Annotated in this window: 114 protein-coding genes (1 of these 114 running past the window's edge); 66 read left to right on the top strand and 48 right to left on the bottom strand. The window is 63.9% G+C overall.

Features of this window, described 5'->3' with window-relative positions; translation table 11 throughout:
* On the top strand, positions 1–293 hold a 293-nt coding region (locus HJO_RS14315; protein ID WP_035618147.1), incomplete at its 5' end, for an S-adenosylmethionine:tRNA ribosyltransferase-isomerase.
* A 54-nt stretch (positions 294–347) separates the two neighbouring features.
* Here HJO_RS14315 and HJO_RS14320 read toward each other — a convergent pair.
* From HJO_RS14320 to HJO_RS14340, 5 genes are all read right to left on the bottom strand, one after another.
* The gene (locus HJO_RS14320) at positions 348–740 is read right to left on the bottom strand and encodes a hypothetical protein (protein ID WP_035618148.1); all 393 of its coding nucleotides are present in this window, start codon (positions 738–740) and stop codon (positions 348–350) included.
* A 65-nt stretch (positions 741–805) separates the two neighbouring features.
* A complete protein-coding gene (locus HJO_RS14325) occupies positions 806–1,303 on the bottom strand; it encodes a PaaI family thioesterase (RefSeq protein ID WP_051618646.1) in 498 nt (165 codons plus the stop codon).
* On the bottom strand, positions 1,300–1,671 hold the full coding sequence (locus HJO_RS14330; protein WP_035618417.1) for a tRNA-binding protein: 372 nt from the start codon (positions 1,669–1,671) through the stop codon (positions 1,300–1,302). The genes HJO_RS14325 and HJO_RS14330 overlap by 4 nt, the downstream gene beginning before the upstream one ends.
* A gap of 7 nt (positions 1,672–1,678) precedes the next feature.
* Positions 1,679–2,443, bottom strand: coding sequence for an SDR family NAD(P)-dependent oxidoreductase (locus tag HJO_RS14335; RefSeq protein ID WP_035618150.1), 765 nt, complete (start codon positions 2,441–2,443; stop codon positions 1,679–1,681).
* 130 nt (positions 2,444–2,573) lie between these two features.
* Positions 2,574–4,232 carry a DUF262 domain-containing protein gene (locus HJO_RS14340; RefSeq protein WP_035618153.1) on the bottom strand — a complete coding sequence of 553 codons (1,659 nt, stop codon included), beginning with the start codon at positions 4,230–4,232 and terminating at the stop codon, positions 2,574–2,576.
* Between the two features lie 110 nt (positions 4,233–4,342).
* Between HJO_RS14340 and HJO_RS14345 the strand changes: the two genes are divergently transcribed.
* The 14 genes from HJO_RS14345 to HJO_RS14410 all read left to right on the top strand — a co-directional run bounded on the left by HJO_RS14345 (position 4,343) and on the right by HJO_RS14410 (position 19,148).
* Positions 4,343–5,176 carry a fumarylacetoacetate hydrolase family protein gene (locus tag HJO_RS14345; RefSeq protein WP_035618155.1) on the top strand — a complete coding sequence of 278 codons (834 nt, stop codon included), beginning with the start codon at positions 4,343–4,345 and terminating at the stop codon, positions 5,174–5,176.
* A 17-nt stretch (positions 5,177–5,193) separates the two neighbouring features.
* Positions 5,194–5,934, top strand: coding sequence for a hypothetical protein (locus tag HJO_RS14350; protein WP_162173837.1), 741 nt, complete (start codon positions 5,194–5,196; stop codon positions 5,932–5,934).
* 296 nt (positions 5,935–6,230) lie between these two features.
* Positions 6,231–7,460, top strand: a complete 1,230-nt coding sequence (locus HJO_RS14355; RefSeq protein ID WP_035618160.1) for an EAL domain-containing protein — start codon at positions 6,231–6,233, stop codon at positions 7,458–7,460.
* Positions 7,461–7,530: 70 nt separating this feature from the next.
* Complete coding sequence (locus HJO_RS14360; protein ID WP_035618162.1) at positions 7,531–8,040, top strand: hypothetical protein; 510 nt, start codon at positions 7,531–7,533, stop codon at positions 8,038–8,040.
* 47 nt (positions 8,041–8,087) lie between these two features.
* Positions 8,088–8,939: a TIGR01459 family HAD-type hydrolase gene (locus HJO_RS14365; protein ID WP_035618165.1), complete on the top strand. Its 852-nt coding sequence runs from the start codon at positions 8,088–8,090 to the stop codon at positions 8,937–8,939.
* Between the two features lie 58 nt (positions 8,940–8,997).
* Complete coding sequence (locus HJO_RS14370) at positions 8,998–9,429, top strand: MaoC family dehydratase (RefSeq protein ID WP_035618168.1); 432 nt, start codon at positions 8,998–9,000, stop codon at positions 9,427–9,429.
* Positions 9,429–10,367: a riboflavin biosynthesis protein RibF gene (gene ribF, locus HJO_RS14375; RefSeq protein WP_035618171.1), complete on the top strand. Its 939-nt coding sequence runs from the start codon at positions 9,429–9,431 to the stop codon at positions 10,365–10,367. The genes HJO_RS14370 and ribF overlap by 1 nt, the downstream gene beginning before the upstream one ends.
* 69 nt (positions 10,368–10,436) lie before the next feature.
* Positions 10,437–10,988 carry a type III secretion system chaperone family protein gene (locus HJO_RS14380; protein ID WP_156945688.1) on the top strand — a complete coding sequence of 184 codons (552 nt, stop codon included), beginning with the start codon at positions 10,437–10,439 and terminating at the stop codon, positions 10,986–10,988.
* A gap of 205 nt (positions 10,989–11,193) precedes the next feature.
* Entirely contained in the window at positions 11,194–14,235 is a 3,042-nt protein-coding gene (ileS, locus tag HJO_RS14385; RefSeq protein WP_035618176.1) for an isoleucine--tRNA ligase, read from the top strand.
* A 108-nt stretch (positions 14,236–14,343) separates the two neighbouring features.
* On the top strand, positions 14,344–15,204 hold the full coding sequence (locus tag HJO_RS14390; RefSeq protein WP_051618648.1) for a class I SAM-dependent methyltransferase: 861 nt from the start codon (positions 14,344–14,346) through the stop codon (positions 15,202–15,204).
* An 89-nt stretch (positions 15,205–15,293) separates the two neighbouring features.
* Positions 15,294–15,809, top strand: coding sequence for a signal peptidase II (gene lspA / locus HJO_RS14395; protein ID WP_051618666.1), 516 nt, complete (start codon positions 15,294–15,296; stop codon positions 15,807–15,809).
* A 49-nt stretch (positions 15,810–15,858) separates the two neighbouring features.
* On the top strand, positions 15,859–16,353 hold the full coding sequence (locus HJO_RS14400) for a DUF3035 domain-containing protein (RefSeq protein ID WP_035618178.1): 495 nt from the start codon (positions 15,859–15,861) through the stop codon (positions 16,351–16,353).
* 46 nt (positions 16,354–16,399) lie between these two features.
* The gene (locus tag HJO_RS14405; protein ID WP_035618180.1) at positions 16,400–17,755 is read left to right on the top strand and encodes a M16 family metallopeptidase; all 1,356 of its coding nucleotides are present in this window, start codon (positions 16,400–16,402) and stop codon (positions 17,753–17,755) included.
* Between the two features lies 1 nt (position 17,756).
* Positions 17,757–19,148: a M16 family metallopeptidase gene (locus HJO_RS14410; RefSeq protein ID WP_051618649.1), complete on the top strand. Its 1,392-nt coding sequence runs from the start codon at positions 17,757–17,759 to the stop codon at positions 19,146–19,148.
* Here the strand turns inward: HJO_RS14410 and HJO_RS14415 are convergent, their stop codons facing one another.
* Together HJO_RS14415 and HJO_RS14420 are read right to left on the bottom strand one after the other, a co-directional pair.
* On the bottom strand, positions 19,149–20,093 hold the full coding sequence (locus HJO_RS14415; RefSeq protein ID WP_035618183.1) for an NUDIX hydrolase: 945 nt from the start codon (positions 20,091–20,093) through the stop codon (positions 19,149–19,151).
* Positions 20,090–20,716: a YfbR-like 5'-deoxynucleotidase gene (locus HJO_RS14420; RefSeq protein WP_035618186.1), complete on the bottom strand. Its 627-nt coding sequence runs from the start codon at positions 20,714–20,716 to the stop codon at positions 20,090–20,092. The genes HJO_RS14415 and HJO_RS14420 overlap by 4 nt, the downstream gene beginning before the upstream one ends.
* 174 nt (positions 20,717–20,890) lie before the next feature.
* Here HJO_RS14420 and HJO_RS18455 point away from each other — a divergent pair, with 174 nt between their 5' ends.
* The gene (locus HJO_RS18455) at positions 20,891–21,040 is read left to right on the top strand and encodes a hypothetical protein (protein WP_162173838.1); all 150 of its coding nucleotides are present in this window, start codon (positions 20,891–20,893) and stop codon (positions 21,038–21,040) included.
* Between the two features lie 8 nt (positions 21,041–21,048).
* Here HJO_RS18455 and HJO_RS14425 read toward each other — a convergent pair whose 3' ends face one another.
* The 5 genes from HJO_RS14425 to HJO_RS14445 all read right to left on the bottom strand — a co-directional run bounded on the left by HJO_RS14425 (position 21,049) and on the right by HJO_RS14445 (position 24,856).
* Positions 21,049–22,170: a beta-ketoacyl-ACP synthase III gene (locus tag HJO_RS14425; RefSeq protein WP_035618188.1), complete on the bottom strand. Its 1,122-nt coding sequence runs from the start codon at positions 22,168–22,170 to the stop codon at positions 21,049–21,051.
* Positions 22,171–22,287: 117 nt separating this feature from the next.
* Positions 22,288–22,596 (bottom strand): hypothetical protein, encoded by a 309-nt coding sequence (locus tag HJO_RS14430; protein ID WP_162173839.1) that lies wholly within the window; start codon positions 22,594–22,596, stop codon positions 22,288–22,290.
* 312 nt (positions 22,597–22,908) lie between these two features.
* On the bottom strand, positions 22,909–23,487 hold the full coding sequence (locus HJO_RS14435; RefSeq protein WP_035618194.1) for a DNA-3-methyladenine glycosylase I: 579 nt from the start codon (positions 23,485–23,487) through the stop codon (positions 22,909–22,911).
* Entirely contained in the window at positions 23,480–24,286 is an 807-nt protein-coding gene (gene ygfZ / locus HJO_RS14440; protein ID WP_035618196.1) for a CAF17-like 4Fe-4S cluster assembly/insertion protein YgfZ, read from the bottom strand. Before ygfZ ends, HJO_RS14435 begins: the two co-directional genes overlap by 8 nt.
* Before the next feature lie 9 nt (positions 24,287–24,295).
* A complete protein-coding gene (locus HJO_RS14445; RefSeq protein WP_084142049.1) occupies positions 24,296–24,856 on the bottom strand; it encodes a biotin transporter BioY in 561 nt (186 codons plus the stop codon).
* 110 nt (positions 24,857–24,966) lie between these two features.
* Here HJO_RS14445 and HJO_RS14450 point away from each other — a divergent pair, with 110 nt between their 5' ends.
* From HJO_RS14450 to HJO_RS14480, 7 genes are all read left to right on the top strand, one after another.
* Positions 24,967–26,310, top strand: a complete 1,344-nt coding sequence (locus HJO_RS14450; protein WP_035618199.1) for a dihydroorotase — start codon at positions 24,967–24,969, stop codon at positions 26,308–26,310.
* Between the two features lie 108 nt (positions 26,311–26,418).
* Complete coding sequence (locus tag HJO_RS14455; RefSeq protein WP_035618202.1) at positions 26,419–27,174, top strand: hypothetical protein; 756 nt, start codon at positions 26,419–26,421, stop codon at positions 27,172–27,174.
* A 252-nt stretch (positions 27,175–27,426) separates the two neighbouring features.
* A complete protein-coding gene (locus HJO_RS14460) occupies positions 27,427–28,209 on the top strand; it encodes a potassium channel family protein (protein ID WP_035618203.1) in 783 nt (260 codons plus the stop codon).
* Positions 28,206–30,077 (top strand): feruloyl-CoA synthase, encoded by a 1,872-nt coding sequence (locus HJO_RS14465; RefSeq protein WP_035618206.1) that lies wholly within the window; start codon positions 28,206–28,208, stop codon positions 30,075–30,077. Before HJO_RS14460 ends, HJO_RS14465 begins: the two co-directional genes overlap by 4 nt.
* A gap of 99 nt (positions 30,078–30,176) precedes the next feature.
* Positions 30,177–31,724 carry an acetolactate synthase large subunit gene (locus tag HJO_RS14470; RefSeq protein ID WP_035618431.1) on the top strand — a complete coding sequence of 516 codons (1,548 nt, stop codon included), beginning with the start codon at positions 30,177–30,179 and terminating at the stop codon, positions 31,722–31,724.
* A 3-nt stretch (positions 31,725–31,727) separates the two neighbouring features.
* On the top strand, positions 31,728–32,123 hold the full coding sequence (locus tag HJO_RS14475; protein ID WP_035618208.1) for a hypothetical protein: 396 nt from the start codon (positions 31,728–31,730) through the stop codon (positions 32,121–32,123).
* Between the two features lie 62 nt (positions 32,124–32,185).
* A complete protein-coding gene (locus tag HJO_RS14480; protein WP_035618210.1) occupies positions 32,186–32,893 on the top strand; it encodes a hypothetical protein in 708 nt (235 codons plus the stop codon).
* Between the two features lie 227 nt (positions 32,894–33,120).
* Here the strand turns inward: HJO_RS14480 and HJO_RS14485 are convergent, their stop codons facing one another.
* Entirely contained in the window at positions 33,121–33,693 is a 573-nt protein-coding gene (locus HJO_RS14485; RefSeq protein ID WP_035618213.1) for a LabA-like NYN domain-containing protein, read from the bottom strand.
* A gap of 156 nt (positions 33,694–33,849) precedes the next feature.
* Between HJO_RS14485 and rpoZ the strand changes: the two genes are divergently transcribed.
* The 8 genes from rpoZ to recO all read left to right on the top strand — a co-directional run bounded on the left by rpoZ (position 33,850) and on the right by recO (position 40,742).
* Positions 33,850–34,200, top strand: coding sequence for a DNA-directed RNA polymerase subunit omega (gene rpoZ, locus HJO_RS14490; protein WP_035618217.1), 351 nt, complete (start codon positions 33,850–33,852; stop codon positions 34,198–34,200).
* Positions 34,201–34,208: 8 nt separating this feature from the next.
* Entirely contained in the window at positions 34,209–36,473 is a 2,265-nt protein-coding gene (locus HJO_RS14495) for a RelA/SpoT family protein (protein WP_035618220.1), read from the top strand.
* The gene (pyrE, locus tag HJO_RS14500; protein WP_035618222.1) at positions 36,463–37,044 is read left to right on the top strand and encodes an orotate phosphoribosyltransferase; all 582 of its coding nucleotides are present in this window, start codon (positions 36,463–36,465) and stop codon (positions 37,042–37,044) included. Before HJO_RS14495 ends, pyrE begins: the two co-directional genes overlap by 11 nt.
* Entirely contained in the window at positions 37,044–37,787 is a 744-nt protein-coding gene (locus HJO_RS14505) for a pyridoxine 5'-phosphate synthase (protein WP_035618225.1), read from the top strand. Before pyrE ends, HJO_RS14505 begins: the two co-directional genes overlap by 1 nt.
* Positions 37,784–38,194, top strand: a complete 411-nt coding sequence (gene acpS, locus HJO_RS14510; protein WP_035618228.1) for a holo-ACP synthase — start codon at positions 37,784–37,786, stop codon at positions 38,192–38,194. The genes HJO_RS14505 and acpS overlap by 4 nt, the downstream gene beginning before the upstream one ends.
* Positions 38,191–38,946, top strand: coding sequence for a ribonuclease III (rnc, locus tag HJO_RS14515; protein WP_084142051.1), 756 nt, complete (start codon positions 38,191–38,193; stop codon positions 38,944–38,946). Before acpS ends, rnc begins: the two co-directional genes overlap by 4 nt.
* A complete protein-coding gene (gene era / locus HJO_RS14520) occupies positions 38,943–39,890 on the top strand; it encodes a GTPase Era (protein ID WP_035618231.1) in 948 nt (315 codons plus the stop codon). The genes rnc and era overlap by 4 nt, the downstream gene beginning before the upstream one ends.
* Before the next feature lie 120 nt (positions 39,891–40,010).
* On the top strand, positions 40,011–40,742 hold the full coding sequence (recO, locus tag HJO_RS14525; protein WP_035618233.1) for a DNA repair protein RecO: 732 nt from the start codon (positions 40,011–40,013) through the stop codon (positions 40,740–40,742).
* On the opposite strand, the gene HJO_RS14530 is transcribed toward recO, so the two are convergent.
* The gene (locus HJO_RS14530; RefSeq protein WP_035618236.1) at positions 40,739–41,350 is read right to left on the bottom strand and encodes a glutathione S-transferase family protein; all 612 of its coding nucleotides are present in this window, start codon (positions 41,348–41,350) and stop codon (positions 40,739–40,741) included. The two genes, recO and HJO_RS14530, sit on opposite strands and share 4 nt — an antisense overlap.
* Positions 41,351–41,498: 148 nt before the next feature.
* On the opposite strand from HJO_RS14530, the gene HJO_RS14535 reads away from it, so the two are divergent.
* Complete coding sequence (locus HJO_RS14535; RefSeq protein ID WP_035618237.1) at positions 41,499–41,687, top strand: hypothetical protein; 189 nt, start codon at positions 41,499–41,501, stop codon at positions 41,685–41,687.
* On the opposite strand, the gene HJO_RS14540 is transcribed toward HJO_RS14535, so the two are convergent.
* Positions 41,688–42,371 carry an extensin-like domain-containing protein gene (locus HJO_RS14540; protein WP_051618650.1) on the bottom strand — a complete coding sequence of 228 codons (684 nt, stop codon included), beginning with the start codon at positions 42,369–42,371 and terminating at the stop codon, positions 41,688–41,690.
* A gap of 121 nt (positions 42,372–42,492) precedes the next feature.
* On the opposite strand from HJO_RS14540, the gene parC reads away from it, so the two are divergent.
* From parC to HJO_RS14555, 3 genes are all read left to right on the top strand, one after another.
* Positions 42,493–44,727, top strand: a complete 2,235-nt coding sequence (gene parC, locus HJO_RS14545; protein WP_035618240.1) for a DNA topoisomerase IV subunit A — start codon at positions 42,493–42,495, stop codon at positions 44,725–44,727.
* Positions 44,720–45,121: a VOC family protein gene (locus tag HJO_RS14550; RefSeq protein WP_035618243.1), complete on the top strand. Its 402-nt coding sequence runs from the start codon at positions 44,720–44,722 to the stop codon at positions 45,119–45,121. Before parC ends, HJO_RS14550 begins: the two co-directional genes overlap by 8 nt.
* A gap of 157 nt (positions 45,122–45,278) precedes the next feature.
* On the top strand, positions 45,279–45,782 hold the full coding sequence (locus tag HJO_RS14555; RefSeq protein WP_035618246.1) for an Hsp20/alpha crystallin family protein: 504 nt from the start codon (positions 45,279–45,281) through the stop codon (positions 45,780–45,782).
* Between the two features lie 63 nt (positions 45,783–45,845).
* On the opposite strand, the gene HJO_RS14560 is transcribed toward HJO_RS14555, so the two are convergent.
* A complete protein-coding gene (locus HJO_RS14560) occupies positions 45,846–46,595 on the bottom strand; it encodes an SIR2 family NAD-dependent protein deacylase (protein WP_035618248.1) in 750 nt (249 codons plus the stop codon).
* A gap of 56 nt (positions 46,596–46,651) precedes the next feature.
* On the bottom strand, positions 46,652–47,104 hold the full coding sequence (locus HJO_RS14565) for an SRPBCC family protein (protein ID WP_035618251.1): 453 nt from the start codon (positions 47,102–47,104) through the stop codon (positions 46,652–46,654).
* A gap of 46 nt (positions 47,105–47,150) precedes the next feature.
* Between HJO_RS14565 and HJO_RS14570 the strand changes: the two genes are divergently transcribed.
* From HJO_RS14570 to HJO_RS14585, 4 genes are all read left to right on the top strand, one after another.
* Entirely contained in the window at positions 47,151–47,492 is a 342-nt protein-coding gene (locus HJO_RS14570; RefSeq protein ID WP_035618254.1) for an ArsR/SmtB family transcription factor, read from the top strand.
* Positions 47,493–47,678: 186 nt separating this feature from the next.
* A complete protein-coding gene (locus HJO_RS14575) occupies positions 47,679–48,653 on the top strand; it encodes a YeiH family protein (protein ID WP_035618439.1) in 975 nt (324 codons plus the stop codon).
* 142 nt (positions 48,654–48,795) lie between these two features.
* Positions 48,796–49,359, top strand: a complete 564-nt coding sequence (locus HJO_RS14580) for a LemA family protein (RefSeq protein ID WP_035618257.1) — start codon at positions 48,796–48,798, stop codon at positions 49,357–49,359.
* A gap of 53 nt (positions 49,360–49,412) precedes the next feature.
* The gene (locus HJO_RS14585; protein ID WP_035618260.1) at positions 49,413–49,742 is read left to right on the top strand and encodes a hypothetical protein; all 330 of its coding nucleotides are present in this window, start codon (positions 49,413–49,415) and stop codon (positions 49,740–49,742) included.
* On the opposite strand, the gene HJO_RS14590 is transcribed toward HJO_RS14585, so the two are convergent.
* From HJO_RS14590 to HJO_RS14620, 7 genes are read right to left on the bottom strand one after another with little or no spacing between them, the layout of a single operon-like run.
* On the bottom strand, positions 49,739–50,869 hold the full coding sequence (locus tag HJO_RS14590) for a pyridoxal phosphate-dependent aminotransferase (protein ID WP_156945716.1): 1,131 nt from the start codon (positions 50,867–50,869) through the stop codon (positions 49,739–49,741). The genes HJO_RS14585 and HJO_RS14590 overlap by 4 nt on opposite strands.
* Positions 50,866–52,449, bottom strand: a complete 1,584-nt coding sequence (locus HJO_RS14595) for a TRAP transporter large permease (protein ID WP_035618266.1) — start codon at positions 52,447–52,449, stop codon at positions 50,866–50,868. Before HJO_RS14595 ends, HJO_RS14590 begins: the two co-directional genes overlap by 4 nt.
* Positions 52,439–53,110 (bottom strand): TRAP transporter small permease subunit, encoded by a 672-nt coding sequence (locus HJO_RS14600; protein ID WP_035618269.1) that lies wholly within the window; start codon positions 53,108–53,110, stop codon positions 52,439–52,441. The genes HJO_RS14595 and HJO_RS14600 overlap by 11 nt, the downstream gene beginning before the upstream one ends.
* A 15-nt stretch (positions 53,111–53,125) precedes the next feature.
* Entirely contained in the window at positions 53,126–54,235 is a 1,110-nt protein-coding gene (locus HJO_RS14605; protein ID WP_035618273.1) for a TRAP transporter substrate-binding protein, read from the bottom strand.
* 42 nt (positions 54,236–54,277) lie between these two features.
* Complete coding sequence (locus HJO_RS14610) at positions 54,278–55,036, bottom strand: arginyltransferase (protein ID WP_051618651.1); 759 nt, start codon at positions 55,034–55,036, stop codon at positions 54,278–54,280.
* Between the two features lie 17 nt (positions 55,037–55,053).
* A complete protein-coding gene (locus HJO_RS14615) occupies positions 55,054–56,898 on the bottom strand; it encodes an SLC13 family permease (RefSeq protein ID WP_035618276.1) in 1,845 nt (614 codons plus the stop codon).
* A gap of 41 nt (positions 56,899–56,939) precedes the next feature.
* Positions 56,940–57,581 carry a flagellar motor protein MotB gene (locus HJO_RS14620; RefSeq protein ID WP_035618279.1) on the bottom strand — a complete coding sequence of 214 codons (642 nt, stop codon included), beginning with the start codon at positions 57,579–57,581 and terminating at the stop codon, positions 56,940–56,942.
* Positions 57,582–57,752: 171 nt separating this feature from the next.
* Between HJO_RS14620 and HJO_RS14625 the strand changes: the two genes are divergently transcribed.
* The 4 genes from HJO_RS14625 (at position 57,753) to HJO_RS14640 (ending at position 60,587) form a co-directional block, all read left to right on the top strand.
* On the top strand, positions 57,753–58,616 hold the full coding sequence (locus HJO_RS14625) for an NAD(P)-dependent oxidoreductase (RefSeq protein ID WP_035618282.1): 864 nt from the start codon (positions 57,753–57,755) through the stop codon (positions 58,614–58,616).
* A gap of 3 nt (positions 58,617–58,619) precedes the next feature.
* Entirely contained in the window at positions 58,620–59,621 is a 1,002-nt protein-coding gene (locus tag HJO_RS14630; RefSeq protein WP_051618652.1) for a TIGR00341 family protein, read from the top strand.
* Between the two features lie 81 nt (positions 59,622–59,702).
* Positions 59,703–60,137, top strand: coding sequence for a DUF1801 domain-containing protein (locus HJO_RS14635; protein ID WP_051618653.1), 435 nt, complete (start codon positions 59,703–59,705; stop codon positions 60,135–60,137).
* 15 nt (positions 60,138–60,152) lie between these two features.
* A complete protein-coding gene (locus HJO_RS14640; protein ID WP_035618284.1) occupies positions 60,153–60,587 on the top strand; it encodes a DUF1801 domain-containing protein in 435 nt (144 codons plus the stop codon).
* 72 nt (positions 60,588–60,659) lie between these two features.
* On the opposite strand, the gene HJO_RS14645 is transcribed toward HJO_RS14640, so the two are convergent.
* From HJO_RS14645 to HJO_RS14670, 6 genes are all read right to left on the bottom strand, one after another.
* Complete coding sequence (locus HJO_RS14645; RefSeq protein ID WP_035618287.1) at positions 60,660–62,435, bottom strand: M48 family metalloprotease; 1,776 nt, start codon at positions 62,433–62,435, stop codon at positions 60,660–60,662.
* A gap of 37 nt (positions 62,436–62,472) precedes the next feature.
* On the bottom strand, positions 62,473–62,841 hold the full coding sequence (locus HJO_RS14650) for a hypothetical protein (protein ID WP_156945697.1): 369 nt from the start codon (positions 62,839–62,841) through the stop codon (positions 62,473–62,475).
* Entirely contained in the window at positions 62,838–64,967 is a 2,130-nt protein-coding gene (locus tag HJO_RS14655; protein ID WP_035618293.1) for a hypothetical protein, read from the bottom strand. The genes HJO_RS14650 and HJO_RS14655 overlap by 4 nt, the downstream gene beginning before the upstream one ends.
* 262 nt (positions 64,968–65,229) lie before the next feature.
* Complete coding sequence (locus tag HJO_RS14660; protein ID WP_035618296.1) at positions 65,230–65,904, bottom strand: cytochrome b/b6 domain-containing protein; 675 nt, start codon at positions 65,902–65,904, stop codon at positions 65,230–65,232.
* Positions 65,905–65,910: 6 nt separating this feature from the next.
* Positions 65,911–66,423: a c-type cytochrome gene (locus tag HJO_RS14665; RefSeq protein ID WP_162173840.1), complete on the bottom strand. Its 513-nt coding sequence runs from the start codon at positions 66,421–66,423 to the stop codon at positions 65,911–65,913.
* Between the two features lie 147 nt (positions 66,424–66,570).
* Positions 66,571–66,921: a hypothetical protein gene (locus HJO_RS14670; RefSeq protein WP_035618299.1), complete on the bottom strand. Its 351-nt coding sequence runs from the start codon at positions 66,919–66,921 to the stop codon at positions 66,571–66,573.
* A 185-nt stretch (positions 66,922–67,106) separates the two neighbouring features.
* Here HJO_RS14670 and HJO_RS14675 point away from each other — a divergent pair, with 185 nt between their 5' ends.
* The gene (locus HJO_RS14675) at positions 67,107–67,601 is read left to right on the top strand and encodes a DUF2165 family protein (RefSeq protein WP_035618302.1); all 495 of its coding nucleotides are present in this window, start codon (positions 67,107–67,109) and stop codon (positions 67,599–67,601) included.
* Positions 67,602–67,682: 81 nt separating this feature from the next.
* Here the strand turns inward: HJO_RS14675 and HJO_RS14680 are convergent, their stop codons facing one another.
* From HJO_RS14680 to HJO_RS14700, 5 genes are all read right to left on the bottom strand, one after another.
* The gene (locus HJO_RS14680) at positions 67,683–68,972 is read right to left on the bottom strand and encodes a hypothetical protein (protein ID WP_035618305.1); all 1,290 of its coding nucleotides are present in this window, start codon (positions 68,970–68,972) and stop codon (positions 67,683–67,685) included.
* Positions 68,973–69,101: 129 nt separating this feature from the next.
* Complete coding sequence (locus tag HJO_RS14685) at positions 69,102–69,458, bottom strand: hypothetical protein (protein ID WP_035618308.1); 357 nt, start codon at positions 69,456–69,458, stop codon at positions 69,102–69,104.
* A 201-nt stretch (positions 69,459–69,659) separates the two neighbouring features.
* Positions 69,660–70,025, bottom strand: a complete 366-nt coding sequence (locus HJO_RS14690; protein WP_084142056.1) for a GIY-YIG nuclease family protein — start codon at positions 70,023–70,025, stop codon at positions 69,660–69,662.
* Positions 70,026–70,141: 116 nt separating this feature from the next.
* Positions 70,142–71,137: a porphobilinogen synthase gene (hemB, locus tag HJO_RS14695; protein WP_035618310.1), complete on the bottom strand. Its 996-nt coding sequence runs from the start codon at positions 71,135–71,137 to the stop codon at positions 70,142–70,144.
* 30 nt (positions 71,138–71,167) lie between these two features.
* Positions 71,168–71,704, bottom strand: coding sequence for a GNAT family N-acetyltransferase (locus tag HJO_RS14700; RefSeq protein ID WP_035618313.1), 537 nt, complete (start codon positions 71,702–71,704; stop codon positions 71,168–71,170).
* 62 nt (positions 71,705–71,766) lie between these two features.
* On the opposite strand from HJO_RS14700, the gene HJO_RS14705 reads away from it, so the two are divergent.
* The 3 genes from HJO_RS14705 (at position 71,767) to HJO_RS14715 (ending at position 76,400) form a co-directional block, all read left to right on the top strand.
* Complete coding sequence (locus HJO_RS14705; protein WP_035618316.1) at positions 71,767–72,906, top strand: acyl-CoA dehydrogenase family protein; 1,140 nt, start codon at positions 71,767–71,769, stop codon at positions 72,904–72,906.
* 74 nt (positions 72,907–72,980) lie between these two features.
* Positions 72,981–75,512 carry a zinc-dependent metalloprotease gene (locus HJO_RS14710; protein WP_035618320.1) on the top strand — a complete coding sequence of 844 codons (2,532 nt, stop codon included), beginning with the start codon at positions 72,981–72,983 and terminating at the stop codon, positions 75,510–75,512.
* A 48-nt stretch (positions 75,513–75,560) separates the two neighbouring features.
* The gene (locus HJO_RS14715) at positions 75,561–76,400 is read left to right on the top strand and encodes a TauD/TfdA dioxygenase family protein (protein ID WP_035618323.1); all 840 of its coding nucleotides are present in this window, start codon (positions 75,561–75,563) and stop codon (positions 76,398–76,400) included.
* On the opposite strand, the gene HJO_RS14720 is transcribed toward HJO_RS14715, so the two are convergent.
* On the bottom strand, positions 76,397–76,648 hold the full coding sequence (locus HJO_RS14720) for a PilZ domain-containing protein (RefSeq protein WP_035618326.1): 252 nt from the start codon (positions 76,646–76,648) through the stop codon (positions 76,397–76,399). The genes HJO_RS14715 and HJO_RS14720 overlap by 4 nt on opposite strands.
* A gap of 134 nt (positions 76,649–76,782) precedes the next feature.
* Between HJO_RS14720 and HJO_RS14725 the strand changes: the two genes are divergently transcribed.
* From HJO_RS14725 to HJO_RS14735, 3 genes are all read left to right on the top strand, one after another.
* On the top strand, positions 76,783–77,844 hold the full coding sequence (locus HJO_RS14725; RefSeq protein ID WP_035618329.1) for an enoyl-CoA hydratase/isomerase family protein: 1,062 nt from the start codon (positions 76,783–76,785) through the stop codon (positions 77,842–77,844).
* 354 nt (positions 77,845–78,198) lie between these two features.
* Complete coding sequence (locus tag HJO_RS14730) at positions 78,199–78,693, top strand: MarR family winged helix-turn-helix transcriptional regulator (RefSeq protein ID WP_051618655.1); 495 nt, start codon at positions 78,199–78,201, stop codon at positions 78,691–78,693.
* 90 nt (positions 78,694–78,783) lie between these two features.
* Positions 78,784–79,473, top strand: a complete 690-nt coding sequence (locus HJO_RS14735; RefSeq protein WP_035618332.1) for a hypothetical protein — start codon at positions 78,784–78,786, stop codon at positions 79,471–79,473.
* 7 nt (positions 79,474–79,480) lie between these two features.
* Here HJO_RS14735 and HJO_RS14740 read toward each other — a convergent pair whose 3' ends face one another.
* On the bottom strand, positions 79,481–80,071 hold the full coding sequence (locus tag HJO_RS14740; RefSeq protein WP_035618336.1) for a c-type cytochrome: 591 nt from the start codon (positions 80,069–80,071) through the stop codon (positions 79,481–79,483).
* Between the two features lie 168 nt (positions 80,072–80,239).
* Here HJO_RS14740 and mutL point away from each other — a divergent pair, with 168 nt between their 5' ends.
* Positions 80,240–82,102 carry a DNA mismatch repair endonuclease MutL gene (mutL, locus tag HJO_RS14745; protein WP_035618338.1) on the top strand — a complete coding sequence of 621 codons (1,863 nt, stop codon included), beginning with the start codon at positions 80,240–80,242 and terminating at the stop codon, positions 82,100–82,102.
* A 7-nt stretch (positions 82,103–82,109) separates the two neighbouring features.
* Here the strand turns inward: mutL and HJO_RS14750 are convergent, their stop codons facing one another.
* The gene (locus HJO_RS14750) at positions 82,110–83,138 is read right to left on the bottom strand and encodes a proline iminopeptidase-family hydrolase (protein WP_035618341.1); all 1,029 of its coding nucleotides are present in this window, start codon (positions 83,136–83,138) and stop codon (positions 82,110–82,112) included.
* 97 nt (positions 83,139–83,235) lie between these two features.
* Between HJO_RS14750 and HJO_RS14755 the strand changes: the two genes are divergently transcribed.
* Positions 83,236–84,387: an alpha-hydroxy acid oxidase gene (locus HJO_RS14755; RefSeq protein WP_035618344.1), complete on the top strand. Its 1,152-nt coding sequence runs from the start codon at positions 83,236–83,238 to the stop codon at positions 84,385–84,387.
* A gap of 3 nt (positions 84,388–84,390) precedes the next feature.
* On the opposite strand, the gene HJO_RS14760 is transcribed toward HJO_RS14755, so the two are convergent.
* From HJO_RS14760 to HJO_RS14800, 9 genes are all read right to left on the bottom strand, one after another.
* The gene (locus HJO_RS14760) at positions 84,391–85,818 is read right to left on the bottom strand and encodes a DUF1501 domain-containing protein (protein WP_035618347.1); all 1,428 of its coding nucleotides are present in this window, start codon (positions 85,816–85,818) and stop codon (positions 84,391–84,393) included.
* Between the two features lie 17 nt (positions 85,819–85,835).
* Positions 85,836–87,689 (bottom strand): DUF1800 domain-containing protein, encoded by a 1,854-nt coding sequence (locus tag HJO_RS14765; RefSeq protein ID WP_084142058.1) that lies wholly within the window; start codon positions 87,687–87,689, stop codon positions 85,836–85,838.
* Positions 87,690–88,015: 326 nt separating this feature from the next.
* Positions 88,016–89,404, bottom strand: a complete 1,389-nt coding sequence (locus tag HJO_RS14770) for an endonuclease/exonuclease/phosphatase family protein (RefSeq protein WP_051618657.1) — start codon at positions 89,402–89,404, stop codon at positions 88,016–88,018.
* Positions 89,405–89,476: 72 nt separating this feature from the next.
* Positions 89,477–90,100 (bottom strand): CPBP family intramembrane glutamic endopeptidase, encoded by a 624-nt coding sequence (locus HJO_RS17900; RefSeq protein WP_051618658.1) that lies wholly within the window; start codon positions 90,098–90,100, stop codon positions 89,477–89,479.
* Positions 90,101–90,265: 165 nt separating this feature from the next.
* The gene (locus tag HJO_RS14780; protein WP_035618349.1) at positions 90,266–91,675 is read right to left on the bottom strand and encodes an FAD-binding oxidoreductase; all 1,410 of its coding nucleotides are present in this window, start codon (positions 91,673–91,675) and stop codon (positions 90,266–90,268) included.
* Positions 91,672–92,289: an FMN-binding negative transcriptional regulator gene (locus HJO_RS14785; RefSeq protein ID WP_051618659.1), complete on the bottom strand. Its 618-nt coding sequence runs from the start codon at positions 92,287–92,289 to the stop codon at positions 91,672–91,674. Before HJO_RS14785 ends, HJO_RS14780 begins: the two co-directional genes overlap by 4 nt.
* A 50-nt stretch (positions 92,290–92,339) precedes the next feature.
* Complete coding sequence (locus HJO_RS14790; protein ID WP_035618352.1) at positions 92,340–93,281, bottom strand: L-threonylcarbamoyladenylate synthase; 942 nt, start codon at positions 93,279–93,281, stop codon at positions 92,340–92,342.
* 28 nt (positions 93,282–93,309) lie between these two features.
* A complete protein-coding gene (locus HJO_RS14795) occupies positions 93,310–94,542 on the bottom strand; it encodes a cytochrome b/b6 domain-containing protein (protein ID WP_035618355.1) in 1,233 nt (410 codons plus the stop codon).
* 17 nt (positions 94,543–94,559) lie between these two features.
* Positions 94,560–95,285: a YceI family protein gene (locus HJO_RS14800; RefSeq protein WP_035618469.1), complete on the bottom strand. Its 726-nt coding sequence runs from the start codon at positions 95,283–95,285 to the stop codon at positions 94,560–94,562.
* Positions 95,286–95,410: 125 nt separating this feature from the next.
* Here HJO_RS14800 and HJO_RS14805 point away from each other — a divergent pair, with 125 nt between their 5' ends.
* On the top strand, positions 95,411–97,183 hold the full coding sequence (locus HJO_RS14805) for an acyl-CoA dehydrogenase family protein (RefSeq protein ID WP_035618358.1): 1,773 nt from the start codon (positions 95,411–95,413) through the stop codon (positions 97,181–97,183).
* Between the two features lie 6 nt (positions 97,184–97,189).
* On the opposite strand, the gene HJO_RS14810 is transcribed toward HJO_RS14805, so the two are convergent.
* Positions 97,190–98,470, bottom strand: a complete 1,281-nt coding sequence (locus HJO_RS14810; protein ID WP_206741862.1) for an MFS transporter — start codon at positions 98,468–98,470, stop codon at positions 97,190–97,192.
* A 9-nt stretch (positions 98,471–98,479) separates the two neighbouring features.
* On the opposite strand from HJO_RS14810, the gene HJO_RS14815 reads away from it, so the two are divergent.
* The 13 genes from HJO_RS14815 to HJO_RS14875 all read left to right on the top strand — a co-directional run.
* Entirely contained in the window at positions 98,480–99,451 is a 972-nt protein-coding gene (locus HJO_RS14815) for a pseudouridine synthase (protein WP_035618361.1), read from the top strand.
* A 93-nt stretch (positions 99,452–99,544) separates the two neighbouring features.
* Positions 99,545–100,609 carry an MBL fold metallo-hydrolase gene (locus HJO_RS14820; protein WP_035618364.1) on the top strand — a complete coding sequence of 355 codons (1,065 nt, stop codon included), beginning with the start codon at positions 99,545–99,547 and terminating at the stop codon, positions 100,607–100,609.
* 102 nt (positions 100,610–100,711) lie between these two features.
* Positions 100,712–101,593 (top strand): signal peptidase I, encoded by an 882-nt coding sequence (gene lepB, locus HJO_RS14825; RefSeq protein WP_241764763.1) that lies wholly within the window; start codon positions 100,712–100,714, stop codon positions 101,591–101,593.
* Between the two features lie 175 nt (positions 101,594–101,768).
* Complete coding sequence (locus tag HJO_RS14830; protein WP_241764764.1) at positions 101,769–102,329, top strand: histidine phosphatase family protein; 561 nt, start codon at positions 101,769–101,771, stop codon at positions 102,327–102,329.
* Positions 102,330–102,399: 70 nt separating this feature from the next.
* Positions 102,400–102,645, top strand: coding sequence for an exodeoxyribonuclease VII small subunit (locus HJO_RS14835; protein ID WP_035618369.1), 246 nt, complete (start codon positions 102,400–102,402; stop codon positions 102,643–102,645).
* Positions 102,646–102,658: 13 nt separating this feature from the next.
* On the top strand, positions 102,659–103,555 hold the full coding sequence (locus HJO_RS14840) for a polyprenyl synthetase family protein (RefSeq protein WP_035618372.1): 897 nt from the start codon (positions 102,659–102,661) through the stop codon (positions 103,553–103,555).
* Between the two features lie 74 nt (positions 103,556–103,629).
* On the top strand, positions 103,630–105,552 hold the full coding sequence (gene dxs, locus HJO_RS14845) for a 1-deoxy-D-xylulose-5-phosphate synthase (protein ID WP_035618375.1): 1,923 nt from the start codon (positions 103,630–103,632) through the stop codon (positions 105,550–105,552).
* A 48-nt stretch (positions 105,553–105,600) separates the two neighbouring features.
* Positions 105,601–106,206 carry a hypothetical protein gene (locus HJO_RS14850; protein ID WP_035618377.1) on the top strand — a complete coding sequence of 202 codons (606 nt, stop codon included), beginning with the start codon at positions 105,601–105,603 and terminating at the stop codon, positions 106,204–106,206.
* Between the two features lie 106 nt (positions 106,207–106,312).
* Positions 106,313–106,972, top strand: coding sequence for a hypothetical protein (locus HJO_RS14855; RefSeq protein WP_156945703.1), 660 nt, complete (start codon positions 106,313–106,315; stop codon positions 106,970–106,972).
* Positions 106,973–107,141: 169 nt separating this feature from the next.
* Positions 107,142–108,893: a class I adenylate-forming enzyme family protein gene (locus tag HJO_RS14860; RefSeq protein ID WP_035618381.1), complete on the top strand. Its 1,752-nt coding sequence runs from the start codon at positions 107,142–107,144 to the stop codon at positions 108,891–108,893.
* Entirely contained in the window at positions 108,890–109,552 is a 663-nt protein-coding gene (locus tag HJO_RS14865; RefSeq protein ID WP_035618383.1) for a DUF938 domain-containing protein, read from the top strand. Before HJO_RS14860 ends, HJO_RS14865 begins: the two co-directional genes overlap by 4 nt.
* 57 nt (positions 109,553–109,609) lie before the next feature.
* Positions 109,610–110,539, top strand: a complete 930-nt coding sequence (locus HJO_RS14870; RefSeq protein WP_051618661.1) for a 5'-nucleotidase, lipoprotein e(P4) family — start codon at positions 109,610–109,612, stop codon at positions 110,537–110,539.
* A 71-nt stretch (positions 110,540–110,610) separates the two neighbouring features.
* Positions 110,611–110,840, top strand: the beginning of a protein-coding gene (locus tag HJO_RS14875) for a hypothetical protein (protein WP_035618385.1). It continues 511 nt past the right edge of the window; only the first 230 of its 741 coding nucleotides appear in the window; it begins with the start codon at positions 110,611–110,613; its stop codon lies beyond the right edge, outside the window.

Raw genomic sequence — 110,840 nt, forward strand, 5'->3', positions numbered from 1 at the left:
GCCACCGCTGCGTGCCCGTCGGCACCACCGCGATGCGGACACTCGAAAGCTGCTCCCGGCCGGACGGCACCCTCGCCCCGGCGACCGGCCCGACCGATATATTCCTCAAGCCGGGTGACGCCGTGCGTGCCACCGACGCCCTCGTCACCAATTTCCACTTGCCCGGGTCCAGCCTGTTCATGCTGGTCTGCGCGCTGATCGGAACGGACGTGATGCAGGCGGCCTATTCCCACGCCATCGCCAGTGATTACCGGTTCTATTCCTATGGTGATGCCTGCCTGCTTCTGCCCTGAATCAAAAATCCCCACGCCATCGGCGCAGGGATTTCAGTGATGGGTCAGGCAGGGTCAGTCGATCCGCACGACAACCCGTGCCTCGCGATGCTCGAACCGGCGATCGCGATCATCATAACAGAACGTCGTGTCATACCGCACGCGCTCACCATCCTCCCAGTCGTACCGGAAGGCCTGATAGCAATCATAGCCATTATAGCGCGCGTCCCAGCGGTGCGAACGATGCATCTCGTGGCGGGAATGCCAATGGCCGGACTCGTAGCCGTCATGGACATACGCGCGCCGTGGCTCCGGCGTGGACTGTTTCACGCCCACGCCGACATCAACATTCGTGTCGACGCCGACACCGACGCCAAGGCCGAGTTGCGCGTTGGCGGGTGCGATTGCAAGTGCCGCACCTGCTGTCATGGCACCAATAATGGCCGTATGTTTCAAGGACTTGATCATGGTTCGGCTCCTCTGTGACGAACCCGAACAACGGGCCGGCGCACACAAGGTTCCGTGCTGGCTGGTCAGGCCTGTTCCGCGGCCGGCAAGGCGCTGGCCGGCCCGCTCAGTTCTTCCATCGTGCGGATGGCCTTGGCGGCGGTGATCCGCGCCAGGTGCCGGCCTTTCTCGTCGCGCCAGTCGGCCTCGACCAGTGCAGTCGTCCGGCCGCGGCTGACAAGGCGGCCCTCAATCCTGATCAGGCCATGCGGCACCGGGCGCAGGATGCGCGTCTGCAGTTCCATCGTCGTGAACCACTCGCCATCTTCCAGCGCGCTGGCCATCGTCATCGACACGATATGGTCCGACAGGCCCGCGACCCAACCGCCGAACGCGCGGCCCTCATTGATGTCGCGTGAGCCGTCATTCGGCCACTCGTACACCGTGTGCCCATAGGACACTTCCTTCAGCCACAGGTCAGGCCGGATGCCGAGATTCCTGATCCCGGCCGGGAAATCCCAGGTGCCATTCTTCAGGCGGTCGAAAAAGGCGGCCTGCTGCGCAGACAGTTCGGTACGGCTCATGCGAGGCGGGCTCCGTTGGGGACAGGAAAGTCGGGTGAGAACATCACGATGGCATCGTCAGCATCGGGAAATCCGAGAGTCAGGACTTCCGACATGAACTTGCCGATCTGGCGTGGTGGGAAATTGACAACGGCGGCAACCTGTTTGCCGACGAGCGTCTCGGGTGTGTAATGCACCGTGACTTGCGCCGAACTCTTCTTCACGCCAACCCCTGCACCGAAATCAATGATCAACCGCAAGGCAGGTTTGCGAGCGCCGTCCAGCGGCGCAGCCTCAAGGATCGTTCCGATACGGATGTCGATGTCGCGGAAGGTGGCGAAATCTGTTTGTGGGGCAGCCGGCGAGCCCGGTTCGTCTGTCAGGTGCATGGCGGGGTCAGCAAGTGGCGCCGCCATCGACGACCATCATCTGGCCGGTCATGTAGGCACCCGCTGCCGATGCGAGGTACACGGCTGCACCGGCAATCTCGACCGGCTCGCCAATCCGCGCCATCGGCGTGCCGGCAAGCGCCGGCTTGAGGTTTTTCGGGTCTTCCCACAGGGCGCGCGCGAAATCGGTGCGGATCAGGCCCGGCGCGATGCAGTTCACGCGGATATTGTCCTTGCCGTATTCAGTGGCCAGGTTGCGGGCCAGCTGGAAGTCGGCCGCCTTGGAGATATTGTAGGCGCCGATGATCGGCGAGCCACGCAGGCCGCCAATCGACGACACGAGGATGATCGCGCCATCCTTGCGCTCGCGCATCTGCGGCATGCACATCTGGATCAGCCAGTGATTGGAGATGATGTTGTTCTGCAGCACCTTCTCGAACTGGTCGTCGGTGATGCCTTCCATCGGACCGTAATAGGGGTTGGCGGCCGCGTTGCAGACGACAATGTCGACCTTGCCAAACGCCTTGTTCGTGGCGTCGACCATGGCCTGCAGCTCGTCCTTGGACGAGATGTTGGCCGGCACGGCGATCGCGGTGCCGTCGCCATGCTTTTCATTGATGCCGGCGGCAACGTCCTGGCAGGGGCCGGGCTTGCGCGACGAGATTGTCACTTTCGCGCCCTGGTCGGCCATGGCCTCGGCGATCGCCCGGCCGATGCCGCGCGACGAGCCCGTGATGATGGCTGACTTACCGGTTAGATCAAACAGGCTCATGGCGCCGCTCCCTCGTGTGTTGTTTTGCTGGCTGACCGTAAGGTCCGGCCGCCCGTCCCGCTAGGGGTAACCTAGGGAAAGGGGCCGAATTCGGGGCCGGGGGGCGGGGACCAGCCGGTCTTGCGGTGCCTCAGGTCAGGTTCCATTCCGCCGCGAGGATATCGGCCAGCCGCTCGGTCCGCTTCCGCACGACCTCCGGCGTCCAGGCGTCCTGGTCCATCAGGTCCCGGGTCAGCGCAAAATCGGCCCCGCCGCCGCCATTGAAGTAGACTTCCTTCTTGGCGCGATAGTCGAGGCGATCGGCCCGCTGGTTCACCTTGTTGGTCAGCAGCACGAAATTGCCCAGCGTGTCGCACTGTTCGCGCCGCTTGGCCGGGTCTGGCCAGGTGATCATCCAGTGGCTGTCTTCATGCACATTGCGCGGCAGGACATGCTCGACCGTCGCATCCGATTCCGGCGGGATGGTGAAGCCGCCATCGAGCGCCGCGTTCAGGCGGAGTGCCATGGCGCGCCGCTGCCCGAAAGTCGCAAAGCGTCCGGGCAGGCGTTCGCGCACCTTCCGCGCCTCGTCGCGCGACACGGCAAACGGCCCGTTCTTGGCCATCAGGGTGCGCTCGTTGGAGACCGCGTCGCTGACCTTGTTGAAGCGCTTGTTCCGCTGGTCCTTGTCGTGAACGATCAGCTGGATGACATAGCCCAGCCGCTCGAGCCGCGAGAAGAATTCAGGTGCGAGCGGCGAATCGAGGCCGCGCTCGACGAGGAATTTGAGGGCAGGGGCCCGCCAGCTCTGCTGCTCCAGCGCGCGCAGCTGGTTCAACTTGTCGGCGACGAGGCTGGCATTCGGACTGTCGGCGACTTTCGCCGTCGTGATCTGGCGATAGGCCGAGACATAGTTCGGCAGAACGTCGTCCAGGAACACGCGCGGGTCGATCTTTGACAGCACGGCTTTCTGGAAGCCGGCGACCAGGTCACCCTTCGGCGAGCGGTCGTGGATGGCGCGGATCTGGCGCAGAAGGTCGTCAAATGCGCCGCCGCCAAGGACGGCTTCGTGTTCGGCCCAGCGCTCGGCATAGGCATTGGCTTCCTTGACCGAGAAGCGCGCCTTCTGGAACAGTTCGGTCTTGATGATGTCGTGGGCATCGGGTTCCTTGCCGCGCGTGTTGAGCACCCGGAACACCTTGAACCCCTGGTCCTTGTCGTTGACGACCACCCGCACGAGCGCGCAACCATTGACGACCGTGTCGACCAGCTTGCGTCTCTGCTCCTCGGAAAAGGACTTGATCTTCTTCCGCATGACAGCGGCATTGTCGACCATGCGCTGCTGGCTGTCGATTTCGTTGCGTTCGGTATCCAGGCCGCGCGTGGCACCGGGGCGCTGGATCGTGTCGCGGAAAAACGCGCCATCCATATAGTTCAGCGTCAGGCGCCAATTGGCCACTTCGCCCAGGATCGGGCGGTCCTGGTCGGCAATCAGGGCGTGAATTGCAGCGGCCTGGTCGGGGTCGGGTTCAAGGTCGCGCAGGACAGCAAGCAGGATCGTCAAGGTTGTCAGCCGCTGCTGGCCGTCGACGATTTCGACCATGCCCTTCTCCGCCCCGTCAACGAGCACGATCGCTCCGATGAAGTGCGGGCTGTCATTGTCTGTCGCTTCGGTGAGGTCGCCGAGCAGGTCCAGCGCCTCATTCTCCCCCCACGAGTAACTCCGTTGGTAAGGTGGCATGCACAGGCGTTCTCCCTGTCCGAATATGCCACTCAGCGAACTCTCCTGAGCTCGAACGCCAAGGTCCATCTTTATTCCCCTATACAAGTCTTTTCCCTAGCCCTTGCCAACGCCCATCACAACGCGGGATGAACGGATTGCAATGTCTTTGGAAAAAAGTGTGACGGGAGAGTGACGGTATGCGTCTGGCAAGATTCGAGCGCGGCAAAGTAACAGGTTTCGGCGTGCTTCAGGGTGAAGCTGTTGTGCCGCTTGCAGCAAGCACTTTTGAAGCCGCCCTTCGGGCATCCCCTTCCGGCGATCCGTTGCCCCTGGCCACTGTCCGCCTGCTCGCACCGGTGGAGAAGCCGGGAAAAATCCTGGGCATCGGCGTCAACTACGCGGCGCATGCCGCAGAGAGTGTCAGCTTCGTCGACACGAAGAAGCCCGAGGTCCAGAAATGGTTCAACAAGCAGGTGACCGCGGTCAACGCGCCATACGCAAATGTCGACCTGCCGATAGTCTCCGACCAACTCGATTATGAAGGCGAACTGGTCGTGGTGATCGGCAAGCGTGGCCGCCACGTGCCGCGCGAGCGCGCCCTCGAGATTGTCGCCGGCGTGACGGTCGGGTGCGACTATTCCGTCCGTGACTGGCAGCGCGCCAGCCAGACCATGATCATGGGCAAGGGCTTCGACACCCACGCCGTGTTCGGTCCGGCCATTGTGACACTGGACGAAATTCCTGACCTCGGCGCGCTCGAAGTGCGCACCTATGTCAACGGCGAACAGCGCCAGAGCGGGCATGTGCGCGACCAGATCCATGACATTGCCGCGCAGATCGCCCACCTCACCGCCGCGTTCACGCTTGAGCCCGGCGACGTCATCTTCACCGGCACCCCGGCCGGGGTCGGCGCCGGCCACACGCCACCGAAATGGCTGAAGGCGGGTGACAGGGTGCGCGTTGAAATCGATGGACTCGGCCACACCGAAAACGAAATCGTAAGGGAAGCGGGTGAGACAGTGATCGGCTAGACCGGAGTCTGAAACCGATGCGTGCGCTTGTCTTTTCTGGAATGCTCTGCCTGGCGGGGTGTGGCGGCCCTGCGACCCCCACGCCACCCCCATCCGACACGCGTCCTCCCATCGCCAGCACGGACTTCGCGCTGATTCCCTGCGCCCCTGAAACCGCCCCGCAACCCTGCGTCCTGGTCATGGCGGGTGGTAAACGGCTGCTCTTCGGGACTCCCGCCGGCGCGGCCCGGAATCTCCTTGCCGCTGATCGAGTCGGCCTCGACGCCGTCATGTTGTTTTCGCTGCGCAGCGCCGACATTGAAGGCCTCGACGAAGTCCGCAATGCCGTCTGGCAGGCAGGCCATGAAGGCCCTTTGCGGGTGTCAGGTCCGGCTGGGACGGCGAGTGTCCTGTCGGCGATCAACAAGGCCTACGAGACGGCTGATTCCTTCACCTTTGTAGAGGACCCGCCAGCCGGGGGATTCAATGCCGCGACTCTGGTTCCCCTGCCGGGAGAACGCGACACCAAGGCGCGCGTCTTCGATACCGGCGACCTGATCGTTACCCACCTGGTCAACGATTCGGGCCGGGTCGGCTACTGGGTTGATTATAATGGAGTCCGGGTCGTGCTGGAGCCGTGCGGCATGAGCCAGGCCTCGTATTTTTCCGAGGCGCCGCGGCGGGTTGTGTCCTGTGGCGATGCGGGGGATTCCTGGCCGGTGGAGGCCGTTACTTTCGTGGATCAGGCCCCTCCGCCGGGCCCAACTGACGCCGGATAGACGACGGGGCTCCGCATTGCTGCAGAGCCCCGCTCTCCCCCGAGATTGCCCCCGCTCCGGCCAATAAAATGGCCACGGACCAGTGGTTCAGGATGAGTTGTGCGTAACCATGGGAAAGTGCTTTGTCTAGACATGACCGACGTGTCATGACTGTGTCTTGAAAGGGCTGTGGCCTTCCTGCAACGATGGAAGGTGACGGGATTGTCGGGGATGGCAAATTAGGCCATTTCCACGCAATTCGTTAACCAATTGACCGTATCTGTTAAGGTTGATGGGTTTCATTGGGTGCTGAACGTATGACTTTTGTCCTGTTCCTGCTGTATATCGCGATAGGCGCTGGCGTCGGCTATGGTGTTAACGCGTTCGCGGGAATCGACCTGCCGCTGTCCATTGCAAGCGGGGCGATCACCTCCGCCATTCTCGGCCAGATCCATGTCCTCACGGCGAGCGGCCGGTCCAGCCGGGAACTCGACGAGCGCATGATGATGGTCGAGCGCACGGGCCGCGACACGGCAGAACGTGTCAACGTCATGGAAGCCCGCACCGAAGCGGTCGAAGCCACGGTCAAACACGAACTGACCGAGCGCCGCGACGCCCTTGTCTCCGAAATGAAGCAGCTCGAAGGCCTGATCGACCGCCTGTCGCGCAGCTTCGAGGCCAAGCTGGCCGAGCCGACTGTTTCAACCATCGTCGCACCGCAGGAAGATGCCATCCTCCGCGATGTGAAGGATGCGCTCAAGGACGGCCGCGTCGACCTCCATCTCCAGCCCATCGTCTCGCTGCCCCAGCGCCGCGTGTCCTTCTATGAAGGGTTCACGCGCCTGCGTCGTCCCGATGGCTCGCTGATCCTGCCAGCAGAGTTCCTGGACGCGGCCCGACGCGCCAACCTGATGGGCATCATCGACAATTTCACGTTGTTCCGCTGCGTCCAGATCGTCCGACGCCTTGCCGAGCGTGACCGACGTGTGGGCGTGTTCTGCAATATCGCCGCCTCATCCCTGGAAGATACGACCTTCTTCCCGATGTTCCTCAAGTTCATGACCGAGAATCGCGACCTGTCGGGCGCGGTGATTTTCGAGATCCGGGCTGACCGGTTCGAAACCCGTTCGCCCGTGATGCGCGAGAACATGGACAAGCTGACCGCCCTCGGCTTCCGCTTCTCGATCGACCATGCCGCTGACCTGGGGCTGGACCTGCCGCGCCTGCAGGCAGCTGGCGTCCGGTTCATCAAGATGAACGGCACGACCCTGATCGAGCAGCTGCGCGACCCGCACGGGCCGCGCCCTGTGTCGTCCATCAACCGCCGTGTCGATGGTGACGAAGTCAGCGCCGTCTTCTCCCGCTACGGCGTCACGATGGTGGCGGAAAAGATCGAGGATGAAGCCAGCGTCGTCGAGATTCTAGAATATGATATCCCTTACGGTCAGGGGCACATTTTCGGCGCGCCGCGCCCGATCAAGGCCTCGCTGATGGAAGAAACAGCGCCGCCAAGCGAACTGATGCAGCGCCTGTCGAATTTCGGCTGAAGCCGGTTCGGCATTATTTCGCCCAATTCCCGTCGCTTGCTGTGTGAACGTTGCATGCAAGGGGACCGGAATGCGCACACTGATACTCGTTGGACTAATCGGATCACTCGTGCCCGCAGGCGTGGCGCAGGAAGTGCGCGAGGTGCGCGCCATCCTGCCTGATCCAGAGGCGGTCGATGAATTCGAAGCGCCCGAGGCACTCAACCAGATCGAGGATCGCACCGTCATCCTGCTCGACCTCACCATGTCGGTCGAAGCCTACCCATCCTTCGAAAATGCTGACGGCACCTATTCGGGCATCGATGGCGACTGTGAGTTCGGCGTGATGGAAGGGGTGCGGATGCTGTCCATTCCAACCGGGTCGAATCATCTGCTGCTGAGCGTCCGGCCCGGAAATCCGGAAACCCACCAGGCCAACTCTGTCGCGTGCGAGTACATGCCAAGCCTGCAACTCGGCGAGAATATCGGGCAGGTCATGCGCGTGCGCGGGTGCTATCTTGCCAACTACATTTCCATCCCGACCGCCGCCCAGTACGTGCTCAATCCCCTGCCTGCCAGCGCCTGCGGCCTGACGCACTAGGCGGCCGCCTGATTGACCCTGCGCACGGCTCGGACTAGGTCGCGCCGATGACTGTGCTTCGTTTTCCTGGCGGGCTCGCCGAAATTGCCGACGCCTATGACACGATCCTCTGCGATGTCTGGGGTGTCATCCACAATGGCCGCGCCGCATTCAGCGATGCCTGCGATGCGCTGGTAAAGTTCCGCGAGCAGGGCGGGCAGGTCTGCCTGATCACCAACGCACCGGTGCCGAACGCGCACGTCATCCGCCATTTCGAGCCCCTTGGCGTGCCGGACGCAGCCTTCGACGACTGCGTTTCGTCGGGTGACGCAACGCGCGCGGAACTGCAGGCGCGCGCCGACCAGACCGTCTGGCGGCTGGGTGGCGACGCGGGGTGGGAGCATGACCGTTTCCTCTATCAGGGCCTCGACCTGACCTTTGTGGACAGTGCGGCGGCCGATCTCCTGCTCTGCATCGGCTTGCGGGACAATGTGAACGACGTACCGTCCGACTATAGTGACGAGCTGCAGCAGGGCGTTGACCGCAACCTGCCGATGATCTGCGCCAATCCCGACAAGCAGGTCCGGATTGGTGGCAAGCTGTACTGGTGCGCAGGGGCCCTGGCGGAAATCTATGAGGAGCAGGGCGGGACGGTGATCTATCCCGGCAAGCCCTTCGCCCCGATCTACCAGCTCGCCATCGCCCGCCTCACAGCCCTTGGCAGAGCCCCGCAGCGCATCCTGTGCATCGGCGACAGCCCCGCCACGGATATCCGCGGCGCCAGCCTGCAGGGCTATGACAGCCTCTATGTCGGGACCGGTTTGAAGGAACATGGCGCGAATTTTCAGCAGGAGGTGACCGACCTGCTCGCCGACTATGGCGAATCCGCAACCTATGCGCTGACGGGCCTTAGGTGGTGACGCGCGCGGCGCCCGCGTGTATCGAGCAACTCAGACAGAACAGCAGAGAGGCAGACGGATGAGCGAATTCACCGGCTACAAGTATGAAGACCTTGAAATCGGCATGGGCTACGAGACCGTGCACCTGATCACCGAAGAGGACGTCCAGCGGTTCGCTGAAGTGTCCGGGGACAACAATCCCCTGCACATGAACGAGGAGTTCGCGGCCAAGACGGTTTTCGGACGCCGGATCGCGCATGGCGCGCTGACGGCCAGCTATATTTCAGGCATTCTGGGCAACAACCTGCCGGGGCCGGGCTCCATCTTCATCGGTCTTTCGATGCGCTTCAAGCGCCCCGTCCATATTGGCGACACGGTGACCGTGCGGGCTGAAGTGGCGTCGAAGAAGGACCGCGGCTGCCGTGTCACGCTGAAAGTGGAATGCACGGTTGACGGCAAGCGCGTGATCACGGGCGAAGCCGAAGTGGTCGCACCGCGCCGGGAAAGCTGATGCCCGTCTACGCCGATTTTCGCGGACTGCCTGAACGGGCGCGCGGCGCATCGATTGCGCTCGGCAATTTTGACGGCCTGCATTCAGGCCATCGGGCGGTGATCGAAGCGGCCCGCAAGGCCGGGCAGGGCCGGTTTTCGGTGGCGACGTTCGAGCCGCCACCACGGGCCTATTTCCGCCCGAATGACCCGCCGTTCCGTATCTTCCGCCCGGAACGGCGCAATGCCTGCATTCTCGCCGAGGGCGCGGAAGCGGTGTTCGAACTGCCGTTCAACGGTGAGATGGCCGCAATGACGGACGAGGTCTTTGTCAGGTCTGTCCTGGTCGACGGGCTGGGCGTGTCTCATGTCTCGGTCGGCTTCGATTTCCGCTTCGGGCGCGGCCGCATGGGCCACGCGGCACGCCTGGCGAGCCTTGGGCGCGCGCTGGGCTTTGGCGTGTCGATCGTCGAGGAAGTGCTGGAGCATGGCAGCAAGGCCTCATCCACGGCCATCCGGCAGGCCCTGATGGCCGGCGAGCCGGAAGTGGCTGCCGAAATACTGGGCGACTGGTGGGTGGCCGACGGTATTGTCGAGGCGGGTGAGAAGAACGGGCGCAAGTTCGGCTTCCCAACCGCCAATGTCCCGCTCAACGACCTGATACATCCCCGCTACGGCGTTTATGCCGTGCGCGCCCGCATCGACGGCGAATCGCAGTGGCGTGACGGGGTTGCCAATTTTGGACGCACGCCCACGACCGGCCTGCGCGATCCATTGCTGGAGACGTTCATTTTCGACTTTGACGGCGATGTGTACGGCAAGCAGCTCGAGGTCCAGCTGATCGCCTACCTGCGGCCGGAACTGAAGTTTGACGACACGGACGCCATGATCGCGCAGATGCACAAGGATGCGGCGCTGGCAAAAGAGCGCCTTGAAGTTGCGCAATTGCCGACAAACTAGCGCCTGATTCCAGGATAGGATGAATCCGTTGCGCGGAACCAAAGGCGACGATCAGTGTTGAGGGATTGCATGCGGAATATTCTTTTGCCCCTTTGCTTCTCCATAGTCGCTCCTCTGGCGGTCGCGCAGGGTGTGCCGCAGGCGGCACCGCCCACGGTGCGGGCACCGGACATGCTGGTGGGAACCGTTTCGCTTGGCGATCTCCAGCTGCTGCTGGATGACATGGCGGCCCAGCTGAATTCGTCCGGCGCCAATGAACGCGGGGCCCCGTTCGTGTTTGCGACCAGTGAGTCCGGCATGTCGTTCGGGATTTACACAGCCTGCGCCGATGAAGAGGCATTGGATTGCCGCGGTGTGGAGTTCCTGGCCGTGTTCGAGACGGATGCGCCCGCCGAAACGGTCAACCAGCTCGACAGCGACTATGCTGCCGTATCTATCTATCGGTCCGGGCCGACAACACTGAACATATCGCGCTATGTCATTCTCGATCATGGCGTGACCTGGGCGAACCTGCTGGAGAATGCCGCGGTGTTTGAAGTGTTGTGTGAACGGGTGGGCGAAACCCTGTCCGAACAGGCGCAGAAACAGCTTGCGGAACACGCCGGACCCGTCCCCAGATAGTGACAGGGCATTCTCCGCCTGCTAGGCGGAAAACATGGCACGGAAACACTGCATTCGAATTAGACGCCCGGCGGCGCACTGACCCGGTTTGACGGGAGGCGCGAAGCCGGGAATTCATGCTGCAGACAACATCCAGACACCCACGACAAACCCGTGGGAATTCCGTATCAAAACCCCAGATACTGCAAGAAGCCATCCTGACCCCATGACCGATTCACTCACCGACCGCGATTACCGCGACACGCTGTTCCTGCCGACAACCGATTTCCCGATGCGCGGGGGCCTCCCCCAGCGTGAGCCGGAATGGATCAAGCGCTGGGACGAGATGAAGCTCTATGGCCAGTTGCGGGCTGATGCGAAGGCGCGCGGCGCCAAGCAATGGATCCTGCACGATGGCCCGCCTTATGCGAACGGCCACATCCACCTCGGCACGGCGATGAACAAGATCGTCAAGGACGTGATCGTGCGCAGCCACCAGATGACGGGCCATGACGCCTCCTACCTGCCGGGCTGGGACTGTCACGGCCTGCCGATCGAATGGAAGGTGGAAGAGGAGTTCCGGTCGAAGAACCGCGGCAAGGACGATGTGCCGGGCGACGAGTTCCGCGCCGCCTGCCGCGCCTATGCCGAAAAATGGGTCGAGATCCAGGGCAGGGAGTTCCGCGCGCTGGGCATCGAGGGCGAATGGGACAATCCGTACCTGACCATGAAGTTCGAGAGCGAGGCGACAATCGTTGCCGAGTTCCTGCGCATGGCGATGCAAGGCGCGCTGGTGCGTGGCGCCAAGCCGATCATGTGGAGCCCGGTGGAACGCACGGCGCTGGCCGAAGCGGAAGTGGAATATTACGACCGCAAAGTGCCGGTGATCTGGGTGAAGTTTCCGGTGTTGGAGCACTCCGGTCACGATGACTTAGACGATGCATCTGTCGTTATCTGGACGACAACGCCGTGGACGATTCCTGCGAACCAAGCGATTTCCTTCAGTGGCGATATTGAATACGGTCTTTATGAAGTCGCTGAAGTCATGTCAGAGGAAGAGGTGGGTTTTCCGCCTTACGCAAAGCAGGGTGAGAAACTCATCATTGCCCGAGACCTAGCTGATGCTGTCGCCAATGCTGCTAAAATCAAGTTTCTTAGGCCGCTAAGGGAGAGATTTGGCGAAAACGGCAGAGTCTCTGTTGTTGAGCTTTCGAGTATGATTTGTGCTCATCCCCTTGCGAATGAAGGGCCTTTCTTTCAGCATAAGATTCCGTTGCTTGAAGGCCAACATGTTACTGCCGATGCAGGAACGGGTTTCGTGCATACCGCTCCCGCTCATGGCGAAGATGATAATATTGTCTGGTCTGCTTTCGCGCGTAGGTTCGCTGATCGTGGTGTCGATCAGGAAATCCGCCAGATCGTCGATGCCGAGGGCTGCTACACGCCGGACGTGCCGCGTTTTGCTGGCATGGACATCATCCGAACCAGCGGCAAGAAGCGCGGCGAACCGGGCAAGGCGAACAATGAAGTGATCGCGGCGCTGGCCGAGAGCGGCAACCTGCTGGCGCGCGGTGTCACGACGATCCGCGATGCCCACTCGTGGCGCTCCAAGGCGCCCGTCATCCGCCGCGCAACGCCGCAATGGTTCATCTCGATGGACAAGCCCGGCCCGAACGGCAAGTCGCTGCGCGAGAATGCTCTGGCGGCGATCGATGCGACCGAATTCTTCCCCGCGACGGGCCGCAACCGCCTGCGCAGCATGGTTGAAGGCCGGCCGGACTGGCTGATCAGCCGCCAGCGCAACTGGGGCGTGCCGATCACGATCTTCGTCGACAAGAGCGGCCAGCCGCACACGGCGGCGCTGCCCGCCGATACGGCAAAGGCCCTCAACGAGACGATCAAGGCAGCCATCGCCAAGGGCGGCGTCGAGGCCTGGTTCGACACGCCGAAAGAGACCTTCCTGTCGGCGCACGGCATTGACGCGGCTGACTGGGACAAGGTGACAGACGTGCTGGACGTCTGGTTTGACAGCGGCACGACGCACGCCTTCGCGCTGCGCGCGCGCGGCATCATCGACGCCGAGACCGGGCAGGCAGACCTCTACATGGAAGGGTCTGACCAGCATCGCGGCTGGTTCCAGTCATCGCTGCTGGAATGCTGCGCCACGCGCGGCATGGCGCCTTACAAACAAGTGCTGACGCACGGATTCATCGTCGATTCCGATGGCAAGAAGATGTCGAAATCGATCGGCAACACGATCGAGCCGGAACAGATTGCCAAGCAATACGGCATCGAAATCCTGCGCATCTGGACGGCCAGTGGCGATTATACCGAAGACCTGCGCATCTCCGACGAGATCATCAAGGGATCGGTGGAATCCTATCGCAAGCTGCGCAACACGGTACGCTACATGCTCGGCGCGCTGGACGGTTACACGGCAGATGAAGCGATTGCGGCCGACAAGATGCCGGGCCTCGAACGCTGGGTGCTGCATCGCCTGTCCGAACTCGATGGACAGGTGCGCGCGGCCTACAATGTCTACGACTTCAAGAAGGTGATGAGCCTGCTGATCAATTTCTGCGGCGTCGACCTGTCGGCGGTGTATTTCGATATCCGCAAGGACAGCCTCTACTGCGACCCACGGTTCGAAACGGCTAAGGCATGGGACAAGAAGACAGAGGTGTTCGGCAACCGGCGGCGTGCCGCGCGCACGGTGATGGCTGCGGTCCTGGAGCGGTTGCTGACCTGGCTTGCGCCGGTCATGCCGTTCACGATGGAAGAGGCCTTCCTCGAGAGCCACCTGAAGGACCGCGCCGCCTCGGTGCACCTGCTGCAATTCCTGGAGACGCCGGACGGCTGGCATGATGCAGAGCTGGCAGCGCGTTGGGAGAAGATATTCACCGTACGACGCGTCGTGACGGGGGCACTGGAAGTCGAACGGCGCGAGAAGCGGATTGGCGCTTCGCTGGAATCCTCGCCGCGTGTGCTGGTTGCAGACGAGACACTGATCGAGGCGTTCAAGGGCGAGGATGCGGGCGACCTGTTCATCACGTCGGGCGCGGAACTTGTCCATTCGGCCACGGGCGAGGGCGGCGGGTTCACGCTGGACGATACGCCGGGCGTGATTGTCTATCCGGTCAAGGCGAGCGGCGTGAAATGCCGCCGCAGCTGGAAATACTTCGATCCCGCCACGGCGGACCCGGCTTTCCCGGACATCACACCGCGTGATGCGCTGTCCGTGAAGGCGTGGGATGCGACGCACGGTTGAGCGTTCACGGATTGTTGAGTGACGGCCCTCCGGCATGTGTTGCCGGGGTGCTGGCGCGCGTCTACGATCACGGCCAATAACAATAATGGTGATCGGGAGGGACAGGTCATGAAATATCTCGCCATTGGAATTGTGGGTGCCGTGCTGCTGGGGGCGTGTGCAACGCCGGTCGCAGAGGCGCCGGAAGCGACGCTGGTCGCGGCGCCCGCTGCGCCAGAGGCCGCGGCGGAGACGATGATGGACGCCACGGTGGACGAAACGGCGATGGCCGCGCCGTCGGTCATTGATATTGCTGCCGTGACTGCGGCGCTGGCGTCGGCTGAAACCCGCCCCGCCGCTGAAAAGGAACGCGATGCGGGCCGCAAGCCGGCTGACGTGCTGGCATTCCTGGGCCTGAAGCCGGGTGATACGGCGGCAGACTTTATTGCGTCGGGTGGCTGGTACACCGAAGTCCTGTCGATCGCCGTCGGGCCGGACGGAACAGTCTACGCCCAGAACAGCGAAGCGGCGCTGGAACTGAACGACCGCGCCTATGACAAGGCACTGACGGCACGCCTCGAAGGCGGACGGCTGGCCAATGTGGTGCGCAAGGATGACGAATTGTCGGCCCTGACCATCCCGGCGGGCAGCGTCGATGTGGCGATCACCGCACTCAACTTCCACGACGTCTACAATGCCTACGGGCCGGAAGCGGCCGTCGGCTTCCTTGCGGCCATCCGAACCACGCTGAAGCCCGGCGGCGTTCTGGGCCTGATCGACCATGTCGGCGCGCCTGACGGCGCCAATACGGACCTGCACCGGATCGACCCGGCGCTGGCAATAGCATCGGCCGAAGCGGCAGGATTTGTGGTCGAGGCACAATCGAATGTCCTGTCGAATGACACGGACGATCACACCAAGCTCGTGTTTGATCCCGAGGTGCGCGGCCAGACCGACCGGTTCGTGCTGAAGCTGACGAACCCGGCCTAGGGCATTCCCGCCATCGCGGTGCGGTGGCGGCGCCCTGGCTGTGCAGAGAATCGCTTGATCGGCGGGGCGGTGTCTGCAATCTGCTCGCCATGAAGTTCAATCCGGCGAATATCTGGGCATTGGCCCTCGTGCCTGTTGTCGTCCTGGCGGACCAGGTATCGAAATGGCTGGTGCTGTCCGAGCCCAGGTTCAACGCGATGGGCTGCCTTACCCAGCCGAACACGTGCGGGACGATCCCGTTGCCGGGCCCGATCGATTTCAGCATGCTCTGGAACCGGGGCATGAGCTATGGATTCCTGCAATCGGAAGGCTTCATGCGCTGGGTGCTGGCGGCCCTGATGCTGGTGATCGCACTGGGCTTCATGGTCTGGTTGCTGCGCGCCGAGGGCCGTTTGCTGAAACTGTCGCTGGCACTGGTGGTTGGCGGCGCATTCGGAAACCTGATCGACCGGGTGCGTTTCGGCGCCGTGGTCGATTTCATCAATGCCGGGGCCCTGCATTTCCCGTGGGTCTTCAATGTTGCCGACGCTGCGATTAGTGTTGGTGCGGTCTTGCTGTTTGTCGATCAGTTCTTACTGTCGGGCCGAAAGCAGGCTAAGGCCTGAAAACCAGAGACTTAAACCCGATACCACTCACAGGCGAGGACGCCGTATCATGATGAAACCTGTAATGTTGATCGCAGTTGGAGCGGCTCTGGCTGTCACCACTGCCTGCAGTTCCGGAAGGAGCGGCGCACGCACGCCCGACGAGTTTCGTGTGGTCACGCAGGCTCCGCTGATCGTGCCGCCGGAATATTCGCTGCGTCCCCCGACTGCCGGCGGCTCGCTTCCGGCTGAAGTGGATCCCGGCCGGGCGGCCGTGGCGACCGCTTTCGGAACGAATATCGGCCAGAATGCCAGCCTGTCCGAACGGGCCCTTGTTGCGGCTGCAGGCGCGAATGCGGTGAACCCGCTGATCCGCTCGCAGGTCGACTATGAAGAGACCAAGACGATCCGCAAGTCGACGAGCGCTGTGGACAAGCTGTTGTTCTGGCGCAAGGATAATGCGGACGATATCGCCGCAACGCAGGACGACAATGCAACCGGCGGCGAGCCCGTGGTGATTGAACAATCAGGCGCAACGGCGCGCCTCAAGCTGCCGGGAACCTGATCTGCTGCATGCAGGATGACGATTACGCATAGAAGGAAGTAAGCCCATGAAACGGATCATTACCGGAGGGCTGCTTGCTCTCGCGTTTATGGTTCCGGGTGCGCAGGCCGACGATTCCGGCTGGGCCCCTGAAGCCTTTGTCCTCGACAATGGAATGGAAGTCGTCGTGGTGCCCGATCACCGCGCACCGGTCGTGACGCACATGGTGTGGTACAAGGTCGGCGCAGTCGACGAAGACGAGGGCAAGTCCGGCCTGGCGCACCTGTTCGAACACGTCATGTTCAAGGAAACCGAAAATCTCGGGCCTGAAGAATTCACGACCATCGTGCAGCGCAATGGCGGCCAGCTGAACGCCTTCACAAGCTGGGACTACACGGCCTATTTCGAGCGCGTCGCCAAGCCCCAGCTGCGCCGGATGATGGAGCTCGAAGCCGAGCGCATGCGCAACCTGAAGATCAATGACGACCCCGAGGGGCCGTTCATCTCGGAGCGCGACGTCGTCAAGGAAGAACGCCGCCAGCGGATCGACAACAATCCGGGCGTGATCCTCCAGGAGCAGGTTCTCTCGGAGTTCTGGAAGGGCCATCCCTACGAAATCACCGTCATCGGCAAGATGGACGAAGTGGCCAGGCTGTCGCCCGAAGACGGCATGGCATTCTACAAGAAGTATTACTCGCCCGAGAATGCGATCCTGGTCGTGGTCGGTGACGTTGAACCTGAAGAGGTGCGCGTCATGGCCGAGGACGTCTATGGCAAGATCGAGCCCACCGGCACGGTCGATGGCACCCGCAAGTGGGCGCCGGTGCCGTTGCTGACCAAGAACGACCGTATCGTGCATTCCGACCCGAAGGTGCGTCAGCCAAGCTGGAGCCGGTATTATAACGGGGTCTCGCAGGTACGTGACCGGCACGCGGCGTTCGCGCTGGATGTCGGCCTGGAAGTGCTGGGTGGCGGCATGACAAGCCGCCTCTACCAGGCGCTGGTTGAAGACCAGAAGATCGCAATCAACGTCAACACCTATGCCTGGACAGGCCTGCACGACGCGGGACCTGCGGTCATCGCGGCAAGCCCGGTCGACGGCGTGACGCTGGACGAACTCGAAACGGCCGTGATGGCTGAAGTGCGCAAGGTGCTCGCCGAAGGCTTTACCGATGCTGAAGTGGAGCGCGCACGCAACTCGCTCGCGGCATCGGCGATCTATGCCCGTGACAGCCAGTCGACAATGGCCAACGAGTTTGGTTCGACTCTGGCGTTGGGCGGCACGATCGACGACATCCTCGATTATCCGGACGATGTCCGTGCGATCACCACCGAGGAGGCGATCGCCGCCGTGCGCCAGGTGTTTGCAGAAGACCGCCATTACATCGAAGCGGAACTCGTTCCAGCCGAAGGAGACCAGTAGGATGAGCCAATTGAAGCTGATAGGCGGCGCGATCGCCGCTCTGGCCCTGGCTGCCTGTGCATCGCAGCCGGTTACGGAAACCGTCGAGCAAACGATCGTTGAAACCGTCGCGCCCCCGGCGCTGAAGGTGGATGTCCACAAGGGCGACTTTGCGGAAATCCAGCAATTCGTGACGCCGGGCGGCATCTCGGTCTGGCTGGTATCGGAGCCTTCGATCCCGATCCTGTCCCTCGAGATGGCGTGGAAGGGGGGCGAGACGTCCGATCCCGAAGGCCTGGAAGGCCTGTCGGAATCGGTCACCTACAACATGAACGAGGGGGCCGGCGATCTCGACTCCCTCGCTTTCCAGACGCGCATGCAGGATCTCAACATGAGCTTCGGCTGCAGCGTGGGACGCGACTGGACCAGCTGTTCCAGTTCCATGCTGACCGACAATGCGCAGGACGCCATCGACCTGATCGCCACCGCGTTCACGGCGCCGCGTTTCGACGATGGCCCGTTCGATCGCTACAAGCGCGAGGCCCAGATCGGCATCAAGCAGCGCGAGACCAGTGCGAACTGGCTGGCCAGCACGGCGATGGCGAATGCGCTCTATCCCGATCACCCCTATGCACGGCAAACGACGGCGGAAAGCATCGAGGCGCTGACGCCAGACCTGGCGCGTGAGCGGATGCGCCAGATGATGGTGAAGGACCGGTTGCTGGTGACCGCTGTCGGCGCCGTGTCGCCGGAAGACCTGGCGCCCATGCTGGACAAGGCATTCGCCGACCTGCCGGAAACCAGCGCGCTGGACGTGGCGCCTGATGTGGTGCTTCCGCCGGCCGTACCCGCCCCCATCATCGTCGACCTGCCACAACCGCAGAGCCTGGTCATGTTTTCCGGACCCGGCCTGGCGCGCAAGGACCCGGATTTCTTCGCGGCCTACGTGCTGAACTACACGGTTGGTGGCGGCGGGTTCGAAAGCCGCTTGATGAAGACGCTGCGCGTCGACAAGGGCCTGACCTATGGCATCTATACCGGCCTTTCGACGTCGGATCATCTCAACACCTGGGGCGGCGGTGGCCAGACCAAGAACGAGAGCGCTGGCGAGTTCCTGGCCGGGATCCGTGACGAACTCAGCCAGTTTGTCGCCGACGGCGTCACGCCGGAAGAACTGTCGGACGCGAAGGCCTACCTGACCGGCTCCTACGCGCTGGGCTTTGATTCCAACGCAAAGATTGCCGACCAGATGATGACCATCCGGCAGGAAGACCTCGGCATCGACTATTTCGATACGCGCAATGCCAATATGGAAGCGGTGACCCTGGAAGACGTGAACCGCATCAGTGCGCAATACCTGTCGCCGGACAATTTCACCTATGTGATCGTCGGCGAGCCGGAAGGGATCGAATAGTCAGTCCGGCGTCCTGCGCGGGGTGGCAAGGCCCGGCGCAGCGATGCCCCTGACATAGTCGCGGCGGAATTCGTAGAGTTCCGCCGGACGCCCGCCGGTGGCGGTTTCAAGCCGCCCGGTCCCCGCGACGAGGCCGGTCTTGTCCAGCGCGCGGCGGAAGTTCTGCGTGTGCAGCGACAGGCCGAGGATGCCTTCGACCGTGCGCTGCAGCGCCGAAAGCGTGAACCGCTCCGGCAGCAATTCAAAGATCACCGGCCGGTATTTCAGCTTGCCGCGCAGGCGCGACAGGGCGGTGGCGAGGATGCGGCGGTGGTCTGACGCCAGGGGGGCGCCGAACGTGACAGCGGGCTGGGGCAGGCCGGCGTCACGGGCGCATTCGGCCACCAGCCCGGCTTCATAGAGCAATTGGTAGCGTTCCAGCACGCCCTCTTCGTCCCAGCGGGCTGCGTCGAGGCCAAACGCGATGCGGGCGCGCTCAAGGCGCTGCGGATCGCCAGCGGCCCATGTGTAGAGGTGCGGCGCGAGTTCGGCATCGATCATGGCGGGGCGACCGTTGCGGTGGTCCTCCCACGGGAAGTAGCCGTACCAGCCCTGCCAGCGCGCTTCGAAAGGGGCGCCGGTCGGGGCGGCGTCCGGCGTCAGGGCCAGATAGCCGACGGATATGACCCGAGCCGAGGGCGGGGCGGATGCGAGCGTGGCGTCGGGCGTGTCGCGGTTCTTGTCGCCGAACGTGTAGAGCTGTTCGACATAGCCGAGTTCGAAGCCGGTCTGCTCGCGCACCCAGCCGCGCAGTGACAGGTCGAACGTGACGTGATGCTCCGGATCGAACGGGCCGAACGGCAGGGCATCCTCGCCCGTGTCTCGGCGGGTGATGAGCACGAGCGGTGCACCATCGTCGACGGCGACCATGACCGCCGAAAGGCCAATCAGGACGGACAGGGTCATCGGCGGGCACTCGCTTCGAGTTCAGTGTGCAACTGGCTGTACCGGGCCAGGAACACGTCCTGCGCTTCGGGAATGGATTTGGGTGACAGTTTCAACCGGATGCCGTCGGGCGGCGTGCCGAACAGCTTGTTGGATTCGGCCTCGGAAAACCCGGCGAGCTGGACCGCCTCGAACCAGGCCGAGATGTGATCGGCCTTCTTGATCAGCCGTTTCAGCCTGACGGGCGTGATGGGTGCCAGTTCGAACCGGATGTGGATGGCTTCCTGCAGGCGGGCTTCGATCGACTTGTAGCTCTCGCCGAGCAGCGCCTTGAACGGCGAGATCATGTCGCCGATGACGTATTCCGGGCTGTCATGCAGCAGGGCGGTCATGCATTGCCGCGCATTGAGGCCGGGATCGAGCTTGCGGCACAGGTTTTCCACGACCACAGAATGCTCGGCGACCGAGAAGGCGTGACCGCCTTTGGTCTGGCCGTTCCAGCGCGCGACGCGGGCCAGCCCGTGGGCAATGTCCTCGATCTCGACATCGACGGGCGAGGGGTTCGCCAGGTCGAGTCGGCGGCCCGACAACATGCGTTGCCAGACGCGGGGAGGCTTAACAGATCGCTTCACGGACGTGCTCATGGGACCCATCTTTAAGCTATTGGTAGCAAGGGTAAAGAAACGGAGGCTGTACGGTTACGAAGTGACCCCATTTCCGCCTTCATTGGCAAATGCGGTGTTAAGTCCCTCGCGGCATAAGGGTTGCATCAACACAGTAACAGGCCGCCATTTCCGCGCAGCCAAAGAGGACAGCTTATGATCGACATGATGATCCAATTCGTTTCCGGACAGACGCTGCCTTTCTGCATCCTGCTCGGCGGTTGTATCATTGTTGTCGTCGAAGCCGCACGGGCCAGTCGCCGTGCCCTGTGGGGCGACATGTTCGCCGAAGAGCTCGAAGACTAGGCGCGGCTTCAGGCCGTCTTTTCCACGAACACGGTGCCGGCGGAATAGCCCGCACCGAACGAGCAGATCAGGCCCTTGTCGCCGGCTGCGAAATCTTCCGAATGCTTGTGGAACGCGATGATCGATCCTGCCGAGGATGTATTGGCGTAGGTGTCGAGCACGGTCGGGCTCTCGTCGTCTGTCGCTTCGTGACCGAGAACCTTTGACGAGATCAGCCGGTTCATGTTGGCATTCGCCTGGTGCAGCCACATGCGGCGCAGGTCTGAACCTTCCAGGCCAAGCTCGGTGAGATGCTCGCCGATCATGTTGGCAACCATCGGGACGACTTCACGGAAGACCTTGCGGCCTTCCTGCACGAACAGCTTGTCCGGTGCCCCAATACCTTCCGGTGCGGCGCGATTGAGGAAGCCGAAATTGTTGCGGATATTGTTGGAGAACTCGGTCTTGAGTTTGGTGCCGAGGATTTTCCAGTGTCCGGCAGGCGCGATGCTTTCCTCTTCGACGAGGACAGCCGTCGCGACATCCCCGAAGATGAAGTGGCTGTCGCGGTCAGTGAAGTTCAGGTGACCGGAACAGATTTCCGGATTGACCATGAGCACTGACCTGGCGCTGCCGCTGCGGATGAAATCTGCCGCTGTCTGGATACCGAACGTCGCTGACGAACAGGCCACGTTCATGTCGAAGGCAAAGCCGCTGCAACCGAGCGCGGCCTGCACTTCAACGGCCATCGCCGGATAGGCGCGCTGCATGTTGGAAGCGGCGCAGATGACCGCATCGACGTCTTCGGGCTTGCGCCCGGCGCGCGCCAGCGCGTCACGCGCCGCAAACACGGCCATTTCGGCGAGGACGGAAATCTGCTCGTTCGGGCGTTCGGGAATGCGGGGGGCCATCGTGCCCGGATCCAGGATGCCTTCCTTGTCGACGACATAGCGGGACTTGATGCCCGACGCCTTTTCGATGAACTCGACGGAGGAATGGGTTTTCGGATCAAACGTGCCAGCGCCAATCTCGGCGGCATAGGCGGCGTTCCAGTTGTCTGCCCACGCGTTGTAGCTATCGACCAGTTCCTGGTTGGAAATCGAGTTCGGGGGCGTCCAGAGGCCGGTCGCCGAAATGACTGCTGTTTTCATCTTGCCCTCTAGGTCGGCACGGTTCGATCCGCGCTTCGTTCAATTGAGTGTTCAGGCCGTCAGGTCTAACCTGCGATATCGACAGGGTCGAGAGCGGACTGGCATGCGAATGGTCTGCTATTTCGGCAGCTTGAGGCCGGAATCGGTTGTCTGTTTTGCCTTGTCGGCAGGCACGCCATGCGCCTCCAGCTTCGCCTGGCGGTCTTCGGCCGCTTCCTGGCTGGCCTTGACGCTCTGGGCTTCGGATCGGTCGGCCGCCTCCATGAGGGCAATCTGTGTCTTGATGCACGAGGCGCGGGCGTCCGGCCCGGGCGAACTGGCGCAGCGGTTCCAGGCGACCGACTTGCGGTATTCCGGCCCGGACGTGGCGGCGCATGCGGTCACCAGCGGAAGGGCCACAAGAAGGCTTGCGGCGAGACGTTTCATCATAGGGGCTCCGTCGGTTTGAGGTCGCAACTGCCTGGGTTCATCGCGCAGCGTTCCGGCTCGGGCCGGGTTTCGCAGGCAACAGGGTCCTGGGAGCAACGGCTCGGGGGGATGCCTGCGCGGGCTCGGTCGCGTTCGAGCGCGTCCGGAACGGTTTGGGATGCCTGCCGGTCGCGGCACATCTGACGATCAGACGCGCTGTCAATATCGTCGCAGATGCTGGCCGCTTGCGGCAAAGGCGTTGATGGCTCGCGGTGCGCACATGCGCCGGACAGCAGGATCGCGGGCGGGATCAGGACAGCCAGTCGCATTTCACTTCCTCTGCACTTCAGCATGCCGGGGGCAGTGTATCTCATGATCGTTGACCATGCCAACAGCCTGCGCCCATGCGTAGACAATGGTCGGGCCGACAAACTTGAAGCCGCGTTTCTTGAGGTCCTTTGACATGGCGGTGGACCAGTCGGTGAAGGTCGGCGCTTTGCGGAAATCGGTCCATTTGCCGACAATCGGCTGGCCGCCGACATGGCTCCAGCAATAGGCGGAGAAGTCTTCGCCCGCCGCCATCATGTCGAGATAGGCGCGCGCATTGCCGATTGTCGCGGCGATCTTGGCGGGGCTGCGGATGATGCCGGGGTTCTGCAGGGCCTTGTCGATGCGTTTCGGTGTCCAGCGCACGAGGCGTTCGGGATCGAAGCCGTCGAATTCCTCGCGCAGCGAGTCGCGCTTGCGCAGGATGGTGATCCAGGACAGGCCGGCCTGCATGCCGTCGAGCTGGAGTTTTTCCCACAGCGCGCGTGAATCGCGTTCGGGCACGCCCCATTCCTCGTCATGATAGGCGCGGTAGATGGCGTCGTCCGCCGGTGCCCAGGCGCAGTGGAGGCGGTCAGTCATCGGCGGCGAGCGCCAGCAATTCGGATTCCAGCCAGGCGGGCTTGTCGACAGAAACAGGCGCGCCATTGCAGGTCAGCGCGCGCCCGGCGCTCTCTGCCGCAGCCAGCCGGTCGGTGCGGACCAGCGCAAGGCCGGCCGTCCCGGCGACACTGGTCACGCGGCCGATGGGCGTATCCGCCATGATGTCGGCGCCCACGACGAGCGCGTCGCCGCTGACGGGCAGGGTCCGCTTGCGGATCTTGCCCTTGCGCTTCATGCGGCTGGCGACTTCCTGGCCCACGAAGCAGCCTTTCTTGTAGTCCACGCCGCCCAGTATATCGAGGTTCACGTCGGTCGGGAAAACCTCGGTGGCGCGATAGTCGGCGCCCCATTCGGGGACCCCCGCCGCGATCCTGTGGGCGTGCCATTCTTCTTCCGGCATTTCGAGGCCGATGGTGCCCTTTGGCGAGATCGCCCGGTGCGGCAAGTGGGTGGAGCGCACGTCGACCCAGCTGCCCTCGGTGACGACATCCTCGGTCAGGCGCTCGATGACCACGTCAGAGCGCAGGCGGAACATGCGCAGGCGCCGCTCGAGGTCGTCTGCCGCGTCGGCGTGCACGTCGAGATAGATGTCGTCGAGCGCAAGCATGGCGAGATAGTCGGCAATGATCTTGCCCTGGGGGGTGAGGAGGGCGCCGTAGCGCATCTCGCCGGTCTGCCAGTTGTCGACCGAATGGGTCACTGTGCGGTCAAGCAGGGCCAGCATGTCAGGCCCGGTCAGGCGGATGATGGCTCGGTTGGGGAGGGCGCGTTTCGTCATCTGCGCAGTCTAGTGCGCGTGTTCCGTTTTGTCAGTGTCCTTCCACGCTGCCAGCAATCCGGTAGCGAGACCGCTTTTCAGCGCCGAACCGGCGAGGAAGGGCAGGACGCCATTCACGAAAGCGGAATGCATGCCCACGAAATGCGACAGCCACAGCCAGCCACAGGCCAGCACAAGTGCGTGAAGTGCGAGAAATCCGGCCAGGCCAAGGGCGAGAGAGCGGATCCGCCCGCCCGTGGGCAGGTAGCCGGCAAGATAGGCGACAAGCGGAAAGCTTGCGAGGTAGCCGCCGGTCGGGCCGGTAAACGCCATCAGGCCTGCCTTGCCGTCTGCCAGCAGGGGAAGGCCGGCCATTGAAAGCCCGAGCCAGGCCAGCACGATCGTTGCGCCCATCCAGGGCCCGGCAAGGGCCCCTACCATCAGCACGACCAGCGTCTGCAACGTGACCGGGACGGGATAGAGCGGAACGGACAAATAGGATGAACCCGCCAGGGCTGCGACGCCGATGATGCCGATCACAAGAGGGTGGATTCCGGTCTTGGGCGTCGTGTTGACGGTCTCGCTCTTCATGACTACTCCTGCACCTGTTGGTTGCAGGTGTGCTGCGCGCATGGCGTAACGTCAAGACTCAATTCGGGTGGCAGGATGACACATCTCACGAGTGGTTGCATAAGGGACACATGACCCAGACATTTGACCTGATCTTGCGCGATGGCACTGTTGTGACCCCCGGTGGCGAGGCGCGCGTTGACATCGGCGTCCGCGGCGAACGGATTGCGGTGATCGGAGACCTTTCCGGCGCAGCGGCGGGCGAGACCTACGATGCGACCGGCCTGCACATCCTGCCCGGTGTGATCGACAGCCAGGTCCACTTCCGCGAGCCGGGTCTCGAATGGAAGGAAGACCTCGAAACTGGCGCACGCTCTGCAGCTTTGGGTGGAGTCGTCGCTGTCTTCGAGATGCCCAACACCAATCCCTCCACCACCAGCCCGGCGATGCTGGCCGACAAGCTGAAGCGGGCAAAAGGACGGATGGACATTGACCACGCCTTCTATGCCGGGGCGACGCACCAGAATGTCGACGTGCTGGCTGAAATGGAGCGCACGCAGGGCTGCTGTGGCGTCAAGGTGTTCATGGGCGCGTCCACCGGCGACCTGCTGGTGCATGATGACGAGGGCGTCGAAGCGGTGCTGCGTGCGATAAAGCGACGCGCGGCTTTTCACTCAGAGGATGAATACCGGCTCGCCGAACGGCGCGAACTGGCGGTGACCGGTGACTGGACGAGCCACCCCGTGGTGCGCGATGTCGAGACGGCGGTGCGATCGACACGGCGCCTCCTGAATCTGGCCCGCAAGGTGGGCAAGCGCATCCATGTGCTGCACATCACGACGGCGGAAGAACTGGAGATGCTGCGCGATGCGAAGGACGTGGCCAGCGTCGAATGCCTGCCGCAGCACCTGACACTGGTGGCGCCGGAAGCCTACCAGCGGCTCAAGGGCTATGCCCAGATGAACCCGCCGATCCGCGAGCAGCACCATGTCGATGCGCTGTGGCGCGCACTGAACGCCGGCATCGTCGACGTGATGGGATCAGACCACGCGCCGCACTCGATCGAGGAAAAGGCGCGGCCTTATCCGGCGTCGCCGTCGGGCATGCCGGGCGTGCAGACCCTGGTGCCGATCATGCTGACGCATGTGCACAACGGAAAGCTGACGCTGCAGCGTTTTGTCGAGCTGACCAGCGCCGGGCCGCAGCGCGTGTTCGGCCTCGCCGACAAGGGCCGCATCGCCGAGGGCTATCATGCCGACTTCACGGTCGTGGACCTGAAGCGCAAGGAAACGATCACGACGGACTGGTCGAAATCGAAATGCGGCTGGACGCCGTATGACGGGTTCGAGGCAACCGGCTGGCCGGTGGCAACCATCGTGCGCGGCGGTTTCGTGATGCGCGACGGCGACCTGGTGGCAAAGGGCGGCGGCAAGCCCGTCCGCTTCAACGAGACGCTGGAGCCGGCAGGCGTTTAGGCGCCTGCGTTTTCCCTAGTCACGCTGAGATTTGGGGTTAAGTTCTCCAAACGGGGGACGAGTGATGGCGAGGCGTGACAGCAGCATAGCACAGGCAGGCGTGGGCATATGATCCTGCGCCGTTTGACGGATGCCTTCCGCAAGCAGGACTGGTTCACTGTCGCGGTGGAAACGCTGATCGTTGTGTTCGGCGTGTTCATCGGTTTGCAGGTCAACAACTGGAATGGGGCGCGGGTCGCAGGCAGCGATGCGGCTGGCCTGCTGTCACGGCTGCGCATTGAGGCCGAAGGCACGCGCGCCGACATTGCGGACTATATCGCACTGAACGAATTGATCCTGACCGACGCAAAGCGTCTCGCCGTCCGGCTGGGCAACAGCGAAACCTGTCTTGCCATGGATGATGAGATGAAGGGACTGATCTTGGGCATCGGAGACTTTGCGCCGCCCCGCTTTTCGCTGTCATCGGCAAACGAGGCGCTTGAGACGGGTCGGCTGTCGCTGATCGGGTCACCAGAGATTCGTGAGAGTGTCCGCGAAATGGCGGACCAGATGGTGTTCATGGACAACCAGTGGCAGCGCTATGTCCGCGTCAAGCAGGACACCGAAAAGGCCACTTTCACTGCGGCGGGCCTGCGCCTGATGACCGAGAGTGACCTGGAAGCCCGCCCCGGAACCAACGTCATCGCCGGGCTGGACCAGTACGAGATGACCACGCCGGACCGCATCTGCGGGAATTCCGAAGTCATCGCGCTGGTCAGCAATGCGGCGCTCACCCAGCACCTCTATACGATCTATGTCGGCCAGATCGCTGACAGGCTCGACGCCTATGCAGCCACCCTTTCCCGCACGAAGGCGCAACCATGATCCTCCGCCGTCTCACAAACGCCTTTCGCAAACAGGACTGGTTCACCGTCGCGGTGGAAACTCGGCCTCAGTTACGGCATCGAGGAACAGCTTGTCCGCGGCGAAGCCGTGTTCGCCGAGATCGAGAAAGCAAGAGAGTGATCCTGCGCAGCAAAACACATTCAGCCATCGGCGCCATCCTGCCTCTGCGGCCTGCCACGTGACACTGGCGGGCCAATTGGTCCATAACCGCCGACTGGAGGCAGGATCTGCATGAGTGACCGCACGGGGCTGAACCGGGGGCTGTTCTGGCTGTACGAGGGGCATGGACGCGGGCCGTTCATTTTCCGCTGGGCGATGCTGATCTTCGATTTCGTGACGATTGCCTATTTCCTGCTGGCGCCATTCGCAGAGAGAGGCCCGCGGCACTTCATTGTCGATTACCTGATTGGCGCCGTCATCCTGTTCGATCTCGTCTCGCGATTCTACATCGCCAAGGACAAGCGCAAGTTCCTGATGCGGTTCCTGCCCTGGGCGGATCTCATCGTGGTGATCACCATGTTCGCGCCGCTCCTGGTGGCGAACCTGGCCTTCCTGCGGGTGCTGCGTGCTGTCCGGGCGATCCGGGCGTTCACGTTCATCAAGCGTGCCGGGAAAATGTGGAGCTTTGTGTCCGAGAATGAACAGGTGATCGACCGGGTGACGAACCTGATCGTGTTCATCTTCATCATGGCGTCCCTGGTCTATGTCTCGCAGGTGCGGGTCAATGACGGCATCAATTCCTATCTCGACGCGCTGTATTTCACGGTCACCAGCCTGACGACGACCGGCTATGGCGATGTCCTGCTGGTCGGTGACAGCGGCAAGGTGGTTGCGATCATCATCATGGTGCTGGGCCTGACCCTTTTCCTCCGCCTGGTGCGCGCCATATTGAAACCGACTGACAAGGTGAAGCAGGAATGCGAGACGTGCGGGCTGACGATGCATGATCCCGATGCCGTCCATTGCAAGCACTGCGGCGCGAATATCCATATCAAGACACAAGGCCAATCATGACGACGTCCCATCTGCCTTTCCGTGAGGTTCCCTATCTTCCCCTCAAGCTGGAAGTGGACCGTCGCCCGGACGGCACGATCTACCTGGACAATGGCCAGCCGCTGAAGCCTTGCCCGCCGCACATGCTGGCACCGCTGGTCGAGTGGGCCGCAAGGACGTCCGACCGGGTCTGGCTCGCCGAGCGCCATGTCGACGCCCCGGAGCAGGACGGCTGGCGCGAGGTGACCTATGCGCAGGGCCTCGAAATCGTGAAGCGCCTGGCGCAGGGCCTGCTTGATGCCGGCGCCGGGCCGGACGCGCCGCTGATGGTGCTGTCAAAGAACAGCGTCGACCATGCGCTGATCAAGTATGCCGCCATGTGGGCCGGCAGCCCCGTGGTGCCGGTGACGCCGGCCTATGCGCTGCTGAGCCAGGACCTCGCCCGGCTGAAATACATCGACGCGCTGGTGCAGCCGAAATTCATCTATGTCGAGGATGGCGCCGCCTATCAGCGCGCCCTCGATGGCCTCGGCGTGGACGGGCGCTTCGTGATCCATGGCGGGCCGGCGCCGGAGCGGTGCGAGACAGTGCGCCTCGAGCAATTCGGCCGCGCGCCGACTGACGCCGTCGATGCGGCCTATGCGCGGCTCACACCATCGACGGTGGCGAGCTATATGCTGACATCGGGGTCCACCGGCGAACCGAAAGCGGTGATCAACCTGCACGGCATGGTGGCCGCCAATGCCAAGATGATCCGATCAGTATGGGACGAGGACCGTCTCGAGGAAATGACCGGCGGCCCGCAGGTGATGTGCAACTTCCTGCCGTGGAGCCACACCTATGGCGCCCATTCGATCCTGCACAACATGCTCGACTGGGGCGGCACGCTGTATATCGACCAGGGCGCGCCGACACCTGCGCGCCTGCCGGAGATGATCCGCAACCTGAAGGAAATCCCGACCACGCAGCATACGACAGTGCCCGCAGCCTGGGCGGCGCTGGCAACCGAACTCGAACGGGACGACGCGCTGGCCGAGACCTTTTTCAAGCGCATCATCAGCATGGCCTATGGCGGCGCGGCGATGGGCCAGGATATCTATGAGCGTATCCAGGCGGTGGCCGTGCGAGTGACCGGCGAGCGGATATCGCTGTCGGCCGGCTATGGCGCGACCGAGACGTCTCCGACAGCGTCGAACGTGCACTGGCCGAATGACGTGATGGGCCTGATCGGCCTGCCACTGCCGGGCAATACGTTCAAGCTGGTGCCGAATGCGGGCAAGCTGGAACTGCGCGTGAAGGGCGTCAACGTCACGCCGGGCTATTACCGGAACCCCGAGAAGACGGCCGAGGCATTTGACGAGGAAGGCTATTACCGCTTGGGCGATGCCGTGCGCTTTGTCGATCCGGACAGGCCCGAAAAAGGCCTCGCCTTTGACGGGCGCACGGCGGAGGAATTCAAGCTGGCGAACGGCACATGGGTGTCGGCGGGCACGGTCCGGGTGCAGGCAGTGGCGGCATCCGGCGGCGCGCTGTCGGATGCCGTGGTCTGCGGTCTCAACCGGGACGAAATCTGCCTGCTCGGCTTCCTGAACGAGGCCTGGTGCCAGCGCCTTGTGGGCGAGGCCCTGCCGCTGGCAGAGCTGGCGCATCATCCGAAGGTCAAGGCGGCGGTCAGGGACGGCCTGCAGACGCACAATGCGGCGCACCCCAACGCGTCGGTGCGGATCGCCCGCGTGCTGTTGCAGGAGACGCCGCCGGAAGCGGATGCCGGTGAAATAACTGAAAAGGGCTACATGAACCAGGGCCGGACGCTGGACCGGCGGCACGACCAGGTTGCACGCCTGTATGCCGGAACTGCGGATCCGGACGTGATTGTCATCCAGGCCTGAATTCGGGCCGTTGTGCTTTGACGCCTGCGGCGGACACGCTACACAGGCGCTCAAGGAATTCAGAAGGCAGGACAGATGGCGAACGATCCCGAACAGGCAATGACGGGGGCCGAGGCCCTTGTTTCCACACTGGCCGACCATGGCGTTGCGGCCTGCTTCGCCAATCCCGGCACGTCGGAAATGCACCTGGTGACGGCGCTCGACCACGAGCCGCGCATCCACTCGGTGCTGTGCCTGTTCGAGGGTGTCGCGACAGGTGCAGCCGATGGCTATGCGCGGGTGTCGGGCGGACCGGCAATGACCCTGTTGCACCTTGGTGCAGGCTACCTGAATGGCGGGGCGAATATCCACAATGCGCGCCGGGCGTGGACGCCAATGGTCAACGTGATCGGCGACCATGCGGTGCCGCACCAGCGCTATGATGCGCCGCTGGCGTCCGACATCAGGGGCATGGCCGGGCCGAACTCGGTGTGGATCAAGTCGGCGGACAAGGCGGAGACGGCCGGCGAGCTGGCGGCGGAAGCCTGGGAGGCGAGCCTGTCTCCGGTGCCCGGCCCGGCGGCGCTGATCCTGCCGGCAGACACGGCGTGGCTGGAAGGCGGCAAGTCCGGAAAGACGCGGGCGCGGCCGATGCTGTGGGGCCCGGATGCGGCGCGCATCGACGCGGCGGTGAAAGCGGTCAAGGCGGCGGCGAAGCCGATGATCCTGATCAATGGCACGGCACTGACCGAGGCGGGCCTGGCCATGGCAGCGCGGCTGAAGGCCGCCGGCGTGCGGGTGATGACCGATACGTTCTTCCCGCGCCAGGCCCGCGGCGCCGGGCGGTTCATTCCGGACCGGATGCAGTATTTTGCCGAGGCGGCAATGGCGGACCTCGAGGGCTGTGACCTGATGCTGGTGGCGGGCAGCCAGGTGCCGGTGGCCTTCTTTGCCTATCCCGGCAAGCCCAGCGTGCTGGTGCCGGACGGGTGCACGACGATGATGCTGGGCGGTCCGGAAAGCGACAGCGCGGCGATCCTGGGTGCGCTGGCCGACGCGCTGGGTGCCAGGGATGCCGCACCGGCTGCGCCGCTCGACCTGCCGGGCGCACCGGCTGGCGACCTGAACGCCGTGGCCGTGGGCCAGTCGATCGCGCGGCACATGCCCGAGGGGACATTCGTGTCCGATGACGGCGTGTCGAACGGCCTGCCGGCCTTCCTGATGACCCAGCGGGCGAAGCCGCACGACTGGATGATGCTGACGGGCGGGGCCATCGGGCAGGGCATGCCACTGGCGCTCGGCGCAGCGATGGCGGCGAAGGATCGCAAGGTGCTGTGCCTGACCGGCGATGGCGCGGCGATGTATACCAACCAGGCGCTGTGGAGCATGGCGCGCGAAAGCGCGAATGTGGTGACCGTCGTGTTCGTGAACCATTCCTACCGCATCCTGAACATCGAGATGGCGCGGACCGGGGCGGGCAATCCGGGGCCGACGGCGAAGGGCATGCTGGAACTGGACCGGCCGGAAATCGACTGGGTCGCGCTGTCGACCAGCCTGGGCGTGCCGGCGGTGGCGGTGGATACGGCCGAGGCCTTCGACACCGCGCTGCAGCGGGCCTTCGCGGCCGAGGGGCCGCAGTTGATCGCCGCGCATGTTCCGGCGAGATAGGCGATGTCCGGCGACCCACCCTCCAGGCGCCTGAATGATGCGTCCCACTATTACGACCCTGACAGGGACGTCAGCCTGAATCCGGATTTCGATCGGCCGAGAGACCCCGGCCTGGATTCTCCGGGGGTCGGTGTCGTCAAGGCGGCTGCCAAGGGCACGTTCAAATTCGTCGCCTTCATCCTGAACTTCTTCATTCCCGGCCTGGGCACGATCTTTGTCGGGCGGATCGGCACGGCGATCATCCAGCTGGCGCTGATCCCGGTCGGGATCTTGCTGATTCCGTTCGGCGGGATCGGTATTCTGGTGCTGGTCGCCAACTGGGTGTGGGGGCTCTTGACGGTCGTGCAGGCCTGGCGCAAGCCAGTTGTGGTTTACGTACAGCACAACCGGCCACGATAGGATTTGCGCGACATTAAGGTTCTACCCTTAGGCGCCAGAAGTGGCTGACGGAGGATTGGGCCATGGAAAACATGAGTATTGGCGTTGTCGTGGCGATCGCACTGGTGGTCGCTGTCGCCCTTCTGTTCATTGTCAATGTCATCAGGACGCGCGCCGCGGCAAACGAACTGGAGCCGGCCCGGGGACACGGCGCGGGTGCGCCACCAGTCCAGGCGTCGGCCGTCACGCCCCAGGCGCATTCGCAATCCGCATTCGACGCCTATATCGCCGACCATACCCCCGACCAGCTGGACGACATTCCGGTCTACGCCCTGGCGCACATGGTGACCGCATCATTTTCGTCGCCGTCGCGAGTGAAATGGCTGGAGGCTGTGGTTGCGGCTGCGGTGCCACGCGGCGCGGATCCGGAACTGCTCCACACGGCCGATTATTTCTGGGACAAGCACGAAAAATGGCTGTTCAGCGACGCGCCGATTGCCGACTTCTGCACCGAGTATCTCATTGCGAAGAAGGATGAGTGGTCGTCATCCGTGCATGAGCGGATCGTGCTGACGGGCTTTGCCGCGCTGGCATCGCGCGACCGGAGCGGCACCGCGGACAAGGCAAGCCGCGCGCACACCGTGTTCACATTCACGAACGGGCTGACGTCAGTGTGTGACGCCTATTTCGGCGCGGATGCCCAGACTGTCTGCGCCCGCATCATGGCCGAAGCCGAGACGCTCGCTGCGCGTATCCGGGCTGACCTGGCCGCTGCCTCGCCGCCAGCATGAAGGTCCGGACCGGCAGGCGCCGTCCGGTTTGACTGTAAAAAAGTGCGCGGGAGGAAGCCTCCGGGCACGCATGGTCAGTCTGTGGTCTGGAAGGTTGGAAGGTGCGCACCTTCAGCTTCCGTCCCGCGCCAGTCTGCAGGTGCCGCACGCCAGGGAGCGCGCGCGGCGAAGCAGATTATACGGCAGGCAGCGCGGGGTTGGACAAGGCGGGGCCTGTCCCCCGGATATCAGTCCTCGTTATCGTCGGCGGGGTCGTCTTCGGAAAAGTCCCGGCGCGGGCGGGCAATGAGTTCACCGAGGTCTTCAAGGTCGATGAAATGGTCGGCTTCGCGGCGCAGGTCGTCCGAAATCATGGGCGGATTGGAGGCCACGGTGGAGACGACCGAGACGCGCACGCCCCGCGCCTTGACCGCTTCGACCGCGCGGCGGAAATCGCCATTGCCGCTGAACAGGACGATATGATCGACGTTGCGGGCCATTTCGAGCATGTCGATGGCCAGTTCCACGTCCATGTTGCCGCGCACGCGTTTGCGCCCCTCACGGTCGGTGAATTCGCGTGCCGGCTTCTTGATGACTGTGAATCCGTTATAGGCGAGCCAGTCGACCAGCGGGCGGATCGGGCTGTAATCGTCCGTTTCGACCAGCGCGGTGTAATAATTGGCTCTCAGCAGGCGGCCCTTGCCCTGGAATTCCTTCAGCAGCTTGCGAAAATCGATCTCGAGACCGACTGCCCGGGCGGCGGAATAGAGGTTTGCGCCATCGATGAACAGCGCCAGGCGCTCGTCCTTGTAAAAAGCCATTGGCTTTGATCCTTCAATACAATAGGCTGAAATCTAATAAAAATGCCGCGAATTCTTATATAACTGGCTTAATCAGGCTGCGTTTCAGGCGCAATAGCCGGGTTGCGCCGGCTTGCTGCACTGCATATAAGGGTCGGCTTCAAGGAGATTGCCCCCATGGCCCGAGTTACCGTCGAAGATTGCATCGAGAAGGTGCCGAACCGTTTCGAGCTCGTTCTGCTCGCTTCGCACCGCGCCCGCATGATCCGCGAAGGTGCACCCCTGACGATCGACCGTGACAACGACAAGGACCCTGTCGTCTCGCTCCGCGAGATTGCTGAAGAGTCCATTGACCTCAAAGTGGTCAAGGAAGCGATGATCTCGAACCTGCAGGAAGTGCGTCCGAGCGAGGAAAGCGAACGCGAAGCCGACCGCCTCGCCCTCCTGTCCAGCCCTGCTGCGACCGAAGACGATGTCATGCGCGCCTACCAGGCTGAAATCGAGTCCGGACGCGACGACCGGCTCTAGGAGGCTTCATGGACGGCAGCGCCCTTTCCGCTCAGGACAAAGGGGCTGGCGAAGAAGCTGGCAAAACGGTCTCGACCGAAAATCAGGCTGATCTCCAGCCTGTGCTTTCGCGCGAAGGGCTGATTGCGAAGGTCCGCGCCTACCACCCACGTGTGAAGTCCGAACTGCTCGGCGCGGCCTATGACTTCGCCAAGCTGCATCACGGGACGCAGACGCGTGATTCGGGCGATGCCTATTATTCCCATCCGGTCGAAGTCGCCAGCCTGCTGGCTGACGTACGCCTCGACGAGGTGACGATTGTCGCCGGCCTGCTGCATGACGTGGTCGAGGACACCGGCATCGACATCGGCGATATCGAAGTGCGCTTTGGCGCCGATGTGGCGGAACTGGTGGACGGAGTCACCAAGCTCGATGCGCTGAAATTCACGTCGCAGGAACTGGCCCAGGCCGAGAACTTCCAGAAATTCATCCTGGCGACGACCAGCGACCTGCGCGTGCTGCTGGTGAAGCTGGCCGACCGGCTGCACAACATGCGCACGTTGCACTTCCGCAAGAAGGCGTCGAGCCGCGAGCGTACCGCGCGCGAGACTATGGATATCTATGCGCCTCTCGCCCGGCGGGTGGGCCTCTATTCGCTGGCTGCCGAGATGGAAGACCTGGCCTTCGAGGAACTCAATCCCGAAGCGCGCCGGGCCATTCTCTACCGACAGGAAGAACTCGAGCGCGACAATGCCGACGACCTGGAGCGCATCCACAGCGATCTCGACCAGCTGATGGCGATTTCGGGGATCAAGGCGCGCATCAAGGGGCGCCGCAAGCAGCCCTATTCCCTCTGGCGCAAGCTGGAGCGAAAATCGATCTCGTTCCGCGACGTGGCCGACCTGTTCGCATTCCGGATCATCGTGGACGAAGTGGAAGACTGCTACCGGGTGCTGGGCGAGGTGCACACATTGTGGGCCTGCATCCCCGACCGGTTCCGCGACTATATCTCGGTGCCGAAGCCGAACGGCTATGCCTCGCTGCACACGACTGTGCGGGCATCCGGCAACCGCCGGGTCGAATTGCAGATCCGGACCCGGGCAATGGACCGGACCGCCGAGTTCGGCGTGGCGGCCCACTGGGGCTACAAGAACAAGTCCTACGGGTTTGACGTGGAATCGGCCCGTGCGGCCGGCCTCGACCCGGCGGCGAACCTCGAAGCCTTTGCCGAACTCATCCAGGACGGCGCCGATGCCAGCGAGTTCATGGAACACGCAAAGCTGGAAATGTACCGCGAGCACGTGTTCGCGTTCAGCCCGAAGGGCAAGCTGATCATCCTGCCGGCCGGCGCCATGCCGCTAGACTTTGCCTATGCGGTCCACTCTGCCGTGGGCGATACAACGATTGGCGCACGGATCAATGGCGAGGTGAAGTCGCTGCGGCGTCCGCTGAAGAATGGCGACGTGGTGGAAATCCTGCGCGGCAAGCAGGCGGCACCGGTCGTCGGCTGGGAAGCCATGACGATCACCGGCCGGGCGCGTTCGGCGATCCGCCGGCTGGTGCGCGAGCGCGACCAGCTGGATTTTGTGCGACTGGGGGAAGGCCTGATCAACCAGGCGCTGCGCCGGGCCGGCATCGACCCTGTCGACGTGAAGATGAACCATACCGCGAAGCTGGCCGGTTTCGCGAACCGCCAGGAAATGGCCGAAGCCGTCGGGCGCGGCCGGGTATCGTCGGCAGATGTCATGGAAGCGGCGTTCCCGGGGTATCGCAACGAGCGGTCGGATGATGACAACAAGCTGAAGCTGGACAGCCGGCACGCGCCGATGCTGGTCTCGGGTGAAGACCTGACGCCGGGCGTGACGCTGCATCTTGGCCAGTGCTGCTGCCCGCTGCCGGGCGACCGGATCATTGGTGTGCAGGAGCGGGACAAGGGCGTTGTCGTGCACATTGCCAGCTGCCCGAGGCTGGCAGAATATGATGACCGGCCGGAGTTGTGGGTCGATCTCAGGTGGACCGAACTCGCCAAGACCGGCGCCGTGGCCGTGGGGCGGATTCGCATCAATGCCGCCAACGAAAAGGGTGTGCTGGCCAAGCTCTGTTCCGCCGTGGCCCAGGCCAATGGCAACATCATCAAGATATCGACCGAAGAACGCCGGACAGATTTTATCGAACTGATCATGGAGATCGAGGTTGAAGACCTGAAGCGCCTGACGCAGATACTTGCGGCGCTGCGATCCCTGGCCGTTGTGGACCGGGCAGTGCGCGATCAGGAGGATGAGTATGAACAGTGAAGACGTACTCGCGGTGTTCCGCGAGGCAGGGGCCCTGCTTGAGGGGCATTTCATCCTGTCGTCCGGCCGCCGCAGCCCGGTCTTCCTGCAGAAGGCGCTCGTTTTCTCGCAACCGGACCTGTCGGAAAAGCTCTGCAAGGCGCTGGCGGTCAAGCTGACCGAGGCATTCGGCAGGATCGATGTCGTGGCCGGCCCGGCTGTGGGGGGCATCATTCCGGGATACGAACTGGCACGGCACCTGAACGCGCGGGCGATCTTTGCCGAGCGTGTCGATGGCAAGCTGGAATTTCGCCGCGGGTTTTCGATCGCCGAAGGCGAGAAGGTGCTGATTGCCGAGGATATCGTCACGACGGGCCTGTCGTTCCGCGAGACGGTCGAGGCGCTCGGGCGCCTGCCGGGCGACGTGGTCGGCGGTGCCTGCATCATCGACCGGTCGAACGGCAAGGCGGATGTCGGGTGTGAACTCGTCTCGCTCGCGGCCGTGGATTTTCCTGACTATGACGCCGATGACCTGCCGCCGGAACTGGCCGCGATGGCGGCCGTGAAGCCGGGCTCGAGAGGGCTTGCCTGATGGCGGGCCGCATACGCCTCGGCGTGAATATCGACCATGTGGCGACGATAAGGAATGCGCGGGGCGGTGCGCACCCGGACCCGATGCGGGCGGCGCTGATGGCGACGGAAGCCGGCGCCGACGGCATCACGCTGCACCTGCGCGAGGACCGGCGCCACATCCGTGACGGCGACCTGTCGGAGATCCGCACGGCGACAGCGCTGCCGATCAACATGGAAATGGCCGCGACCGAGGAAATGCTGGATATCGCGCTGAAGTTCAAACCGGAAACGGCGATGTTCGTGCCGGAGCAACGCGCTGAGCTGACCACCGAGGGCGGCCTCGACGCCGCCCGCGCGCATAACCATCTCGCGCATTATGTTCGCCAACTGAACAAGAATGGCAGCCGCGTCTCGTTCTTCATCGAACCGGACATGGTGCAACTGCACGCTGCGCAGGCGCTGGGCGTGCAAATCACCGAATTCCACACGGGCCGCTACGTCGAACTGGTGCAGGCGGGCGAAATGAAGCTTGCGGAACTGGAGCTGGACCGGATCAGGGACTGCGCCGAAGAAGCGGTCCGTATCGGGATAGAACCCCAGGCGGGCCACGGCCTGGCGTTCGACACGGTCAAGCCCATTGCCGCGATCCCGCAGATCACCGAACTGAATATCGGCCACTTCCTGATCGGTGAAGCGATCTTCATCGGCCTGCCGGCAGCGATCACGGAAATGCGCCGCCTGATGGACGAGGCGCGGGCATGATCATCGGGATCGGCAACGACCTCTGCAATATCGAGCGGATCGAGAAGACCCTTGAGCGCTTTGGCGAAAGGTTCGAGAAGCGCGTTTTCACCGAGACCGAGATTGCGCTGGCCTACAGCCGCAAGCGGACCGCCGAGACGTTCGCCAAGCGCTTCGCTGCCAAGGAAGCCTGCGCCAAGGCGCTGGGCACGGGCGTGCCCCGGCGCGGCGTGCACTGGACCCATATGGGCGTGGTCAACCTGCCGACAGGCAAGCCGACAGTGGCGCTGACAGGCGGCGCAGCGGCGCGCCTTGCCGCGTTGACACCGGACGGCCATGAGGCCGTGATTCACCTGACAATCACCGACGACCATCCGTGGGCGGAAGCCCAGGTCATCATCGAAGCCGTGCCGGTGACGGCGCGATGAAGCCCGCCCGTCCCAAACGCACGCGCCTGCGGGCTGCTGCCAAGGCCAGCACGCCAGGACTGGCCGAAGCGGCGATCAAGGACATCCAGGAGCGTATCGGGTATCGCTTCAAGGACGCAGGCCTGCTGATCCGTTCGCTGACCCATCCGAGCGCGGTGGCCGCGGCGGATTCGATCCGCCTGTCGAACCAGCGGCTCGAATTCCTCGGTGACCGGGTGCTCAACCTGCTGATCGCCGAACGCCTGATCGAGCGGCGCAAGACCGAGAGCGAAGGCGACCTTGCGCCGCGCCTCAACCAGTTCGTCAAGAAAAGCGCCTGCGCAGAGGCCGTGCGCCATCTCGGCCTGCAGGAATTCATCATCCTGTCGGATGGAGAAATCGCGTCGGGTGGCCGCGAACGCGAATCCACGCTGGGTGACGTCTGCGAGGCGGTGATCGGCGCGATCTACCTTGATGGCGGGCTGTCGGCGGCACGGAAATTTGTCGAAGCCGGCTGGGCGCCGCAATTCTCTTCGGCGCCGGCCGAAACCCGCGATCCGAAGACGTTGTTGCAGGAATGGGCACAGGGACATGGGCTGGACTTGCCGAAATACACTGTCACAAGCAGGTCAGGCCCTGACCATGCACCGGTTTACGAGGTAATGGTGCAAGTCGAGTCACAGGGCGAAGCCGTTGGCGCCGGCACGTCGAAACGGGATGCCGAGCGCCATGCAGCCGCACTGCTGCTGAATTCAATGATGGATACTGAATGACTGAAACCGAGATTACCCGCGCCGGCTTTGCCGCGATCATAGGCGCGCCGAACGCCGGCAAGTCGACGCTGACCAACCGCCTGGTTGGCGCCAAGGTGGCGATCGTCACGCACAAGGTGCAGACGACGCGCTTCCCGGTGCGCGGCGTGGCGCAGGTGGGCGACGCGCAGATCGTTCTGGTCGACACGCCCGGCATCTTCGTGGCGAAGCGCCGGCTCGACCGGGCCATGGTGAAAGCTGCCTGGAGCGGCGCGGCCGACGCCGACGCCATCGTGCACCTGGTCGACAGTTCAGCCTGGGTCGCCGACAAGGCCGGCACCGCCACCGGCGCGCAGAAGATGTCGATCGCCGATGATCGCCGCGTGATCGACCAGCTTAAGCTGACCGAGAAACGCGCCTTCCTGGCCCTCAACAAGATCGACCTGTTCCCGCATGACCAGGTGCTGCCAGTGATGGCGGAACTGGATGCGACAGGCGTCTACGACCAGATTTTCATGATCTCTGCCGAGAATGGCGACGGCGTCGACCGACTGGCGGCGGCGCTGGTCGAGCGCATGCCTGCGGGCACGGCGCTGTATCCGCCGGACCAGACAGCCGACCTGCCGATGCGCCTGCTCGCCGCCGAAGTGACGCGCGAGAAACTGCTGCTGCGCATGCACCAGGAACTGCCCTACCAGCTGATGGTGGAAACCGAGAGTTGGGAAGAGAAGAAGGACGGATCGGTGCGCGTTCAGCAGGTGATTGTTGTCGGGCGGGACGGGCACAAGGCCATGGTGCTGGGCAAGAATGGCGCCTCGATCAAGGAGATCGGCCGCCTTGCCCGCAAGGAACTGACCGAGATGCTCGACCGGCCGGTGCACCTGTTCCTGTTCGTGAAAGTGGACGAGAAATGGCAGGAGCGGCGCGACAGCTATTCGGGCATCGGCCTGGAGTTTGATGTCTAGGGCGGGATACTCGGTCTTCCGCGCTCGTCCTTCGACTTCGCTCAGGATGAGCGCTAGGGTGAAGGGACAGGCTCATCCTGAGCGAAGTCGAAGGATTGAGCCGGGCTTCGGGGCTTCATCATGAACTGGTCTGATGACGGCCTGATCCTCGGCGGCCGCCGGTTTGGTGAAGGCGGCCTGATACTTGATGTCCTGACGAAGACCCGGGGCCGGCGGTCCGGCCTGGTCTATGGCGGCGCGTCGCGGGCGCGGCGCGGCCAGTATGAAGCAGGCAATACGGTTTCCCTGTCATGGACCGGTCGGCTAGAGGAACAGCTCGGCCGGTTCGATGTGGCCGAAGCCAGCCGCGAGCGGGCAGCGCGCGTGCTCGACGATGCCGGGGCGCTTGCCGCGATCTCCGCCGTCACGACGCTGCTGCGCGGCGCACTCGACGAGGGCGATGCGGCGGGATCTGCGCTTTACGATGCGACGACGCTGCTGCTCGACCAGCTGGAAATGCAGAACATCTGGCCGGCACTTTATGTGCGCTGGGAGCTTGGCCTCCTGTCGGCGCTCGGGTTCGGGCTCGATCTTGACGTGTGTGCCCTCAGCGGCGCGAATGATGGCCTCAGCCATGTCTCGCCGAAGACCGGCCGGGCGGTGCGCGGCTCTGAAGCGGAGGCGTATGTCAGCCGCCTGCTGCGCCTTCCGGGCTTCCTTGTGTCATCCGACGCGCCGGTCGGCCCGGAAGATATCGCAGACGGCCTGACGCTGACCGGGCACTTCCTCGAGGCGCGCGTGTTCAACGGCATGAACCGCGCCGTGCCGCCGCAGCGGGCACAGCTGGTTGCCAGGATGCTGAAGCGGCTCTAGGCGCTGGCACTCGGCCGGGCGCCGACGCGCTCGAACCAGGCCGTGAGGTTCCGGAAGGCCGGGTTCAGCGGCTGGCCAACCTCGTTACCGAACACCAGGAAGCAATACAGCATGATGTCCGCGAAGGTGAATGTGTCGCCGGCAACGTAGTCACGGCTGGCCATCTGGCTGTCGAGGAAGGCGAGCTTGTCCTGTGCACAGGCTTTCAGGCCGGGGGCTGCCTCGGGCAGGCAGCGCATGCGGTCCTTGAACATGGGCAGGCCTTCGGAAAAGCGGAACCCGTTGGCCAGCGGCTCCACCACGTTGAGGTCCACCCAGCGTGTCCAGCGCCGCGTCTGGGCGCGTTCCTCGGGCGTCGATCCGAACAGGGTGTCGCCGGGATGGGTTTCGTCGAGATATTCGCAGATCGGCCAGATTTCCGTGAGGATGGTGCCGTCATCCATTTCCAGCGCCGGCGACTGGCCGGCAGGATTGACGGCAAGGAAGCCTTCCTGACGGTTCTCGCCGCCCATCAGGTCGAGTTCCTGGATCGGCAGCGTGATGCCCCGTTCGGCGAGGTACATGCGCACGACATGCGGGTTCGGGCCGATCGATGTGTAGAGTTTCATGGCGTGGGTTCCCTGTGTTCAGCCCGGACTTTTGCCTGCCGGGTGGGCCGGGCGCAAGCTCTCACACATTCACCGGGCGTTCAGGAATTGGCATGCAAGCATGCGTGCGGGGTAGATGGGCGTTCTTTAAACGAAGAAGGCTGAACACATGAAATTCTCTTTGATCGCGGCGGCATTGCTGTCGGTGTCCCTGACCGGCTGCATTTCCGTCAGCGACGTTTCCGATTCCGATGCCGTGAGCCGCAATACTGACCTGGCGATGCGGGTCTGCGGGGGCGCTGACCGCGTGAAGGAAGTCACCGACGACAGCTATACCTGCATGGACAGCCACAAATAGTCATTTACAGGCGCGGCCCGTGCCCATGTCCATATGGAAATGGTCGGCATGGGCCGCGTTGTAATCCGGTCCGAGCGTGACCGAGAAGACATCACAGGCGCCGCCGTGGACGCGCTTCAGGAATTTCGCTTCCGGTCCACCCTTCTTCCAGTGCGTTTTCACATCGACCAGGCGGCCGTCCTCAAGGCGGAAGCCTGATATGTCGACAGCATTGGCGTGGGCGTGTTCCGACAGGCGCCCGCTGCCGGCAATGTTGCGGCAGGAAAAGCTGCCATAGGTTTCGATCCGCGCGATGGGCGAACCGAGGATTTCCACAGCCGCCGGACGGGCGACATGGCGCTCCCAGGTGTAGAGGGCGGCGGTCTCGGCGCAGGTCATCGACAGGGTGGCAGAGTAGGGGGTGAGGGTGCGATCCAGGGTCAGCGCGCTGCGCAGGCCGCACTTTTCGCCCTTCGGGGCATCCTCCAGCGGCGTGTAGAGGACGTTCGCCTCGTCGAGCGCCCGGAAGCAGACTTCGCGGTGGTCGCGGGCACGTTCGAGCTTTGCGCGGGTGCCGAGGCCCAGCCGGTCGGTCAGGTCGATCGGGGCGAAGGGATTGTGCCGTGGCGGCGCGAACCAGAGGAACAGGCCGACAACCAGCAAGGGGACGCCAATCAGGAGGATCCAGGCCCGAAACTCAGTCATGTTCTTGCGTTTTACCCGTTCATTAACCAAACCGCGCTTTCTGTTAACCTAGGCGGTGACTGAGTCGAAACTGACATAGTCCCTGCACCAGAATGTGGCACGAAATGCGGAAGAGGCCAGAATGACCGACCTGCTAGACGGTGGTCCTGAAGACCGGATCATTAATGAACCCATGAGCGAAGCGCTGTCGAAGCGCTATCTTGCCTATGCGCTGTCGACGATTACGTCGCGGGCGCTGCCGGATGTGCGCGACGGCCTGAAGCCTGTCCAGCGGCGCATCCTGTACGGGATGCGGGAACTGAAACTCGATCCCGAAGGCGGTTTCCGCAAGTGCGCCAAGATCGTCGGCGACGTCATGGGTAACTACCACCCGCACGGTGACAGTTCGATCTATGACACGCTGGTGCGCCTGGCGCAGGACTTCAACGTCCGCTACCCGCTGGTCGACGGCCAGGGCAATTTCGGCAATATCGACGGCGATAGCGCGGCAGCCTATCGTTATACCGAAGCGCGGATGACGCATGCGGCCGAACTGCTGCTGGACGGCCTGAGCGAGAATGCTGTCGATTTCCGCGCCAACTATGCCGAGAATGACGAAGAGCCGGTTGTCCTGCCGGCTGGATTCCCGAACCTGCTGTGCAATGGCGCGACCGGCATCGCAGTCGGCATGGCGACGAGCATTCCGCCCCACAATGCGGCCGAGGTAATTGATGCGGCGCGCTTCCTGATCGAGACGCCAAAGGCGACGACCGAACAATTGATGGGCTTCGTGAAGGGGCCTGATTTCCCGACCGGCGGCGTGATCGTGGAATCGCAGGAAACGATGCTGGATGCCTACGAGACGGGCCGGGGCAGTTTCCGCATGCGCGCGAAATGGGAAGTGGAAGATACCGGCCGCGGCACCTACCAGATCGTCGTCACCGAGATTCCCTACCAGGTGCAGAAGTCGCGCCTGCTGGAAAAGCTGGGCGAACTGATCGAGGCGAAGAAGCTGCCACTGCTGGATGACGTGCACGATGAGAGCGCCGAGGATGTGCGCCTCGTTCTGGTGCCGCGCGCCAAGACCGTGGAACCGCACGTGCTGATGGAAAGCCTGTTCAAGTCGTGCGACCTGGAAACCCGTTTCAGCATGAACATGAACGTGCTGCACAAGGGTGCACCGCAGGTGATGGGCCTGAAGGACGTGCTGAAGGCCTATCTGGAGCATCGCCGCGAAGTGGTGGTGCGCCGGGCCGAGTTCCGCCTCGACAAGATCGAGAAGCGGCTGCACCTGCTCGACGGCTACCTAATCGCCTATCTCAATATCGACGAGGTGATCCGGATCATCCGCGAGGAAGACGATCCGAAACTGGTGATGATTGCCCGGTTCGGGATTACCGAGACCCAGGCCGAAGCCATCCTCAACCTTCGCCTGCGTGCCTTGCGCAAGCTGGAAGAGATGGAGATTCGCGGCGAGCACGCCAAACTGGTGGTGGAGCGCGACGATCTGACCAAGCTGATCGGGTCGACCGCGCGCCAGTGGACGAAAGTGTCGAAGGAACTGAAAGCCGCGCGCGATGTGCTGACGGCCGATCCGGCACTGGGCGACCGCCGCGCGCAGTTCGAGGATGCACCGGATGTCGACCTTGCGGCAGCGCTGGAAGCCTCCAGGCCAAAGGAACCGCTGACGGTCGTCCTGTCGGCGCAGGGCTGGATACGGGGCATGAAGGGCCACGGGCTGGACCCGGATTCGACCAAGTTCAAGGATGGCGACGAGCTGTACCTGAGCGAAGAAGTGATGAGCACCGACAAGATCATCCTGATGGCGTCGGACGGGCGCGCGTTCACGCTGATGGCCGACAAGTTGCCGGGCGGACGTGGTCACGGCGAGCCGATCCGCCTGTCGATCGAACTGGAGGACAGCGTCGATATCGTCGCCATGTTCAGGCTGGAAGAAGGCCGCAAGCGGGTGATGGCGTCGACCGTGGGCTATGGTTTCGTCGTCGACGAGAAAGAGCTGGAATCGAACCGCAAGGCGGGCAAGCAGGCGGTCAATACCGGCCAGGGCACGCTGAATGTGTGCATGCCGGTCCAGGGCGACATGCTGGCCGTGGTCGGCTCGAACCGGAAGATGCTGATCTTCCCGCTGGACGAACTGCCCGAAATGGCGCGCGGCAAGGGCAACAAGTTGCAGGCCTATCGCGGCAAGGACACGCTGGCCGACCTGATGACCTTCGACAAGCGCGACGGCCTGATCGTGATGGCCGGCGGGCGCCACCGCGCCTTCCCGGAATGGGAAGAGTGGATCGGCAAGCGCGCGCAGGCTGGCAAGACCGTTCCGAAAGGCTTCCCGCGCTCGGGCACGTTCAATGGCTGAGGCTGTCCGCGGCCAACGCATTTCAGCCCTGTCACTGCTGGTTCCGGACTATGAGTCCGGCATCGGCTTCTATGTCGGCAAGCTGGGCTTTGACCTGCTCGAAGACACGGACATGGGCGGCGGCAAGCGCTGGGTGCGCGTGCGGCCCAGGGGCGGCGGTGTGGACCTGCTGCTGGCACGCGCGGCGACGGGTGAGCAGCGTGCAGCCATTGGCAACCAGGCAGGCGGGCGCGTGTTCCTGTTCCTTGAGACGGATGATTTCGACCGCGACCATGCGGCCTATGTCAACGCGGGTGTGACCTTTCTCGAAGCGCCGCGCAGCGAGCCCTATGGCAAGGTCGTCGTGATGCAGGACCCGTTCGGGACCAAGTGGGACCTGATCCAGCCGGCCTAGCGCCGTGCGACACTGCGCTGTGGTCCGATCGGCCGCGCATTTTCACAGCGGGATACGGGGTCTCACTTATTGAATTCGCGCCGCGGCGAACGCAACTTTCACCCAGCGACACGTCTGTTCCGGATATGCGCGTCGCATGTTGAGAAAGGAGATTGATATGTCATTTCGAGATTTGATTCCCTTTGGCAACCGGTCGAACCTGCCGGTGCTTTCGCCTGCGAACGATCCCTTCGAGACTCTCCATCGCGAGATTGATCGTCTTTTCCAGGATGTTTGGCAGGGCAAGCCGTTCGGCACCGCCAATGGCTCGGCGAATGGCGCCATTCGGATGCCTGAAATCGAAGTGTCCGAGACCGACAAGGCCTATGCGATCGAGGCCGACTTGCCCGGCATGAGCGAAGATGATGTCGAGGTGAGCGTGGTTGATGGCGTCCTGACAATCGCGGGCGAACGCAGGCACGAAGAGGAACGGAAGGAAAAGGGCGTCCAGTATTCGGAACGCTCCTACGGCATGTTCAAGCGGTCACTGCAATTGCCGGCCGATGTGAACGAAGACGACATCAAGGCATCGTTCAAGAACGGTGTGATTCATGTCGAGCTGCCGAAATCGCCGGAGAAGATCGAGAAAGTCCGCCGCGTCGCGATCAAGAAAGCCAGCTAGGCCTGGGTCAGGCTTTTGAGCCATGATTGAAGGGCTGCCGGCGGGCAGCCCTTCGTTTTCGGGTCAGTTGGACAGCCGCCCCAACACATCGCTCATCAGCGGCCCGATCTCTGTATTCAGCACCAGGTCTGCATACGGGTCCTGATCGGTCGGCTCTCGGTTGACGATGGCGAGTCGTGCGCCATTGCGTTTGGCTTCGAGCGGAATTCCCGCAGCGGGAAAGACCACAAGCGATGACCCCAGGACGAGGCAGAGGTCGCACAGCAGGGCCTCTTCGGCGGCGAGGGCCATCTTGTATTCCGGCATGGGCTGGCCGAACGAGATGGTCGCGGTCTTGATCAGGCCGGTGCAGAACAGGCAGGTGAGGTCTTCGCCCGCTTCCCAGCGCGGCTTCAGCGCGTCGATCTCGTAGCGCTTGCCGCAGGTCAGGCACCGGGCATAGGTCGCGTTGCCGTGCAGCTCGATCACCAACTCGTCCGGCACGCCGGAATCCTGGTGCAGGTTGTCGACATTCTGCGTGATGACGCTGGTGGCCTTTCCGGCCGCAACCAGCTTTGCCACAGCAAAGTGGCCTTCATTCGGGGTGGCGCCGACCCAGCCAGCCGAACGGTTGAACACGCGGGCCCAGGATTCGCGGCGCGCGTCGCGGGAACTGACGAAATCCTCGAAATAGATCGGCGTCATCTTGCTCCATACACCGCCGGGGCTCCGGAAATCGGGGATGCCGCTTTCGGTGGAAATGCCTGCGCCGGTGAAGACGATCACGCGCATTGCCGTGTCGATCATGCGCGCGAGGGTGGCAGCGTCTGACATGCACGCGATGCTACACATTTTCGTCCGGCGTTCTACCGGGGCGGGCAAATTTTATACTACTTGTACATGCCGTCGCGCAAATTCAGGCCATGCTCGATCCAGGCTTTCATTGCGCAGAGCATCTGCGACCAGCCCATGCAGTTGCCGTAGGAATTCTTCAGGCCCTGATCTGTCATCGGCCAGCCTTCCTCAGCGATGGTGACGATGGTGCGGTTGTCGTCGGTCGGTTCGAACCGCATGGTGACCATGGTCTCCACCTGTCCGTTACGGTCGTTGTCCTCGCCCCATTTCAGGATGATGCGCTTGTCCTTTTCCACCTCGACGACATGGACCGGGAAGGCGCCGGGGTAATCGTGGAAATCCCAAGTCACGGTCGCGCCGGTTTCGAGACGGCCCTTCGCGCCGCCGGTGGTGAAATAGCCCGACAGCTTTTCCGGGTTCACGACGGCTTCGAACACCTCGGACACGGGGCGGCTGATTCGCGCGCTGACTTCGAATTTCAGGTCCATCTCGCGTCTCCTTGCCTTTCCGGTATCAATGTTATAAATATACAACATGTCAAGTGATGATCAAACCGACCGCGTATTCAAGGCCCTGGCCGCTCCGATCCGGCGGGACCTGATGGATGCCCTGAGGGACAATCCGCAGACCACCGGCGAGCTTTGTGCGCGCTTCGACGCCCTCAACCGGTGCACGGTGATGCAACACCTGCGCGTGTTGGAAGAGGCCGGACTGGTGATCGCGCGCCGTCGGGGGCGCCAACGCTGGAATTATCTCAATGCCCTGCCGATCAAGCAGATCCATGACCGCTGGATCGGTGCCTATGCTGCACAGGCGGTCGACCTGCTGGAGCGCATGAAAACGGACATCGAACGCGAAGCATGCGACGTGGATTGAAGCAGGATTTGCCAAGTTAGGTTCAATCGGCGGTATGGATTGAACCGAATTGAAAGTTTCATTGGATAGTTTGTTCTCTGGGCTGTACCTCGGTCCGACGCAATCGGAACTTGGGTCATGACGCCAGTAAATTTCGACAGACCAGGGCCCGCGGCAGGCCTCAATCCACCTGCGCCCGGCGGCATCCTGCCCGGTGTGGTGTTGATATTCCTGATCGCGCTGGCGGCGCTGGGGCTGCATCAGCTGCCCTATGTGAACATGTTGAGCCCGCTGATCCTGGCGATCCTGGTCGGCATGGTGTTCCACAATCTCGTCGGCACGCCCGCCTGGGCGAAGGCGGGCGTGACGTTCGGCCTGAAGCGGGTGCTGAGGGCAGGGATTGTCCTGCTCGGCCTGCAACTGACCATGTCACAGGTTATCGCCGTGGGGGGCATTGGCGTGCTGGTGATTGCCGTCAGCCTGGTTGCGACATTCCTGTTCACGGTCTGGCTGGGCCGTGTGCTGAAGGTGGACGCCAAGCTGACCGAACTGATCGCCGCCGGGACCTCGATCTGTGGCGCCTCCGCGATCATTGCGACCAATACGGTGACGCGGGGACGTGACGAGGATGTCGCCTATGCGGTGGCGTGCGTGACGCTGTTCGGGTCGATATCCATGCTGGTCTACCCGGTACTGAACGGCCTGCTGCATCTTGATCCGCATGCCTTCGGCCTGTGGACCGGGGCCTCGATCCACGAGGTCGCCCAGGTCGTGGCGGCAGCCTACCAGCAGGGCAGTGAATCCGGTGAGTATGGCACGATTGCCAAGCTGACGCGGGTGATGATGCTGGCGCCGACCGTGCTGGTGCTTGGTGCATTCGCCGCGCGGCGCATGAAGGCACCCAAGGGCGGGCCGAGGGTCGCGGCGCCCGTGCCGTGGTTCGTGTTCGGATTCATGGCAATGGTGTGCGTGGCCAGCCTTGGTGTCCTGCCACCTGGCGTGCTCGCACCGGCCAGTACGGGCACGCAATTCCTGCTTGCCATGGCGCTGGCCGCGATGGGGCTGGAAACCGATTTTCGCAAGCTGGCGGCGCAGGGCCTGCGGCCGGCCTTGGTGGGGGCGGGCGGCTGGATCTTCATTTCCTGTGTCAGCCTGGTGCTGGTGCGCCTGACGACGGGCTGACGGAAACAGGACGCCTGGCCCGAGGGAACGGGCATTTCAGGTAATTTCCACCGTAAAAGTATCGGCCTGAACGACGGCCCAGTCTTGCGCCGCGCGCAATGGGCCGTTACCCCTAATACATTGTTTTGTGGAGGGACGGCTCATGAGCCCCATACTGGTAATTCTGGCGCTTGTCGTCGCACTCGTCGGCTTTGTCATCCTGATCTACAACGGTCTGGTCATGAAGCGCCAGCGGGTCAACCAGGCGTTTGCCGACGTCGACGTGCAGCTGAAACAGCGCCAGAACCTGATCCCGAATCTGGTCGAAACCGTGAAGGGCTATGCCAAGCACGAGCAGGAGACGTTCCAGCAGGTGATCGCGGCGCGCAATGCCGCGCAATCAGCGTCCACACCGGCCGAAATGTCAGCCGCCGAGGGCATGCTGACTGGCGCGCTGGGCAAGCTGTTTGCGCTCGCCGAGGCCTATCCGGACCTCAAGGCCAACCAGAACTTCATCCAGTTGCAGAACGAGCTGTCGACCATCGAAGACAAGCTGGCCGCAGCGCGGCGCTTCTACAATTCGGCCGTGCAGGACTACAACACCTCGCGCGAACAATTCCCCGGATCGGTTATTGCGGGCATGTTCAACTTCGAGAGCCGCGACTTCTTCGATGTCGGCGTCGAAGGCCGCGAGGCGCTCTCGACGCCGCCGAAGGTGGAGTTCTAGGCGCGCGCCTTTTGCGCTAGACTGGCCTCCTGCGATCAGTGGGAGGACGCACAATGAGACTACCGATATGGGCCACCGCGCTGGCGCTGGGCGCGTGCGCCAGTTCCGGCAACAGCTGGAGCGCGTCGTCATGGGACGGCCTGGTGCCACAGACGATCGGAACTGGCGGGTATGACTTTCTCGCCGCCCCGATGACAGGGCAGGGCTTCAAGCTGAAATTCACGCTGAAGACCGGCGGTGATTTCGGTGTGGCCAGCGCCGGGCCGCCGCCTGATGCCGATCTTGAAGCCGCGGCAATCGCTGCGGCGCCGGAGGGATGCACCTTCGTGTCGCTGGAGCGCACGCCGGATGGCGGGGCCGAAGCGACGTATGACTGCGCCTAGGCCCGCGCCTTGAACCAGGGGGCGATACGGGCCAGCGCATCCTCGACTTCCGGCGTCGACACGGCGAACGAGAAGCGCATGTGGGTGTGGCCGTTGACGGGATCGAAGTCGACGCCGGGCGCTGTCGCAACGCCTGTGTCCTTCAGCAACTGCATGCAGAATTCGAGGCTGTCATCGGTGAAGCGCGAGATGTCGGCATAGATGTAGAACGCGCCGTCCGGCGGGGCGATGCGTTCGAGGCCGAGCGCCGGCAGGGCGGCGAGCATCAGTTCGCGGTTGCGGCGGTAGGTCTCGACATGGCCTTCCAACTCGTCGCGGCAGTCCATGGCGACGAGGCCGGCATGCTGCGACAGGGATGGCGCGGTGAGGAACATGTTGCCGATATAGGCGGCGACGCGCTCGGCCATGTCGTCGGGCGAGACGATCCAGCCGAGCCGCCAGCCGGCCATCGAAAAATATTTCGAGAAGCTGTTGATGACGAAGGCGTCGGCCGTGTGTTCCAGCACCGAGGCACAGCGCGGGCCCCAGGAGAGACCGTGATAGATCTCGTCGGAAATGATGCGGATGTTCCGTTCGGCGCAGACGGCGACAATCGCGGCCAGTTCGGCTTCCGGCAGGATGGTGCCGGTCGGGTTGGCGGGGCTGGCGATGATCAGGCCGGCAGGGGCGGGGTCGAGCGCAGCGACCTGCGCGGCGGTGAGCTGGTAGCGGGTTTCCTCGCCGCACTCGATTTCGAGCGGCACCAGGTTCAGAGTCTTCAGCGTACCGCGATAGGCGACGTAGCCGGGCCGGGCGAGGGCGACATGGTCTCCCGGGGAAAAGGCGCACGACAAGGCAAGGACGAGGGCGGGCGAGGCGCCGCAGGTGATCGCGAGGCGGCCGGGCGTGACGTCAACGCCATAGGTGTCGGCATAGTGCCGGCAGATGCGGGCCTTGAGTTCCGGGCTTTCCCAATACCCCATGGATTCGGAATCCAGCACGGCGTGGGCCGTTGCGATGGCGCGTTTCGGTGCGCCGGTGGATGGCTGGCCGAATTCCATGTGGATGATCGACCGTCCGGCGGCCTGCAATTCATAGGCGAGCCGGCTGACGGCGATGGCCTGGAAGGGGGAAACGTCCTGGGTCAATTGGCGGCGAGCCCCGGCAGCCATGTGGCAAGGGCGGGAATGGTGGCGACCAGCAGGATCATTGCGAGCTGAAGGCCGATGAAGGGTACGGCGCCGCGCCAGATGTCCAGCGTCTCGACTTCAGCCGGGGCAGCGCCACGCAGGTAGAAGAGGGCAAAGCCGAACGGTGGTGTCAGGAAGCTGGTCTGCAGGTTGAGAGCCATCAGGATGGCGAGCCAGACCGGGTCGAAACCGAGCATGATCAGGGGCGGCGCAACCAGCGGGACAACCACGAAAACGATCTCGATGAAGTCGAGGAAGAAGCCGAGCATGAACATGACCAGCATGGTCATGGCGAGGGCGCCCCACTTGCCGCCGGGCGTCTGGTGGAGGATCGCGGCCACCATCTCGTCACCGCCATAGCCCCTGAACACGAGACTGAAGAGCGAGGCGCCGATCAGGATCAGGAACACCATGCTGGTAATGTGGGTGGCACTGGTCAGGGCCGGCAGCAGCTGGCGCATCCGGCGCAGCACGAGCAGGCCGGCAGCGAGGCCGGCGAAGAAGACGAGGCTGGCCAGGACGGTGAGCAGGATGCCCACGGAATTGGACAGGCTGATCGCCTCGACCCCGGCGCGCAGGTCCATCGAATTGCGCAGGAGCAGGATGGCCGGGATGCTGACGAGGCCCGCCATCAGGAGCGGTGACAGGCGGCTCCTGGCGTCTTCCGACAGGCGCAGCCCGGCCAGCAACACGGCGCCCGCCGCGCCAATGGCGGCCGCTTCCGTGGGCGGCGCGACACCGCCGAGGATGGCACCCAGCACGGCGAAGATCAGCAGCAGCGGTGCGCCGAGGCCGAAGGCGACCTGCCTGACGGTCAGCGGCGGGGTGTCGTCAGTCAGCGTGATGCGCGGGCAGGTGGCCGGCCGGAACATTGCCATTACGGCGATGTAGGCGAGGTAGAGGACAACCAGCAGCAGGCCCGGGATCAGGGCGCCCGCGAACAGGTCTCCGACCGAGACAACGCCGGAGCCGGCGCCGAGCTTCAGGCTGGCCTGGCTGGCCGCATTGGAGACGGCATCCGCCAGCAGGATGAGCACGATGGAGGGCGGGATGATCTGTCCCAGCGTGCCGGAGGCGGCGATCGTGCCGGCGGCGAGTTTCGGGTCATAGCCCTGGCGCAGCATGGTCGGCAGGGCGATCAGCGTCATGGTGATGACCGTGGCGCCGACGATGCCTGTCGAGGCGGCGAGCAGCGCACCGACGAGGACGACGGCATAGCCGAGGCCGCCGCGCACGCGGGCCAGGAGGCGGCTGGCAATGTGCAGCAGGTCTTCAGCGACGCGGGAGCGTTCGAGGATGACGCCCATCAGCACGAAGAGGGGGACGGCAATCAGGGTCTGGCTCTGCATGATCGAGCCGCCCTGGATGCGGCTGGGAAAGGCGATCAGGAAGGAGGACGAAAAGGTGCCCGTCGCAATGCCGATGAGCGCAAACAGCAGGGCGACGCCGCCGAGCGTGAGCGCCACGGAATAGCCGGCCAGCAGGGCCATGATGGCGCAGGCAAACATGGCGATAGCGAGGATGATCTCAAATTCCATCTTCATCTCCCGCTTCGCCTTCGATGGGCGTCTCGCCGGGGGGGAGCGCGCCGGTCAGGCGCAGCGCCGCCTTGAGGGCGACGGACAGGCCGGCGCCGAGCATGAGCACCGCGAACACGGGCACCAGCGTCTTGAACAGGAAGAGGATCGGCAGGCCGTCGGATTCGCGCGAGCCTTCGAGCAGGCCCCAGGACCGGGTGAGCCCCTGTTCGCCGGTGGTGATCAGGCGCAGGCAGATCGGGAAGAGGAACAGGTAAGTGCCGACCAGTTCGATCCAGTTGCGACCCGTCTCGCCGAAGCGGGGTCGCAGGATGTCGACGCGGACATGGGCGTCATCGCGCAGGGCGGCGGCAGAGCCCAGCATGAACATGCCGGCAAAGGCGTACATGACGATCTCGTTCAACCAGGTAAACGATAGCCCGAAGGCATAGCGCAGGATCACGACGACGAGCTGGCTGACGACGAGGATCAGCGCGCTTGCCATCGCGGCGTTGAGCGCGCCGCCGGTGAACGCATCCAGCGCACGGATCATGCGTTTGGCGAAACCGTCGACCAGGCCGGGAATGGTCAGGGCGATGAGCGGCACAAGGAAGAAGGGCAGGCAGAGCAGGCCGAGAATCTTCAGCCAGGCGCCGATCATGAGGAAAATCGCCGGATCCATGCGTTGCCCCCCGGCCTATTTGCCGAGTTCGCGGGCAGTGTAATAGGCGCCGTCGGAAACGGTTGCCCAACCGCGCATGAGTTTCAGGCTTTTCTCGAAGCTCTCGTAGATGCGCTTCTCGATACCGTCCTTGCCGCTGGCGGCGCGAACGTCAGCGGCCGCTTCGGCCATGCGCGCAACCACTTCCGGCGGGAAGGAGCGCAGCCTGGTTCCATGCTCGCGCACGAGCAGGTCGAGATAGACGGAGTTCTGATAGGTGAATTCGCCCAGCGATGTGTGGTTGGTCGATTCGCAGGCGGCCTTGATGATCGCCTGCTCTCCGGGGGTGAGGCTTTCCCAGACCTTGAGGTTCATGCCGACGGCGAGGCTGGCGCCGGGTTCGTGGAAACCGGGCCCGTAATAGTAAGGCGCCTCGCGGTGGAAGCCGAGCGAGTAGTCGTTCCAGGGGCCGACCCATTCGGTGGCATCTATGGAACCGGTCTGGAGGGCCTGGTAGATCTCGCCGCCCGACAGGGAGATGGCCGAACCGCCGAGTGCGCGCAGCACGTCGCCGCCTTGCCCCGGAATGCGCATCTTGAGGCCGACAAGATCGTCGAGACTGTTGATTTCCTTGCGGAACCAGCCGCCCATCTGGTGGCCCGTATTGGCGCCCTGAATGGCTTTGACGCCAAACTGGCCGGACAGTTCGTCCCAGAGTTCCTGCCCGCCGCCGAAATCGATCCAGCCCATGATCTCCTGTGCGGTCATGCCGAACGGCACGGCAGTGAAGAAGGGAAAGGCCGAGGACTTGGCAGACCAGTAGTATTCGGCGCCGTGATACATGTCGGCCGATCCGTTGGCGACGGCATCGAAGCTTTCAAAGGCGGGCACCAGTTCGCCGGCGGCGAAGACCTTGATCTCCATCAGCCCGTCGGACATCGCCAGGACACGTTCCGAGACGCGTTCGGCGGCCCGACCGAGGCCTGGCAGGCCCTTGGGCCAGGTGGTGACCATGTTGAACTTGCGGCGGCTGCGATTGATCTTCGCCGGGGCGAGGACCTGTGCGGCTTCAGGATTGGCGAAAGCGGCAGCAGCGCCCACCGTACCAAGGAGGCCAGCGCCAACGATGTTGCGTCGGTTGATCATGACAAATCCTCCCAGCGGCCCCCGCCCTGTACTCCGACAGGGTTATTCGTCGTCTCTTAGCGTCCGCCAGTCGTCGCCGTCCAGCACTTCGAGAGGTTTGTAGCGGCGTTTGTAGTCCATCTTCGGGCTGCCCTTGACCCAGTAGCCGAGATAGACGTGGGGCAGGCCGAGGTCCTGCGCGTGACGAATATGGTCGAGGATCATGTAATGGCCGAGGCCGCGGCGGTCCTGTTCCGGGTCGAAGAAGGTGTAGACCATCGAAAACCCGTCGCGCAGGACGTCCGTGATCGACACGGCGACGAGCGGGGCATCGTCTGCATCGCTGTCGCGGTATTCGAAGATCAGGCTCTGGACCGGGCTGCCGCCGACCATGGTGACATAGTCACGGTAGGTCATGTCCGACATGCCGCCCTTGTCGTGGCGGGTTTTCACATAGTCACGGAGCAGGCGGAACTGTTCGCGTGTGGCGACGGCCTGGACCGGGGTGCGGATCAGTGTCGCGTTGCGGGCGATGGTGCGGCGATCATTGCGCGACTGGACGAATTCGCGCGTCGGCACGCGCACGCTGCGGCAGGCATTGCAGCGCGGGCAGGCCGGCCGGTAGGCGATGGTCTGGCTGCGCCGGAAACCGGCCTGGCTGAGCGAATTGTGGATCGCATCGGCGTCGCCGACCGCGAGGTTGGTGAACGCCTTGCGTTCGCGTTTTCCGGGAAGGTAGGGACAAGGACTCGGGTTCGTTACGTAGAACCGTAACGACCGTTCGAGCCCCGCGGGCAGAATATTGGCTTCCGTGAACTTCATGGTTCCCGACGATACACTTACAGATCGAACCGCCAAGAGGCGAAAATCGTAAAGACACACCAAAGCACAAATACGAGCGGTGCGCCAAATTTCATGAAGTCGCTGAATCTGTAATGGCCGGGGCCCATGACGAGCATGTTCGTCTGATAGGCGAACGGCGTCGCGAAGCTGCAATTGGCTCCATAGATCACTGCCAGCAGGAATGGCAGGGGATCGTCCACCTTCAGCTCGGCCGCCGCTGAAAGGGCGATTGGCGAGAACAGGATGGCGGTTGCCGCATTGGTCAGGAGGTTGGTGAGCACGGCGACGGCCAGGAACAGGGCCGACAGCACGGCGAGCGTGCCATAGGGCGCTGCAAGGTCGACCACGGTATGCGCAATCGCAGCGGCTGCGCCGGTTTTCTCGAGCGCCATGCCCATTGCAAGGGCAGAGCCGATGACGAGGAAAATGCGCAGGTCGAGGGAGCGGCTGGCCTGGCGCGTGTTGACGCAGCCGACAACCAGCATGGCGACCGCGGCGAGGACGGACGCGTGCAGGATCGAGACCAGGCCGGTCGCCGCGAGGGCGACCATGGCAAGGGCGATGACGCGCGCGGCAACCGCGCGCCGGGTGAGCGGTATCTCGGTCTGCGACCATTCCAGAAGGATGATGTCGCGGCTGGACCGCAGGTCGACAAAGGCGTCGACCGGGCCGCAGAGGAGCAGCGTGTCGCCGGATTCAAGGCGGATTTCGCCAAGCTTGGTGCGAATCATCCGGCTGCGGCGCTGGATCCCGAGGGTAACGGCGCGGGTGAGTCGGCGGAAACCGAGCATCTCGACCGTGCGGCCGACCATGCGAGACCCGGGGGCGATGACCGCCTCGGTGAGGGCGAGGGCGCCGGGGCGGCTGTTCTCTTCCAGGTCGCCACCGGCCGATTCCCAGACCTGCTGCAGGAAATCCGGCTGGCGGGCGAGGACGTTCTGCAGGGCCGCGCGGGTGGCTGCCACGATGACAAGGTCGCCCGGCTGGAGGGTGATGTCCTCGTAGGGCGGCAGGAAGGCGCGTTCGCCACGCTGGATCATGCGGACGGTCATGTCCGGCAGGTCGACGAACATGCCGGCGACGGGGTGCTTGCCTTTCAGGAAGTGGCCGAACGTGACCTCGATCTGGGCGACGAACTGCTTGCCGGACGGCTGGGCCAGCTCGTCGCTGAGGCCGCGCCGGTTGGGCAGCAGGAATTTCGAGAAGATGGCGAGGTAGATGAAGCCTGCACCAGCGAGGATGAGGCCCATCGGCGTCTGGTCGAAAAAGCCGAGCTGGCGGCCGTCGATCCGTTCGAAGGCCTCGGCGGCGAGCAGGTTGGTCGAGGTGCCGATCAGCGTTGTCATGCCGGCAAAGATGGACGCGAAACTGAGCGGCATCATCAGCTTGGACTGCGAGGTGTTCATGCGCTTGGCAATGGCGCTCATCACCGGCAGGAACATGATGACGATGGGCGTATTGTTGACGAAGGCGCTGGTGACGAACACGGCGAGGAAGGCCAGGACCAGCGTGCTGACCGGGCGTTTCTCGTACCCCCCGACGAGCGCCTTGGTCGGGCCGTCCAGGGCACCGGTCTGGAACAGGCCCTGACCGACCACGAGCAGCGCCATGATCGTGATCAGGGCGGGATTGCCGAAACCGGACAGCAGTTCGACGGCACTGACCGGCGTGCCGTCAGCCCCATAAGCGCCAGGAATGGTGAATAATAGCAGCAGGCCAGCGATCACGCCGACGGAGACGAGCTCCATCGGCCAGCGGTCCGACATGTACAGGACAATCGCAACGCACACGACCGCGAGGCTTGCCCACATGGGCCAGTGGGCCAGGAAGTCAGCGATCATCTGGTCTCCGGTTCATATGGCAAGCATCTCCCTTACGGGGCTCAGCCGTCTGTGTGAACCAATATGCTGATCCGCCGGTTGGCTGACAAGTGCGGTTGGCCCGGATACAGAGGCTGGGTATCGGACAGGCCGGACACGGCGCGGATGCGCGATGCGGCCAGGCCGGCCTGTGTCAGGGCGCGCCGGGCTTCGCTGGCCCGCTCTGCCGAGAGATCCCAGTTGGAATAAGTGCCGGCGCCGGTGAAGGCATCGGTGTGGCCTTCGATCGAGACCGGCGCGTCGAAAGGTGCCAGCGCCTGGCTGGTGAGGGCGACGAGGTCGCGGCCCGCCGCCGTCAGGGCACCGCTGCCGGTGTCAAACAGGGGGCGCTGGGCGCTGTCGACCAGGTCGATTCGCACGCCGTCGGCTTCGGTCGTGAGGACGACATTGTCGCCCGCATCGGCAAGGCCGGGTTGCTGGCTGAGCGTGGTAAAGAGCTGGCCGGCAGGAGAATCAGGGGCGGCCGTCGTGATGGCCACGGCGGGGGTCGTCTTGCTGTGGAAATAGTCGGCGATCTCGGCACGGTCTTCCGGCGAGACGCCGCTGACCAGCCACATTATCAGGAAGAACGCCATCAGGGCCGTGAGGAAGTCGGCATAGGCCATCTTCCATGTGCCGGCCTTGCGGGCCGGCGCGACGGGCATTCTGCCCGCGTAGTGCCGAGTGGTCGTGGCATATGCCATACGCTCGAAGTCCGATCCTTCTGATCTGTAATGTGAGAGATAGCAGGTCTTGGTGAAAGCCAGCCCAAAGCGAAGGGTAGGATTTCGATGAAATTTGATCTACTTGGCCAAGGGCTAGCAGGAGAAACTACGATGGCGCGGACGGCATTCCTCGGACTTGGCGTGATGGGATTTCACATGGCGGGGCACCTGGCGCGGGCCGGTCACCAGGTCAGTGTGTGGAACCGGACGGCGGCCAAGGCAGCGGCGTGGAAAAAGGCCCACAAGGGCGACGTGGCCAAGGACCCGGCCTCGGCCGTGTTCGGCGCCGAATTCGTTTTCCTTTGCCTGGGTGACGACCCGGACGTGCGCACCGTGTTCGATGCGCTGGAACCGAGCCTCGGGGCCGGGATGATTGTTGTCGATCACACGACCGCCTCGTCTGGCCTCGCGCGGGAACTGTATGCCCGGTGCAAGGCGAAGGGCGCGCACTTCGTGGATGCGCCGATTTCCGGCGGCGAGGCCGGCGCGGTCAATGGCAAGCTGACAATCATGTGCGGCGGCGACGCGCCAGCCTATGCCGCAGCCGAGCCGGTGATGGCCGCCTATGGCAGGAAGATGACCCTGATCGGGGACAGCGGCGCCGGACAGCTGGCAAAATCGGTCAACCAGATCTGCATCGCGGGGATCGTGCAGGGCCTGGCGGAAGGCCTGCACTTTGCCGAGAAGGCCGGGCTGGACGCCGAGAAGGTGATCGAGGCGATCAGCGGCGGCGCGGCGCAGAGCTGGCAGATGGAAAATCGCTGGCAGACGATGGTCGATGGCCAGTTCGAACACGGCTTTGCGGTCGACTGGATGCGCAAGGACCTGCGCATCACGCTGGAAGCGGCGCGCGAGAATGGTGCGAGCCTGCCGCAGACGGCGGTGGTGGACCAGTATTATGCCGACGTGCAGGCGATGGGCGGCGCGCGCTGGGACACCAGCAGCCTGATCGCCCGCCTGACGCGGAGCAAATAGGCCGTGCGGCGCCTGGATATCCATCTCGCAAAGGACGCAGCCAGCGATACGGTGATGCGCGCCATAAAAGCTGCCGACCCCATCGATTATGTGGTGATGGAAACCGAGCAAAAGGACCGCAGCCTGATTTCGGTCTTCATGCGCGAAGGCACCGGCCAGATGCTGATGGACAATCTCCAGTCGGCGCTGGAAGGCCGCAAGGACTGGCGCATCACGGTGCTGCCGATCGAGGCGACGGCGCCCAAGCTGGACGACGTGGACAGTGAAAAGGCGGCCAAGTCCGAACGCGCGACGCGCGAGGAGCTCTATTCCGATGTCGCTTCGGGCGCGCGGCTGGACCGTGATTTCCTGATCATGGTGGTGCTGTCGACCATCGTGGCGACAATCGGCCTGAACTCGGACGGTATTGCCGCGGTGATCGGGGCGATGGTGATCGCGCCGCTGCTGGGGCCGATACTCGGGTTCTCGATGGGGGCCGCGCTGGGCGATTTCGACCTCCTGAAGCGGGGCAGCGTCACCCTGGCCGTGGGGATTGCGACGGCGCTTGCCACCTCGCTCATCATTTCCTTCTTCCTGCCTCTGGACCTGAACAGCCGGGAACTGATGTCGCGGGCCGAAGTGCGGCTCGACGGCCTGGCGCTGGCCATGGCGGCTGGCGGGGCTGCGGCCCTGTCGCTGACGCGCCGGCAGGGAGCGGCCCTGGTCGGCGTGATGGTGGCAGCAGCCCTGTTGCCGCCCGGCGCGGCGCTGGGCCTGTTTGCGGGCAGCGGCGAGTTTTCCCTGGCGCTGAGGGCGGCGCTGTTGCTGGCATTGAACATCGCGAGCCTGGTCCTGTCGGCGCTGATCGTGTTCCGGCTGCGCAAGATCCGTCCGCGCAAGTGGATCGAGCAGAAGAATGCGACCCGCGCGGTGTGGCTGAATGCCGGCCTTTCGGCCTTTTTCCTGGTCGTGGCGGCGATCCTGATCCTGGTGCTGGATCTCGGTGCCAAGGTCCAGATCGGCTAAGTGCAGGATACTTTGGATTTTTTTGCCGGAAGGTTGTAAGGTGGGATTTCCTCCCATTGTAAAGGACGTAGTCGTACCCTTATGCCAGCAGCAGAATCCGTTATCCGAGCCCCGAAAACCCGTGTTGAGCGCTATGTTGCCAGTCTGAGCGACCCGCAACGCCGCGCCGAAGGCGAGGCGCTCCTGGAGCTGTTTGCCGGCGCTACGGAGCTGCCGGCAACGATCTGGGGCACCAGCAAGATCGGATATGGCCGCTATGCCTATTCGACGCCGAGCGGGCGCAAGAGCGAATTCATGATGGCCGGGTTCGAACCGGCGAAGAAGCATATCGTGGTCTACCTGTCGCCGGACTTCGAAACCTTCACCGCGCCGCTCGAAAACCTGGGCAAGCATGACAAGGGCAAGTCCTGCGTCTTCATCAAGGCCCTGAAGGACGTGAACCTGACTGCACTGGAAGAACTGGTGCGCCTCAGCTTCGAGTCGACAGAGAAGAACTTCAAGACAAGCGAAACCTGACAGCGGGCGCGGACGATGGCCGGGGCGGACAACAAGACACAGCCGACCGCCATCTCGCCCGCGGCCTTCATTGCCAGCCTGGATGACCCGCGCCGCAAGGCGGACGCGGGCGTCCTGCTGTCATGGTTCGAGGATGTGACCGGCCTCGAGGCCCGGATGTGGGGGCCGTCGATCATCGGCTTCGGGCGATACCGGTACAAATATGCCACCGGCCGGGAGGGAGAGTTCCTGATGACCGGGTTCTCACCCCGCAAGGCGGCGATGAGCATCTACATCCTGCCGGGCTATCGTGAGATGGGCGACAAGCTGGCCCGGCTGGGCAAGCACAAGACCGGCGCATCGTGCCTGTACGTCAAGAGCCTTGCCGACATCGACCTTGCTGTGCTGCGCGAGATGGTCGAGGACGGACTGGCCTACATGCGCCGGACGTACGAGACCTGGGACACCTGAGCTGCCAGGCAGGGCAATCCACATGCGCAAGGCACTCTGCGAGCGCGCTGCGCATGTGAAGGGATGGCCTGCCTATGGCGTCTTCGGCTTGAACAGGCCGCCAAGGCCTTCGACAAGGCCTTCGGCCGGATTGTTGCCGAGTTCGCCCTGGCGTTCGAAGAAGGCCCGTTCTTCGGCTGTCAGGTCGGCCGGATCAAGGCCGGCATGGTTGGCCTCACAGGCAGCGATCAGGTCGGCCCGCTGGGTATCGCGGCAGGTCCTGACATGGGTCATGGCCAGGTCCACGTCGTCGCGGGCAACGGCGAGGTTGATGCGCGACGGCAGGAAATACTCCGTATCCATCAGGACAGTCTCGCCCCGCTGGATGACGGATTCAGCCTCTGCGTAATTGCCGCTGCGCACTTCGAGACGGGCCAGGCGCCGGTAGCCATCCGGCAGCGGCACGGTCTTGATGGCCGCCTGGTAGCGCAGGCGTGCGAGTTGCGGATTGCCGGCATATTCGGCAACCCGGCCGGCTTCGAACTGGATCGCTGCCTGCTGGCCGAAGCGGGTGTTCATGGCCTGCTGGATGGCCTGTTCGGCGGCGACATAGTTCCGGTCTTCCCGGTGGCCGATGGATTCGTAATAGGCGATGGTCGCGGCCTTGGCGTCCATGAATTCATCGGTGGACTTGATGGCATCCAGCACCACGGTCGACGGTTCTTCCATGAAGGCAGCGGTATCGCGGCTTTCCTCCGTCACGTCGGGATAGGCCGTCAGCTCATAGGATTGCACGCCTTCCAGCCGCGTTTTCGGCGAGCGGTGCGTGCGGGTGACATAGCTGTAGAACTTTTCGCGGGCGGTGGTCATGAACTGCTTTTTTGCGCCGTCAAGCAGGGATGTGCCCACGTTGCCCGCATTGCCGGACATCGCCTGTTGCAGCGATGCGGGCTGGAGCGCCTGCTGCTGCATGCTGGAAACCGATTCCTGCAGTGCCGTGGTCAGGGCGGCGGTCAGCGTTTCCTGCTCGTACAGGGACGTGAACATGGCTTCGTAATAGGGCGCATTGATGCCCTCGGCCTTGATCAGGTCGAGGGCCAGCACATCGGCCTCGTCTTCCTGGTTGCGGTTCCAGGCCGGGGCGAGGCCCCGCGCCGAGAGGGCGCTGATCAGGTCGAACGTGTTGATCGCCGATTCCACGTTCTGTGACACTTCGCTCTGGTTCTGGACCACGAACGTGCCGCCGTCTGCCGTTTCCTGGTAGCGCATTTCCTGCAGGACGGCGGCCGTGTTGTAGAGGCCGGTCAGCTTGCTGGCGAACGATTGCATGCCAGCCAGGCTGTCGCCCTTGTTGTGGTGGCCGAGCGCATAATGGCTGAACTCGTGGGCCATCAGGTATTGCAGCTCCTGGTCTGACTGGACTGTCGGTCCCTGGGCCGCCGCCGCAGCGCCGGCGGTTTCGAGCACCGGCGAGAAGGTGCCGAGGCCGATGACGATCGTGCCATTGGCATAGGTGACACCGGAATACTCGTTGAGCATCGAGATCTTGACCCGCGGCTGGTCGGGAAGCGGATGCGGCCAGTTCGCCGCGATACCGGCCAGCATCGTGTTGAGCTGGGATTCGGTGTACGGCATTTCGAGAACCAGCTGGGTCAGTTCACCCTTGTTCTCGAGGTCCTGGTTCAGTCTCGCGCCTTCAGAATCGGTCGAGTAGACGGTCGGCTCGCTGGTCACGAGCTTGGGTCCGTCCTTGCCCGATTCCGAGAAGCCGATCGGATTGATCGTCTGCACCGCGTCCATCGCAGTCGCGCACGCGACAAGCGCGGCAGTGGATGTGGCCATCGCCAGTATGTTCAGTAAGCGTTTCATGGTGTCCCCATTTGGAATGCTGTCTCAGGTGTTGTGGTCAGTTCTGGTTGACGCAGGCAGATTCCCCCGAACCCATCTGTGTTGCGCCGATTTTCTGGTTGCTCTGGGCGACCTTGATTTCAGTCGGTCCGCAAACGCGCGGCTTGTTGGTTTCGACGTTCGTGTCAGTCGCCTTCACGCGGTATTCCTTTCCGCCATGTGTGAATTTGACGAACATGCCGTCGACTTCATAAGGCGTGTCCAGTTGCTTGAAGGCGGTCGTGTCGACACGGGTGAGCTTGCCGTCGATCATGGCCATGACACTGGTCTTCTTGAAGGCCAGCGGCGTAGCGTCGTCCGCCTGTGCGAGTCCGGCCGAGGCCATGAACGCGCAAGATAATGCGAGGGCGAATAGGATGCGGGTCATATCGGGTCTCCTTCTGGGGTGGGGGCTGGTGGAAGCTGTGTCCCGGCTTCCGCGGGTGATTCAGGTTCGTCTGCGATCGTGGTGGGTGGATACAGCAGGCTGACGATGCGCTCCTTCTCGGCGCGGGCATTGGCGGGCCGCTGGCTGCTTTCGAAGCCGATCGTTTCCATGTCGAGATAGCGCGCCGTGCGGGCGATCATGTTGAGGAAGGCGTTGCCGGACCGCTTGATCACCGGCGTCTGGCGCAGCAGGCGCGCGATGTCGTCGCCGATTTCGTCACGCATCAGGAAGATGAAGAACGACCATGACAGCGTCAGCACGCCGATCCAGTTGAGCGGCGCCATGCGCAGGTAGAACAGCTGGAAGTAGAGTGCGCCGCCGACGATCAGCAGGATGGTGCCGAACGTCATGATGTAGAATATCCAGTGGCTGGGGCGGCGTTGTGCGCGGGTGCCGGTTTCCAGGGCATGCGCCTTGTCGATCAGGCTGCGGTTCATGGTGAACTGGCCCAGAACCCCGGCCAGTGCGACGAACAGCATGACAAATGTCTCGTACACGTCTCCCTCGTCCACGCGGCCGATACCCATGAAGCTGAACAGCCTGTTGCCATCCGGGCCTCGCAGGTAATCCTGATGATCCGTGATCAGGTTGTCCAGTGCCATTGCGTGCTGGTGCATGCCGGGCAGCCGGCCGTGGGCCGTTGATGGCGTCCAGTCAGCCGAATTGCGGAACCGTGTGCCGACAATCATCACCCGTCCGTCAAACACCGCGCGGGCCATGCCGTCGGAGACGCTGCCCTCGCCGATCGTGAAGAAGGGCACTTCGAGATGGTACGGGCACGGCTGGACCAGCGTGCGATAGGTCTGCATGTCGCTGCCGGACGTCCGGTTGAACAGGAGACGGGCCAGCATGACGACCGGGTTGGCGTCGATATAGCAGGTGATTTCGGATTTTTCCTGGCCGGGAACCACCGGATTGTCCTGCTTCGGCGCGGGGGCCATCTCGTCGATCTTCCGACCGAAAAGGGGCAGCTTCTCGATGGTCGGGGCCTTGCCGGTGACGAAGGTTTCCATGTCGGCGAAATAGCGCGGCACATTCGACCCCCAGATCAGGGACATCTGGTCGCCCCGGCGGTCGAGGATCACCTGCAGCCGCTCTGCCATCTTGAAGGTCCGGTCGGACTCGTCGGGATCCTTGTCGATTTCAGGGCACTGGTTTGCATTGTCGATGCACCAGGCGAGATAGGTGACCACGGCGGGGGTTGGCCTGCGCTGGGCCCGCTGCCCTTTCTTCTGGAAGTATTGCTGCAGTTCGGCATGGCCGAGGGCGGTCGTGTAGGTCGGGTACATGCCCTCTTCGGTCAGGAAGCGGACCGGGGCGAGAATGGCGATCCTTTCGAGATCCCTCTGCGCCGGGGCCGGCTCCTCGCCGTCGACGAGCGGTTCGACTTCGATCGACCGGGCAAAGACAAGCGGTATCCCGCCATTCGCCTTGATGCAGGCGACTTTCAGGAGCGCTGTACCGCATCGCGATGCGGGTTCGTCCTTCCACTTGCCGTAGGCGGTCGCTGCTGCGACCTCGGTGAGAAATTCATTGTAGTTTGCCCGTTCCTGCGCGGTGCCGCCGTTTTCAAGGAAGATGAAGTCGAAGAACATGGCCGGCGGTGGCCGGATCGGACCGCCATCGCGATTGGTGCGGCCTTCATGCAGCGTGACAAGCTCGTGTATGAGGAAGGCATGGTCACGATAGGTCGGCCGCCAGCTTTGCCAGCCGGCATCGATGACGCTCGGCGCGTCCTCATCGCCATCGGCGCCCGGATCTGCTGCGCCGGCGAAGCTCTTGAACACCCGGCCCATCGTGTTGAGGACGACTTCACTGAGATAGACGGTGACGATCTGGTCCTGGCCGATTTTCGGCGCGCCGGGATCAACCGGATCGGGCAGGCGCCAGAGGTCGTGCTCGGCGTCGCCTTCGGCATTGACATAGGCCTCGATCCCGAAATCGTCCGGGTTGGTGCGGGCGTCGCCATAATAGGAGGCGAAGGCCCGGTACAGGATATTTCGGCTGTGCTGATCCATCGCCGTGTCGATGCCGAATGGCTCGATCGCGGATATGAACAGTGCCAAGCCGGAAAATACTATCGAAAATAGTATTCCGCGGACCACCGGGTGCCAAGCTTTCGTCCCCATGAAAGAAGGTTAAACAGAAATTAATTCCAAGTGAAACCCATAGTTGGAAGGAAACGCCAAAAATTGCGCCTGCGGACAGCCTGCCGGTCATGAATATGCCGTGCAGTGTACAATTGTGTAGCAGTTGCAACGATTGATACGTTCAGGCCGGCACTGCAGTATCCACAGGGCGCGGACGGTCAAGTCCGTCTGAGCGCGATCAGCCGCCTGCGTACAGGATCGCCGAGACGACGGCGAGGGCGATGACCGCTGCCCCGATGATCCGCGGCCAGCGGGCGCGACTGTCTGCCGGCGATGTTCCAAAGTCTGCGCGCGGACGGTGGCCTGTCAGCATCGGCCTGACGAGATTGTCCTTGAACAGCAGCAGGTAGGTGGCGATGGCGACCAGGTGAAGCCCGATCAGGGTGAGCAGGACCTTGAAGCTGATATGGTGGATCTCTGCGAACAGGCGGCCGGTTTCGAACGAGACGTAGCGTCCGAGCGGGCCGGATTCCAGGCCGTCCACATCGACCGCGAACAGGCCGGTGGAGACCTGCGTGGCGAGTGCCAGCAGCATGGCGATGACACTGAGCGCGCCCGCCGGGTTGTGCCCGAAATGCGGGTGGTGCCGGCGGCCCAGCATGTCGCGGACATGGGCGAGCAGTTCACGCGGGCGAACCAGCATGCGGGCAAAGCGCGCGGTGGCCGGTCCGATGAGGCCCCAGACAAGGCGATAGACCAGCAGCCCGACCAGCGTGACGCCAAGGCGCCTGTGCCAGTCCATGATGCCCTGCTCGGCCGTCCACCACATCAGGGCGAAGCCGAACACCGTGAGCCAGTGAAACAGTCTGAGCGTCCAGTCCCAGACCTGAACCTGCGCGCGACTGTCCGGCATGCCGGCCTAGTCTTCCGCGCGGAATTTGTCGTGGCAGGACTTGCAGGTCGCGCCGGTGGCCTTGAACGCCTCAGCGATGGCGGCGATGTCACCGGCCTGGGCCGTGGTGTCGAGCGTTGCGGCGGCTGACTGGAGGTTGGTGATCTTCGTTTCCAGTTCGGTGCGCTCTTCCCAGATGACGGCAAGGGCCGCTGTCTTCACACCGGCATCGGGGCCGCTGCCGGCCGGGAACCAGGTGTCCATGTCGGACACTTCGGACGGGATGGCGGCTGCAGCGGCCTGGATCGCGGCGAGATCCGGTTCGCCGGCCTTGAGGTTGTCGCTGATCGTCTTGAAGGCCTTGCCGACGTTCTTCAGGTGCGCCTGGCGGGCCTCGATCGTTTCCCGGGCCGTCAGGCCGTTCTCCAGCGTCACGGCGGACTCAGCGGGGGCTGCCGGACTGTCGCCCGATCCGCAGGCAGTGAGCAGGGCAAAGGCGGCGAGGGCGGCAATGGCGAAGGGGGTCTGGCGAGGCGTCATGGTGTTCTCCGTTCCGGCTGACCCGCACATTGGTAGGCAAAGCCGGCGCCGGATGCAATCACCGGCGCGGAACCGGCCAGCACCAGCGGCCGGCATGGCGGGGCCATCCGGGGCGATGCGGGCTGAATTCGGGTGCAGGCGCGCGGATCAGGACGTGTCGGGCGCGGCCGGGGCGCAAACCGCGCTGCAAGCGTGGCAGGGCGCAGCCGTGGCCGCAGCGGCGGGCAGGTGTGATTCCAGGAACGCTACCGGCGTGTCGCATGCCAGGCCGGGATCGGCCCAGGCAGGGCAGGCTGGCGCGTCATAATGATAGAGGGACGGGTCGCGCGGGGCATCGCTGATGCAGGTGACGGTGAGATTGCCGAAGCGGTCGATGCGGAAGAGGACATCGCGATGGTGCGTGTCGATCCAGGCCTGCAAACGCCAGAGCTGGAGCCACAGCCAGGGCCAGAACAGCGGATAGACAAAGGCATAGAGATGGGCGCGGCGCGTCAGCATGATGGGACCATTATGCGCGGGGACAGCAGGGGGCGGAGAGATTTGAGGCGCGGACAATGGCGGCTGCAGGACGCGGCGATTTTCCGGGGGACAGGCCGGTGCCTGACGGCACCCGCAATTCCCTGCTTCCTTGCATGCCGCAAAGATTCGCCTAGTTTGACGCCGAAACAGGGAGGGGAGCAAGAATGCTGCGTATCGTGAAAATACTTCTGGTGCTGAGTGTCGCCGCATGGGCGCTGGTCGCCGTTGTGGGCAATATCGTCGACTGGGGCGGAACCACGGGGGCGGTGGCCGCGACCACGTCGATGTCGACATTCGACGCGGTGCCGGCGAGCAGCCGGGCAACGTCGAACCCGGCGGTCATATTCCTGGGAGCATCGTTCATCGTGCTGCTGAAGCTGGCGACCGGCCTGCTGTGCCTGGGCGGAGCGTGGCGGATGTGGACGGCACGGGGGGATGATGCGGCGATCTTCGAGAAGGCGAAATCGCTGGCGCTGACCGGCTGTGGCGTGGCCATGTTCATGCTGTTCGCCGGATGGATCGTGATCGCCGAGACCTGGTTCGAGCTGTGGCGGTCACCTGCGCTGCTCGACCCCGCGCTCGGCTCGGCGTTCCGTTATGGCGGGTTCATCGGCGTGATCGCGCTGTTTGTCGGGATGCGGGAAGAGCAAGGCACCTGACGGAGCCGTGTTTCGCGTTCGCTGAGGGTGAGTCCGGATTGGGGGCGAGGGCGGATTGCGGCAATCGCTGCCCGCGCATGCTTACCGGCTGTAATACGTCCAGCCATTGATGTTGAGGCTGGATGAATTGCTGAACGTGGCTCCGGCGACGGGCGGGGCGAGCCCTGCCGGCTGCGCCGCGTCGAGCCATCCCGCGAACCCTTCGACAACGTGGCCATTATCAAGCAGCAGCGTCATGGCATGGCCGTCGACATAGTAGGAGCCCGTGACACCGCCTTCTGCCTTGCCGCCGGGCAGCGTGGCGGAGCGGACCGTGCCTGCGATGAATTTCCCGTCCGGCGCCAGGATGATGTCATGCTTTCCGAGCGCGGCGGCAGGCAGCGTGCCGGCGGCGACCTTCTTCAGGACGCTGGTGTCCTCGCCGAAGGCAACATCGAGCGCTGTGCCCTTTTTGAACGGCCTGTAGGCGCGGACCATTTCGATCCGGGAGTCTTCGTCAAAGTGATTGAAGTCGGCCTCGAATGCGCGGAGTGATTTCCACTCCGGCTGGCCCATGCCGCGCGCCTCGACGGTGCCGTTTTCCCGGCCGTCTTTCCAGCGCCAGAGGAAGGGGAGGCATTGGCCGGTCTTGTCATGGACCAGGATGTCGCCTGGGGCGAACAGTGTCGGGTCCCAGTCAAGGCAGTGCGATCCCCATGCGGGCGCGGTGTCGCTTTCGCGGGCAAACAGCATCGCCGTGTGATTGCCGACAGGTTCCCATGCGGCCGTCATGAACAGTTCGGTCAGCTGGGACCGGACCATGTCGACGATCATGACGGGCTTGTGGCCACGCGGGATCGACCGGGCATAGCCCTCAGCGGTGGGCGTCGGTGTCTGGTCGGATTGCGAGAGCTGGTAGCGCAGCGTGAACAGTTCGACGATTTGCTGTGTTATGGCCTGGTAGGCGTAGCTGTCTGCCTTCGGCCCGAGGGCGGGCTGCGAGTTGACGATCACGGCCATTTGCAGGCCGTCTTTCACCCAATGCCCCATGCCGATGAGGCGGCAATGCGGGCGGACGGGATCATCCGATGCGAAGAGCCCGGCAAAGGAGCCCTGCGTTTCGGCCTGCGCCAGGGCAGGGCAGTGCGCACGATCGGCGAAGTATGCCTTCGCGGACTCGAATTTCTCTTCTTGCGTCAGCTCGGGCCGGACATCGTTGACGATGGCGACTTGGATTTGCGGCATGTCGGGGCGTGTCAGGTAGACGCTGTTGGTGCTGACCCGCATCGCCCAGCCCGGCGGCACGATCTCGGGGGCGCCCTGCGCGGCGGCGACGCCACATGAGAGCGCCGCGACCACACCGGCAAGCCAAAGGCGAAGAACACGCGCCATCCTGGAAATCCCCCACTCTGTGTCGGAATGGGCGGCCTGGATCAGGCGGCCCGTGTCTTGTCCGGTCTCGGGGCATTTTTACCTGCCCGGCGGCATCTGGCCACCCCTGGCCGCGATATTCCGTGGCGGCTATTGCATGGGCAGGTCCATCGCCTCCAGCGAGCGCTCGAGGACGACGGTGCCGAGATGTTCGCCATAGAGGCGCATGGCGTATTCGAACATCGGCGTGCCCACTTCATTGAAGCCGACGCCGCAATTGCCCGACGCGCTGAGCCCGGCTGTCAGCATCAGCGCGCCGAGCACGCCGGTCGCCTCGCTCTTCTTCTCCTGCAGGGCCAGCAGCATCAGCTGTTTCATCTGCGCGATGTCGGCCTCGGTCGCATGGCTGATCATGCAGCTGGCGACCTGTTCGGACCGGTCTTCGGCAAGGGCAGGCGCGGCAGTGAGGCAGGCGGCCACGAGGCCAAGGCAAAGGGTGCGGATCATGGGAGGCTCCTGAATTTGACCGGCGAGGGATAGGCCGGGATCGTGTCAGGATTGGGGTGGAGGTGCGCGGGGGAGATTACGGTTGCGTTAGGGTGTGGGGCAGGTTTGCGCGTGTCTTCATGAGCGCTCATGCTGAGCGAAGTCGAAGCACGGGCGCGGGGGGGAAGGGTGTGCGCCGCCGCATTCATCCTTCGACTTCGCTCAGGATGAGTCCGGTTTATGGAGTGAGTCCTGATGGGTGAGTTTGTAGAATTTTCCCAATTCCCGAATTGGCGGCGCTGTCTGCGATTTCGATAAAGTCTTCAGCCGGGTCCAGTCACCGCGGACGAAGGCTTCCTTCTTCGCTCGGCTCCAGCCTTTCATCTGGCGTTCGAAACTGACCATGCCGGCCGGGTCCGGGAACGCGCCCGCCCAGACCAGTTCGACAGGCCGGCGCCTGAACGTGAAGGCTTTCGGATCGACGCCTTCATTGTGAGTCCAGACGCGGTTTTCCACGTCGTCTCCCCTGTGGGACCCGACATAGTATTTCCCGTCCGCGCACTGCAGGAGATAGACCCAGAACTGCATGGCCCTCTTCTAGCGCTCATCCTGAGCGAAGTCGAAGGATTGGGCGCGGGCGAATGGGGTTTTGGTTCAGGGGCGCCATCCTTCGACTTCGCTCAGGATGAGTTCGGTTTGTGAGGCTAACCCAACTTCTCCGCCGCTTCTTCCGCGAAGTAGGTGATGATGCCGCTGGCGCCGGCGCGTTTGAAGCACATCAGGGATTCCATCATGACGCGGTCGCCGTCGATCCAGCCGTTGAGGGCGGCGGCCTTGATCTGGGCGTACTCGCCGGAGACCTGGTAGGCGAGGGTGGGCACGCCGAACGTGGTGGAGACGCGGTGGACAATGTCCAGATACGGAAGACCCGGCTTGACCATGACCATGTCGGCACCCTCGGCGAGGTCGAGCGCAACCTCGCGCAGCGCCTCCTCGCTGTTGGCGGGATCCTGCTGGTAGGTTTTCTTGTCGCCCTTGAGGGACTTGGCCGAGCCGATGGCGTCGCGATAGGGGCCGTAGAAGCCGCTGGCATATTTGGCGGCATAGGCGAGGATCATCATATTGGTGAAGCCTTCCTCGTCGAAGGCCGCGCGGATGGCGCCGATGCGGCCGTCCATCATGTCGGAGGGCGCGACAATGTCAGCGCCGGCGGCGGCATGGGCGAGGGCCTGTTCGACAAGCTTCTCGATTGTCGCATCATTCGGGATGGTGCCGTCAGCATCGAGCAGGCCGTCATGGCCGTGGCTGGTATAGGCGTCGAGGGCAACATCGGTGATCAGGCCGACTTCCGGCGCGGCGTCCTTCATGGCGCGCAGGGCGCGGGGGACGAGGCCGTCGGGGGCAAGCGCGCCGGAGCCTGTCTCGTCTTTCCCTTCGGGGCCGATATAGGGGAAGATGGCGATGGCCGGGATGCCCAGCTCGCTGGCGCGGCGGGCCGCATTGGCGGCCTCGGCGACGCTGAGGCGGTCGATGCCCGGCAGGCTGGCGACCGGCTCGCGGCCCTCGCCATCATGCACGAAAATGGCCCAGACCAGGTCGGCGGGCGTGAGGACGTTCTCGGCGGCGAGACTGCGGATCCAGGGGGACTGGCGCAGGCGGCGCATGCGGGTGGCGGGGAAGGACTGGGGAAACTGGGTCATGCAGCGCTAGATGCGACAAATCCGGGGCCGCTACAACCACCCGGTCCTGCGCGCCATGAAGCAGCGCTGTGAAATGTCGAGACTGGCGGCCTGCGCCTTTTCCAGGTCGAGCATCCAGTCGGCCAGCTTTTCGCGTGGAATCTCGCGGAAACCGAGGCGGTGGTAGAACGGCCCGTTCCAGGCGAGTTCACGAAACGTGGACAGGGTGATCTGGCGCAGCTTGCGGGCTTTTGCCTCATCCACGACGCGCTCGATAAGGGCGGCGCCGAGGCCCTGGCGGCCATGGTCGGGGTGCACGCTGATCTGGTCGAGATAGAGGGTTCCGCCGCGATTCGATGTCAGCGCGAACCCGACCGGCTGGCCCTTGCCGTCGCGGACGGTGATCAGGTGCCTGGTCTCGATCGCCTGTGCGAACACGTCAGGCGGCACATGGTCGTCGAGGGCGTCTTCGTCAATCAGGCCGGTATCATTGAACAATTCGCCGGCTGCCAGATCAATGGCAATCAGCGCCGGAATTTCTTCCGGGGCAACGCGTGTGATCGAGTAGTCTTCGGGCAGGCGTCGCATTGACTCTCGCTGGCACAGTTTGTCATTGGAAGGGTATCTACTCAGAACCGGGACAAAAGCAAATGAGTGCGCACTTTTCAGACGAACAGGTCATGATCCGCGACATGGCGCGCAAGTTCGCCCAGGACCGCCTGCTGCCGCATTCGGAGGCCTGGGACCGGGACAGCCACTTCCCCGTCGACGTGATCAAGTCGACCGCCGAACTCGGCTTTGCCGGCATTTACGTGAAGGACGATGTCGGCGGATCGGGCCTGACGCGCACCGACGCGGCGCTGATCTTCGAACAGCTGGCCTATGGCGACGTATCGACGGCGGCGTTCATCTCGATCCACAACATGGCGAGCTGGATGATCGACACGTTCGGGTCGGAGGCACAGCGCAAGGCCTGGGTGCCACGCCTGACAGCCATGGAGCTGATCGCGAGCTATTGCCTGACCGAACCGGGGGCGGGATCGGATGCGGCGAGCCTGAAGACGCGCGCGGTGAAGGATGGCGACGATTATGTCATCACCGGCACCAAGCAGTTCATTTCCGGTGCGGGCACGTCGGACGTCTATGTGCTGATGGCGCGCACGTCGGATGACGGCGCCAAGGGCGTGTCGGCCTTCATCATCGAGAAGGGCACGCCGGGGCTCAGCTTTGGCGCGAACGAGCGCAAGATGGGCTGGAAGAGCCAGCCGACGGCGCAGGTGATCCTCGATGGCGTGCGCGTGCCGGCAGCCAACCGGATCGGCGAAGAGGGGCACGGCTTCCGCTTCGCGATGGCGGGGCTGGATGGCGGGCGGCTGAATATTGCGGCCTGTGCGCTGGGCGGGGCGCAACTCGCGCTCGACAAGGCGGTGGCCTATGCCAAGGAGCGCATGCAGTTCGGCAAGGCGCTGGCCGAATTCCAGTCGATGCAGTTCAAGCTGGCCGACATGGAGACCGAACTGCAGGCCGCGCGCGTGATGCTGTACGAAGCTGCCGGGCGGCTGGACGGCAAGACGCCGGACGCGACGCGCTGGTGCGCGATGGCGAAACGGTTCGTGACGGACACGGCGTTCAAGGTGGCCAATGACGCGCTGCAGGTGCATGGCGGCTATGGCTATCTGGCCGACTATGGCGTCGAGCGGATCGTCCGTGACCTGAGGGTGCACCAGATACTGGAAGGTACCAACGAGATCATGCGCGTGATCATCTCGCGGGACATGCTGAAGGACTGATTTCCCAAAAAGGGTTTGAATTCGTTCGGGGCTTGCGGCAGCGTGGGCCGCATAGCCATCCCCGGAGAGAATTCATGCGCCTTGTTGCCGTTCTTTTGCTTGCGGTGTTTGCCGTGTTTTCCTCGGCGTGTGCCGCGCAACCGAAACCGGCGGTGGCTGCAGAGGCGCCAGGCGCGGCTGATTGGGCGACGGCGACCAAGGGCCTGACGCTGAGCCAGGGCTTTCTCGACATCTATACGGATACGAAAGGCGGGCGGGTGCTGGCGGCGTTTCCGGCGCCGGATGCGGACGGGCTGTCGCTGCGGGCGATCCATTCGGCCGGGCTGACGGCGGGGCTGGGCTCCAATCCCATCGGGCTGGACCGGGGCTATTTCGACGAGGGCAGCATTATTGCCTTCCGGCGTGTCGGCAGCAAGGTCATCGCCGAAAGGGAGAACTGGACCTATCGGGCAAGCGCCGAGAATGCGCTGGAGCGCAGGGCGGTGCGGGAATCCTTCGCGCGGTCATTCGTCTGGGCGGGGGACGTGATCGCCGAGGGCCCGGACGGCGCGCTGCTGGTCGACCTCAAGGGCTTCCTGACGCGCGACGCGCTGAATGTGCGCGGCATCCTGAAGGCCCATCCGGACGGCGGTGAGTTTGCGATTGCCGAAGACCGGTCGATGCCGGATGCGTCGCAGGCCTGGAGCTTCCCGGACAATGCAGAGTTCGATGCCTTCCTGACACTGACGAGTGACGAGCCGAAGGCGCAGGTCAATGCGACCGCGGCGGACGGGCGGGCGTTCACGCTGGTGCAGCACCAGTCGCTGGTGCGCTTGCCGGACGACGGCTACACACCGCGCCTGTTCGATCCGCGTAGCGGCGCGATCGATGTCGGCTTCCATGATTTTTCCGCCCCCCTGTCGGGCAAGGTGCGGCAGGCCTTTGCGCGCCGGTTCCGGCTGGAGAAGCAGGACCCGAATGCCGCGAGCAGCCCGGCTATCAAGCCGATCGTGTTCTATGTCGATTCCGGCGCACCGGAGGAGATCCGCAATGCGCTGATGGAGGGCGTGTCATGGTGGGCCGATGCGTTCACGGCCGCGGGCTTTCCGGATTCGTTCGAGGTGAAAGTATTGCCCGAGGGCGCGCATCCACTGGACGTGCGTTACAACATGATCCAGTGGACGCATCGCCAGACGCGCGGCTGGTCGTATGGCGGCGGCGTGTATGACCCGCGTACCGGCGAGATGCTGAAGGCTAACGTGATCCTTGGCAGCCAGCGCGTGCGCCAGGACCGGATGATCTTCGAAGGGCTGGCCGGAACCGGGCAGACCGGCACGGGCGCGGCGGACGATCCGGTAGAGCTGGCCCTGGCGCGCATTCGCCAGCTGGCGGCGCATGAAGTGGGCCATACGCTGGGCTTTGCCCACAATTTCGCAGCGTCGACGAATGACCGCGCGTCGGTGATGGATTATCCCGCGCCGCTGGTGACGGTGGCAGATGACGGCACGCTCGATTTCTCGCAGGCCTATGCGGTCGGGATCGGCGCGTGGGACAAGGTGGCGGCGACGTGGCTGTATGCCCAGTATCCGGACGATGTGGATGCGGCGGCGGAAGGCGACAAGGTGCTGATGGCGGCCTATGCAGACGGCCTGCGGTTCGTGGACGATGCGCAGGGGCGCAGCGTCGGCACAGGCCATCCCTATGCCAGCGTCTGGGACAATGGCAATGACCCGGTCGCGGCGCTGGCGCAGACGATGCGGGTGCGCAAGATCGCGCTGGAGCGTTTCGGGCTGGATGTCATCCAGGCGGGCGAGCCGACATACGACCTGCGGGCGGTGCTGGTCCCGGTTTACCTGTACCACCGCTATGAGGTTGCGGCGGCGGCCAAATCGATTGGCGGATATGATTTCCGTTACTCGCTGCGAGGCGATGGCGGGCAGGCTGGGGCGCCCGTGCCGGCCACGCGCCAGAAGGCGGCGCTTGACGCATTGCTTACGACACTCGACCCGGCGGCGCTGGACCTGCCCGATGACACGCTGAACCTGCTGAACGCGCCGCTCGATTCCTTTGGCGCAGGCGCGTCAGGTGCCGAATATTTCCCCGGCACGACCGGCGCGATGTTCGACCTGGTGGCAGCAGCCGATGCGGCGGTGTCGCAGACGCTGGGCGCGCTGCTGCATCCGGCGCGTGTCGCGCGCCTGATCGAGACGCAGCGGCGTGACACAGAGGCACTGGCATTTGAGGATGTCCTGGGTGGCATCGAGCGCGTGGTGTTCGCCGCGCCCGCCACGCCGCGTCAGGCGGGCATCCTGCGCCGGGAGCAGGTGCGCTACGCGTCCATGCTGATCGATCTCGCGTCGGACGCCAGCGCGACGCCGGAAACCATTGCGCGGACTGATTCCTATCTTGGGGCCTTGAACCAGCGGATCGCCGCAAAGGGGCGGGGTGCCAATACCGTCGACGTGGCGACCCGCGCGGACATCACACGGAAGATTGCGGCGCACCTTGCCCGCGCAGCTGTGCCTGCCGCGCCGGTTGCGCCGGGCGTCGACGCGCCACCCGGCAGCCCGATCGGGTCGGACATGGGTGAGGATTGCTGGCATTGCGACACCGGACTTCTGCGCTAGAGTGATTCCATGAGACCGGCTGAAGCTGGCGCGAATGGGAGAAACGCAATGCACATCGAGGCGCTGCCCGGCGTGGGCGCAGAGATAACGGATGTCGACCTGCGACGGGTCACGGACGGTGAGATGGCCGCGATCAAGGCGGCCTATGCCGACCATGGTGTCCTGTTCTTCCGGGACCAGGATCTCAGCGAGGATGACCATATCGCCTTTGGCGAGCGGTTCGCGCCGATCAACGTGAACCGGTTCTTCGCCGCGCACCCGGATTATCCGCAGATTGCGATGGTGGCCAAGGAGGCCGACCAGAAGGACAATATCGGCGGCGGCTGGCACACTGACCATTCCTATGATGTCGAGCCGGCAATGGGCTCGATCCTCGTTGCGCGGGTGTTGCCGGCATCTGGCGGGGACACCTATTTTGCCAGCATGTACCGGGCCTATGACACGCTGGACGATGCCACCAAGGCAGAGATTGACGGCCTGAGCGCGGTGCATTCGGCCAAGCATATCTTCGGGTCGCAGGAGCAGACCTATTACAATACGACAGACGCCGGCGGCGCACGCATCGGCAATGCCGCTGCAGCCGATGTGCTGGAGGACGTGGTGCATCCGGTGGTCATCACCCACCCGCTGAGCGGCAAGAAGGCATTGTATGTGAATCCGGCCTTCACGGTGGGCATTGCCGGGCAGACGCCGGAGGCGTCAATGCCTTTGCTGGCAAAGCTGTTCGCGCATGCAATGAACACGGAGAACGCCCACAGGTTTGTCTGGAAGCCGGGCTCGGTGGCGTTCTGGGACAACCGGTCGACCTGGCACTGGGCGCTGAACGATTATCACGGCCAGCGCCGCATCATGCATCGCATCACCCTGGAGGGGTGCGCATTACACTAGTCCTGCTTGAATTCGACGCCCGTCTCGCTGCCGCATTGCCAGCGGCGGATGCAGTGGCGCGGGGTCTTGAAGTGCGGCAGGCGCATGCGGAACTCCTCGGGCAGTTCGGCGCCCTCCGGTATCACGATGCGGGCGCCGCCGGGCGACACGTCCCTGATCTCGCATTGAAGCTTCCGGAACAGGCCGATACGGATCAGGCCGGTTTCAGCGAGCTGGGTTCTCCTGCCCCTGCGATTCATCGTGGTCATCACATGTCCTCTGCCGCGCATCTGGTGCGGTCTGCACTTTACTCCTCAACATATGACGGAAACTGGTAAACGGAGTTTGCCGGAAACGGGAAAGATTCGATGAAAGCCTGCAAGATCACAGCAAGGAAGCGGCCATGACGGATGAAGTGACTATCCACGTTCACAAAGGGCTGGGGCGTATCACGCTGACGCGCCCTGCGGCGCTGCATGCCCTCAACGCACCAATGTGCGAGACCATCCTGTCTGCGCTGGAGCGCTGGGCCGGCGACCCGACCGTCTACCTGGTCATGATCGAGCATGAAGAAGGCACGCGCGGATTCTGCGCAGGCGGCGATATTCGCATGCTGGCCGACAGCGGCGCAGGCGATGCCAGCGAGGCGCGGGCCTTCTTCAATGTCGAATACCGGATGAATGCCGCCCTGAAGGCGTTCCCGAAACCCGTGCTGGCAATCATGGACGGGGTGACGATGGGCGGCGGCGTCGGCCTGTCGGTGCACGGCTCGCACAGGATCGCGACCGAGCGGACAGTGTTTGCGATGCCGGAGACCGGGATCGGCCTGTTCCCGGATGTCGGTGGCGGCTGGTTCCTGCCGCGCCTTGCGGGCGAGCTTGGTACCTGGCTGGCGCTGACCGGTGCCCGCCTCAAGGGGGCCGATGTGGCAGCGGCGCGCGTGGCTACGCATTTCCTGCCATCGGAACTTGTCGCCAACCTGAAGAAGCAGGTCGAGGGGGCTGATTTTTCGGTCGGCGCGGCGGAGCTGCTGAACGAGATCCTGCGCGGCCTGACCCATTCCGTGCCTATGGGCAGCTTTGAATCGCACCGTGCCGTGATCGATGCCTGTTTCCGGTTCGACACCGCCGAGGAGATCGTCGCGGCGCTGCAGGCGGATGGCGGCGAATGGGCCAGTGCGCAGGTGGCGACTTTGGCCACAAAGTCACCCGAGACGGTGAAGGTGGCCTTGCGGCAATTGCGCGAGGGCGGACGTCTGACGGATTTCCGGGACAATATGCGGATGGAATACCGCATCGGCTGGCGCAAGGTGCAGAGCCATGACTTCCTGGAGGGTGTACGGGCGGTGATCATCGACAAGGACAATGCACCCGTATGGGCACCGGCCCGGCTGGAGGCCGTCACGGACGCAGACGTCGACCGCTATTTCGCGCCGCTCGGTGCCGACGAGCTCGAATTCGACTGAAGCGCCGGGGTGCCCGTTCGGGCCAGGCAAGGGCGGAAAGCCTCAAGTGTCCAGCCAAGTACTGCGCAACGCTGCCTTGACGGTACAAATATTCGGTTAGACGCGCGCCAGGCCTGTTTATCAAGTATTCACCAGCATAGATTGGCGGGCATGGGTCTCATGTGCCGCCAAATCCGCATTTCAGGCCGGAATGGGGCCGGATTCATACCTGAGAAACGTTTCGCTGCAGTAACGGTTAATGAATAGGGGTATATATTAACTATCATCACTTGAAACCGGGAGATGATTATCAATAAATTAGGATCATTCCGGTAAATCTACTCAAACTACAACAAAAGTTGAGTGGTGGTAATAATGATGATCTCCGAAATGCAGGAAACTGCACCCCTTTCCGTTGGCGAGTCTTTCCTGAAGTCTTTGTCTCTCCTTGAACAGGCTCACCGCCGTTTGCATGACGTTGTCAAAGACGATCTGGAACGCGGTGGCGAACGGTCGCTGACCGGCGTGCAGGCCCTGCTGATCTATGAAATCGGCGATGATGAAGCCCCGGCTTCTGTCCTGCGTGCCCGTGGCGCCTTTGCCGGTACGAGCCTGTCGTACAACGTCAAGAAACTGCAGGAAGGCGGCTACCTGATCCAGACGCGTTCCGAGGATGACAAGCGCACGGTGACGTTGCGCCTCACGCCGCGGGGCCTGAAGGTCCGTGACCGTGTTGCCAACCTCTTCGAGAAGCAGGCAACGGCCCTGGAACCGACTGCCAGCGTGCGTCACGACGACCTCTCGCAGCTGAACAAGACCATTTCGCGTCTTGAGCGCTTCTGGTCGGACCAGATCCGCTTCCGCCTCTAGAGGCATCGCCGGCCCCGGCCGGAAAGCCTGAAGCCCTCATCTCGCGATGGGGGCTTTTTGCGTGGCACATTCTACTGTAGGTTACGGGCCATGACACGGGTGTGGCTGGCATTCGCGATGGCGTTGAACGGGGGTGGCGTGGCGGAGGCTGGCCCGTGGACCCGCGATGATGGCGGATTCTACGGGCGCGTCCTGTATTCCATGGAAGACCTTGACGGCGTCGACGGTCACCGGGTGGATGCCTATGGCGAATATGGCCTGACGCAGCGCTGGACGCTGACGGCCAAGACCGAAGCGGTGACCTATCCCGATGACAGCGCGATCAATCGCGAATCCTACCGCATGACCTTGCGGCGCCAGGTCTGGCGGCATGGCGGCTGGACGGTCGGTGCAGAGGGCGGGCCGGTCTATGGCAGCGCCATTGCGGGCCTGTCCAATTGCGACAAGTGGGGCGGGGAAGCGCGCCTCAGCGGCGGTTTCTCCGGTGCTCGCAAGGGGCGCGATTTCTATGTCTTCAGCGACCTTGCCGTCATCGGGCATGAGGATGGCTGCGTCCGCCAGCGGGCGGAATTCGGCTATGGCGCCGATCTGACCGAGCATGTGTTCACGACGCAGCAGGTGTGGCTGGAGCGTGGCAATGACAGCGCCGACTCCTACAAGATGGAAAGCCAGATCGGCTATCACCTGGGGCGTATCGACCTGTCGGTCGGCTATCGCGAGGAATTCGGCAGCGCCTATGATGAAAGCGCGGTGCTGGTGGCGCTGACGACGCGGCGCTAGGCCGGGCCTATTCGGCTGGCGGCTCGTAGCCTGTTTCGGTCATCAGGTAGGCGATGAGGGCGAGCCGGTCTTCCGGCTTGCGCACGCCTGCAAAGCTCATCCGGTTGCCGCGCAGGTATTCACGCGGATTGGTCAGCCATTCGTCGACATGGTCGGGCGTCCAGGTGAAGTCGGCGTTCTTGAGGGCATCGGAATAGGCAAAACCGGGTTCCGTGCCGACCTTGCGATTGAACAGGCCGTAGAGGTTCGGGCCAACAAGGTTGCCGGCGCCTTCCTTGTCGAGGTGGCACGACGAGCAGAGCTTGAACGTGCGGCGGCCGCGTGCGTAGTCGGCCGTATTGTAAGGGGCCGGCAGGTTGGCGAATTCGGGGCTGGGCGCACCGGGCGCGGCGGCAGGGGCAGCGGCCGGGGTTGCCGCAGGCGCTGCTGCAGTGTCGGCTGCAGGTTCAGGTGCCGGCGTGGTGGCTGGCGCGGGCTTGGATGCAGGTGCGGGCGCCTCGGCGGCTGAAGACGGCGCCGCGTCGGACCCGGAACCGCCACAGGCGGCGACGAGGGCGATGGCGGAAAGAGCGGCAGCAGACTTGAGCAAGCGCGACATGATGCGGGAATCCTTTTTCGGCGGTTCAGGCCATAGTGTGTGCCGATGCCCTGCCAGTTGCAACCGTTCGAAACGCGACACTTCGCACCATCAGGACGCGGCCGCCGGCCGACGTGCGCCTGCCGCGACCCCCGCGACAAAGGCCGGCGGCTGGTTTAGTGTCCGGTGATGCCTGATTCCGTCCGTCCCAAGCCCCAGATCCGCAAGCTGCCGGCTGATGTGGTCAACCGCATCGCCGCGGGTGAAGTGGTTGAGCGCCCGGCTGCGGCGGTCAAGGAACTGGTCGAGAATGCGCTGGATGCGGGTGCAACACGCGTGTCGGTTGCCATTGAAGAGGGCGGGCTGAAACGGATCACGATCGAGGACGACGGCTGTGGCATGTCGGCGGAAGACCTGCTGGTGGCGTTGGAGCGGCACGCGACGTCCAAGCTGGCGGCCGGCGACGATGGCCGGGTGGACCTGCTGAACATTCACACGATGGGCTTCCGGGGCGAGGCCCTGCCGTCGATCGCCTCGGTCAGCCGGATGACGCTGACCTCGCGGGCAGACGGCGAGGACGCAGCGGATGTATTCGTCGAATCCGGACGGATCGAGGGCCCGCGCCCTGCGGCGTTCACCGGACGCGGCGAGACGGGCACGCGGATCGAGGTGCGCGACCTGTTCCACGCGACGCCGGCGCGCCTGAAGTTCATGAAGGGCGAGCGGTCCGAGACAATGGCGGTCACCGATGCCGTCAAGCGCCTCGCGATGGCGAACCCGCGCGTGGCGTTCAGCCTGGAGAGCAATGGACGCAGCCTGTTCCGGTATGCGGCGGAGGCGGAAGGCGAGACCGGCCAGCTGGGTCGCCTTGGCGCGATCATGGGCCGTGACTTTCGCGAAAACGCAATTGCGATTGATGCCGAGCGGGAGGGCGTGCGCCTGACGGGCTTTGCGGGCCTGCCGACGCTCAATCGCGGCAATGCGCAGATGCAGTTCATGTTCGTCAATGGCCGGCCCGTGAAGGACCGCATGCTGAACGGCGTGATCCGGGCGGCCTACCAGGATTTCCTGGCGCGCGACCGCCACCCGATGGCGGCGCTGTTTGTCGAGCTTGATCCGGAATATGTCGACGTCAACGTGCACCCGGCGAAGACCGAGGTGCGCTTCCGGGAGCCGGGTAATATCCGGGGACTGATGATTGGGGCGCTGCGGCATTCGCTGGCGGCGGCCGGGCACCGGGCGTCAACGACCGTGGCAGGGTTTGCGCTGGGCAAGGCGCGCCCCGAGGAAGCGATGCCGACCGGCGCGCTGTTTGCCTCGCGCCCCAGCACGGGCGGCGGCTATGCCTACCAGGCACCACGCCCCGAAGCGTATGATCGCAGCGGATTCCAGGACGGGCCGCCCCAGCCTTTCGATTACAGCGATGCGCCCACCGCGCGTGTTGAAACGGCGCCCGACATGCCGCAGCAGGAATTCCCGCTGGGCGTGGCGCGGGCGCAGTTGCACGAGACCTATATCGTGGCCCAGACGGCGGACGGTATCGTCATTGTCGACCAGCACGCCGCGCACGAGCGCCTCGTTTACGAGGACATGAAACGCCAGATGGCGGCGGGCGGTGTGAAGCGTCAGGCCCTGCTGATCCCTGACGTGGTGGAGCTGACCGAGGATGAGGCCGCCCGCGTGCTGGAGCGCGCCGACGAACTGGCCGAGTTGGGCCTCGAGATCGAGCCGTTCGGCGCGGGAGCGGTGTGCGTGCGGGCGACACCGGCCCTGTTCGGCGAGATGGACGCCATCGGCCTGATCCGCGACCTGGCAGATGACTTCGCGGAGTATGAATCCGGCCTCGCGCTGACGGAACGGTTCGAGGAAGTCATGGGCAACATGGCCTGCCGGGGCTCTGTGCGGGCCGGGCGGCGGCTGAACGGCGATGAGATGAACGCCCTGCTGCGCCAGATGGAGGCAACGCCGCATTCCGGCCAGTGCAACCATGGGCGGCCGACCTATGTGGAACTCAAGCTCGCTGACGTCGAGCGCCTGTTCGGGCGGCGCTAGTCAGGGCCTATTCCACGCCGTCGCTGTCGACTTCCTTGATGAACGTGGTGAGCGCGCCGAAATAGCAGTCCGGATTGTCATATTGGACGAAGTGTCCCGCATCCGGGCAGAGCGTCAGGTCCGCATGTGGAATTTCGTCCGCCATCCTGGCCATGTAGGCCGGGTCCATCGTGTCTTCCTGGCTGCCGATGACCAGCGTCGGCACGGTAATTTCGTGCAGGTCAGCGAACCGGTCCCAATCCACCAGCGTGCCGCCGGCGCTCATTTCGCTCGGCCCCTGCATGGCGACGTATTTCGCGCCGTTCAGGTGTTCGAACATGGACAGCACTTCAGGTGGCCATTGGTCGACCGGGCGGCGCAGGATGTGCTGGGTATAAAAGGAGTTCATCAGCAGCTCCATGTAGCGCGGATTCTCGAAATCGCCAGCGGCCTCATAGTCCAGGATTTCCCGCAGGACCGCGGGGTCCATCCGAGGCTGCAGCACGGTCTTCGAATAGTCGACATAGGCCGGGATGCTGGCGATCATGTTGGAGATGATCACGCCCTTGAGATGGTCCTGATGCGCCAGCGCATATTCCATGGCGAGCAGGCCGCCCCAAGACTGGCCGTAGAGATAGAAATTGTCCCTGTCGAGACCGAGCGCCTCGCGCACCTGGTCGACTTCGCTGACGGCTGCCTCGATGGTCCAGAGGTCCGGATCATTGGGCTGGTCGGACAGCCAGGAGTCGAGTTGATCATAGTAATAGAACGCGATACCGGCCTGCGGGAAATGGTCCTCGAAGGTCTTGAAGGCCTCATGATCCGCGCCGGGCCCGCCGTGCAGGAGGAGGACCTTGATGCGCGGATTGTCGCCGACCTGTTTCGTCCAGACCTTGAAGTCGCCCTTGGGGGTCGTGATCGGGATCATCCGGACGCCGGCCTCTTCCGTGGCGTCAGTCGCTGGTGCAGCCGCGACTTCCGGTGCGTCTGTGGGCGCAGGCGGCGAACAGGCCGCCACGACAAGTGCCAGAATAGCGGTGGTCAAATAGTTGCGCACAGGCCCCCCCTCGGATTACTTGACGCGTCTAAGCCTACAGGACACCTGACAGGGCGTAAAACGGAATCGCGGAATACCGCGCAAGGGAGGACGAGCCATGGCCGGAGCCGCATCAGCCATCAATATCAGCGACCTGCGCGAGTTGGCGAAGCGCCGCCTGCCGCGCATGGTGTTCGACTATATCGACGGAGGCGCCGAGGACGAGATGACCTTGCGGCGGTCCGTGGACCGGTTCGACGATTTCGAATGGGTCTGGAATTCGCTGGTCGATGTTTCGGAAATCAACACCGCGACCCGGGTGATGGGGCAGCCGAACGCGCAACCGTTCTTCGTCTCGCCGACGGCGGCGTCCTGCCTGTTCCACCCACGCGCGGGCGAACTCGCGACAGGGCGTGCCGCCAATGCGGCCGGTGTCGCCTATTCGATATCGACATTGGCGAGCAAGTCGCTGGAGGATATCGCGGCGGCCGCGCCGGACGTGCCGAAATTTATCCAGGTCTATGTCTGGAAGGACCGGGGCCTGGTGAAGGACTTCCTGGCGCGGGCCAAGGCCGCCGGGTTCACGGGCTGTATCCTGACGGTCGATGCCGTGATTGCCGGCAATCGCGAGCGTGACCCGCGCAATGGTTTTTCAATTCCGCCTTCGGTGAACTGGAAGACGGCCACGCAGGCCCTCGCCCGGCCCGGCTACTTGATGGACCTCGCCCGATCACCGGCCATCGCACCGGCGAATTTCGAAGGCGTCGACACGGGCGGGCGCGATGTGATGGGCGTGATCAACGAGCTTTTCGACCGGACCATGACCTGGAAGGATGCCGAATGGATGGCCCAGGAATGGGGCGGGCCGTTCGCCATCAAGGGCATCAGCACGGCAGAGGATGCGCGTCGCGCGCTGGACGCCGGGGCAAGCACGGTCTGGCTGTCGAACCATGGCGGCCGGCAGATCGACACCTCGGTGCCGGTGATCGACCTGTTGCCTGAAGTGCGCGCGGCGGTCGGTGCAGGCGTGGAAGTGATCGCCGATGGTGGCGTGCGGCGCGGCAGCCATGTCCTGAAACTGATCGCACGGGGCGCCAGCAGCGTGGCGCTGGGCCGGGCCTGCCTGTACGGGCTGGCGGCCGGCGGCGAGGCCGGCGTGACGCGGGCGCTGGACATTATGGCCTCAGACGTGGAGCGTCTGCTCGGCCTGCTCGGCATTCCGGACGTTTCCCAGCTCGACGAGCGCCTGCTGCGCCCGAGAGCCGGGTAGACGTCAGGCGTTCATGAAGCCGAGATTCTTCTCGTTGAAGTTTGCGAGGTTCGGCAGGGCGTTCGCCAGTTCGGTACTGTCGAGGCCGAACCATGTTCCCAGTGTCGCGGCGAACTGTTCGACCGAGACTTTCGGGATCATCCGCCCGTGTGTCGACGTGTAGGACTGCGAACTGAAGTCCGGCGGCGGGATGTCGCCATAGATGGCCTTGCCCTTGACGGATCCGCCGGTGACGATCTGGTGGCCGCCCCAGCCATGGTCCGTGCCGTCGCCATTGTCGATCGTGGTACGGCCGAATTCCGACATCGTGAACAGCGTGACGTCATCCCAGACGCCCATGGATATCATCGCGGTACGGAAGGCAGTAATCGCTTCGGAAAGCTGGGCCTGCAATCCGGGCAGGGTCCCGGTCTGGCCGCTATGGGTGTCGTAGCCGCCCATGAAAGCGTAGAATATCTGACGGTTGGTATCGAGCGCCTGGCGAATCTGGATCGTGTTGGCGACAGCGTACAGCTGGCCGCCGATATTGGAACTTGGGAACACCGTCGCGACAGGCGAAGACGTGCTCAGCGCCGCGTCGTAGGCGCGGTTATTGATGACGCCGCTGCCCGACCGGGTGGCATAGTCGCGGGCGAACAGGTTGCTTTCGCCGTAGCTGGTCTTTGACAGGAAGGAATCGAGGCGCGAGCGGGCCTGATTGTACCGGGAATCCCCTCCAAGCAGGTAGGCCTGGTCGACGAGGTCGACACTTTGCCCACCCGTGAACGAGATCGTGAACTGGCGGGCTTCCGCGCCGGACAGGAAGACGTCGCTCGTGCCGGTCGAAACCATGCTGTAGAGCGGGTTCATGGTCGAGTTCGAGCGGATGGCGGCATCCGCAAAACTGCCGCCCCAGCCGTAGCGTGCCCCTTCGACACTGAGCGACATCCAGGTTGACTGCTGGTCATTGTGGGAAAACAGGCGTGGCGGCAGGTCGACGCGGCCGGCCGTCATGTCGTCGCGGGTTGTCGGTTCGATCAGGGGCCCGACATTTCCGACCACAGCGAGGTCGCCCGCTTCGAAGATCGATTGCAGGCCGGACAGCTGCGACGGAACGCCGAACTGGCGTCCGCCGAACGCCGAGGCGTTGGTCGGGTTCAATGCCAGCAGGTTCGCGCGGTCCCGCGATGATGACCCGGACCCGACACCATACGCGCCGAGCAGGCCGGGCCGGATGTTGCGCAACTGATCGAACGAAGCCTGGTCGCGCGGAATGATCGTGTCCGCATGATCCATCCCGCCCTTCAGGAAGATGCAGACAATTGCCTTGTAGCCACTCGTGTCGGCGGCAAATGCCTTGTTGCTTGTCAGGGTGCTGAGCGCACCTGTCCCTGCCAGGAACCCCGTCGCGGTGCCTGCCTGCAGGAATCGGCGTCGATTGATATTGGCCATGCTGTATCTTTCTGAGACTAGCGCTGGATGGCGTAAGCGGGAGAACTGATCGTCATGAACACGGCGAGCTGGACGCGCCTCAGACGGTCCATGTCCGCCGTTCCCGAACCGATCGGGATGGTGCCGACGGCGGCGATGATGTCAGCGCGCAATGCGTCGGTCATGGTGTCGCCGGTCAACAAGAGGTCGAGCCGGTCGACCAGGGCGGTCGGATCATTTGCGAGCGTAATCTCGTCGCGATAATCCGGCACGAAATTGGGGCCGGACCCGGACGCGCCCGAGACATCGAGGATGTATTTGGTCATCATGTTCATGTAGCCGATTACCGACCCTTCGTTGACCAGCTGGAATTCCGGCGCGGTCAGCCCCTGGGCGCCGGTCTCGGATCCGGGTGAGATGAACCCTGGACGATAGAAGTTGAACACCGACGGCGAGCGGAATGGCTGTTGGGCGAGGCGCGTTGCCGGGTTGGAGGTGTCATTAAGCAATTCCTCACGGGAGGAATCGACATCGGTGATCTCGAACGCGCGTGCCCAGTGGACGAACTTGAGAACGGGTTCACGGATTTTCCCGCGCTGGACATCCGTGGCTGCGTTGGCATCGTGGAGGCTGGCGTCGAGCAGGATCGCTGCCACGGTCGCCTCGAGGTCGCCGCGTTCGCCGGTGCCGAACACCGTGCCGTTCTTGGCGACATAGGTGCCGGCGTCGAATGCAGCCGACACGCGCCCGACATATTCCGGACTCGGAGAACTGGCTGTCAGCCGTTGTATCAGTTGCCGTGATACGAACGGTCCGACATTTGGATGCGCGAAAATCGTGTCGAGTGCGCGCTTGATGCTTTCATCGCCGCCGGTATTGGCGGGGATTGTGGTGCCAAGGAAGCTCTTGGGTTCCTTCGAATGCAAGGTGTCGAACATCACCAGGCGCTTGTACATGCCGTCGGGGTCTGCCGAATAGAAGCTGGACCCTTTCCAGCTGAGGCCGGTGAAGACCTTGGCCAGGCCTTCGACATCGCTGTTGTCGAATATCTCGACTTCCTTGCCGTTCACGAGCTTCGGCGTTCCGTCGGGATTGAGTTCGTTCACGCCGATGGTGAACAGCTGCATGACTTCCCGCGCGTAGTTCTCGTCGGGCATGCGGCCGGTGTCCGGGTCGCCCTTTTCATTGCGCCAGTATGTCAGGTAGCGCGCCATGGCGGACGAGTAGGTCACATCTTCGAGCAGGTCGCGGAAATTGCCGAAGGCATTGCGCGACAGCACGTCCATGAAATAGCCGACCTGCGGGGTCTGGCCGTACATGTCGGCGTCGGAGATGACGAACAGCTGGGACAGGGCAAACACCATGCGCGTGCGCAACTGGTCGTCGGCCAGGATCATGTTGTCCCAGAACATTGGCTGGTGCTTGTAGGCGTCAATGTTTTCGCCGGAATTCTGGCGGGCGAGGAGCGGTGCGAGATATTGCGTCGCGGGCTTGGCGATTTCTGCTTCCAGCCAGACTTCCTCATCCATTCCGACAACGGACTGGATGTCGGGATACGAGGCACCGAATGTCGTGCGGGCGAGGAAGCGCTGTGCCTCGATCGGGTCATCGATATGCGTGTCATAGGGACCGGCCGGCGGGGGCGGCGATCCGGGCGGAGGCGGTGGTGGAGGCGGCGGAGGTGGAGGTGATGGCGGAGGCGGTGGGCTCGGCGGCGGTGGTGGAGGAGGGGGCGGCGGTGGCGGAGGTGACATCGGAGGCGGCGGCGGCGGGGGAATGGATACGCCGCCCCCGGTGCCACCATCACCCCCACCGCCACATGCGGCGACGAACGTGCCGAGGACCAGCGTGGCAGCGAGCGATTGCACGTGCGTTCGCGACGGCTGTTTCATTGGTTGTCCCTCTACTCTAATCTTGCCTGTATTGCGGTTTCCCGGGCGCGAGTGAACTGAAGGATTAGTTAGAATCGCCCGTCCACACAGGCATTTCGCGCCAATCTTCCGGTCGGGCCGGCCGCTGTGGCTGCGCCCAATGCCTCATCCCCTGCAAGCATAGCAATGGTTAATTGCAGTGAAACTCAAATGAATTCAAAGTTCAACCGCCAGAAGCTGGAAAGTTCGTGTCGGGCGGACCATCGCCGATGCGGGCGTTCCGGCTGGACCGCGCGATCAATCATTAATTTTTTATATGGTTGTTTTTAAAGCAGTCCTGCCGCTGGTCAGGTCTGTTTTCGCGTCGGCGGCGCCTTGCCGGGGGCCTTGGCCTTCTCCGCCTTGCGCGCATTCTTTCGTTGCCGGCGGAAAGTATCGGCCTTGCCGGAGGCAACCCAGCACAATATCCGCCACGCTTCGCCGAGTGTCATATGGGGGGCTGGCGCGATGGTGCCGACCTTTTCCCGGGCCGCGACCTTGGGGGCCTTGCGCTTGCGATTGCGCCGCTTCCTGCCGACCGGTTCGGCCGGTTCCGGCGGCGAACTGACAGGCTCGGCTTCTTCTGAATACTCGACCTGCGCCGGGACGTCGCTCTTCTCGAATTCAGGCTCCAGATTGTGCAGGAGGTGTTCATCCGAAAAGTCGATGGCGAGTTCCACCCACAGCGGCAGGTGGTCTGACATCTGCCAGGTCAGCCAGCGCTTCGAATAATAGTCCTTGTCCTTGCCGCGGTCCTTCGGCGTGCCGTCGCTGTCGAGGTCGCGGTGGCGTGCGGGCAGCACCGGCGCGTAGTGGTCATAATGGTCGGGCCTGAACACGGCCTCGGAGAAATTGAACACGCCGGCCGACAGGAAGGTAACCTCGTCCTTGCGTGTGCGGAAGGCGATCTGGTCGTAATACTTGGTGCCGAGAAGGTTGGACGGGAACAGGTCCGGCGGCAGCTGGAACCCGGCCTTGGTCAGCGCTCCCATTGTCTCGTCGACCGTGTTCTTGATGTTGAAATCGCCAAGCAGGATGAAATTCTCGTCCTCGCGCTCGGCGCGGCCCGCCATTTCCCTGGCGATATACTCGATCTCCTTGACCCGGCGCTTGTAGCCGTCAGTGTCCTTGCCGTCCTCGCCGAAATAGATGTGCACGGTACACAGCGAGAACTTGAACCAGCCGGCCTGGAACGAGACCATGAAGGGTGTGCGGGCAAATTGCTGTTCGTCGGGCAGGAGGGCGTGCTTGGGCAGCACGATCTCGCCGGCGATGTTGCGGAAGCGGACCTTGTTCTTGTCGTACACGAACGCCATGCGCTCGCGATTGCCGGACGCGCCGACAGTGACGTCGGTGGCGATGAAGTCCCAGCCCGGCCCCATCAGGCGCATGACATCCTTCAGCGGGCCCAGATCCTCATTGACCTCCTGCAGGGCGCAGATGTCGAAGGCGGACAGGATTTCGGCGATATAGAACAGGCTCTCGCGGCGGCGCGGGCCGTGGCGAAACTTGTTATTGTCGAAATCGCGCAGGTTCCAGGTGCCGATAATGATCGAGGCGTCCTTGGTCTTGCGGGGGATGCCGTCGGGCAGGGGCGATTTCAACCGGGCGCGCAGGTCGAGCAGGCGCCGTGATGTCCAGTCGCGCTCGGCAAGCGAGAACAGCCGTGTGTCCCGAAGGTCCGTATACCAGGCCATGCCCGTTTACTCCGCATTCTGCGATGCCTAGCGTTTCGGCAAGTTTGGTTACCGAGAGGTTAATTTTCGGGTCTAACCGAATGCCAGCAGGGGGTAGGCGAGCAGGTTCGTCAGCGCATGAACGAACCAGCCGGGCAGGACCGAGCCATCGCCGACAGTCTCGTTCAGCCACGCCATGACCCAGCCGCCGATGGCGGGGATGAGGAAAATGCCCGCCGCCAGCGGCACGGAAAAGTCCGGCCCGCCGGGCGCGACGAAGATGATCAGGTGGATGGCACCGAACAGTGCCGCATGGAGCGTGTTGCCGACTGGCATGCCGAGCCACACGATCAGCCGCTTGGCCAGCAGGCCGCGGAAGAAGAGTTCTTCCGTGAACGAGGTCTTGACCAGGGCGATCAGCAGGATGACGGCCACGATCTCCGCACTGAAACCCTTCGCGGCCAGCATGCCGGTGATCGTGTTGTCGGCGGCGGCAGTGTCCTTGAGCGGCGTGAACCAGACCAGCGCCAGGCTGAGCGGGATCAGCACGAGCGCCGCGGCACCGGTGGTGAGCCATGATCGACTGGGCGGCAGGTAGAGGCCCGTAAAGGCCCTGAATTTTCCGCGGCGCTTTCCGGCAAAGGCGTAGGCAATTCCCGCCAAGGCGAGAACGACCAGTGCCTGTACCAGCGTGTTCACGATTTCCTGGACCAGCATTCCGGGATGTCTCCCTTTCAGCCCGCCTCACCTGCCCGGCGGCAGGCTAGCGTCAAGCCCACCATGTTACAACCGGGTCGGCGCCTGACATCCGGTGAAGCGTATGGCTACGACTATATCTTCGATGTGGGACCGATGATTGCCATTCCGGCACCGGAATAGGGATCAGACGCTGACCACCCGGCCGGGATTCATGATTCCGAGCGGGTCGAGGGCCTTCTTGATGGCGCGCATGGCTTCGGTGGCGGCGGGCGGGCGGATGCGGGCGAGTTCGTCGCGTTTCAGGCGGCCAACGCCGTGCTCGGCACTGATCGACCCGCCATGCGCCATCGTCTGGTCAAAGATGATGCGGGTGATGGCGGCGACGTGAGCCTTCAGGACCGGGGCGGTGGCTTCGGCAGGCTCGCAGACCGAATAGTGCAGGTTGCCGTCACCGACATGGCCGAAGATGACGAATTCGGCGCTGGGCACAATTTCCAGGACGGCGGCATTGCAGCTGTCGATGAAGGCCGGGATGCGGCTGACGGGCACGGCAATGTCCTGGTTGATGGCGGTGCCATAGGCCCGCTTGGACAGGGGGATGGTCTCGCGGATGTGCCAGAAGGACTGCGCCTGCGCCTTGCTGGCGGCGACGACACCGTCTTTCACGAGATCCTGCGCGAAGGCGGCTTCAAGTGCCTTTTCGAGCGCGGCGCGGGCGTGGGTTTCATCCACCATAGAGACTTCCATCAGGACGCGCCAAGGCAGGGCAGAGGGCAGTGGGTCGCGTGTGCCGGGCACGTCGGTCAGCACCATGTCGACGGCGTTGACGGGAATGATTTCAAAACTGGTGACCGTGTCGCCCGCATGCTGGCGCACGAGGGCGAGCAGGGCGACGACGTCTTCCGTGCTGTCGCAGCAGACCCAGGCGCTGGCGCGCTGGACCTGCGGGAACAGTTTCAGCGTTGCGGCGGTGATCAGGCCGAGCGTGCCTTCGGCCCCGGCGAACAGGTGTTTCAGGTCATAGCCGGTATTGTTCTTGCGCAGGCCCGACAGGCCGTCCCAGACCTCGCCCGAGGGCAGGACGACTTCGAGGCCGAGGATCAGGTCGCGCATCATGCCGTAGCGCAGCACGTTGACGCCGCCGGCATTGGTGGAGATCAGGCCGCCGATCGTGGCGGTGCCTTCCGAGCCGAGAGACAGGGGGAAGAGACGCCCGGCCTCCTCGGCGGCGGCCTGCGCGGTGACGAGGGGCGCGCCGGCCTCGATGACGAGCGAATTGTTGAACGGATCGACGGACCGGACCGTGTTCATGCGGGTCATGGAGACCACGATCTCGCCATGCGGCGTGCCGGCGTCGACCAGGCCGGTATTGCCGCCCTGCGGGGTCATGGCGACGTGGTGGGCAGCGCACAGCTTTACCAGGGCGGCGGCTTCTGCGGTGCTGGCAGGGCGCGCGAGGAATGGCGTCTCGCCCGTAAATGTGCCGCGCCAGGGCGTGGACACTTCGCTGAGGCGTTCGGGATCCTCGCTCCAGCCTTTGGGGCCGAGCAGGTCCTTGGCAGCGGTGAGGAAGGCGGCGGGCGGCTGGGTCATGATGAGAGTTTACGCATGTGATTGGCGATGGCGATACCTTCGTCGCGTTCCGACAGGGCGGCGATGACACCGTCCTGCGCCGATTGCGGCTTGTTCTGGCTGAGCTTGGTGATGCCTTCAAACCGGGAAGGGACGAGCGAGAAGGCACGGATGCCGGGCAGCATGGCGTCGAAGCGGCCTGGCGTCATCCTGGCGCGGGTCCAGGCCGGCTTGGGGGCGAGGCCGGATTCAAACAGGTCGGAGAGGTCGTCGAGCAGGCGGGTCGAGCCGGCCTTGTCCAGGTGTGTGACAGGGCCTTCTGCCTCGACCGAGAGATAATTCCATGTGCCGACCTGGTCTGGCAGCCCGTACCAGTCCGGCGAAACATAGGCGTGGTCGCCCGTGAAAACGACGAGGCTGCGATTGCCGGCAAGGAGGGCAGCCGTCACGGCGTTTCCGGCGGAGAGATGAAAGCGCAGCACCGGCAGGTCATCGGTTTCATCGAGCAGGACCGGCGCGTGGGCCGCGTGAACGTGCGTGCCGTCCGACGCGCAGACCAGCGCGAACGGGTGGGCGCGCGCACGGGCGACGAGCGTCTGGATACGGGTGTCGAGGAAGTGGCGGGCCGGGTGCATGCGCGTGGCTTAGCAGAGGTGGTGAGGGCGCGCGAGTGGGATGGTCGGGGTCAGTCGCGGTGGGCGGCGCGGGCGAGGCGATCATTGATCGCTTCGCCGAGGCCGGTGTGCGGGATGGGTGCCACGGCGATGCGGTCGAAGCGGGCATCGAGGGCGCGCAGCATGGCGAACAGGTTCGCGGCGGCCTCGGCCAGGTCGCCGGTGGGGGAGAGGTTGCCTTCCCGCGGGCAATGGTCGCCGAAGCCGAGATAGCCTTCGCCGGACATCGGGGTGGCAGCGTCGAGGCGAAGGGCGGCGCGGGGGGCATAGTGGCTCTTCATCTGGCCGGGAGACGTGATGCCGGCGTCGGTGCCAGGACGGGCGAAGGTGACGCCAAGCGCGTCCTCGATCATGGCGGTCTCGAGCGCGCCGGCGCGCAGGAGCCTGGGCGTCTCGCCGGTGAAGTCCACGATGGTCGACTCGATGCCCATGGCGCAGGGGCCGCCATCCAGGATCAGCGCGATCCGGTCGGCGAGATCGGCGAGGACATGGGCAGGCGTCGTGGGACTGATATGGCCCGACCGGTTGGCCGAGGGGGCGACGAGCGGGCCGCCGAACGTGTCGAGCAGGGCCTGCGCGACGGGGTGGACCGGGCGGCGCAGGGCAATCGTGTCGAGACCGGCGCGGGCCAGGTCGCAGACGCTACCCGTGGCCGCCACGGGTAGGACAAGGGTCAGCGGGCCGGGCCAGAAGCGCTCGGCGGCCGCGCGGGCCAGCGGAGTGAACACGGCCTCGCGTTCGGCCATCGCCTGGGAGGCGACATGGGCGATCAGCGGGTTGAAGCGCGGCCGGCCCTTGGCGGCGTAGAGCCCGGCGACGGCATCCGGATTGGCAGCGTCGCAGGCGAGGCCGTAGACGGTCTCGGTGGGCATGGCGACGAGCCCGCCTGTGCGCAGGATGTCTGCAGCACGGGCCAGGGTGTCCGGCGTCGGGAGGACGATCTTCGCGGTCATGGCCGCGGCCTTAGCACTGGCGGGCCGGTTACGGAACAGGCTTGCGCGTGGCCTGGCCGGTGACCGTGACGGTGACATTGTCGCTGACCCAGCTGGCTTCGGGGTCTGATATCTGGCCGAGATTCAGGGACTTGCGGGAGAACACGGCTTCGCCGGTCAGCGTTGCCACGTCGTCCTTGATGACGAGCGTGAAGTCGAGCGGCACTTTGGCGCGGCTTTTCTTCAGCTGCAGCGTCGCGGTCGCCGTGTAGCCGCTGGCGGTGGCCGCAAAGTCGGACAAGGTGGCGGTCGCGACGGGGTAATTGCTGATGTCGAACCATTCCGGGGCACGGAGGCTGTCATTGTACAGCTTCTTGCCGGTCTTTCCCGAGCCGGTCGGGATGGTCACCTCGACATGGGAATCGACAAGGTTGTCCGGATAGAAGGCGACATTGGCCGTCCAGCCACTGAACGTGCCGGAGAATTCCTTGCCGTCATGGACGCCCGAAAAGCGGATTTCGGATCTTGCATAGTCGACATCCCAGTTCGCCGCGATCGGCGCATCGGTCACGGGTGCCGGAAGGGCATTGGACGGCGGCAGCTGGCGCATGGATGGTGACGGCGACAGGGCCTGACCGATCAGGGGCGCGCCGGCGATGGCCGCAAACAGCAGGGCAGCGCCGCCGAAAGCCACCAGGAAACCGCGCGCAGGCTGGCGCGGGGGCTGGGTCTTGCCGAAAAAGAACGGGAACATGCGCTTGAGCACGCCTTCGTCGGGCGAGAATTCATGCTTCAGCGCGCCGCCGACATGCAGCACCAGCAGCGCGATGATGACCCATGCGCCTTTTGAATGCAGGAATTCGAGGACCTGGTGCACGGGTTTGTTGCCCCTGAGACCCGACAGGAACGGCAGTTCAGGCCAGCTGACTGTTCCGTACAGGACCGTCGGCACGCGGAAATCGGTGGTCGATACGATTGCCCATCCGAGCAGCGGCATCAGGACCATCAGGGCGTAGAGCCCGATATGGACGAAGTGCGATGCGCGCTTTTCCAGGGGGCGCATGCGGGAGGGCAGGGCCGGGGGCGGGTTCATGACCCGCCAGATGATGCGGGCGACGGTGAGGATCAGGATCGTGATGCCGACCGACTTGTGCAGCTGGTAGCGGGTCTCGTTGTCTTCCATGTTCCAGCCAAGCCAGATCATGAAAAGGATGAGTGCCGCGATCGCCCAGTGAAGGCCGATCGCGACAATCGTGTACCTGGAGATGCTGTTTCGAAACATCGCTGGGGATGACCGGACTATTCCTCGGTGGGCGCCTGGGCGGGGACGACTTCGTCGAACTCGGCCTCGATGATCACCTCGACTTCGTCACCGACATAAGGTGCGCCGACGGTCTGGCCGAAATCGGACCGGTTGAGCGTTGCCGTTGCCGAGAAACCGATATGGTCTGCTTCCGGGGCCCACGGGAAATTGGTGACGCCGTTGTATTTCACGTCGAGCGTGACCGGCTTGGTCACCCCCAGAAAGGACAGGTCGCCAGTGACGGTGCCGGTATCGGGGCCGGTCGTGGTGATCGATGTCGACTGGAAGGTGATTTCAGGAAACTCGCCTGCGTTGAGATAATCCGGGCTGTTGGCTATTTCCTCGTTGAAGCCGTCATAGGGGCTGTCGGGGTGCCCAGCCTTGAAGTCGCCCGGATAGTGGGTTTCGACGGAAAGCGGATTGATCGTTGCGCTGACCGACGTCAGCGACGCGTCGTCCGGATTGAACTCGATCGTCGCGTCAAACTGGGTGAAGCGGGCCGTGTAGTTGGACATGCCGAGGTGGCTTACCCGCCAGATCAGCGACGCATGATTAGGATCAAGGTGGTAGGTGGCAGCCTTGGCGTATGTGACTTCGGCGGCTGGCGCGGCGGTGAGCGTGGCTTCGGCCACGACCGGGGCTTCAGCCGTGTTTGTCGAGGTGGCCGGGCCACCACAGGCGACGAGTGCGAGTGCGGATGCGGAAATGAGTAGCAGGCGCATTGAATACTCCTTGGTAAGGGCAGGGATCATGGTTTGAACGGATATGGTCTGCTCTTGGACCTTGGCCACAGGCGCGTTAACAGCTTATCCCGAATAAGTGCTATTCACAATCTGGAGATCGGCCCATGGCCTACGATGCCCCCATCGCAGAGATGACCTTCACGCTCGAAGCCGTCGCCGGCCTGAACCGGCTTGAGGGTCTTCCGGAATTCGCTGCGTATGACGCCGACCTGCTGGCGCCGATCCTCGAAGAGGCGGCAAAGCTCGCCCGCGATGTGCTGGCGCCGCTGAACCAGTCCGGCGATTCGACCGGCGCGGTGTTGACCGAAGACGGCGTGAAAGCCGCTCCGGGGTTTGCTGAAGCCTATGCCGCGTTCCGCGATGGCGGCTGGATGGGCCTGACGGCGCCCGAAGAATGGGGCGGACAGGGCCTGCCCAAGGCCCTGTCGCTGGCCGTGATGGAGATGTTCCACGCCGCCAACATGGCATTCGGCCTTTGCCCGCTGCTCAGCTTCGGGGCGATCGAGGCGCTGCTGGCGCATGGCACGGACGAATTGAAGGCGGCCTACCTGCCCAATCTCGTTTCCGGCACATGGACAGGCACGATGAACCTGACCGAGCCGCAGGCGGGCAGTGATGTCGGCGCGCTGAAATCAAAAGCCGTGCCCAACGCGGATGGCAGCTATGCCATCAGTGGACAGAAAATCTACATCACCTGGGGCGACCATGATGTCGCCGAGAACATCGTGCATCTCGTGCTGGCGCGCCTGCCGGATGCGCCAGCGGGCTCGCGCGGCGTGTCGCTGTTCCTGGTGCCGAAATTCCTGCCGAACGCGGATGGCAGCCTCGGCGCGCGCAATGGGGCCAAATGCATCGGGCTTGAAAAGAAGATGGGCATCCACGCCTCGCCGACCTGCGTGATGGAATATGACGGCGCGACCGGCTGGCTGATCGGCGAGGAGAACCGGGGGCTGGCCTGCATGTTCACGATGATGAACGCGGCGCGTCTGAATGTCGGCCTGCAGGGCGTGGCTGTCGGTGAGGCCGCTTACCAGACGGCGTTCGCCTACGCGCAGGACCGCAAGCAGGGCAAGGTGGAAGGCGTCGACGGGCCGGCGCCGATCCTGCACCATGCTGACGTACGCCGGACGCTGACCACGATGCGGGCCCGCGTCGCGGCGGCGCGGGCGATCTGCTACGCATGCGCGGTGGCCGCCGACCTGGCCGAAGCCGCGCCTGACGCGAATGTGCGGGCGGCGGCGAAGCTGCGCGAGGACCTGCTGACGCCGATTGCCAAGGCCTGGTCGAGTGACATGGGCGTGGAAGTGGCCAGCATGGGCGTGCAGGTGCATGGCGGCATGGGCTTCATGAACGAGACACTGGCGGCGCAGCTTTACCGCGATGCGCGGATTGCGCCGATCTATGAAGGCACCAACGGTATCCAGGCGATTGACCTTGTCGGGCGCAAGCTGAGCGGCACGAACGGCGAGTCGATGCGCGTGATGCTGGGCGAGGTCGAGGCCTCGGCCGCGGCGGCGCGGGCGACCAATGATCCGCAGCTGGTGCAGATTGCCGACCGGCTGAAGGCGGGCGCCGACGCGCTGCGCGAAGCGAGCGACTGGATGCTGGCGCAGATGAAAAGCCGCGAACAGGACAAGGCGCTGGCCGGGGCGACGGCCTATCTCGAACTCGCCGGCGACGTGATCGGTGGGCATTTCCTGACGCGGGCGGCGGTGGCGGCACGCAGCAGCGATGGCGCGGCACGGGCGCGGCGACTGGCGCTGGCAGGCTTTTTCGCGGAGACGGCGCTGGCCTCGGCACCGGGCCGCGTGGCGGGCATCACCGAAGGGGGATCAAAGTTCCTCGACAATTCGGAAGCCCTGTTCGGGATCGCCTGAACCAGGTCAGCCCGGCAGTTTCGGCAAGGCGAGCAAGCAGAGCGCCGATCCGCACGACACCGCTGCTGCGATGGCGGCCAGCGGTGCAATCCCCAGCGTGACGAAGGGCGCGGCCACAGCGGTTCCCGCTGCGGTCGTGGACAGGATGGCCACGAGCACCAGGGCCGCGCCGCGTGCGTCGTCTCCGTTCGCGGCCAGAATGGCGCGGAAAAACCCCGGCGGGCCGCGCAGGCCAAGCCCGAGGTTCACGGGCACGAACAGGATGGCGAGCGCCAGAGGATGGGTTCCGCCGACCAGGCCATAGGCCGCGAGCGCCACCAGGCCCGCCGCTGACAGCCATGTGCCGAACACGATCATGGGTTCAGCGCCGAACCGGTCGGCGAGCCGTCCGGCGACATTCGACCCGATGATGAACACGGTGATGCCGGTGACCTGCATGATGATGAAATCGTTCAGGGTGCCGTCCAGCCCCTTGGTGATCATGGCAGGTGCGCCGAACACGAAGATCAGCAGGCCGCCCAGCGTGAATGCCTGGCTGAGCGCGTAGCGCAGGAAGACAGGGCTGGTCGCGAGGCGAAGGTAGCTGCCGGCGCCGCGTGTCGGGTCAGGCGGCGGCAGGCGGTGGCGCAGCATGGCAACCAGCGCGGCGACCACGCAGCTCAGTCCGCCGATCAGGATGAAGGAACTCTTCCAGCCGAAGGCGACCAGCAGCCAGACGCCGATGACGGGCGCGAGAGCCGGCACGAGGGATTCCACACTGGCCATGACGCCGAGCGCGTGCACGGCGCGGGCCTCGCTGAACAGGGCGCGGATCATGCCGGGTGCAAACACGGCAGCGGCCGAACCGGTGAGGCCCTGGGCGAAGCGCAGGCCGACCAGTACCGGCAGCGATGGCGCAAGGACACAGGCCAGCGAGATGATGGCGTAGGCGATGAAGGACAGGACGAGGAGGTTGCGCTGGTCGAAATGCGCGCCGAGTTCGCCATAGAGGACAAGCCCGACACAGCCGCCTGCAACGAAGGCAGCGAGGACGAGCTGGGCCATGGCCTGGCTGCCGCCCAGCGTGTCCGGCAGGCCCGGTACGGCGGGCAGGACAAGGTCGGTTCCGGCGATGCCCAGCGTCGTGCCGATGATCAGCAGCGCAAAGGCCAGCACGGGTGTCGAGAGGGGGGCGGCTGGCTGGGTCATCGACGCGGGCTTATGGATGAAGCTGTCCGGCGTGTCGACCATCAGTTGCGACGGGCAGGGCGCAACTGTAAGAGGTGCCGAAACAGCCGCAGGAGGCATTGTCCGGCCATGGCGTGGACCAAGACCTATTCCGGCGCCGAGCCGATGCGCGTCAACAAGTGGCTGGCGACCGAGGGCGTGTGCTCGCGGCGCGAGGCCGACGCGCTGATCGAGAAGGGCCTCGTCAAGATCAATGGCGAAGTGCTGACCGAGGCAGGCTACAGGATCGAGGACGGGCAGACGCTGACCCTGACCGAAAAGGCGGCGCGGCGGCTGGACAACCAGCTTTCCCTGATGTTCCACAAGCCGGTCGGCATCGTGTCGGGCACGCCCGAGCCGGGCGAGATACCGGCCGTGCGGCTGATTACCGAAGACACCCTGTCAGGCCGGGCCCACGCCATTCCGGGGCGCAACAACCGGCTGGCCCCGCTCGGTCGGCTCGACAAGGATTCGCACGGCCTGCTGATCCTGTCGGAGGACGGCGTGCTGGCGAAGGCGCTGATCGGGCCGGAGAGCAAGCTGGAGAAGGAATACCACGTCAAGGTGCGCGGCGACGTCACCGAGGACAAGCTGGTGAAGCTGCGCCACGGCCTGGAACTGGACGGGCGGCAATTGCGGCCGGCGGCGGTGACGGTGATCAAGGGCAACGAGCTGAAATTCATCCTGCGCGAGGGCCGCAACCGGCAGATCCGGCGGATGTGCGACCTGGTGGACCTGCGCGTGATCGACCTGATACGTGTGCGGATCGGGCCGCTGGAGCTGGCTGGCCTGCCGGAAGGCAAGTGGCGTCCGATCAGCGGACGCGAGCGTGACGAGCTGCTGCGCTGGGAGGCGCAGGGGTTCTCGGCAGCGCCGGCGGTGCCTGTCGAGGTCGTGCCGCAGCGGCGTCCGCCGCCTCCGGGCAAGCGGCCGGGCGGGGCAGGCAAGAAACCGGCCGGCAAGCCGCGCGGCGATGCCCCAGCGTCGTCCAAGCCGAAGCCGAACGAGCCGAAATTCAAGCGGACGAAGCTCGCCCCGCGCAAGCGCACACCGCTCAAATAGCCAGCTTGCTCGCTGGTCCTGGCGGGGGCTGCGTCCGGCGGGATGACCCGGCGTGATGGCTCGACGCGATGCCGGGGGCGCATATGCTGGGTCATGGACGGATTTCAGACCAAGACACGGAAACGCCCCAACCTCGCCTATCCGCACGGTGAGGCGAGGCCGGGCCTGGCCGAGACGATTCGTGTGGCGCCCGGCATCGAATGGGTCAGCATGCCGCTGCCCTTTTCGCTGAAATTCATCAACCTCTGGCTCATCGATGACGGCGACAGCTGGACGATCGTGGACACCGGCCTGCCCCTGCCGGAAACGCGGACGGCCTGGAAAAGCCTGATCGAGGCACGGATTACGCCCGACAAGCCACTGAAACGCGTGATGGTCACCCACATGCACCCCGACCATGTCGGTTGCGCCGGTTGGCTGTGCCACAAATATGGCGCCGCCCTGTGGATGAGCCGGCTGGAATATACAACCTGCAGGATGCTTGTGGCCGATACCGGCCGCGAGGCGCCAAAGACGGGGGTCGATTTCTACCGGCGAGCCGGGTGGGATGACGCGCAGATCGCGGATTACCAGAAACGGTTCGGCGGGTTCGGGCGCGGTGTCAGCCAGATGCCGGACGCCTTCCACCGCCTGGCCGATGGCGGTGCTTTCAGGATGGCGGGCCAGGACTGGGAGGTCATCATCGGCAACGGCCATTCGCCGGAACATGCCTGCCTCTACTGCCCGGCCCTGAACCTGCTGATATCCGGTGACCAGCTGCTGCCGCGCATATCCTCGAACGTGTCCGTACACCCGACCGAACCGGACGCCGACCCGCTGCTTGACTGGATGGATAGCTGCCAGAAGCTGCTCGACCGGCTGCCGGAGGATGTTCTGGTGCTGCCGGCCCATAACGAGCCTTTCCGGGGCGCGCATGCCCGCCTTCGTCACCTGATCGACGGGCATGAGACCGGGCTGGCGCGGCTGAAGCGCCGGATGGAATCGGGCCCGATCAAGGTGATGGACACATTCACCAGCCTGTTCGGGCGGGCCATCGCGGCTGACGAGGTTGGCATGGCGACGGGCGAGGCGATCGCGCATCTCAACTGCCTGATCCATCGCGGCGAGGTGGTTGCGCACACTGGCGATGACGGGGTCAGCCGCTACAGCCTTGTTTGAGATGCCAGCGCCGGAATTCCTGTCCGGACAGGCGTTTTGCAGTGACGGGACAGTTTACACCTTCGCAACTCGAACCGGTTTCGTCTAAGAAGACGGCTGACAGTGGCTGAACCAGGTGAGATCCCGATGGCAAGTGATGGCGAACAGGCCGCCCCCAAAGGGGAAGAAGACCATTTGACGTTTGGGGAAAAGGTGAAGCGCGAGCTGCGCGAATGGGGGGCAACCCTCGCCGTGTTTGTCCCGATTTTCCTGATTTTCTCGACTTTGCTCTACGAGCAGCGGGTGATTCCGTCGGAAAGCATGGTGCCGACGCTGCAGGTGGGTGACCGCGTGGCCGTCGCGAAATTCGCCTATGGCTATGACCGCTATTCGCTGCCGTTCAGCTGGGGACGTTACCTGCCCATCGGCAAGGGCCGCATTTTTGCGCGTGACCCGAAGCGTGGCGAGGTCGTGGTGTTCGAGCACCCGCATACCGGCCGGGTGATGATCAAGCGGGTGATCGGCCTGCCGGGCGACCGGATCCAGATGATCGGCGAGGAATTGTATATTAATGGCGAGCCGATCGAGAGCACGTACGACCGCACGGTACGCTACAAGCCGCACAACGAGACCCGCAGCGTTACGGCCCGCGAATATCGCGAGACGACGGATGACGGCAAGAACTGGCTGACCTATCGCCAGGAAAAGGGCGATCGCGGCGACAATACGGTGCTGTTCGTCGTGCCGGCAGGCCATATGTTCATGATGGGCGACAACCGGGACAATTCACTCGATAGCCGGTTCCTGTCGGGACACTGCCCGCCGGTGGATGGCGTGGTCGACCAGGTCGGCTGTCCTCTCAGCGTCGAGGCCGAACGGGCCTCGGTCGGCTTTGTGCCGATGGACCACCTGATCGGCCGGGGCGAAACGGTGATCATGACGCTGCACAGATGCAAGCTGGAAGACAATGCGGCGTGCAAGAAGCGGGTGTGGCGCGGGCTGTAGGCCCCCGGTCTTCAACAGGATACAGGCAGCAGGCGTCAATGGCGCCTTGCCGCATGTCCCCAACCCGGCTAGTGGCAAAACCAGAAGTGGGCTCGCGGGGCCCCACAAATAGTGAAGAACAGCCTGTATGCCGGTGCCTGGCGCGACATCGACAAGACCCCAGCGTGGTCCAATTGTGGTCTCACGCCATGGGCGGCCTGCGCTTGACCGTACGGCTGGCCCCCGCCTTGGCTGGCGTGACTATCGTGATTGGTGGAACCGCTATGAGGAGAGCCGGCTGGCCGAAGGCCAGGTTGCGCCCGAGATATTGCAGGCGACTGTCGCCGATGCAGATATCGTGTTTGCTTCCGGCAGAATCCGCGCGCAGGAAACCGCTGCGCGGGCGGCGCCGCACCTGCCTGCGATCCATGACCCGGTGTTCAATGAAGCGCCCTTGCCGCCGCCGCGCATCATCGGTGTGAAATACCTGCCCAAGACGTGGAACATTCTCGCCCGTGCTGCCTGGCTCAGCGGGCACTCGCTGGACGGGGAGAGCGTCAACGAAGCGCGCATCCGCGCCGCGCTGGCGGCCGAAAAGCTCCACGAGGCCTCGGAGAACCAGAAGGTCTATCTTGCGGCCCATGGCTGGTTCAATCGCATGCTGCGGCCCGAGATAAAGAAGCGTGGCTGGCGATGCGTCGTCGATGGTGGCGATGGCTATTGGAGCCATCGGGTCTACGAATACATCGGCAAGTAGTCGCTAAAGAGGTTGTGGGTGCCAGACCGGCGCTCTAGAGTCCGCCCAAACGAAAAGGCTGGTGATCCCTATGGCTGATGCGAAAGAAAAACCCGTCGACAAGATGAGCTTCGAAGAGGCGCTCGGCGAGCTTGAGGGCATCGTCAAGCAGCTGGAAGCGGGCGAAGTCGAACTGGAAAAGTCGATCGCGATCTATGAGCGTGGCGCGGCGCTGAAGGCGCACTGCGAGTCGCGCCTGAAATCCGCAGAGCTGAAAGTTGAGCAGATTGTACAGGGGGCCGGAGGCGTCACCACCGAGCCAGCCAATTTTGAATAAGGTCGACGGGAAAATGCGGGAGGATCCTGACTTCGGGCTGCGACTGAAGGAAGTGGCTGACAAGATCACGGTTGCCCTCGATCAACTGATCCCGCCTGCCAGTGGCCCCGAAGCAGACCTGATGCGCGCGATGCGCCACGCGGCGCTGGCCAATGGCAAGCGGATGCGGCCGTTCTTCCTGCTGGAAGCCGGAGCGATGTTCGACGCCCCCGAAAAGAGCCTGTTGCGCACCGGCGCGGCGCTCGAATGCGTCCACACCTATTCCATGGTTCACGATGACCTGCCCTGCATGGACGATGACGACTTCCGACGGGGCCAGCCGACCGTGCACAAGGCCTTTGACGAGGCAACAGCGGTGCTCGCGGGCGATGCCCTGCTGACCCTTGCGTTCAAGATACTGGCGTCCAGCGAGACCCATGACGACCCGGCGGTCAGGGCGATGCTGATCGAACGTCTTGCCGATGCGGCCGGCGCGCGGGGCATGGTCGGTGGCCAGATGATCGACATGCTGGAAGGCGCAAGCCCGCGTGACCTGAACACAATCACCCGGATGCAGCGCCTGAAGACCGGTGCGCTGATATCCTACGCGACAGAGGCCGCGGGCATTATCGGCCATGCGCGCGAGCCGGAGCGGAATGCATTGGCCGGGTTTGCCAATGATGTCGGCCTTGCCTACCAGATCGCCGATGACCTGCTGGATGCAACCGGCGACGAGGCGGAAGTCGGCAAGCCCCTGCGTAGTGACGAAGCGGCCGGAAAAGCGAATTTCGTGACCCTGCTGGGGGTGGAAGGCGCCCGCCAGCGCGTACGCCTTCTTGCCGCACAGGCGAAAGAGCATCTCGCAATATTCCGCAATAAGGCCGATATATTGCTGCAATCTGTTGATTTCGTCCTGGATAGAACGCGTTAAGCAGAGCGCGTCATAATGAAAACACCGGTATTGTACCAATTTCCGGCGAACACGCGTACAAGGTCCAGAGAAAGATGACCGACACCACTCCGAACCGCCTACTGGATGCGATCCATTCGCCGGACGACCTGAAAGGTCGGTCGCGTGCCGAATTGAAACAAATCGCCGATGAAGTCCGCGAGGAAGTGATCGATGTCGTGTCCGTCACGGGCGGCCACCTTGGATCAGGCCTGGGCGTCGTGGAACTCACGGTGGCGATCCACGCCGTGTTTGATGCGCCCGCCGACAAGCTGATCCTGGACGTCGGTCACCAGTGCTACCCGCACAAGATCCTGACCGGACGGCGCGACCAGATGCGAACGCTGCGGCAGGGTGGCGGCCTGTCCGGCTTCACCAAGCGCGACGAAAGCCCGTTCGACCCGTTCGGCGCGGCGCATGCTGCAACCTCGATCTCGGCCGGGTTCGGCTTTGCCAAGGCGCGCGACCTGCAGGGCAAGAACAACCACGTGATCTGCGTGATCGGCGACGGCTCGATGACGGCAGGCATGGCCTATGAGGCGATGAACAATGCCGGCGCCGACAAGTCGCGCCTGATCGTGATCCTCAACGACAATGACATGTCGATTGCGCCGCCCGTTGGGGCGATGAGCAATTACCTGTCCCGGCTGGTCTCGTCGCGGCCGTATCGCGGCCTGCGGCGCATCGCCAAGAAGGTTGTCAGCCCGATCGGCCTGGAGTCGCCGGCCCGGCGCGCCGAGGAATACCTGCGCGGCTTTGCGATGGGCGGCACGATGTTCGAGGAGCTGGGCTTCTACTATATCGGCCCGATTGATGGACACGACCTCGATACGCTGATCCCGATCCTCGAGAATGTGAAGGCGATGCGCGAGGGGCCGATCCTGATCCATGCCGTGACGCAGAAGGGCAAGGGGTATGCGCCAGCCGAGAATTCGGCCGACAAGTATCACGGTGTGTCCAAGTTCTCGGTGATCACGGGCGAGCAGGCGAAGGCGAAGCCGTCGGCGCCCGCCTACCAGAAAGTATTCGGGCAGACGCTGACAAAGCTCGCCGAAACGGATGACAAGATCTGCGCGATCACCGCAGCCATGCCGTCCGGTACCAGTGTTGATGTCTTCCAGACGGCGTTCCCGGAGCGCACCTTCGATGTCGGTATCGCCGAACAGCATGCCGTGACATTTGCCGCCGGCCTCGCTGCCGACGGGATGAAACCGTTCGCGGCGATCTATTCGACGTTCCTGCAGCGCGGCTATGACCAGGTCGTGCATGACGTCGCCATCCAGAGCCTGCCGGTCCGTTTCGCGATCGACCGGGCCGGTCTTGTCGGCGCGGATGGCCCGACCCATGCCGGGAGTTTCGACATCGGCTATCTCGGGGCACTGCCGGGCATCATCTGCATGGCTGCATCGGACGAGCTTGAACTGGCCCGCATGGTGGTGACTGCCGCCGACATTGATGACCGGCCAAGCGCGTTCCGCTACCCGCGCGGCGAAGGCACCGGCGTTGAAATACCGGACGTGCTGCAGCCGCTGGAGATCGGCAAGGGCCGTGTCCTGCGCGAGGGTACGACGATTGCGCTGTTGTCTTATGGCACACGCCTGCAGGAGGCCCTGAGGGCTGCCGAGATGCTGATGGCGCAGGGCCTGTCGGCCACGGTGGCCGATGCCCGCTTCGCCAAGCCGCTGGATACCGACCTCGTGGAACGCCTTGCGCGCGACCATGAAGTGCTGATCACGCTGGAAGAAGGCGCAACCGGCGGGTTCGGCAGTTTCGTGCTGGAACACCTTGCCAAGGTCGGCGCGCTGGACCGGGGCCTCAAGATCCGCCCGATGACATTGCCGGACGTGTTCCAGAACCATGATGCGCCACAGGCCATGTACGAGACAGCCGGGCTGACAGCCCGCCACATCGCGGCCCGCGCCATCGAGGCGCTCGGACGCGGCGACATTGCCGAGATCGACCGGTTCGCCCGCGCATGACGGAAATGCAATTTGTTTGGCGAGTCTGACCCGGAGTAGGGTCAGCGCATGACTCCCCGCCTGATTCCATTTCGCGTTCTCGCATTCGCCCTGTTCCTGGCCGCATGCGCCACCCCGCCGCCCGTCGAGACGGGCCCGCCCTTTGAATCCGTGATGGTCGAGGCAAAGGGCGAGGCCAATCCCTACAAGGCCGATGCCGTGCTGACAGGCCTGCTGGAGCGCCAGACGCTGACGGATGACCAGCGGGCCCGGGCACTCTATGCGCGCGGCAGCCTGCGCCGGCAGGATGGCGACGACCGGCGCGGCGCAGTCGAGGATTTCAAGGCGATGCTGGCGCTGGCACCGGCGCATCCTCTTGGTCCCAATGCCCGCGAAGAGCTTGAATTTGCAGAAACCGATGTCGAAACGATCGAGGCCGGGCTGCAGCGCATGCTGAGCCTGTCGCAATGGTTTGACAGCATGTGGGTGCTCGGGGCGCATGACGAGGCCGCCGCGCGGTATCGCAAGTCGGGAATCAGCCCGAACCCGGCCCAGCTGGCGGACCTCGCACAGGCCGGCTTTGTCTGCATGGGCGACGAGACGGGCGACAAGGTGTACACAGTGGGCGACCGGCGTGACGATCTGGAGGATGCCTACTGGTGTCCGGCCGATTGAGCCTGAAGCACCACACAAATTTCACAAATCCGCCCCGACTCTGCGCGCCTTCTACCGCTAGGCACAAGACGCTACCTTTTCAAAACGCCTGATGGAGTTCCCCCTGATGATCCGCACCTTGCTTGTTTCCGCCGTTTCCGCCCTGGCCCTGGCAGCCTGTTCGTCCACGCCAGCGCCAGACAGGACGGCAGTCGCCGTCGATTCCACGTCAGCGGCTGAACCGCAGGCCACCGCCTTTGAAATGGCGATGCAGACCGTCGAGGACCTCGTCGCTGCGGGCAATACCCAGGCGGCGCTGGACCGCCTGACCCAGTTGCTGGGCAACCCGGCGCTCAATCGTGAGGAATACGCCGAAATCGTGTATCGCCGTGGCGAGATCCGGTTTGGCCCGGGTGGTTATGACACGACCGGCGCAATCGAGGATTTCGAGGAAGTCATCGACACCTATCCCGATACCGAATGGCACACTGCCGCCGTCCCGATGCTGGATTCGGCCCGCGCCAAGGCGACAGCGCTCCACGCGCAACTCGGCCAGCCAGAAACGACCCGCTTGCAGAAATTCGATTTCCTCATGGAACTCGGCATGCATCAGGAGGCGATCGACCTGATGATCGCGAATAACCTGACGCCGGACAATGCGGCGCTGGTTGCGATGTATGACATCGGCTATCTCTGCGAGGACGACGCGCTGACAGGCCGGGGCTATCAGGCGGTGGAAGCCGACGGAACGCCTCGCACCCTGCATTTCTGCGATTTTGGAAAATAGGCCCGCTGCACAGCCAAATCACGCGCAAGTGAACCAGGAAACGCCCCGGAACGGCCGTTCCGGGGCGTTATTTTGCCTCATAATCGCGGTTTCAGCACAAAGGGCACTTTTAACCCCTGATCGGGCGTGGTTTCTGTATGCCAGACGAGACAATCCTGGAGGAAACCGAATGCCCGCAGATTCAGCCGCGCCAAACTGGCCTGTCATATCCATTGCCGACGCGAATGCCGCGCTCGCAGGACCGGGGTCACCGCTTGAACTGGCCGACGCTGAAATCAATGGCGTGCAGATGAAGATCTATGCCAACGCCCCGCCGACGATCCGCTCGATCCTCGAACTGGCGAACGAAACGTGGCCGCAACGCGACTATCTCGTCTACGAGAACGAGCGCGTCACCTTCCGCGCCTTGATGCTTGCCGTGCAGCACCTCGCCGCCGCGATGCGGGATACCTACGGCATCGGCAAGGGCGACCGCGTGGCCGTGATCATGCGCAACTACCCGCAATGGCCGGTTGCCTTCCTTGCTGCGTCCAGCCTGGGCGCCATCGCGACCCCGATGAATTCGTGGTGGACCGGCGAGGAGCTGGAATACGGCCTGTCCTTTGCCGGCGTGAAACTGGCGGTTGTCGATGGCCAGATCTACGAGCGCGTCCGCGACCAGATGAAGAACCTGCCGGACCTCAAGCATGTCATCATCGCGCGCGACAAGGGTGAAGAGCACGCCGACCCGCGCGTCTCCAGCCTGGAATCCGTGATCGGCGATGCCCATGCCTGGGCGGGACTGGACGATATCGGCCTGCCGGACGTGGAACTGCTGCCGGAGGACGAGGCCACCATCATGTATACGTCCGGGACGACCGGAAAGCCGAAGGGTGCCCTCGCCACGCACCGCGCGGTGATTTCCAACATGTTCAATTCATTCACCTGCCAGAGCCGCATGCTGTTGCGCCGTGGCGAGGCGATTCCCGAGCCCGATCCGAACGTGCAGCGGGCAACCCTGCTCGCCATCCCGTTCTTCCATGCCACGGGTGCGTTCGCGATCCTGATCCCGTCGCTGCTGCGCGGCGACAAGATCGTGTCGATGTACAAGTGGGATGCAGGCGAGGCGCTGCCGATCATCCAGAACGAGCGGATCACGGCGGTTGGCGGCGTGCCGGCCATTGCCTGGCAGCTGCTGGAGCACCCTGAGCGCGACCTCTATGACCTTTCGTCGATCGAGGCGATTTCCTATGGCGGTGCGCCGTCTGCACCGGAACTCGTGTCGACAATCAAGAAGCGGTTCCCGGATGCGGCGCCCGGCAATGGCTGGGGCATGACCGAGACCTGCGCCACCGCGACGCTGAACATTGGCGAAGACTATGTGAACCGGCCGTCCAGCGCCGGTGCACCTCCGGGAGCGGTTGAATTGAAAATCTGCGACCCGGACGGCAATCCCATGCCGGAAGGTGAAGTCGGCGAGCTGTGGTGCAAGGGCCCGATGAACTGCAAGCGCTACTGGAACCGGCCCGAAGCGACGGCCGAGACGTTCCGCAACGGCTGGGTCGTGACCGGCGACCTGGCGCGTCTTGACGATGAAGGCTTCCTCTACCTCGTGGACCGCGCCAAGGACATGCTGATCCGGGGCGGCGAGAACATCTACTGCATCGAGGTCGAAAGCGCGCTTTACGACCATCCGGCGATCATGGACGCGGCAGTTGTCGGCATTCCGCACAAGGTGCTGGGTGAGGAAGTTGGCGCCGTGGTGCAGCTGAAGCCGGGCAAGACGGCAACGCAGGACGAACTGCGTGCGCACCTGTCTGGGCTCCTCGCCTCGTTCAAGGTGCCGGTCGAGATCCAGTTCCAGGACGAGCCGCTGCCGCGCAACGCCAATGGCAAGATCCTGAAGCCCGACCTGCGCGCGCGTTTCACGCCCCGCGCATGACCGGGGGGCCGGAAAAGCCGGTCGCGCTGGAAAACCGCGATGCGTCGGCAGACGGCAGGCGCTACTCGCCGTCTGTCGCACGCAACCGCGAACCGATACGGGACGTGTTCGCGCAGCAGGTTGCCACTGAGGGGCGCGTCCTCGAGATCGCATCCGGCACTGGCGAACACGGGGCGTTCCTGACGGAGGCGCTGCCGGGCCTCGACTGGACGTATTCCGATATTGATCCGGCGAGCCTCGAGAGCCAGCGGGCGTGGGTTCGGGCGGCGGGGCAGGGCAGGCTGCGCGGGCCCCTGGTGCTGGATGCGAGCCGTGCCGACTGGGGCGAGGCGGAAGCCGCGCGCCCTTGGGATGTGGTCGTGTCGGTCAACATGGTTCACATCGCGCCGATGGCAGCGGTGAGGGGCGTGTTTGCTGGTGCTGGCCGTTTGCTGAAACCCGGCGGGCGCCTGTTTCTCTATGGGCCCTTCGCGCGAGAGGGCGAGATGGCGCCATCGAATGCCCGCTTCAGCGAAGACCTGAAACGGCGTGACCCGGACTGGGGCGTACGCGACCTCGACCTGGACTTGCTGCCGCTGGCCTTGCAGGCCGGGCTGGCCCTGAAAGGCATTACCGAGATGCCGGCAAACAACCTGGCTGTGGTGTTCGAACGGGGCTGAGGGCTTCGTGGAGAAGCGTCTCTGGACAATTACCGAGGAGTGGCCGAAATTCGCCCCATGAAACAGATCGTGATTCTTGCATTCGTGGCCCTTCTGGCAGCCTGCCAGACAGCGCCGGTGGACCAACCTGCTGTCATTAGCCCTGTCGACGCATCGGCTTCAGCGTCTGCGTCGGCATCTGAATCAGCGTCTGCGTCGGAACAAGAAGCTAAAGCGCCTGATCCCCTTCCGGCCCACCAATGGCTGTACGGCTCCGCTGAAGCCAGTCTCATCATGCGCCAGACCTGGTCGACCATTGCCAGCTATGTGGAGGCAAAGGCCGCTGAAGCACCCGCGCATGGCGTGGTGCTCGCCCGGAACAGCACGCCAGCTGATCCGTCTTTCCTCGCATGCGAAGGCAAGCCGCTGGCAGCGGTGTTTGATGCGGATGAAACCCTGATCTGGAATATCGGGGCGACGGGCTATTTCATGCGAAAGGGAATCGGCTTCGATCCGGTGATCTGGGATGACTGGGAGAAGACCGGTGCCGGCAAGGCGGTTGCGATCCCGGGCGCGCTGGAAGGCCTGGAGCGCATCCGCGCGGCCGGCGTGACGGTCATCGTGAACACGAACCGTGAAAACAGGAATGCTGCGGGAACCGCAGAGACGTTGCAGGCTGCAGGAATCGGTACCTTCGCGCATCGCTCGACGCTGTTCCTGCGCGGAGACGCGCCGGACGGTTCCGGCAAGGATGGCCGCCGGGAGATCATCTCCGAAAACTATTGCGTGATTGCGCTGGTCGGTGACCAGCTTGGCGACATTGCCGATCCGTTCAACGACGAGACGCTGAGCGTTTCCGGGCGCAGGGCGCTGACCGAGGCGCCTGCGATTGCCGGTCTCTGGGGCAATGGCTGGTTCGTCCTGCCGAACCCGATCTATGGGCCGTCGATCCGCGGCGGGTTCACGGATATCTATCCGCCGGAGACCGATTGGGCGCCTTCGAACTGAGAGGCACTTTGAGATCAGCCGTCCCCGGCCTATTGTGACAGTGCGTTGACGCACACGATAGGGGACGGGACATGAGCGACACACCAGAATCACCGCGGCCGCCGGTCGCTGCGCCGAAGCAGCCGGTCAAGAAGGTCAAGCCAGCCCTGCAAATGGCGCTGGACGGCAATTCCGAGCCGCTGCGCATCTTTTCGCATTCGGCGATCATCTACTGGTGGCCGGTCTGGTTCCTGGGGCTGGCCTTCTGGCTGATCGGCCTCACCGGGTTGGGGGATGGTCCGGATGCAGAGCGCTCGATGGG

The organism is Hyphomonas johnsonii MHS-2 (genome assembly GCF_000685275.1).
Taxonomy (GTDB): Bacteria; Pseudomonadota; Alphaproteobacteria; order Caulobacterales; family Hyphomonadaceae; genus Hyphomonas; species Hyphomonas johnsonii.

What these genes read in the sequence shown, in the direction of transcription:
- HJO_RS14445 (WP_084142049.1), bottom strand. Translation starts at nt 24,856, where the DNA reads ATGAAGAGCGAGACCGTCAACACGACGCCCAAGACCGGAATCCACCCT.
- HJO_RS14550 (WP_035618243.1), top strand. Translation starts at nt 44,720, where the DNA reads ATGGCTGAGGCTGTCCGCGGCCAACGCATTTCAGCCCTGTCACTGCTG.
- HJO_RS14700 (WP_035618313.1), bottom strand. Translation starts at nt 71,704, where the DNA reads ATGCGACGCCTGCCCGAAGACTACTCGATCACACGCGTTGCCCCGGAA.
- recO (WP_035618233.1), top strand. Translation starts at nt 40,011, where the DNA reads ATGAACTGGTCTGATGACGGCCTGATCCTCGGCGGCCGCCGGTTTGGT.
- HJO_RS14765 (WP_084142058.1), bottom strand. Translation starts at nt 87,689, where the DNA reads ATGAAACAGCCGTCGCGAACGCACGTGCAATCGCTCGCTGCCACGCTG.
- HJO_RS14350 (WP_162173837.1), top strand. Translation starts at nt 5,194, where the DNA reads ATGCGTGCGCTTGTCTTTTCTGGAATGCTCTGCCTGGCGGGGTGTGGC.
- HJO_RS17900 (WP_051618658.1), bottom strand. Translation starts at nt 90,100, where the DNA reads ATGCTGGTCCAGGAAATCGTGAACACGCTGGTACAGGCACTGGTCGTT.
- HJO_RS14470 (WP_035618431.1), top strand. Translation starts at nt 30,177, where the DNA reads ATGACGGGGGCCGAGGCCCTTGTTTCCACACTGGCCGACCATGGCGTT.
- HJO_RS14475 (WP_035618208.1), top strand. Translation starts at nt 31,728, where the DNA reads ATGTCCGGCGACCCACCCTCCAGGCGCCTGAATGATGCGTCCCACTAT.
- HJO_RS14335 (WP_035618150.1), bottom strand. Translation starts at nt 2,443, where the DNA reads ATGAGCCTGTTTGATCTAACCGGTAAGTCAGCCATCATCACGGGCTCG.
- HJO_RS14370 (WP_035618168.1), top strand. Translation starts at nt 8,998, where the DNA reads ATGAGCGAATTCACCGGCTACAAGTATGAAGACCTTGAAATCGGCATG.
- HJO_RS14555 (WP_035618246.1), top strand. Translation starts at nt 45,279, where the DNA reads ATGTCATTTCGAGATTTGATTCCCTTTGGCAACCGGTCGAACCTGCCG.
- HJO_RS14865 (WP_035618383.1), top strand. Translation starts at nt 108,890, where the DNA reads ATGACCGGGGGGCCGGAAAAGCCGGTCGCGCTGGAAAACCGCGATGCG.
- ribF (WP_035618171.1), top strand. Translation starts at nt 9,429, where the DNA reads ATGCCCGTCTACGCCGATTTTCGCGGACTGCCTGAACGGGCGCGCGGC.
- dxs (WP_035618375.1), top strand. Translation starts at nt 103,630, where the DNA reads ATGACCGACACCACTCCGAACCGCCTACTGGATGCGATCCATTCGCCG.
- HJO_RS14780 (WP_035618349.1), bottom strand. Translation starts at nt 91,675, where the DNA reads ATGACCCAGCCGCCCGCCGCCTTCCTCACCGCTGCCAAGGACCTGCTC.
- HJO_RS14340 (WP_035618153.1), bottom strand. Translation starts at nt 4,232, where the DNA reads ATGGACCTTGGCGTTCGAGCTCAGGAGAGTTCGCTGAGTGGCATATTC.
- HJO_RS14705 (WP_035618316.1), top strand. Translation starts at nt 71,767, where the DNA reads ATGAGTGCGCACTTTTCAGACGAACAGGTCATGATCCGCGACATGGCG.
- HJO_RS14755 (WP_035618344.1), top strand. Translation starts at nt 83,236, where the DNA reads ATGGCCGGAGCCGCATCAGCCATCAATATCAGCGACCTGCGCGAGTTG.
- HJO_RS14450 (WP_035618199.1), top strand. Translation starts at nt 24,967, where the DNA reads ATGACCCAGACATTTGACCTGATCTTGCGCGATGGCACTGTTGTGACC.
- HJO_RS14740 (WP_035618336.1), bottom strand. Translation starts at nt 80,071, where the DNA reads ATGTCGCGCTTGCTCAAGTCTGCTGCCGCTCTTTCCGCCATCGCCCTC.
- HJO_RS14325 (WP_051618646.1), bottom strand. Translation starts at nt 1,303, where the DNA reads ATGAGCCGTACCGAACTGTCTGCGCAGCAGGCCGCCTTTTTCGACCGC.
- rnc (WP_084142051.1), top strand. Translation starts at nt 38,191, where the DNA reads ATGAAGCCCGCCCGTCCCAAACGCACGCGCCTGCGGGCTGCTGCCAAG.
- HJO_RS14330 (WP_035618417.1), bottom strand. Translation starts at nt 1,671, where the DNA reads ATGCACCTGACAGACGAACCGGGCTCGCCGGCTGCCCCACAAACAGAT.
- HJO_RS14685 (WP_035618308.1), bottom strand. Translation starts at nt 69,458, where the DNA reads ATGATCCGCACCCTTTGCCTTGGCCTCGTGGCCGCCTGCCTCACTGCC.
- HJO_RS14460 (WP_035618203.1), top strand. Translation starts at nt 27,427, where the DNA reads ATGAGTGACCGCACGGGGCTGAACCGGGGGCTGTTCTGGCTGTACGAG.
- HJO_RS14360 (WP_035618162.1), top strand. Translation starts at nt 7,531, where the DNA reads ATGCGCACACTGATACTCGTTGGACTAATCGGATCACTCGTGCCCGCA.
- HJO_RS14430 (WP_162173839.1), bottom strand. Translation starts at nt 22,596, where the DNA reads ATGAAACGTCTCGCCGCAAGCCTTCTTGTGGCCCTTCCGCTGGTGACC.
- HJO_RS14345 (WP_035618155.1), top strand. Translation starts at nt 4,343, where the DNA reads ATGCGTCTGGCAAGATTCGAGCGCGGCAAAGTAACAGGTTTCGGCGTG.
- HJO_RS14840 (WP_035618372.1), top strand. Translation starts at nt 102,659, where the DNA reads ATGCGGGAGGATCCTGACTTCGGGCTGCGACTGAAGGAAGTGGCTGAC.
- HJO_RS14635 (WP_051618653.1), top strand. Translation starts at nt 59,703, where the DNA reads ATGCCAGCAGCAGAATCCGTTATCCGAGCCCCGAAAACCCGTGTTGAG.
- HJO_RS14505 (WP_035618225.1), top strand. Translation starts at nt 37,044, where the DNA reads ATGGCGGGCCGCATACGCCTCGGCGTGAATATCGACCATGTGGCGACG.
- HJO_RS14625 (WP_035618282.1), top strand. Translation starts at nt 57,753, where the DNA reads ATGGCGCGGACGGCATTCCTCGGACTTGGCGTGATGGGATTTCACATG.
- HJO_RS14425 (WP_035618188.1), bottom strand. Translation starts at nt 22,170, where the DNA reads ATGAAAACAGCAGTCATTTCGGCGACCGGCCTCTGGACGCCCCCGAAC.
- HJO_RS14680 (WP_035618305.1), bottom strand. Translation starts at nt 68,972, where the DNA reads ATGGCGCGTGTTCTTCGCCTTTGGCTTGCCGGTGTGGTCGCGGCGCTC.
- era (WP_035618231.1), top strand. Translation starts at nt 38,943, where the DNA reads ATGACTGAAACCGAGATTACCCGCGCCGGCTTTGCCGCGATCATAGGC.
- HJO_RS14870 (WP_051618661.1), top strand. Translation starts at nt 109,610, where the DNA reads ATGAAACAGATCGTGATTCTTGCATTCGTGGCCCTTCTGGCAGCCTGC.
- acpS (WP_035618228.1), top strand. Translation starts at nt 37,784, where the DNA reads ATGATCATCGGGATCGGCAACGACCTCTGCAATATCGAGCGGATCGAG.
- HJO_RS14320 (WP_035618148.1), bottom strand. Translation starts at nt 740, where the DNA reads ATGATCAAGTCCTTGAAACATACGGCCATTATTGGTGCCATGACAGCA.
- HJO_RS14710 (WP_035618320.1), top strand. Translation starts at nt 72,981, where the DNA reads ATGCGCCTTGTTGCCGTTCTTTTGCTTGCGGTGTTTGCCGTGTTTTCC.
- HJO_RS14660 (WP_035618296.1), bottom strand. Translation starts at nt 65,904, where the DNA reads ATGCCGGACAGTCGCGCGCAGGTTCAGGTCTGGGACTGGACGCTCAGA.
- HJO_RS14735 (WP_035618332.1), top strand. Translation starts at nt 78,784, where the DNA reads ATGACACGGGTGTGGCTGGCATTCGCGATGGCGTTGAACGGGGGTGGC.
- ileS (WP_035618176.1), top strand. Translation starts at nt 11,194, where the DNA reads ATGACCGATTCACTCACCGACCGCGATTACCGCGACACGCTGTTCCTG.
- HJO_RS14665 (WP_162173840.1), bottom strand. Translation starts at nt 66,423, where the DNA reads ATGACGCCTCGCCAGACCCCCTTCGCCATTGCCGCCCTCGCCGCCTTT.
- HJO_RS14600 (WP_035618269.1), bottom strand. Translation starts at nt 53,110, where the DNA reads ATGGATCCGGCGATTTTCCTCATGATCGGCGCCTGGCTGAAGATTCTC.
- HJO_RS14715 (WP_035618323.1), top strand. Translation starts at nt 75,561, where the DNA reads ATGCACATCGAGGCGCTGCCCGGCGTGGGCGCAGAGATAACGGATGTC.
- HJO_RS14355 (WP_035618160.1), top strand. Translation starts at nt 6,231, where the DNA reads ATGACTTTTGTCCTGTTCCTGCTGTATATCGCGATAGGCGCTGGCGTC.
- HJO_RS14815 (WP_035618361.1), top strand. Translation starts at nt 98,480, where the DNA reads ATGGCGTGGACCAAGACCTATTCCGGCGCCGAGCCGATGCGCGTCAAC.
- HJO_RS14760 (WP_035618347.1), bottom strand. Translation starts at nt 85,818, where the DNA reads ATGGCCAATATCAATCGACGCCGATTCCTGCAGGCAGGCACCGCGACG.
- HJO_RS14835 (WP_035618369.1), top strand. Translation starts at nt 102,400, where the DNA reads ATGGCTGATGCGAAAGAAAAACCCGTCGACAAGATGAGCTTCGAAGAG.
- HJO_RS14790 (WP_035618352.1), bottom strand. Translation starts at nt 93,281, where the DNA reads ATGACCGCGAAGATCGTCCTCCCGACGCCGGACACCCTGGCCCGTGCT.
- HJO_RS14570 (WP_035618254.1), top strand. Translation starts at nt 47,151, where the DNA reads ATGTCAAGTGATGATCAAACCGACCGCGTATTCAAGGCCCTGGCCGCT.
- HJO_RS14770 (WP_051618657.1), bottom strand. Translation starts at nt 89,404, where the DNA reads ATGGCCTGGTATACGGACCTTCGGGACACACGGCTGTTCTCGCTTGCC.
- HJO_RS14720 (WP_035618326.1), bottom strand. Translation starts at nt 76,648, where the DNA reads ATGACCACGATGAATCGCAGGGGCAGGAGAACCCAGCTCGCTGAAACC.
- HJO_RS14620 (WP_035618279.1), bottom strand. Translation starts at nt 57,581, where the DNA reads ATGCCCGTCGCGCCGGCCCGCAAGGCCGGCACATGGAAGATGGCCTAT.
- HJO_RS14495 (WP_035618220.1), top strand. Translation starts at nt 34,209, where the DNA reads ATGGACGGCAGCGCCCTTTCCGCTCAGGACAAAGGGGCTGGCGAAGAA.
- hemB (WP_035618310.1), bottom strand. Translation starts at nt 71,137, where the DNA reads ATGACCCAGTTTCCCCAGTCCTTCCCCGCCACCCGCATGCGCCGCCTG.
- HJO_RS14485 (WP_035618213.1), bottom strand. Translation starts at nt 33,693, where the DNA reads ATGGCTTTTTACAAGGACGAGCGCCTGGCGCTGTTCATCGATGGCGCA.
- HJO_RS14730 (WP_051618655.1), top strand. Translation starts at nt 78,199, where the DNA reads ATGATGATCTCCGAAATGCAGGAAACTGCACCCCTTTCCGTTGGCGAG.
- lspA (WP_051618666.1), top strand. Translation starts at nt 15,294, where the DNA reads ATGAAGTTCAATCCGGCGAATATCTGGGCATTGGCCCTCGTGCCTGTT.
- mutL (WP_035618338.1), top strand. Translation starts at nt 80,240, where the DNA reads ATGCCTGATTCCGTCCGTCCCAAGCCCCAGATCCGCAAGCTGCCGGCT.
- HJO_RS14455 (WP_035618202.1), top strand. Translation starts at nt 26,419, where the DNA reads ATGATCCTGCGCCGTTTGACGGATGCCTTCCGCAAGCAGGACTGGTTC.
- ygfZ (WP_035618196.1), bottom strand. Translation starts at nt 24,286, where the DNA reads ATGACGAAACGCGCCCTCCCCAACCGAGCCATCATCCGCCTGACCGGG.
- HJO_RS14380 (WP_156945688.1), top strand. Translation starts at nt 10,437, where the DNA reads ATGCGGAATATTCTTTTGCCCCTTTGCTTCTCCATAGTCGCTCCTCTG.
- HJO_RS14585 (WP_035618260.1), top strand. Translation starts at nt 49,413, where the DNA reads ATGAGACTACCGATATGGGCCACCGCGCTGGCGCTGGGCGCGTGCGCC.
- HJO_RS14800 (WP_035618469.1), bottom strand. Translation starts at nt 95,285, where the DNA reads ATGCGCCTGCTACTCATTTCCGCATCCGCACTCGCACTCGTCGCCTGT.
- HJO_RS14650 (WP_156945697.1), bottom strand. Translation starts at nt 62,841, where the DNA reads ATGACCCGCATCCTATTCGCCCTCGCATTATCTTGCGCGTTCATGGCC.
- HJO_RS14810 (WP_206741862.1), bottom strand. Translation starts at nt 98,470, where the DNA reads ATGCCTCCTGCGGCTGTTTCGGCACCTCTTACAGTTGCGCCCTGCCCG.
- HJO_RS14615 (WP_035618276.1), bottom strand. Translation starts at nt 56,898, where the DNA reads ATGATCGCTGACTTCCTGGCCCACTGGCCCATGTGGGCAAGCCTCGCG.
- HJO_RS14435 (WP_035618194.1), bottom strand. Translation starts at nt 23,487, where the DNA reads ATGACTGACCGCCTCCACTGCGCCTGGGCACCGGCGGACGACGCCATC.
- HJO_RS14640 (WP_035618284.1), top strand. Translation starts at nt 60,153, where the DNA reads ATGGCCGGGGCGGACAACAAGACACAGCCGACCGCCATCTCGCCCGCG.
- HJO_RS14540 (WP_051618650.1), bottom strand. Translation starts at nt 42,371, where the DNA reads ATGACTGAGTTTCGGGCCTGGATCCTCCTGATTGGCGTCCCCTTGCTG.
- HJO_RS14365 (WP_035618165.1), top strand. Translation starts at nt 8,088, where the DNA reads ATGACTGTGCTTCGTTTTCCTGGCGGGCTCGCCGAAATTGCCGACGCC.
- HJO_RS14645 (WP_035618287.1), bottom strand. Translation starts at nt 62,435, where the DNA reads ATGAAACGCTTACTGAACATACTGGCGATGGCCACATCCACTGCCGCG.
- HJO_RS14560 (WP_035618248.1), bottom strand. Translation starts at nt 46,595, where the DNA reads ATGTCAGACGCTGCCACCCTCGCGCGCATGATCGACACGGCAATGCGC.
- HJO_RS14860 (WP_035618381.1), top strand. Translation starts at nt 107,142, where the DNA reads ATGCCCGCAGATTCAGCCGCGCCAAACTGGCCTGTCATATCCATTGCC.
- HJO_RS14480 (WP_035618210.1), top strand. Translation starts at nt 32,186, where the DNA reads ATGGAAAACATGAGTATTGGCGTTGTCGTGGCGATCGCACTGGTGGTC.
- HJO_RS14795 (WP_035618355.1), bottom strand. Translation starts at nt 94,542, where the DNA reads ATGTTTCGAAACAGCATCTCCAGGTACACGATTGTCGCGATCGGCCTT.
- HJO_RS14390 (WP_051618648.1), top strand. Translation starts at nt 14,344, where the DNA reads ATGAAATATCTCGCCATTGGAATTGTGGGTGCCGTGCTGCTGGGGGCG.
- HJO_RS14690 (WP_084142056.1), bottom strand. Translation starts at nt 70,025, where the DNA reads ATGCAGTTCTGGGTCTATCTCCTGCAGTGCGCGGACGGGAAATACTAT.
- HJO_RS14465 (WP_035618206.1), top strand. Translation starts at nt 28,206, where the DNA reads ATGACGACGTCCCATCTGCCTTTCCGTGAGGTTCCCTATCTTCCCCTC.
- HJO_RS14405 (WP_035618180.1), top strand. Translation starts at nt 16,400, where the DNA reads ATGAAACGGATCATTACCGGAGGGCTGCTTGCTCTCGCGTTTATGGTT.
- HJO_RS14410 (WP_051618649.1), top strand. Translation starts at nt 17,757, where the DNA reads ATGAGCCAATTGAAGCTGATAGGCGGCGCGATCGCCGCTCTGGCCCTG.
- HJO_RS14785 (WP_051618659.1), bottom strand. Translation starts at nt 92,289, where the DNA reads ATGCACCCGGCCCGCCACTTCCTCGACACCCGTATCCAGACGCTCGTC.
- HJO_RS14565 (WP_035618251.1), bottom strand. Translation starts at nt 47,104, where the DNA reads ATGGACCTGAAATTCGAAGTCAGCGCGCGAATCAGCCGCCCCGTGTCC.
- HJO_RS14605 (WP_035618273.1), bottom strand. Translation starts at nt 54,235, where the DNA reads ATGATCAACCGACGCAACATCGTTGGCGCTGGCCTCCTTGGTACGGTG.
- HJO_RS14850 (WP_035618377.1), top strand. Translation starts at nt 105,601, where the DNA reads ATGACTCCCCGCCTGATTCCATTTCGCGTTCTCGCATTCGCCCTGTTC.
- HJO_RS14580 (WP_035618257.1), top strand. Translation starts at nt 48,796, where the DNA reads ATGAGCCCCATACTGGTAATTCTGGCGCTTGTCGTCGCACTCGTCGGC.
- HJO_RS14535 (WP_035618237.1), top strand. Translation starts at nt 41,499, where the DNA reads ATGAAATTCTCTTTGATCGCGGCGGCATTGCTGTCGGTGTCCCTGACC.
- parC (WP_035618240.1), top strand. Translation starts at nt 42,493, where the DNA reads ATGACCGACCTGCTAGACGGTGGTCCTGAAGACCGGATCATTAATGAA.
- HJO_RS14415 (WP_035618183.1), bottom strand. Translation starts at nt 20,093, where the DNA reads ATGACCCTGTCCGTCCTGATTGGCCTTTCGGCGGTCATGGTCGCCGTC.
- rpoZ (WP_035618217.1), top strand. Translation starts at nt 33,850, where the DNA reads ATGGCCCGAGTTACCGTCGAAGATTGCATCGAGAAGGTGCCGAACCGT.
- HJO_RS14400 (WP_035618178.1), top strand. Translation starts at nt 15,859, where the DNA reads ATGATGAAACCTGTAATGTTGATCGCAGTTGGAGCGGCTCTGGCTGTC.
- HJO_RS14530 (WP_035618236.1), bottom strand. Translation starts at nt 41,350, where the DNA reads ATGAAACTCTACACATCGATCGGCCCGAACCCGCATGTCGTGCGCATG.
- HJO_RS14725 (WP_035618329.1), top strand. Translation starts at nt 76,783, where the DNA reads ATGACGGATGAAGTGACTATCCACGTTCACAAAGGGCTGGGGCGTATC.
- HJO_RS14805 (WP_035618358.1), top strand. Translation starts at nt 95,411, where the DNA reads ATGGCCTACGATGCCCCCATCGCAGAGATGACCTTCACGCTCGAAGCC.
- HJO_RS14670 (WP_035618299.1), bottom strand. Translation starts at nt 66,921, where the DNA reads ATGCTGACGCGCCGCGCCCATCTCTATGCCTTTGTCTATCCGCTGTTC.
- HJO_RS14855 (WP_156945703.1), top strand. Translation starts at nt 106,313, where the DNA reads ATGATCCGCACCTTGCTTGTTTCCGCCGTTTCCGCCCTGGCCCTGGCA.
- HJO_RS14595 (WP_035618266.1), bottom strand. Translation starts at nt 52,449, where the DNA reads ATGGAATTTGAGATCATCCTCGCTATCGCCATGTTTGCCTGCGCCATC.
- HJO_RS14675 (WP_035618302.1), top strand. Translation starts at nt 67,107, where the DNA reads ATGCTGCGTATCGTGAAAATACTTCTGGTGCTGAGTGTCGCCGCATGG.
- HJO_RS14420 (WP_035618186.1), bottom strand. Translation starts at nt 20,716, where the DNA reads ATGAGCACGTCCGTGAAGCGATCTGTTAAGCCTCCCCGCGTCTGGCAA.
- HJO_RS14820 (WP_035618364.1), top strand. Translation starts at nt 99,545, where the DNA reads ATGGACGGATTTCAGACCAAGACACGGAAACGCCCCAACCTCGCCTAT.
- pyrE (WP_035618222.1), top strand. Translation starts at nt 36,463, where the DNA reads ATGAACAGTGAAGACGTACTCGCGGTGTTCCGCGAGGCAGGGGCCCTG.
- HJO_RS14610 (WP_051618651.1), bottom strand. Translation starts at nt 55,036, where the DNA reads ATGAAGTTCACGGAAGCCAATATTCTGCCCGCGGGGCTCGAACGGTCG.
- HJO_RS18455 (WP_162173838.1), top strand. Translation starts at nt 20,891, where the DNA reads ATGATCGACATGATGATCCAATTCGTTTCCGGACAGACGCTGCCTTTC.